Here is a 115,343-nt window from a genome sequence, read left to right as displayed (position 1 = left end):
CGTCGGGCCGACGAGCGGGTCGGCAGATGCGAGGAGGCTGAGCCTGTCGAAGCCCCCGCGACCCGCTGCTCCCGGGGCCCGTTCCTCGGATGCCAGGGCAGAGAGGCAGATGCGACGTGGCTGAGCCTTGAAGCCCCCCCGGCCGCGACCCGCTGCTCCCGGGGCCCGTTCCTCGGATGCCAGGGCACCCCGGCAGATGCGAGGTGGCTGAGCCTGTCGAAGCCCCCGCCCCCCGCGGCCCGCTGCCGTCCGGCACCCTTCGACATGCTCAGGGTCCGTCGGTGCGCCCGCGCGCGGCGGTCTCCCCGGTCGGATGTGTCAGGCTCGGGGGATGCACGACGGCGACCTCATCGAACTCGACATCACCGGCATCGCGCACGGCGGTGTCTTCGTCGCGCGACACGAGGGTCGCGTGGTGTTCGTGCCCGACACCCTGCCGGGGGAGCGCATCCGCGCCCGGCTCACCGACACGCGCAAAAAGTCCTTCTGGCGCGCCGACACCGTCGAGGTGCTCCAGGCCGCACCCGAGCGTCGACCGCACGTGTGGGGCGCCGCGGGGATCGACGTCGACCCGGGCGAACGCGTGGGCGGGGCCGAGTTCGGCCACATCGCCCTCGCGCATCAGCGCGCGTTGAAGGAGAGGGTCATCCGGGAGGCCGTCGAGCGGGTGGGCCGCCTCGAGCTCCCGGTCGACGTGCGCGCCGCCGGCGACCCCGAGCGTCCCGAGACCGCCGACGGCACCGGCTGGCGCACCCGCGTGAGCCTGCACGTCGACGCCGACGGTCGTGTCGGCCCGTACGCCGCCCGCACGCACCGCGTCGTCGAGACGGCCGATCTGCCGCTCGCGACCGAGGCCGTCGAGCGGGCCGTGGCTGAGGTGCGTTCTGGCGCGCAGCCCGGCCGCATCGATCTGGTGCAGCCCGCCGACGGGCGCGTCCGGGTGCTGCCCCGCCTCGACGGATCCCGTGCGAGCGGCAGGCCGGAGGTCGTCGGCGAGCGTGTCGGGGACCGGGTGTTCCGCGTCGATGCGGGCGGCTTCTGGCAGGTGCACCGCCTGGCGGCGCACACCTTGACCTCACTCGTGTCGACCGAGCTCACGGCATCCGTGGGAGCGCTGGATCCCGAGGCGCTGCACCTCGACCTCTACGGGGGAGTCGGTCTGTTCGCCGCGACCCTCGGGGAGCTGGGCGGGTCCGCGACGCGCGTGGTGAGCGTGGAGTCCGATCCCCGCGCGACAGAGCACGCGGGGGAGAACCTCGCCGAGTGGGTCGGCGCGCGCGCCGAGACCGCCCGCGTCGACCGATTCATCGGGCGATTCGCCGCCGACGCGTCGGCACGCGACCGCGAGCGACTGGCGCGCGGCGTCGTACTGCTCGATCCGCCGCGCGCCGGAGCCGGTGCGCAGGTCGCCGAGGGCATCGCCGCGCTCTCGCCGACCGCGGTGGTCTACGTCGCGTGCGATCCCGTCGCGCTCGCCCGCGACCTCGCCACGTTCGCCGACCTCGGGTATCGGGCGCACGAGGGCATCCGCGGAGTCGATCTGTTCCCGAACTCGCACCACGTCGAGGCCGTGACCGTCCTGCGTCGCTGATCCCGGCGCTGAAGGATCTCCCGCATCGAACCGCGCTGCGTGGATACGATGTGGAAATGACCCGCGTCGCTCTCATCGATGATCACGAGTCCGTTCGGCTCGGGTTGGAGGCGGCTCTCGCCCGCACCGAATCGACGAAGGTCGTCTTCTCCGGATCCAACGTCGCGGCGTACCTCGCCTGGCGGAAAGCCGCGGTGGCGTCACCCGCCGACGTCGTCGTGCTCGACCTGACGCTCGGCGACGGCACGACCGTGTCGGAGAACGTCGACCGCGTCGTGCGTGACGGGTCGAGCGTCATCATCCACAGCGTCGCCGACCGCCCGGCGGCCGTGCGCGAGGCGCTCGCCGCGGGGGCCGCGGGCATCGTCAGCAAGTCGTCGCCGACCCATGAGGTGCTCGGTGCCATCGTCACCGTCGCGCGCGGCGAACTCATCGACAACGTCGAGTGGGCCAGTGCCGTCGAGGGCGATCGCGAGTTCGCCAACGCCCAGCTCTCGGCTCGTGAGCGAGAGGTGCTGCGGCTGTACGCGGCAGGTCTGCCGCTGAAAGCCGTCGCCGAACGTCTCGGCGTGGCGTATTCGACCGCCAAAGAGAACATCACCCGCGTGCGGGTGAAGTACGTCGAGGTGGGCAGGCCAGCGCCGACGAAGGTCGATCTGCTCCGACGCGCGATGGAAGACGGCATCCTGCAGGACGCTCCCGATGACGCATCCCCCCATGGCTGACCTCCGCAGGTCGGTGCTCGACGAGGCGTGGGGGCGCATTCCCACCTCCCGCGAAAGTCAAGCCGACCAGGGGTCCTTCACGCAGGCTCGCATCGAGCGGGTGATGACTCTCATCGTCGGCTTCGGCTCGCTCGTGCTCGGCGCCCAGGCCTTCGCCGCGGCGGCCGGTTCCCCCGACGAGGCCGCGCAATGGCACGTGCCGCTCGTGGTCGCCATCTTCGTTCCGCTCGTCGCGATGATCGTCGCCTGCATCGTGGGCCGGTTCGCGCGGATCTTCTCGGGCATCTTCGCGGTGGTGTTCGTCCTCACGCTGTCGGTGTGGCCGGTGGCGACGGCGGGGGGCCCCGCGCCGACGCCCACCGAGGATCCCTGGATCTTCTTCCTGGTGAACGTCGCGACCGTGGCGAGCATCGTGGCCTTTCCGATCGGGCTTCAGATCGCGTGGATAGTCGTGACGCCGCTGCTCTACGGCGTCGTGCGCCTGCTGCAGGCCGGAGGCGACGGCGACTTCGTCGTGACCGTCGCGCTCGACGTCTCGTTCGCGTTCATCCTCGGTAGCGTCCTGATCACTCTGGGCTGGATGTATCGCTCGATCGCGACGAACGTCGACCGGGCGCGCGCGGCCGCTGTGTCCAGCTACGCCTCGGCCGCGGCCACGGCGGCGACCGAGAACGAACGCGTCGCGGTCGCGGCGCTCATGCACGACAGCGTGCTGGGCGCGCTGCTCGCTGCCGAGCGGGCGACGACTCCGCGCGAGCGCACCCTCGCCGTCAGCATGGCTCGCGAGGCGTTGACCCGCTTGGCCAACGCCGAGAAGGACGCGCTGGAGGGCAGCGACGAGCCCGTGCCCGCGGTGCGCCTCGCCGACGACATCGAGGCGGCCGCCGGCGAGCTCGGCGTGCAGCTGCACGTCGTCCGGCAGCTCGAAGAGGGCACCCCGCGCGTGCCGGGTCGGGTGGCGCGGGCTCTCGTGCTCGCCGCTCTCCAGGCGGTCGCCAACGCCGTTCAGCACGCCGACGCGCAGGGCCTGACCGTGCAGGTGACCGGCTCGGCATCCCCGGGTGGGGTGGCCGTGCGCGTGCGGGACACCGGTTCCGGCTTCGACGTCGCCGCCATCGCGCCCGACCGTCTCGGCATCCGGGGGTCGATCCACGCCCGCCTGGCGGCCGTCGGCGGCCGCAGCGACATCGACTCCCATGCGGGCGGCACCACCGTCACCCTCGAGTGGGAGAGCGGGGACCGCTGGTGACCGTCCGCGCGATCCTGTCGTTCCTGGGCGTCGCGCTCACCGCGTACCTCGCTGCGCGCGGGCTCATCTGGACCTCGCCCGAGACGGTGGAGCGCGGCTGGTTGATCGTCGCCGCCCTCCTGCTGTACCTGCCGGTGACGTTGCTCTGGATCTTCGCGATCGGCGTCCGGGATCGTCCGTCCCCGTCGGCGCCCGCCGCCGCCCCGCCGCGCGCACCGGCGTGGCAGGTCGTGCTGGCTTTGATCGTCGCTGTCGTCGTCTCGAACGCGACGTTCCTCGCCGTCTCGGAGCAAGGACGCACCGAGCCGTTCGTGACGTGGGTGATCGGCGCGATCGGCGCCTTGATGATGATCGTCATGGCGCGTCGGCGTCCGGTCGCTGCCTGGACGGGGATCGCGGTGCTGACGGTGGCGACGTCGTTCTGGCTCGGTCCGTTGCAGGCCATGAGCCTCGGACTCATCGGCTCGATCGTCTGGGTGGCGGCGGCGCAGTTGGTGATCTTCGCGCTGGATCGGGCCGCCCGGGATGCCGATCAGCTCGCCGAGCTGCAGCAGGCGGCCTCGGCGTGGCAGGCGTCGCAGAGCGGGCGTCAGCGCGAGCGGCGCCTGCACGTGCAGCGGGCGTTGCAAACGGCGGGTCCCATCCTGTCGCGCACCATTGAGAACGGCGGCAATCTCGGCCCCGCCGACAAAGAGGCGGCCCGCCGGGCCGAGGCCAAGCTGCGCGACGAGTTGCGCGGCAACCGCTTGCTCGATGACGAGGTGCGCGCGGAACTCGACGCCGCGCGGTGCCGGGGTGCGGCGATCAGCCTGTTCGACGAAGGCGGTCTCGACGGCCTCGACGGCCGCAAGCTCGCCGAGGTCCGTCGTGAGCTGGCGACGATCCTGCGGGAGTCGGTGTCGGAACGCGTGATCATCCGCACATCACCCGACGAGCAGGTCGCGGTCACCGTCGTGGGCCGCTCGAGCGTCGATGCCGCCGCCGGCGACGACGACAACGTGGACCTCTGGCGAGAGATCCGCCGCCCGCGCTGACCGTCCGGCGCGCGAGGCGTCAGGAGAAGCTGAGGGGTGAGGGGCGGCGATTCGCCAGCCCCTCACCCGGGCGAACGGTTACCCGAAAACCGTTCGCAAAGCCGGATCCGGCTCGAAGAGCGGTCCGACCGAACGCAAGAAGCGTTCCAGCTCTCCCAGTATTCGCGTTGCGGCGCCCGTCGTCTGTAGGTATTTCGGGGGACACGGAGCCCGGTGTCAGCCCGTGAATCCGTTCCAGCCCGCTGCGCGGTTCAGCGGCTCGCGCAGGCCACGGGCGTTGAGCTCCCACCGCGAGCGGACCGCGTCGTCGGGCGCGGTCGCGTCGGCGACCTCGCGGGTGTACTCCTCGGTGACCACGACGATCGCCGCGGCCAGCTCTTCCTCGGTGGGCGCACCGCGCACCACTTCCACCACGACCGGCGGAACCTCCCGGGCGTCGTCCGCGTCGCTCACAGCGGGATGTTCCCGTGCTTCTTGGCCGGCAGGCTCGCGCGCTTGTTGCGCAGGGCTCGCAGCGCCTTCGCGATCGACACGCGCGTCTGGGCGGGTTCGATGATCCCGTCGAGTTCGCCGCGCTCGGCGGCCAGGAACGGGGATGCCACGTTGTAGGTGTACTCGTTCGCGAGGCGCGTTCGCACGGCTGCGACGTCTTCGCCGGCCTCCTCGGCGCGCTTGATCTCACCGCGGTACAGGATGTTCACCGCGCCTTGACCGCCCATGACGGCGATCTCGGCGGTGGGCCAGGCCAGGTTGATGTCGGCGCCGAGCTGCTTGGAGCCCATGACGATGTACGCCCCGCCGTAGGCCTTGCGCAGGATCACGGTGACGAGCGGCACGGTCGCCTCGGCGTAGGCGTACAGCAGCTTCGCGCCGCGGCGGATGACGCCGGTCCACTCCTGATCCGTGCCGGGGAGGTAGCCGGGCACGTCGACGAGGGTGACGATGGGGATCGAGAACGCGTCGCAGAACCGCACGAAGCGACTCGCCTTCTCGCCCGCGTCGATGTTCAGGGTGCCGGCCATCTGCGACGGCTGGTTGGCGATGATGCCGACCGTGCGTCCTTCGATGCGACCGAAGCCGATCACGATGTTCGGCGCGAACAGCGGCTGCACCTCGAGGAATTCCCCCGCATCCACGATCCCGTCGATGACCGTGTGGATGTCGTAGGGCTGGTTGGGGGAGTCGGGGATGACGGTGTTCAGCGCGCGATCTGCGTCGGTCGTCTCGAACTCGAAGGGGGTGTCGTAGACGGGGATCTCGGCGAGGTTGTTGTCGGGCAGGTATCCGATGAGACCGCGCGCGTAGTCGATCGCGTCGTCCTCGTCGTCGGCGAGGTAGTGCGCGACGCCCGAGCGGGTGTTGTGCGTGTGGGCGCCGCCGAGCTCCTCCATGCCGACGTCTTCGCCGGTGACGGTCTTGATCACGTCGGGGCCGGTGACGAACATCTGGCTGGTCTTGTCGACCATGATGACGAAGTCGGTGAGGGCGGGCGAGTACACCGCACCACCGGCGGCGGGGCCCATGATGAGCGAGATCTGCGGGATGACGCCCGACGCCGCGGTGTTCAGGCGGAAGATCTCGCCGTACTTGCCGAGAGCGACCACGCCCTCCTGGATACGTGCCCCACCCGAGTCCAGGATGCCGATGATCGGGATGCCGCTGCGGAGCGCGAGTTCCATCACCTTGATGATCTTGTCGCCGGCGACCTCGCCGAGTGACCCGCCGAACGTCGAGAAGTCCTGCGCGTAGACCGCGACATTGCGGCCGTGGATGGTGCCCGTTCCGGTCACGACGGAGTCGCCGTAGGGGCGCGACTTGTCCATGCCGAAGGCGGTGGTGCGGTGCCGCACGTACTCGTCGAGTTCGACGAACGAGCCCGGATCGACCAGCATCTCGAGGCGCCCACGGGCGGTGAGCTTGCCCTTGGCGTGCTGCTTGGTGCGGGCCGCCGTTTCGGCGTCGACGACCGCCTCCTGGAACCTGTTGCGCAGGTCGGCGATCTTGCCGGCGGTCGTATAGAGATCGGGCTGGTCGGTCACCCTTCCCACCCTAGCGACCGCACCGTCGCCGACGTTGGAGGGTGTGCACAATGCACGGCCGCGCGGGCTGTGGCATCCGACCACGAACGACGCCGGGTCGTCGAGCCGATTCCGGCAACCGGATGCCACGGCGCCCGTGGGTTGCCTAGGGTGTGCACATGCCGATCCCCGCCGCCGGATACCCGCGTACCGCCGCCCGCAGTCCCCGCGTCCAGGTGGTCGAGACCACCGACTCCACGAACGCCGACGTCGTCGCCGCCGTCGCCGCCGATCCCGCCGGCTGGCCGCACCTGTCGTTGCTGGTCACCGATGACCAGCGCGCGGGGCGCGGGCGCCTCGACCGGTCGTGGACGGCTCCGGCCGGAACGGCGCTGGCCGTCTCGGTGGTCGTCGACGCCACGATGATCCCACCGGCTCAGCGGGGGTGGATCCCGCTCGCCGCCGGAGCCGCCATGACGCGCGCGGTGCGGCACCAGCTCGCCGGCCACGGCGCGACGGCGGAGTTGAAGTGGCCGAACGACGTGCTCGTCGACGGCGGCAAGATCTGCGGCATCCTCGCCGAGGTCGTCCCCGCCGACGCCGACACCGTGGTTGTGGGCGCGGGGGTGAACACCCGCATGAGTCGCGCCGATCTCCCGGTGACCACGGCGACCTCGTTCGCCGCGGTGGGCGCCGAATGCGACGACGATCGTCTGCTCGCCGACTACGTCGATGACTTGGGCAAGACCCTCGCCCGCCTCGCGCATGATGACGTCGCGCGCGTGCACGACGAGATCGAGAAGCTCTGCGCGACCATCGGTCGCGAGGTCACCGTGTCCCTACCCGACGGGTCGACGCTGCAGGGCACGGCCACGCGTCTCGACGACGACGGGCGCCTGGTGGTCGAGGCGGGCACCATCGAGACCATCGTGTCGGCCGGAGACGTCGTCCACGTGCGCTGAGACGGCCGCTCGTCTCGTCTCCGCGTGGCACCGGGCCGGTATCGGAGTCGCGTCGCACAATGGGAGACGTGAGCCAGCCCTCGACCCCCCTCGGTCGCCCGCGCATGCCGGCGCCGGGAGCTGCCGCGCCCGAACTGCGCATCGCGCGGTTGCGGTCGCACGCGCGGCGGTTGTTCTGGTCGGCGATCGTGCTGATCGGCGTGGCCGGGGCCACGGCCTACTTCTACGACAACCTCCCGGCTCCTTACGAGAACTGGATGCTGCTGTCGACGGCGGGTGCGCTCGTGCTGCTGCTCGTCGTGCTTCCCTATTTCGTGTGGCTGTCGCGCACCTGGACGATCACGACACGGCGGGTGATCGAGCGATCCGGTCCGTTCGGGGCGAACCGCCGCGAGATCTCGCACCTGCGCGGCTACGCGATACAGCTGCGCCGCGGCATCCTGCAGAGGATGTGGGGCGCGGGGACGCTCACGCTGTCCAACGGCGTGGAGCCGGCGCTGCGGTTGAAGAACATCCCGCACGCGGTCCTCGTCCACGAGACGCTCGTCGACCAGGTCGAGGTCAACCAGATCCTGGCGCACCGCGACTCGCAGACGTTCGGCTCGGGCTCCGTCGGCCTCTGACCCGCGGGTTCCGGTCCTCTCGACGGGCTCAGGGACCCCGTTGCGCCTCCACAACCTCGGTGGCTGAGCCTGTCGAAGCCCCCCAGGGGCGCCGACGCGCCCCCGCCGGCTCGCGCCCCCGCGGCCATGCCGACAGAATGGATGCCGACGGAGGGAGCGGCATGGCGCTGCGAGTCGGAGTGGTCGGTGGCGGACAGCTGGCGCGGATGATGATCGCGCCCGCCGTCGAGCTCGGCGTCGAGATCCGCGTGCTCGCGGAAGACGAGGGCATGTCCGCGGCGCTCGCCGCGACCGCCGTCGGCGACTACCGCGACGCCGACACCGTGCTGGCGTTCGCGCGCGACGTCGACGTCATCACCTTCGATCACGAGCACGTGCCGCAGGATGTTCTGGCCGCCCTCGTCGACGCGGGTGTCGCCGTGCACCCCGGCCCGGCTCCCCTCGGCGTCGCGCAGGACAAGCTCGTCATGCGCGCCCGCATGGCCGAACTCGGCCTGCCGCAACCCGACTGGGCGGCCGTGACCGACTCCGCCGAGCTGCAGGACTTCCTCAATGCCCACGGCGGCCGCGCCGTGGTGAAGACCCCCCGCGGCGGTTACGACGGCAAGGGCGTGCGCGTCGTGTCGGCGGCGACCGAGGCCGACGACTGGTTCGCCGCTCTCGCCGAGGACGCGGGTGGTGGGGCGCTGCTCGCCGAGGAACTGGTCGACTTCACGCGCGAGCTCGCGCAGCAGGTGGCGCGCCGCCCGTCGGGAGACGTGCGGGCCTATCCGGTGGTCGAGACCGTGCAGCGCGGGGGTGTGTGCGCCGAGGTGATCGCCCCGGCTCCGCGCGCCGACGAGCGCGTGCAGCGGGTCGCCGCCGAGATCGGCGTCGCCGTGGCCGAGGGACTCGGTGTCACCGGCATGCTCGCGGTGGAGCTGTTCGAGACGACCGATCAGCGCATCTTGATCAACGAACTCGCCATGCGCCCGCACAACAGCGGTCACTGGACGCAGGACGGGGCCGTCACCAGCCAGTTCGAGCAGCACCTGCGCGCCGTCCTCGACCTGCCGCTGGGCTCCACGGATGCCGTCGCCCCGTGGTCGGTCATGATCAACGTCCTGGGCGGGCCCGCCGAGGGCGGTCTGGCGGAACGGTTCCCCGCGGCCATGGCCGCGCACCCCTCGGCGAAGATCCACACCTACGGCAAGGCGCCGCGCCCCGGTCGCAAGGTCGGGCACGTGAACGTCGTCGGCGACGACCTCGACGAGATCGTGTACGAAGCGCGGGGTGCCGCGTCGTTCTTCGACTGATCCCGTCGCGCGCCGTTCCGCGATCTTCCAGCGAGCGCCCCTAGCCTGGACCGGTGACCCGGCCGCTGCATTCTTCCGAGACGCCCGTGGTCGGCGTCGTCATGGGCTCCGACTCCGACTGGCGCGTGATGAGCGACGCGTCGCAGGTGCTGACGGAGTTCGGCATCCCGCACGAGGTCGAGGTGGTCTCCGCGCATCGCACTCCCGACAAGCTCGTGCGCTACGGCCGAGAGGCACGCGCACGGGGTCTCCGGGCCATCATCGCCGGGGCGGGGGGAGCCGCGCACCTGCCGGGCATGTTGGCATCCGTCACCGCCCTCCCCGTCATCGGCGTGCCGGTTCAGCTCGCGACGCTCGACGGGTTGGACTCGTTGCTGAGCATCGTGCAGATGCCCGCCGGCATCCCGGTCGCCACCGTCTCCATCAACGGCGCCAAGAACGCCGGACTCCTCGCCGCGCGGATCCTCGGCAGCGCCGACCCCGAGCTCGCCGACCGCGTCGAGGCCTACGCGAAAGACCTGGAGTCGCAGGTCGAGGAGAAGAACCGGCGACTCAAGGACTCCCTGTGACGCTCACCGCGGCTCGGCCCGGTGCGCCGGCCCGGGCCATCGAATCCCGACCGCTGCGCAATCCCGACGCCACCTCGCCCGAGGTCATGACGCGTCGCGGCTGGTGGCTCGTGGTCCTCAACTTCCTGATCCCCGGGTCGGCGCAGGTGCTCGCCGGCGGTCGGCGGCTCGGACGCATCGGCCTGGGAGCGACGCTGGCGATGTGGACCCTCCTCGCGCTCGGCGCCCTGGGGGCGCTGCTGTGGCCGACGGGTCTGTTCACGGTGGTGACCGGGTCGTTCTTCCCCGACTTCCTGTCCGCGCTCCGGCCGGTCCCGTTGACGCTCGTGCAGATCGCGCTGCTCGCCTACATCGTGTTGTGGATCGTGCTGACCATCGACACCCTTCGGCTCGTACGTCTGGTGCGCGTCGGGCCGCTGGCGCGGGTCGCGATGGCGATCGTGGCCGTGGGTCTGCTGGTGCTCTCCGGCTCCGGGGCCGCTTACGCCGCGCAGATCGCGGGGAGCACGCGCGACGCTCTGTCGTCGCTCTTCACCCAGTCGGGGCCGATCGTGCCGCCGTCCGACGGGTACTACAACATCCTCCTCCTCGGCGCCGACTCCGGCGAGGGACGCGATTCGATGCGCTTCGACAGCATCTCGGTCGTGTCGGTCAACGCCGACACCGGCGCGACGACCATCACCGGCATCCCGCGCGACATGCCGCACTTCCCGTTCGCGCCCGGGCCGATGCAAGACAGGTACCCCGACGGTCACCAGGGTTACGCCGATCCCACCTGCGGGTGGGGGAGCGGCGTCAACCAGCTGAAGACCGAGGTCGAGGTCTGCCAGGACGGCAACGCGCTCTACCCCGACGCCGAGGCGAACGGCTCCGAGCCGGGCATCGAGGCGACCAAGGATGCCGCGGAGGGCATCCTCGGCATCCAGATCCCGTACTACGTGCTCATCGACATGAAGGGCTTCGCCGACGTGATCGACGCCCTCGGCGGCGTCGACATCACGGTGCAGGAGCGCCTGCCCAAGGGCGGGCCCGCCTACGACGGCCAGCCCGTCGACGACTGGGCCTTCGGGTGGATCGAGCCCGGCGCGCAGAAGATGGACGGCGACACGGCCCAGTGGTACGCCCGGTCGCGGTACACCACGAGCGATTTCGACCGCATGCGACGCCAGCGCGAGCTGCAGGAGGCGATCCTCGCCCAGTTCACTCCGCAGAACGTTCTGACGCGGTTCCAGCAGGTCGCCGAGTCCAGCACGAACATCGTCCAGACCGACCTCCCGCAGGGACTGATCGCGCCCACGTTGGTCGATCTCGCGCTGAAGGCGAAGGACCAGTCCATCAACACCCTCGAACTCACCCCCGAGGGCGGCGTCGACGAGTACGACCCGGACTACGCCCAGGTGCAGCAGATGGTGCGCGATGCCCTGCACCCGGCCGAGGCGACCGAGGACCCCGCGCCGTGACGGTCTCCCTCCGCGTCGTCCTCGACCAGCTGGTCTCCCCGACCTCGCCCGACCTCGCCGAGGCATCGGCATCGCTCACCGAGGCGCTCATCGCCACCGCCCCGCGCGGCTGCGACGTGTCGGCCATCGTGCCCGCGCCGGGGATCCCGGATGCCGCCGCGGTCGCCGGCCTCAGCTCCGAGACGCGGCTGGCCGTGCGCCGACGCGAACTCGCGGCGTCGTGGCAGCTCGGTGTCGCTCCCGGCATCGGCCGGGGCCTGATCCACTCGCCCACGGCCCTCGCACCGCTGGTGCGGCACGACCGCGTCAACGAGACGCACCAGATCGTGGTCACGCTGTGGGAGCTGCGGGCGTGGGAGACGCCGGAGGAGCTGCCGAAGGCCGAGATCCTCGCCTGCCGGGCCCTGCTGTCGCGCGTGACCAAGCACGCCGACGCCGTCATCGTGCCCACCCACGCGATGGCTGCGCGCCTGGCCGAGGTGGCCAAGAGCAAGCTGTTGAAGAAGGTGCGCGTGATCGGCGGCGCGCCCGCCGCTGGGATGCGCGTCCCCTCGGATGCCGTGGGGCGTCTGCGCGCTCTCGACCTGCCGACGTCGTTCGTCGCGCTCGCCGGAGGAGCGGCACCGTCCGATGCCCTCGCCGCCGCTTTCGCCGCGGTCGTCGCCGCGGGCTGGGACGGCGACGTGGTCGTGCTCGACGTCCCCGAGGGGGAGGAGCCGGCCGTCGCCGACATCGCCGCCGCCGCCGGTCTCTCCGAGAGTCGCGTGCATAGTCGTGGCGCGCTCGACCGGTGGGATCGGGCCGCCGTCCTCTCTCACACGGCGGTGTTCGTCACGGCGTGCGGCCGCACCGACTGGCCGTGGCGCGCGGTCGACGCCCTCGCCGTCGGGGTGCCGATCGTCGCGGTCGACAGCCCGGTGCACCGCGAAGTGCTCGCCGACGCGGCCGCCTACGCCGTCCCCGCCGACCTCGGCGACGCGCTCTCCCGCGCCCTGGGCGAGGACGCCGAGCGCCTGCGCGTGCTGGCCCGCGACCGGGCGAAGGGCTTCGCCTGGAATGCCGCGGCCGAGCGCGTGTGGGCGTTGCACGCGGAGTTGTGACGGGTGCCCGCTGATCGGCGCCCGTGGCTTGCGGCAATAAGCTCGTCAGCATGACAGAGCGCGTCGGGATCGTCGTCCGCACCCGGCAGCGACCGGACTTCCTGCGGCGGGCGCTCGTCGACATCTCCGCGCAGACGTACGACAATTTCCGCGTCATCGTCGTGAACGACGGGGGAGACCCCGCCGAGGTCGACGGCGTCGTGACCGCCTCCGGACTGGACGCGGTGACGGTCCGTCACATCGCGCCCGACGAGGGCGGACGCTGCGTCGCCGCGAACCTCGGCGTCCGCGATGCGGGGACGGAGTACGTCGTGCTGCACGACGACGACGACCGCTGGCATCCCGAATTCCTCGCCCGCACCGTGGAGTGGCTCGACGCCACGCCCGCCGACGCGGCCGTGGCGGTGCCGACGGAGATCGTCTACGAGGAGAAGCGCGGGGGAGCGTGGATCGAGGTGGGGCGGGCGCCGTTCTGGGCCGGAATGCAGCGCATCTCCCTCACCGAGATGCTCAGCGTCAACCGTGCGGTTCCGATCTCGGTGCTCTACCGCCGCGCCGTCCACGACGATGTCGGCCCCTACGACGAGACCCTCGATGCCGTGGAGGACTGGGACTTCTACCTGCGCATCCTCCGGTCGGGCCGTATCGGCTTCCTTCCCGGTGAAGCGCTCGCGTTCTGGACGCAGCGACCGGATGCCACGGGCCTCGACGCGAACAGCATGTTCGCGTTGACCGCCGAGCACGCGGCCGACGACGCACGCGTGCGCGACCGTGCGCTTGCGGAGTGGGTGAGCCGGGAGGGCGTCGGGCTGCCGCTGTACCTCGCCTCGCTGCACGAACAGACGATCACGCACATCGACGCCCGGGTCGCCGAGCTCGAGCGGACTCTGCACGAGCGCATCCAGGATGATTTGCGCCGCGAACTCGACGCGCACCAGCCGGTCTGGTCACGACTCCGACGTTTGCGTCGCCGCGTCAGCGGACGGTGACGGCGACGGCGACGGCGTAGCCGGTTCAGCAGTGACGTCAGCGGTGGGATCATTCATACTGATCGCGTGAAGCACGTCACCGCCGCCGTCCCCCGCCTCTCCCGGCGCCCTCGCATCATGCTTCCCGGGGCGGCCCTCGCGGGGCTCCTTCTGCTATCGGCCTGTGCCACGCCGGGAGGATCGGCGGTTCCCACCCCCTCTCTCGACGCGTCCGGGTCCGCGTCGGCCCCCGCGTCGCCGACGCCCACCCTGGAACCCTCGCCCGGCGTGAGTCCTGAAGCGACACCTCCGACCGACGAGCCGTTCAACGGTCAGATCCTCATCGTCACGTCGGAGGTTCGCGACGGTCGGCTCGAGGTCACGGCGATGGTGCCGCAGGTGGCGGAGTCTGGCGGCCTCTGCACCCTGACGGTTCCGTCGACCGGTGCCAGCGTCACGACCCAGGCGAGCGAAGGCAAGGACGTCACCTACTGCGGCGTGATGTCCGTCGAGGCCGTCGAACCTGCTGAGGATCTCGCCTTCACGGTGTCCTATGAGTCGTCGACGACGAGGGCCGAATCGTCGCTCACGACGGTCGAGCCCGCCGCGTGACCCGCGCGACGGCCGTAGGTCGGCGCGTGGCGGCGTTCGTCGCCATCTGGGCGTGCGCCCTCGCGGTGCTCGTCGCCCTCCCCGCCACCGTTTCGCCGACATCCCCGGCATCGGCTGCGAACGCCGCGGACTGGAACGCGGGCAACATCATCGACGACGCGGTCTTCTACGACAGCAACGCGATGAGCTCGGGCGAGATCCAGACGTTCATGGAGCGGCAGGTGCGGTCCTGTCAGTCGGGCTACACCTGCATCAAGGACTATCGCCAGAACACCGACAACAGGCCCGCCGACCGCTACTGCGACGGCTACACCGGGCGCGCGAACGAGAGCGCGTCGACCATCATCGACCGCGTCGCCCGCTCCTGCGGCATCAGTCAGAAGAGTCTGCTCGTGCTCCTGCAGAAGGAGCAGGGCCTCGTCACCTCCACGTCACCGTCGGCGTGGAACTACTCGGCCGCCACCGGACAGGGCTGCCCCGACACCGCCCCGTGCGACCCGTCGACCTCCGGGTTCTTCTACCAGGTGTACTACGCGGCGCGGCAGTTCGAGATCTACCGGCTCTCACCCACCTCGTGGGGCTACCAGGCGGGCCGGTACAACAACATCCTCTACAACCCCAACGGCAACTGCGGAACCCAGCGTGTATACATCGAGAACCAAGCGACGGCGGGGCTCTACATCTACACCCCCTACGTTCCGAACCAAGCGGCGCTGAACAACCTCTACGGCACGGGTGACGGCTGCTCGGCCTACGGCAATCGCAACTTCTGGCGCACGTTCACGGACTGGTTCGGTTCGACGCGGTACACGCCGCCGCGGCCGCAGTATGGCGTGGACCCCTCCGTCGTCGCGGTCGACAGCTCCGGCAACGTGTTCTCCTATCCGTTCAAGAACGGGGCCTGGGGTGATCGCGTTCAGACCGCGGCAGGAATCAGAACCGGCGAAAGTCCCATTGCGGTCGGGGACTTCGACGGTGACGGGCGACGCGACCTCGTCGTCGTCGACAGCGCCAAGGCCGTCTGGCTGCGGCCACTTCAAGCTCGGACCGGCGACCTCTCACCACGGCGGATCGACGTCGACTGGTCGACCACGGTATTGGTGACGGCGGCGAGCGATGCTGACCTCGACGGTGTCCCGGATGTCTACACGACGACGGCGTCGGGTCTTCTTCTGCTGTGGGAAGGCACCGGTTTCGGCACGTTCGCGCCCGCGCGTGTCGTGGGAAGCGGGTGGAGCGGATTCACCGCCCTTGTCGGCGGTGCCGACATCACCGGAGACGGTCGTCAAGACATCGTGGCTCGTGACGCCGCTGGAGACGTGTGGCTGTACCGGGGAGATGGTACGGGCGGTTGGCAGGCTGGTCGCACCCAGATAGCGACCGGGTGGGGCGCGATGCGCAACATTCTCACGCCGGGGGACTACACCGGCGACGGAGTCGCTGACATTCTGGTGGTCGATCAAGACGGTCTCCTGTGGTCGTATGCGGGGGACAACTCCGGCCGGTTCGTCCGCGGCGGGGCACCTGCGGGCACGGGATGGTCGATCATGAGCGTCGTCTCAGGCGAAGGGCCCACCCCTGGGCGGCCTCGGCCTTTTCCCGGCGGTTCTGGAGATCTCACAGGCGACGGTCTAGCGGACGTCGTGGCCGTTTCGGCGCGAGGTGGTCTGAGTGTGTACCCAGGTGACGGGGGCGGCGGATGGAAAGCGCCGGTTGCGGCATTGCCGCGATGGGGTACAGCCCGCGTTGTGCCGCTCGGCGATTTCACCGGCGACGGATTCGCCGATCTCGGAAGGATCGGCGACGATGGCGTGTTTCAACTGTGGAAAGGGCGGGGGGACGGAACGTTCAACGGTCCCACAGTGATCGGCAGCGAGTGGCAGAACCTGTCGTTGGTGACCGGCGGAGTCGATTTCGACGGCGATCGCCGCGTCGACATGGTCGGCAGGGATCGCACCGGCGTCCTCCGTCTTTATCGCGGTGACGGAAGCGGCGGGTGGCTCTCCGGCTCGGGCAGCGGCGTCGGTACGGGATGGTCGATCGTCACCTCCCTGTCTGCCGGGGGCGACCTCGACGGCGACGGGCGGAATGACCTGCTCGCCCGTCGGACAGACGGCACCCTCTGGTCCTACGGAACAGACGGCCGTGGGTCTTGGGGGGACGTCCGACAGATCGGAACCGGGTGGAATGCTTTCGAACCCGTGTGGGGAGTGGGGAACTTCGATGGCTCGGCGGGACCTGATGTCATGGGTCGCACGGCCAGTGGCGATCTCGTTCTCTACCGAGGCGATGGCGCCGCGGGATGGCGCGGGACCGGCACGCTCGTCGGAACGGGATGGAACGTCATGCGGGAGATCCGCTGACCTGCAGATACGCCCGAAGGCGCTGCCGGTGATCTCCCGTCACAACGAAACCATCGTCGCTCAGTTCAAGGACGCTGTTGCGGGGACGCGGAGCGACCGGGCCTGCGGCGCCGGCGAAGTACGCCTCCGTGCTCACTCCGGTGACGCGATCCGGGTCGTGCCCCGTGAGCTGGAAGACATCTCGAGCGATGTCGTACCACGAACAGGGCTCTCCGTCCCCGGTCACGTTATGGACGCCGTATGGTGCGCCCCGTTCCGTGACGGCGCGCACGGTCGCCGCGATGTCGCGCGTGAAGGTGAGGCGCCCGAACTGGTCATCGACGACACGAGGATCGATGCCGCGCTCCGCCAGCGAGACCATAGTCTGCACGAAGTTGGCACCATCCCCGATGACCCAGCTCGTGCGGAGAATGTGATGCCGTGGCACGGCGGACACGATCGCGTCGCTCGCGGCTTTGGTCTGACCGTAGACGCCGAGCGGTGAAAGGGGATCTCCGGCCGCGTAGGCCCCGATCTTCGAGCCGTCGAAAACGTAATCGCTGGACACGTGCACAAGGGTGATCCCGTTCGAAGCCGCGATGCGGGCCAGAGCAGCCACTGCGGTCACATTCGCGGCCCACGCCTCCGCCCGCCCCTCCGGGGTCTCAGCGAAATCCACCTTGGTGAACGCCGCGGCGTTGATGATCGTTCCGTAGTCGCGCCACCGTCGCGCGGTGTCCAGATCCGATGAGGTCAGGTCGAGCTCGGCGCGTGTCGCGTACTCGATCCACGGGCGCTCGCCGAACTCCTCGCGCACCGCTCGACCGAGCTGACCGTTGGCTCCCGTGACGAGGATCTTTTGCGGCGGCATGGGGACGACGTCTCCCAGGCGCGGGTGGTTCTTGTCTTTCTCGCTGATCTCCACCTCGTCGAGCGGAATGGGCCAGTCGATCGCGGCCGTCTCGTCGGCGAGATTCAGGAACGTGTACGTCGTCTTGGGCGACCAATGGTCGTTGACGAGATAGGTGTATGCGGTGTCCGGAGCGAGAGTCTGATACGAGTTGCCCACGCCGCGCGGTACGAAGATCGCCATCGATGGGTCGAGCTCTGTGGTGAAGACGGCTCCGAAAGTGTCTCCCTCGCGCAGGTCTACCCATGCACCGAAGATGCGGCCGGTCGCCACCGAGACGTACTTGTCCCAGGGTTCGGCGTGGATCCCGCGGGTAGTCCCGATTGCGTCGTTGAAGGAGATGTTGTTCTGCACGGGGTTGAAGTCGGGGAGATCGACACCTGCGGCGGTCATCTTTTCGCGCTGCCAGTTCTCTTTGAACCATCCGCGCGCATCGCCGTGGACGGGGAGGTCCAGCACGATGAGTCCCGGGATAGGGGTTTCGCGCACGGAAAGGCGCTTGCCGAACTCAGTGGACACCGTGGTCACTGCCCCTTGCTCGCGTAGAACTCTTCTACGCCGTCCTTCGACGGGGCCCACCAGGCCTCGTTGTCGCGATACCAATCCATGGTGGCCGCCAGCCCCGACTCGAAATCGCCGTAGGTGGGTGTCCAGCCGAGTTCGGTCCGCAGCTTCGTGGAGTCGATGGCGTAACGGAGGTCGTGACCCGGGCGGTCGGTGACGAGGTCGTACGCATCGGTAGGCTGCCCCGCGATCTGCAAGATCAGTTCGACGACGCTCTTGTTGTCCTTCTCGCCGTCAGCGCCGATGAGGTAGGTCTCGCCGATCTCGCCCTTGTCGAGGATGGTGAGCACCGCGGATGAGTGGTCGTCGGCGTGGATCCAGTCGCGCACGTTCTCGCCCGTTCCGTAGAGCTTCGGGCGAATTCCACGCAGGACGTTGGTGATCTGGCGGGGAATGAACTTCTCGACGTGCTGGTAGGGGCCGTAGTTGTTCGAGCAATTGCTGATCGTCGCCCGCACCCCGAACGATCGCACCCATGCGCGCACGAGAAGATCGGATCCGGCCTTGGTGGACGAGTAGGGCGACGAGGGGTTGTACGGCGTGCTCTCGGTGAAGCGCGACGGATCGTCGAGTTCCAGGTCGCCGTAGACCTCGTCAGTGGAGATGTGATGGAAGCGCACATCGTGCTGGCGGGCCGCCTCCAGCAGGGTGTAGGTGCCGATGATGTTGGTATCCAGGAACGGGCGAGGGTCGTGCAGCGAGTTGTCGTTGTGCGACTCCGCGGCGTAGTGCACGACGACGTCCGCTTCAGCGACGAGTGGGTCCACCACGGAGGCGTCGGCGATGTCCCCGACGACCAGTCGAACCCGTTCAGCGGGCAATCCCGCCAGGGACGCCTCGTTGCCGGCGTAGGTGAGCTTGTCCAGCACGGTCACGGTGTGGTCGGTGTGTGCGATGACGTGGTGCACGAAGTTGGAACCGATGAAACCGGCGGCACCGGTGACGAGAAGACGACTCATGCGGCTAAGGCTATCGAAGAGCGAACTCACCCGCCGCGATGCCGGATTGGTTGGCGGTGGGCGATAGGGAAGACTGTGCCTCATGCGCGGAATCATTCTGGCGGGCGGCACAGGCTCGCGGTTACACCCCATCACGCTGGGTATCTCGAAGCAGCTCGTGCCGGTCTACGACAAGCCGATGATCTACTACCCGCTGTCGACGCTCATCCTCGCGGGGATTCGCGACATCCTCATCATCACGACGCCGCAGGACTCCGAGCAGTTCCAGCGTCTGCTCGGCGACGGATCCCGCTTCGGCATCTCTCTGACCTACCGCGTACAGCCCTCGCCCGACGGTCTGGCACAGGCCTTCCTGCTCGGCGAGGAGCACATCGGGACGGAGTCGGTGGCCCTGGTGCTCGGCGACAACATCTTCTACGGGCAGGGCATGGGTACGCGACTGCGTCAGTACACCGAACTCGACGGCGGTGTCGTCTTCGGCTATCGCGTGGCCGATCCAACCGCGTACGGCGTCGTCGAGTTCGACTCTGACGGGCGCGTCGTCTCCCTGGAAGAGAAGCCGGTCGTGCCGAAAAGCGACTATGCCGTCCCCGGTCTCTACTTCTACGACAACGACGTCATCGAGATCGCCCGCGAGCTCACCCCGTCACCACGTGGCGAGCTCGAGATCACGGACGTGAACCGCACCTACCTCGAACAGGGGCGACTCCGTGTCGAGCTCCTCCCGCGCGGAACCGCGTGGCTGGACACGGGGACCTTCGACTCGCTCAGCGAGGCGACGGAGTTCATCCGAACGGTGGAGAAGCGCCAGGGGTTGTCGATCGGCTGCCCCGAGGAGGTCGCGTGGCGGATGGGCTTCCTGAGCGACGATGAATTGCGTCAGCGCGCCGAGCCGTTGGTGAAGAGCGGCTACGGTCAGTACCTGCTCAAGGCCCTTGCACAGGGAAACATCGACGGCCCCCTCTAAGCTCACCGGTGGTCTGCGTGCGGTTGAGGCCCCTGCCGCACCCGAGAGAATCACGGGATGTTCCGAGGGGCTGAACTGGAGCAAGCGTTGGTTTTCCCCCCCGATGGGCGACGGCTCGTCGTCTACGTCGTGTACGACCGGCGCGGCGGTGTCGACGACTACGTGGTCCATGCCCTTCAGGGGATGCGCGACCATGCGACCCACATTCTGGTCGTCATCAACGGGAAACTCTCCGATGACGCCCGGCGGCGTCTGGAGCCCGCGGTCGACGAAATCCTGCTGCGTGAGAACACGGGTTTCGACATCTGGGCGCATAAGGACGCCCTCGACCACCTGGGCCCGCGACTCGTCGAGTTCGACGAGATCGTGCTCACGAACGACACCTGGTTCGGCCCCGTCCGCCCGTACGGACCGGTCTTCGACCGCATGGACGCCCTCGACACCGACTTCTGGGGGATGACCGACCACGCCCGGGAGGAGCCCAACCCCTTCACGGGCGAGGGTGTGCTGCCGTATCACCTGCAGTCATTCTGGATCGCGGTGCGCCGGGACATGTTCATCTCGCCGCGTTGGGAGCGCTACTGGCGCGAGCTGCCCGAGATGCCGTCGTACTTCGACGCCGTGCTCAAGCACGAGACCATCTTCACCGAGACGTTCGTGGAGGCCGGGTTCGCGTCGGCTGTCGCTTTCGCGTCCGACGATTACCCGACCGACCACCCGGCGCTCTTCAACCCCACGTTGCTCATAGACGACGGCTGCCCGTTGGTGAAGCGTCGCCCGTTCTTTCATTGGCCGCCGTTCCTCGATCGGCATGCGGTGATCGGGCGCGCGGTGCTCGAGAAGGTGCAAGCGAGCGGCTATCCGACGTCGTTGATCTTCGAGAACCTCGCGCGGACAGTCCCGCCGAAGGTCGTGACCACCAACCTCGCGTTGCTCGACATCCTCCCGCGCACCGTGGTGACGGCATCCGAAGACCCGGCATCCCTGCGCGTGCTCGTTGTGATCCACGCGACCGGGGTGGCCTCGGTGAGTCCGCTTGTGGAGCGGCTGTCGTGGTTCCCGGCGCCGGTCGAAGTCATCGTCACCACCTCCGACCCTGCGCTGGCCCCGGCCATCGAGGAACTGCTCGTCAGGCACGGACAGAACATCTCCGCCGGTGAGGTGCGGGTCGTGCCGTCGGCGAACGGCCGTGACATGAGCGCCTTCCTGATCGGCTGCCGGGATGAATTGCTGAGCGACCGCTACGACGTCTTCGTCAAACTTCACGACCGTCTGCCCACCCGCCGCGGGAGGACCGTGTCGGAGTACTTCCGCCGGTACACACGCGACAACCTCGTCGGAAGCCCGGCGTACATCGCGAACCTTCTCGCGCTGTTCGTGCGTGAGCCGGGGTTGGGGGTCGTCCTCCCCCCCGTCATTCAGACCGGCTACGCAACGACAGGCGAAGGTTGGTCCTGGTATCGCGGCATGGGTCAAGACCTGGCAGACGATCTCGGTATCCGTGTTCCGCTGGACGGGATCACCCCGCTGGCGCCCTTCGGTGGCATGTGGGTCGGGCGCCCCGAAGGTCTTCGTCCGTACCTCTCGGCGAAGTGGACGTACGACGACTTCCGTGATCGGTCTCGCGAGCTCGTTCCGGACATGCAGCGGCTGCTCGAGCGTCTCGTATCGGTCGCGGCGGGGGAGCAGGGCTTACACGCGCGGATGGTGCTGGACGCCGAGCACGCGAGCCTCACGCACCTGTCGACGGAGTACAAGATCGACCAGCTCGCGGTCAATCTGCCCGGGTACCCCATCGAACAGATCCAGTTCCTCCATCGCGCCGGCTGGATGGGGACGGCAGGAGCCGTGGCGTTCTTCCGCATGTACATGAAGACCAATCACAACAAGGTCGTTCAACGTCTCGATCCGATCATGCACCCGTTCGGTCAGGGGGCCCGCGCTGTACTGCGCCGCGTGCGCGCCGCCGCGGCCGCGGGACGCACTCTGGTGAAGGGAGTCCGCTCGTGAGCGAAACCGAGGTCGCGCCGGCGGTCCCCTTTCCCGCAGACGGCCGCCGACTGATCGTTTACACGATCTTCGATCGCCGCGGTGAGGTCGAGGATTACGTCTTGTACGCTCTGGACGCCCTCCGCCAGCATGCAGATCACATCATCGCCGTGGTCAACGGTGTGCTCACCGACGCGGCCCGCGAACGACTGGCGCGCGCCGCCGACGAGATCATCGAACGCGAGAACGCCGGGTTCGACATCGGCGCTCAGCGGGCCGCGCTGACACACCTCGGTGACCGCATCGCGCAGTTCGACGAGATCGTCTTGACCAACGACACCTGGTTCGGCCCGGTGCGTCCTTTCGCCGCGCTCTTCGATCGTATGAACGCCCGTCCCGTGCACTTTTGGGCGATGACCGATCACACCGCCGAGGACCACAACCCGATCACGGGCAATGGCACGCTGCCCTATCACTTCCAGTCGTTCTGGATCGCCGTTCGGCGGGGGATGTTCCAGACTGAGCGGTGGCGGCGCTACTGGCGCGAGTTGTCTGAGATCTCCACCTACACCGATGCGGTGGTGCGGCACGAACTCGTCTTCCACAACACGTTCACGGGGAGCGGGTTCACGGGGGAGGTGGCGTTCTCGTCCGACGACTACGACGTTGTGAACGCCTCGTTGTTCGCCCCACGCGCCCTCATCGAGGACGGCTGCCCGCTGCTGAAACGGCGCCCCTTCTTTCACTGGCCGCCGTTCATGGATCGTCACGCGGTGATCGGTCGATGGGCGCTGAAGGCGGCGGCAGACGGCGGCTACCCGGTCGAGATCGCGCTGTCGAACCTCGCCCGCAACGTCGCGCCGAAGGTCTTGAACGCCGACGCCGGGCTCATGGACGTCATCGGACCCGACCACCCGCCCTACGATCCGGCCCTGGCACTGCGCGTCGTGGTCATCGCTCACATCTTCTACGACGAGATGACCGACGAGATGATCGAGCGGGCGAATACCCTCCCTGGTACGTACGACCTCATCGTGACGACCCCCGACGCCGATCGAGCGCGCCGCATCGAGACACGGATCGCGACCCTCCCGGGAGATCGAGGCGAGGTGTCGGTGCGCGTGGTCGATTCCAACGACGGCCGCGATCAGAGCGCATTCCTCATCGGATGCCGGGACGTGCTCCTTTCCGACGCCTACGACCTCGTCGTCAAGCTGCACAGCAAGAAGACTCCCCAGGATGGGTACAACGTCGGCACGCACTTCCGCGAGCAGCAGTTCCTCAACTTGCTGAACGACGAGGAGCACTCCTCCCGTGTGCTGGGGCTGTTTCAGCGCGAGCCGGGACTCGGACTCGCCTTCCCACCGATGATCCACATCGGCTATCCCACCCTGGGGCGGGCATGGTGGTCGAACAAGCCCGGGTTCGAGCGGCTTGCCAACGAACTCGGTGTCCGGGTTCCGCTCGACGACGTGTCGCCGCTCGCGCCATACGGGTCGATGTTCTTCGCACGTCCGCAAGCGCTGCGGTTGCTGGTCGAGCACCCCTGGAGATACTCCGATTTCGGCGGCGCGGAGGCGTACCACGACGGCGGGCTGGCGCATATCCTTGAACGTATGCCGTCTTACGTGGCCGGCGAATTGGGTTTCCACAGCCGGACGATCGTCACCCCCGTCTATGCCGCGGTCAGTCATACGGCGCTCGACTACAAGCTCGATGAAATGGCTGGCACGACGCCGGGATACGCCTTCGAGAAGATCGACCGGTTGCGGGCGCTCGGATTCGTGGGCACCGGATCCGGCAAAGATTTCCTCCGGATGTACATGCGTCTCAACCACATGGGCGCCGTGCATCGGTTGAGGCGGTTGATGGACCCGACCAAACGCCCCGGTCAGTTGATCGACCGGGTCGTGCGCGGGCTGACAGAACGACGAAAGAAATCATGACGAGAAACCGAGAATGGCAGCGATGAGCGAGGAGAGCGTGGCGCGATTCGCCCGCATCTCCGCAGCTCCCTACGCGGTCGTCGATGTGACCGGCCGCCGCACCAGCGGTCGGCTCGGCAAGATCGGCGAGATCCTCGGTCGCCGAGACCTGTTGAACCTGCTCGTGCGGCGCGACCTGCAGGCGCGCTACAGGGACAGCTTCCTCGGATTCCTGTGGACAGTGATCCGTCCACTCATCCAGTTCCTCATGTACTTCATCGTGCTGGGACAGTTCCTGCGGGCTGCCGAGGGCATCGACAATTTCGCTGTCTATCTGTTCTCCGGCCTCACGCTCTACGTCTTCTTCAACGACATGGTCTTCGGCGCCACCGGCTCCATTCTGCAAAACGGCGGGCTGGTGAAGAAGATCTACCTCCCGCGCGAGATCTTCCCCCTGGCGAGCATCGGCGGAGCGGGGTTCATGTTCCTCGTCCAGCTCGCGGTCCTCGTGGTCGCTGCGATGCTGTTCCGCGCTCTGCCCGAACCGGTTGAGATGCTGTGGTTCTTCCCGTCGGTCATTCTCATCACGATCTACGGTCTTGCCATCGGTCTGCTCCTCTCCGCACTCAACGTCTATCTACGCGACATCCAGTACCTGACGGAGGTCGTGTTGATGCTCGCGATGTGGGGCGCGCCCATCGTCTACTCCTGGCGCATGGTGCAGGACGTCATCATCCGTTTCGAGCTGCCGGAGTGGGTTCTGGATGTTTACGCGGCGAATCCTCTGACCATCGCTGTCCTCGGTTTCCATCGCGCCTTCTGGGGTGCCGGTACCGTTGACGATTACCCCGCGCAGCTGGGGTTGCGCATGCTCATCGCGGGCGTTGTCGGACTCATCCTGCTGGTCATCTCCCACCGCGTCTTTACCCGGATGCAGGGCAACTTCGCTCAGGAGCTGTGATGTCTGATATCGCCATTTCCGCGCCGGACATCGTGCGCCTGACCTCCGTCTCAAAGCACTTCCGCGTGCGAAAAGACAACAGTCTCAAGGACCGGGTGGTTCACCTCGGTCGTCTCGGCAAGTCGTTCCGTCGCGATTTCGTCGCCGTCGACGACGTGTCGCTCGCCATCCAGGCAGGCACCACGGTGGGCCTGCTCGGCGCGAACGGCTCCGGAAAGAGCACGCTGCTGAAACTGATCGGTGGCATCCTCTCGCCGTCGACCGGCTTGGTGGAGACGCGGGGACGAATGGCCGCGCTCCTCGAGCTGGGTGCCGGCTTCCACCCCGACCTCAGTGGTCGTGAGAATGTGTATCTGAACGCTTCCATCCTCGGAATGACGCGCGAAGAGATTGATCGTGAGTTCGACAACATCGTCGAGTTCAGCGGCATTGGTGACTTCATCGACACCGCTGTGAAGTTCTACTCATCGGGCATGTACGTGCGCCTCGCCTTTTCGGTTGCCATTCACACCGATCCCGATGTGCTGTTGGTCGACGAGGTGCTCGCCGTGGGAGACGAGACGTTCCAGCGGAAGTGCATGGACCGTATCGCCGAGTTCCGGGCGCAGGGTCGGACCATCATCCTGGTCACGCACTCGGCTCAGCAGGTCGCCGAACTTTGCGATCGCGGAATCGTTCTGAAGGACGGCGCGGTGGTCTTCGACGGCGAGACGCGTGCCGCCATCGGCGCACTTCGCGACGTGCTCGAAGGCCGACGCGTCGGCGAGGCTCCGCCGGAGCAGACGATTCATCCGATCCAGGTGAAAGGGGTGGAGCTGCTTCATGCAGACGGCACCCCCACCAAATCGGTCGACGAGGGGGATGCGCTCACCATTCGTGTGCATGTGGACTCGATGAAGCCGATCGAGCGGTGGGAACTCGGATTCAGCATCGACACCCCGCTGGGGCACATGGTGCTGGCATCGAACACGGAAATGATCGGACACCGTCTCGACCCGATCGGTGGACCAGTCACCGTCGACCTCCGCATCGATGCAATGCACCTCGGCGCGGGTCAGTACTACGTCAATGCCAATGCTGCGGGCGTCAGCGAGCCCAGCAGTCATGGTCTCGCGCAAGCGGCTTTGTTCACCGTGCGAACTCGTCAGGATGTCTCAGTAGGTACGGTCGCGGCCGCGGTGTCCGTTGACAGCGACCGAGTGGCCTGAGGCGATTCGCTCGAGGGACGTAGCCGCGGAGCGCGCCCGTGCATCAGCTCTCGGCCGGCGGGCCGTCGCTCCGACGTCGTCGGCTGCCCACCGCCGCGGTGGGTTCGTGGTCGTGGCGTTCGAGCCCGGTTGGGTCCGACCACTCGGTCCGCGAGGCCGCGGCGTCGGAGGCGTGGGCGAGAGGCAGCAGGGCGAGAGCGGCTAGCGCAAGCGAAAAAGCCACGGTGCCGATCGTGATGACGACCATGGGGGTCGGCCCCACGGGCCACCACCACTCCGCGAAAGTGCCAGGATCCAGAGCTGTGCCGTCCAGACCAGTTGTGTATCGCCGTACGTTCGTGTAGATCGCGAAGGCGAAGGCGACGGCGAGAGCGACCGCGGCGGACAGCCGGCGGAATCGTGTCCACTGGCGCTCGGTCGCGGCGCCGACGGACGCCACACCGAGGAGGATCACGATCAGCGGCAGAATGTACCGCGGCTGCACCTGCGTGCCGACGACGGCACGCGATTGCGCGAGAAGAATGAACGGCACCGCCCAGAGCGCGGCGAGTGTCACCAGCAGTGCGCTCGCTTCACGCCAGTTCGGCCGTCGGATGCCGATGAAAAGCACAGCGCTCGCGACGACCGTCGCGCAGACCGAGACCACCGAAGGCATGGGAGTGTCCAGCCATCCCAGTCCCCACCCACCCAGCGCGCCCGTCCACAGGTTCGGGACGTTCATCGCGTTGTCGATGAGCTGAGACCTCGTGAGCGGAGGGTTGTCGCTCGGGAGGCCCGATACGAGCGAACCGCTCTGGCCGGCGCTCAGGTAGAAACCGACACCGATGGCGCCGACGACGAGGAACGTGAGGAGCGGCACCAGCGACCGCTTGAGGCTGCGGACGCCGAGGAGAAGACCGACACCCGCGCCGAAGATGGCGAACGCCCCCGCGTCGGCGCGCGCGCCTGCACCCATGACCGTTCCGATCACGGCGAGCAAGGCCAGCAGCAGGCGCCTGCGACCCGTTGTCTGCGTCGCTCCGAATACGCCGATCCACACCGTGGCTGCGGCCAGGAGAGCCCACGACGACGGATTCGTCGACGCGTACACGAATATCCCCAGGGGAATGGCTGAGGCGATGACCGAGAGGATGAGCGCAGGGCGCAGACGCCGAGGCAACGCCCAGAAGGCGACGGTGATCAATCCGACCGCGATGAGCGAGTTCGCAAACCGCATGGCGACGACAGATGCCTCGACGTCGGGACTGGCGAAGACGCCCATAGCTCCGTAGAAGACGGGCGGATACAAAGGGCCCGTGTTGACGCGGTCGGCCTCGAACAGGCCCGGGGTGTCAGGATTCCAGCACTCGCCACTGTCGTTCGCCAGAAAGGCGTAGCAATTCGTCGTCGCGAGAGGAGTCGGGACCAGCTTCGTCGACGGATTGCCGGAGTCCTCGCAGAGGTCCGCTCGATCGCCGAGTCCGCACCAGATCGAGGGGAGATGGAAATCGTCGTCGGGACTCGATCCGACGGGTGAGGCGAGAGACCATGACCACAGCGCCACCAGCATCAACAACGGGATGAGCCAAGGTGAAACCGCGCGAAAGACGGTCGAAGAACGGCGGAGCACGCGTCGATCCTACGGGGGTCGCACAGACCTGCCCGGTAGACTCAATACCTATGTCTGCGATTTCTGAGCCCGCCTCGGCGGCTTCCGCACGCATCGATCCGTCAGCCGACGTCTCGGGCTCGACAATCGGTGCGGGCTCCTCCGTCTGGCATCTCGCGCAAGTTCGTGAGGGCGCGGTCATCGGTGAGAACTGCGTCATCGGCCGTGGTGCTTACATCGGCTCGGGCGTTGTCGTGGGCGACGGCTGCAAGATTCAGAACTATGCCTTGGTCTACGAGCCCGCTCGTCTGGAGAGCGGAGTCTTCGTCGGCCCCGCCGTCGTGTTCACCAATGACACCTACCCGCGTGCAGTCAACCCGGACGGTAGCCCGAAATCAGCCTCGGACTGGACCCCGGTGGGGGTGACTGTGCGGGAGGGGGCGTCCATCGGGGCTCGAGCGACCTGTGTCGCGCCCGTGGTGGTCGGCCGTTGGGCGACCGTTGCCGCGGGCGCCGTCGTCACCAAAGACGTTCCCGACTTTGCGCTCGTCGCCGGAGTGCCGGCACGACGCATCGGGTGGGTCGGGCCCGCGGGCCTTCCGCTCGAGAAAAAGGGTGAATCGTGGGTGTGTCCGCGCACCGGCGCCCGATTCATCGAGTCTGACGGCGCACTCAAGGAGGAAACCCGTGCCTGATCTCATTCCCGCGGCTAAGCCCCTCATCGGCGACGACGAGCGTGCCGCCGTCGACCGCGTGCTGCGAAGCGGCATGATCGCCCAGGGCCCGGAGGTGGCGGCTTTCGAACGCGAGTTCGCCGCCCACTTCGTCGGTGGGCGCGAGACCGTCGCCGTGAACTCGGGCACATCGGGACTTCACCTGGGGTTGCTGGCGTGCGGCGTCGGTCCGGGCGACGAGGTCATCGTGCCATCGTTCACGTTCGCCGCCACCGGCAACTCCGTCGCACTCACGGGGGCGACCCCGGTGTTCGCCGACATCGACCCTGTCAGCTTCACCCTCGACGTCGCGAGCGTCGAGGCGGCAATCACCCCGCGGACGCGCGCGATCATGCCCGTTCACCTGTATGGGCACCCGGCCGACATGGTGAGGTTGGGTGCTCTCGCCGAGCGGCACGGCCTCATGTTGTTCGAGGACGCGGCACAGGCGCACGGAGCGAAATTGCAGGGACGACCGGTCGGCTCCTTTGGATCCTTCACCATGTTCTCGCTGTACCCGACGAAGAACATGACCAGCGGGGAGGGCGGCATGGTGACTGCGGGCAACCCCGAGATCGCGCGCATGCTGCGGCTCCTGCGCAATCAGGGCATGGAGCGGCAGTACGAGAACGAGATCGTGGGCTTCAACGCACGGATGACGGATCTACACGCAGCCATCGGACGCGTTCAGCTGACGAAGGTCGATGCGTGGACCCAGAAGCGCCGCGACAACGCGGCTTTTCTCGACGCCCACCTATCGGGAGTGATCACGCCAGTCGTGGCAGACGGCGCTCACCACGTCTACCACCAGTACACCGTCCGTGTCCCGGAAGGTCGCGACGGATTCGTGAGGGCCCTGCGCGAGGAGCATCAGGTGGGGAGCGGCGTGTACTACCCGATCCCGAATCACCGATTGCCGTCGCTCGCGGGCTACGCGCCCGGACTCGACTTGCCCCAGACCGAGCGCGCGGCGAGCGAAGTCGTCTCGCTCCCCGTGCACCCGTCGCTGAGCGACGATGATCTGGAACGCATCGTCGAAGCCGTGACGGCCGTGACGGGAGCGGGCGCATGACCGCCGTGTTGCGCGCCGGTCTGCTCGGACTGGGGATGATGGGGCGTCACCACGCCCGTCTGCTGCGCGAGATCGACGGCGTCGAGCTGGTCGCCGTGGCAGACCCGGCAGGCGACCCGCACGGTGTTGCGGGCGGTCTCACGGTGCTGCCCGATGTCGATGCGCTCGCAGCCGCCGGCCTCGACATCGCGGTGGTTGCCGTCCCGACGCGTTTCCACGCCGCGGCGGCCGGAGCGCTCGCCGAAGCGGACGTGAACGTGCTCGTCGAGAAGCCCATCGCCGACAGTTCCGAGGAGGGACAGGCGCTCGCCGATCTCTTCGAATCCCGCGGACTCGTTGGTGCGGTCGGTCACGTCGAACGCTTCAACCCCGCTCTCCAGCAGCTGCGCGCTCGACTTGCCGAGGGCGAGATTGGTGACGTGTATCAGATCGCCACCCGCCGCCAGAGCACGTTCCCGGCGCGTATCGGTGACGTCGGCGTGGCCAAGGATCTCGCCACCCACGACATCGACCTCACCGCATGGGTGGCACAGTCGCGGTATGCCGCGGTGTCGGCGCAGACGGCTTTTCAGAGCGGCCGCTCGTTCGAAGACATGATTGCGATCTCCGGTCGCCTGACCGACGGTGCTGTGGTCAACCACCTCATCAACTGGCTGAGTCCGATGAAGGAGCGCGTCACCGTCGTCACGGGTGAGCGGGGTACTTTCATCGCCGACACCGCGACGGCGGACCTCACTCTGCACCGAAATGGCACCGCGGCGCTGGAGTGGGAGTCGGTTTCCACCTTCCGTGGAGTCTCCGAGGGCGACGTCACGCGGTTCGCTTTTCCCAAGCGCGAGCCGTTGCGGGCGGAGTTGGAGGCGTTCCGTGATGCCGTGAACGGTGCGACGACGACGCTTTCGACGATGCGGGAGGCCGTCCACGTGCTGCGTGTCGTCGAAGCTTCGCTGCAGTCCGCCCACGATGAGGGGCGCCTCGTACGTACGACGGAGACGGCATTCGCCGGCTGACCTTATCCAACGAAAGGCCTCCGGGGCGCACACGCGTCCCGGAGGCCTTTTCGTTTGTCTGATCGTCAGCGTGCGATGAAGGGCGCATGCTCCGGCGTGGAAGGCGTCGCCTGGATATCGAGTTGCAAAGCGCTGATGAGCAGTTGCGTCCCCAACATGAGTGGAAGTGCCGCCAACATCACCGTCGCCGCCGTCGCGATGGCGGATCCGAGGATCTGGAAGAACAGCCAAATCGTGACGACCAGTCCGAAACCGAGGAAGAGCAGCCCGAGGAACAACAACAGGGCGATGGGCGAGAACGACCACAATACGTAGCGGTACCAGATGCGGTGCCAGAAGCCGACCGTCAGACGGTGGAGGAGCTCGGGGATCACCTTGCCGAGCCGGATGCTGGAGACCTCGTCGCCGTACACCGCCGGGATGGGCACGTCGACGGCGGACACCTGAAGGATGTTGAGGTGGATGAGCAGGTCGTTCTCGAAGCTGTACCGCTTGGCTACCCGATCAAGGGGCACTCGGCGCAACGCGTCGGATCGGATGGCTGTGTAGCCGTTCTGCGGGTCGAACAGATTCCAGTACCCCGACGAAAGCTTCGTGATGAAAGACAGGGCGATATTGCCGAACACGCGGTAGCCCGGCATTCCCGTGAACGACTCGGGGGAATAGAAGCGATTGGCCTTGGCGAAGCCGTACCCATCCTCGACGACTCTGTCGAGGAGGGCGGGAAGATACTCCGGGTCCATCTGAGCGTCTCCGGCCATGATGACGTTGACGTCGCTGCCCAGCTCGAGCGCGGTGCGATGACCGGTGATGATGGCACCCCCGACGCCCTGATTCACCTCGTGACGAATGAGCGTGACTCGGCCGTCGTCTGCGCGAGTCACGGCACCACTGGTGTCGTCGGGGCTGCAGTCATCCACGATCACAATATGATCGACGAACGCCGGCATGGTCTCGATGACGCGGGCGATCATTTTCTCTTCTTTGTACGCGGGAACGACCGCGGCGACGATGGCGCCTTTATACATGCGTCGGAGAACCTTTCGGACGGGCGAACACCCAATAGCGATATGCGAAGTAGTTGCCCACGGTCGTCACCGCGACCGCGACGACTTTGCCCACCGCCCAAGACCACCCCACCGAGTCGGCGAGGGCGACGATCCCCGTGGTGAGCGCGGTGTTGAGGAGGACGAGCAGGGCGTAGCGGACAACGCTCGGAGCGACGGCGTCGCTCGCGCGGAAAGCGAACAGCCGCTGCAGCGTGTACGTCACGACGAAGCTCGCCAGGAAAGCCGTCGGTGTCGCGATAGCGAGCGGTACGCCTGCAACGTCGTACAGCACGAAGAGGAGTCCGAAGTCGAAGGCGAACGACAGTCCGCCCATGACGAGGTATCGGACGAGGCTCGACGACCAGATACCGGAGAAGACACCGCCGCGCGATGAGGGGGTCTCCGAGGGCATGGATTCTATTCTGCCAGCCTCATCGTGTCGCATGAGACGTCCCGCGGCGCGTCCGACGAGCCCTCAGAGCGGCGTCGAGGAGGGTGCGGGCGCGAGCATCGAAGGAATGCTCGGCGCGGATGTGCGCCGAGATGGCATCCAGGTCTCCCGTGGAGGGGAATGCGTCGTCCAGCTCGCCGGACAGCATGCCGATGAGCTCGGAAACCGTGTCCCACGTGCGCACGGCTCCGCCGAAGAGGCCGTCGATCCCCTCGACGTGGTCGCTGATCGCGCGACCGCCGGCCGCCACCACATCGAACAGGCGGTTGCCGATGAAGCCGCGTTCCTGCATTGCGGGCCAGTGGTCATTCAGCACCACTCCCGCAGCCTCGTACAGCGCCGGAAGCTCGTCATTGGCAATCCCCGTCGCGCGGATGCGAGACGCCGGGATCCAGCCGCGCCAGTCCGGTCCTATCACGTCGACCGGAATACCCGCGCGGATGGGCTCGACTACAGAGGGACGGAGGATCCCCCGCGCCGTGCCGACGAAAAGGATGTCGCGGCCCCGGTCGCGACCAGCGGGACGGAACCGAGTCGCATCCGTGCACTGGAGGAGAGGGTCGATTCGCACACCGAGCTCGTTGCCGGTAGCCCGTGCCCAGGGAGCAGACGCGGCGAAAACCCGGTCGAAGCCCCGCGTATCGGTGGCAGTGATCTGGTCGGGATGGCTGATGATCCACAGAAGCGAGACGCCGTATGGGGAGGCTTCGAGAGGCTCCGGTCCGCGGAGGGCCACGGTCACGTCGTCGAGATGACGTGTCGCGCGGTTCCGTGCCGCGTATGAGTCGATCACGACCTCCTGGCCGAGCCGGCGGAGTGCAGCCGCAAGAGCGCGAGCGAAATGGGTGTCGCCCCACCCCTCGGCGCGGGGGCCCACCGGTGCTGCGGTGCGTAGTGCCCACCGCAGCACCGGAACCGTCGTGCCGTCGGCGAGGGTAGATGATCGCGCCGGTCTACGGATGCGAGGCTGCGGCCCCTGCGAGACCCGCTCCCATCCCGCGCGCCGAACCAGTTCGTCGGCGTTGCCTTCGAGGGGGGCGGGAGACGGCGGACCAGCCGCCGAGCGCGTTCGAGACTCGACGCCGAGTGCGACGACGGCGGTGCCCGTCAATGCGGAGGCGGGATCGGCTCCCCGCAGCAGCGCGTCGATGTCCGATCGGCGGGTTGCGAACGTCGAGCCGGCGAGGGCCGGCACCTCGAGAGTCAGGGCATCGCCGAAGGGCGCGAGATCCTCGACCGGGTGACCGGCGAGAAAACGACCCTCGCCGGTCGAGCCGACCGCGGCGAGAGTGCCGTCTCCGTCCCGCCACACCGGGCCGATGTGCGTCTGGGCTGGCGACGCCCGCACCAGGGCAGCGAGACGCTCGGCATCCCGAGCGGTGAGCGTCTCGTTCGGTCCGCGGACGACGACGATGTCCGCCAGGGAGGAGCGGACGAGTTCGTCCAAGGCCTGGCTGGCGTCGTCGTGACGACGCCGACTGATGCGCACGCGAGGGGAGCCCGCAGCCAGCAATGACGCCAACATCCAATCCTCGGCCCGGTCGTCCATCACCGCGATGGCGGCGCCCTGGTGGGGCGTGGCGGCGAAGGAGACGGCTTCCGCGAGGGACTCGTCGAAGTCCCACTCCTCCGGTCCGAGTGCGACGATCATCTCGTACGCGAGCGGCGTCGCCCCACGAGTCGCAGCCACTTCCCCGCCTCGACGGGCGAGCTCGGTCGCTCCGACGATGACCCGCGACAGCACCGGCCACGGTGTGTCGGAAGGCGTGGCTCCCGGTCCGAGGGGAAGGGAGTGTGTTTCGCGGCGCCGCCATGCGTGGCCGAGGGGTCCACCAGGGGCATCCCACGCGTCGGGGTGTGCCGCGCCGTACGCCACGGCGTCCCACAGGGGACTCACCTGCAACCCCCGCGGATCGGCGACCAAAAAGGCATAGAGCGCGGGAACCCGCCAGGCCTCGGGGAGATGATCGCCCACCGCGGTGTCGACGAAGAGGGGCGACAGGCGCAGACCGCGTCGGTATCCGCCGGAGACGTAGAGGCGGACAGCCGCAGCCTCGCTCAGCGGGCGGCCCACCTGAGCGCGCACGTAATTCAGGTCGACGATGCCCGCCCGCTGGATCACGCGGGCCCACCAGACGCGGTCGGCTCGAGCGACGAGGGGCCTGAGGAACGGCAGGTCGCGCGCGGCGCGCACGCGCGAACGAAGAGCGGACAGCACCCTTCGACTATAGGCAGGCCGCCCGGTCACGCGTGCCGGTGACGGCGAGGACCTCCGGAGACCCTACGGGCTCAGGCCCTCGCGCACATTGCAGCGGAGGGGGCGGTAGTGACCGTCGGGGTCCAGGCCGCTCTCATCGCGGCGATGCTGGCCGTCAGCGCGACACCGCAGTGACCTCGGCGGTGCCGAACGTGCGCCCCGTGACTCCCTCGAGGCGCCCGACGAACGCCGTCAGTCCGTCGACCGGGCGGTACTCGCTACCGCGGCGGACACCGATCACGAGACCCGCAGCGACGAAGCCCCAACGATGCCACACCGGGAAAGGATGCCGGGCGAGGACGCGACCGACGCCCCGGCCGTAGGCGCGAAGCTTGCGGCGGCGCTCGCGGGGGTCGAGACCGGAGGTCTCGGGGATGCCGCCGATGGCGACATCGTCAGCGGCCGTCCAGACGAATGAATCCGCGAGACGCGGCTCTGCCGCGAGAGCGCGCATCAGCAGATCGGTCACCTCGCCGGCCTGCCAGGGACTTGCGGCCCCTGTGCCGATCGTCACGTCGAACCCGCCGATGCGGCGGAGGATACCGAGGCGGACGACGAGGCTCATCTCGATCACTTGCCAGACCGTCTCGATACCGAGCGGTGTCCCCGGGGCGGGCAGGACGAAGCGCGGGCCGATCTCGGTGGACACGGTCACCGCCCCACCGGGAGCATCGGCGACTAGACGCCGGATCGCGTCGACGCTGCCCGGGGGGAACCACGTGGTGTCGTTGGGGAACATCACCAGGGCATCGCCATCGGCATCGACGAAGGCGTCGATGCCGGTGTTGCGTCCGAGCGATGCGCCGCGAGCCGAGGTGCGGACGACGATGAGATCGGGCGCGTCGGCGGCATCCGCCATCCGACGAACGTCTTCGGCATTGTCCTGCGCGACGATCGCGAGGCGGTCGCCGGGGCCGAGCTGGGGCACGACCGAGTCGATCAGACGTTGCAACGGGGCCTGGCGGCCCAGGGTCGACACGGCGAACAGGAGCGGACGGGTCATGCGGCAGTCTCTTCCTGCGCCAGGGCGTGCATGCGCGAGAGCGTGCGCGAGGCCAGCAAGACCGTGGATATGCTCTCGGTCAGTGCGTATCCGGCGGCGACGCCGAGGGGACCGAACAGCGCAGCGCCCGCAACCATGAGGGGGATGCCGACGACGGTGGCCGCAAGGGTGGCGCGCATCACGGCGGTCTGCTCACCGGCCGGGAACAGAACGTGCCGGGTCATCGATGTACGCAGCGAGTACATCGCGAAGGCGAGTCCGAGGGCGAAGCAGACGCCGAGGGGAGCGGCGGCGGGATCGCCGAACATCAGGGCGCTCACGGGCGGTCCGAACAGCCCGAGCACGATCATGCCGAGCACGCCGAATCCGCCGTGCAGGGCGAGGGCGACTTTCAGCCGTCGCAGGCGCGCGCCTCCTCCCACTTCGGCCGACCACGACTGGAGTGCGTTCGCCAGCGTCAAGGGCAGGAATTGTCCGAGCTTGGCCATCTTGTCGGCCGAGGCGAACCCCGCAGCAGCGGTTCCCGTCGCGATGACGTTGACGAGCGGCGTCGGCACGGAGGAGTAGGCGCCGAGAGCCGCGTCATTGAGTGCGACGGGAGCGCCGACACGGAAGAGACCGGGCACCTCGCGAAGCGGGGGCCACGGCGAGGGATAGCGGCGGAGCAGACGGAGCGAGAACAGGGTCGTTCCCACGACGGTGACCAGGATGCCGGCCAGCGGGTACACCTCGACGGGCAGCCCGGAGAGGATCGCCACCATCGACAGCACGGCGACCCCCAGCCGGGGGAGGGCGTCGTAGAAAAGGATCGAGCGGGGATCGCCCACGCCCACCGAGAACCACGTGAACGACAGCCCGATGAGCGCACCCTGCAGCCCCATCAGCGCCGCTAGCAGGCCGTAGCCCGGCGCCGCGACCAGGACGCATACCAAAACGAGCAAGGGCAGCGCGATGAGAGAGGTCAGCAGACGCACCAGCATCGCATCGCGATAGAGACGGCCACGCCGGGTGTCGTCGGGCGCGATGGAGATCAGCGCCGGGCCGACGGTCGTCCAGCCGTAGGCCACCGCGATTGCCGCAAACGTGCCGACGGACTCGCCGGCGATGGCGCTCGCCCACCCATCCGGACCCGCGGATCGCGAAACGGCCGGGAGCACGAGAAGCGGTGACACCGCCGCCACCGCGGGGATGAGGGTGAAGCCGACGAGGCGGGATTTCAGCGATGCCGGCTCAGACACGGGCCGGTCCCTGTGCAGCCGCACGCCGCAACACTACCGAGAGACCGATCGCCGCCGACGCCCAGCTGAACCGGGCCGCCCACTCGCGTCCGTCGGCGGCGCGCGTGGCCCTCGCCGCCTGGTCGAGGGTGAGGACGTCCGTCAAGGCCGAAGCGAAGGCGGCCGGCGCCGTGGCATCCGCGTACCGCGCGTGCTCCCCGCCGACTTCGCGCAGGACCGCGGTGTCGTGGGCGACGACCGGCACGCCGGCGTTGAGCGCATCGACGACGGGTAGACCGAATCCTTCGGTCAGCGACGGGCAGGCGTAAACGGTGGCCACCTGGTATAGCGCGCGCAACTGGTCGTCGCCGACCCACCCAGGAAGGACGACGTCGTCCGAAAGGCCGAGGCGCTCGACGACCGGGCGCAGCGGATCGTCGGCGCCGCCCCCCGCGATGACCGTCAGCGGCCGGTCCGGGGCGGGGATCTCGGCGACGGCATCGAGCAGACCCGCGAAGTTCTTGTGCGGCATCCGATTTCCCGTCGACAGAACGACGGCCCGTCCGGGACCGATGCCGAGAGGGGCGAGCAGACTCCAGGGATCGTCGACGGCCGCGATCTCGGACCCGCCGTTGTGCACCACGGTGACGCGCTCCCGAGGGACACCGAGATGCCGAGAGATGGAATCCGCTGCGGACGCGGAGACGGTGACGACGGCGCTGGCGGTCCGAGCCGTGCGCGTCATGAGCCACGCCGTGATGGCGCGGGTGATGCGTGCGAGACCCGTGCCGGGCACTTCGTGGTAGATCACGTCGTGCACTGACACCACACGGGGCACCGCACCCGCGGTCAGCGGGCCGAAGTTGGCGGGACTCCACACGAGGTCGGCGGCCACGGCCTTCGCCGCTCGTCCGACGGCGAAGATTTCCCCGGCTGCCCATGACGCCCGCCCGTCGCCGACCCATCCGATCGTGCGCACCTCGCCGGGGAAGAAGCCGCGCACACCCGCCGCGCCCGACGACCCGGTCAGCGCGACGAACGCGGCATCCGGCATCTCGGCCGCCAGACGGGGAAGCAGCTCACGGACGTAGGTCTCCGTCCCGCCGCGACCTCCCGTGTATCCCAGAAGGTCGACGAGGATTCGCAACGGCTCAGCTCTCGATGACGGCTTCGGGGCGCTGTTCGCGCCGGGGCGTGGTCAGCACGCCCGAGAAGAAGCTCATCATGACGGTCTGGAAGCCGAGGATGATCAGCAGCGCGCTCGGGAGGGCGATCCGTACCGCCTGGGCGGCGTTCTGCGTGCCGAAGTCGATGGCGCCCCACACGATCACCTGCACGATGCCGATGACCACGCCGAGGACGAACAGCCCGACGCCGATCAGCAGGCCGCGCTCGGCCGACCACTTGGCCACGATGCGGCGATATCTCTCGCTCGTCGGAAGGAACCCCTCCTGCGTGGCGTACAGCTTCGTCAGCCAGAAGAACAGGAGCGATTGGAATCCGATCACGCAGAGTGCGCTGGCGTACACCATCGTCGTCACGTCGAATCCGACGCCGCCGATGTTCACGCCGCCGAACGCGAGCACTCCGACGATCAGAGCACCGAGGAAGAAGGCGACCAGGCCCGGGTAGACGAAGAGCCAGCGCGGCGCGAACAGCAGCAGGAACCGCAGGTGGCGCCAGCCGTCGTGCCAGCTGCGCAGGTGCGGCGGGCGGGAGCGGCCGTCCTTCTTCAGCGTCGTGGGGACTTCTTCGATGCGGTAGCGCGCGAGGGAGGCGCGCACGACCATCTCGGAGGCGAACTCCATGCCGGTCGTCTGCAGATCCAGTTCGCGGATGCGGGCGCGGTTGAAGCCGCGCAGACCGCAGTGGAAGTCCCGGATGCCGGGACGGAAGAACAGCTCACCGATGAACGACAGCACCGGGTTGCCGAGGTACTTGTGCAGCGGGGGCATGGCGCCGGGCTCGATGCCGCCGCGGAAGCGGTTGCCCATCACGAGGTCGGCGCCCGCGCGAAGGCGCTCGACGAATGGCTCGAGGTTCTCGAAGTCGTAGCTGTCGTCGGCATCCGCCATGATGACGTACCGGCCGTGGGCGGTGTCGATGCCGTTGATGAGGGCGGCCCCGTATCCGCGACGAGGGGCGTGCGAGACGCGGGCGCCGAGACGCTCGGCGATGGCCTGCGACCCGTCGGTGCTGCCGTTGTCGGAGATGAGAACCTCGCCGCGGATGCCGCTGCGCTGCAGGAAGCCCTGCGCCTTGCGGATGCAGACCTCGAGGGTCTCCGCCTCGTTCAGGCAGGGCATGAGGATCGTCAGTTCGACGTCCGTGGGGGCGGGAGTGGTCACGGGCTGTCTTCTTTCGTCTTCACCGCGGCGGGGGTCGGCAGCGGCAGTGCCGAGAGGATCCCTTCCACGGTGCGGCGGATGGTGCGAGTGCCGACGGCGGTGTCGTACCACGCGCGCGAAGAGCGGCGCAGGTCGTCACCGCCGTCGACGACGTCCCGGATGGCCCGGGCGAGGTCGGTGGGTCGAGTGGTGGGGGAGACGACGCCGTTGACGCCGTCGTCGATGAGTTCGGTGGCGGCATTGCCCTCGTCGGCGACGAGGACGACCGGGGTGCCGTGGGCGTTGGCCTCGACGACGACGAGACCGTAGCCCTCGCGGCGGGACGGGTTGGCCAGGGCGACCGCGCCATGCAGGAGTCGATCGAGCTCGGCATCCGAGACGAACCCGGGGAAGTCGGTCCACGTTTCGCCGTCGACGCGGCGCACCTCGGTCCTGACGGCGTCGGAGCTCGGTCCCGTACCGAGGATGACGAGGCGGAGGTCGGGGATGTGCTCGCGGGCGGCGGCGACGGCGGCGGGGAGCACCTCGACACGCTTGTCGGGGATGTGGCGACCGGCGTAGAGCACGTACGGCGGGGTCGCCGCGGGTTCGGGGCTCGCGACTTGGACGGCGCCGTCGATCAAGCCGGGGCTCACCACGGGCGGGCGGCGGAGCCCCTCGCGGCGCAGGCGGGTCGCGGAGAGCTGGGAGTGGCAGGTCGCCAGCGGGGTGATCGCGATCGCGGCACGCTGCAGAATCCAGGCGATCGTGCCCGTGATCGAGCCGGAGTACTCGACCCACTGCCGGCGGTGCCACACCTCGAGGTAATCGACGACGAGCTTCGTCCCCGAGCCCAGCAGTGCAAGGCGGGCGGCGAAAACGTTGAAGATCGGCAGGCCGCTCACGATGGCGGCGGCGTAACGGCGACGGCGGCGGAGCAGGCTGCCGAAGAGCGACGCGGCATAGCGGAGGGCGGCCGGGATGCGCCGGACGCCCCGCGTGTCGTACAGGGACAGACGGGGCGCGATGGGCACGATCCAGAAGTGATCCTCCGTCGGCGTCGGACCGTCCCACTGCACGGATGTCAGGTAGTCGACATCGAAGCCGAGGTCGCCGAGCACATCCGCCGACGCGCGGTACTGGCGCTCGCCGCCGCCCGTCGTGAAGGGGAAGAGGCAGTCGTAGGCGACGGCGACCGTCGAGGAGCGCGCCACGGTCAGCACCCCTCGATGCGGAAGAGCCGCGCGTTCGGGCCTTGGGAGTCCACGAGCTTCAAGTGGGTGCCGGGTGAGAGGTCTTGAATGCCGTCGTAGGCGGCGGCGCCGGCGGGGTCGATCACGTCTTGGCGGCCGAAGTCCAGGACGTAGTCGATGCCGATGTCGTCGACCGCCTGACACACAGCCGGGTCGGAATCGACGTTCCGCAGATTCGCGTTCAGGAAGAGCTGTTCCGGAGACGGAGAACCGAAGATGTGTCGTTGCGTCACCTCGCGGCCAGCGAAGGCCAGCGCCAGCGAGGTTCCGGTGCGGGGGCTTCCGGTGATGAGGGCGTCGGGAGGCGTCTCCTCCGGGAGCCGTTCCAAGATCGCCTCCTCGTCGGACGACAGGATGAGAGAGCTGTCGGTGTAGGAGTACGCCTCGTGGACCTGCCCGAGGGCGATCCGCACGTTCGGTCCGACAGCAACGGAGAAGAGCGCCAGAACCCCCACCGCCGCGGCCGCGGGCATGGTCCACCTCGGGAGCCGACGTGTCGACGCCAGGCGGAGGGCGAAATCGACGAGCGCGAGGGCGCCCAACGTCGCCACGGGAATGGCGACGAGCGGGAGGAGCGCAGCCAGCCGGTTGGAATCGTTGTACCAGGGATTCGTGAGGAGCTGCCGAAGCGGATGGTCGATCCGCAAGCCCGAGGCGACGACGAAGAGGAGAACGGCCACGGCGAAGGGCGCGAGCACCGGCAGCCGGCGCGGTCGACGGGCGACGGCCAGGAAGCCGGCGAGGAGGAGGATCGTCACGAGCACGGTCGGGGTGAATCCGCGGGGTGCCGCGAACACTCCCTCGCCCAGAGCCTGCGCCGTCTGCTGCCATGGGCTCCACCCGGAGTGTTCGGCGCCCGTGCGGAAGACGGTGAGCGTCGCGACGAGAGCGACGCCGAGACCGGCCGTCGTCGCCACGAACGCGACGATCGACGCGCGTGTCCGTTTCGTCGCGGCCGCGATGGCGAGGGTGGTGATGGCGACCGAGGCGGCGAAGACCAGAAGGCTGAGGAAGGCGTTCGGGTGGCCGAGGAACGTGCCCCCGGCGAGGAGTGCGATGAGCAGAGCCGAGCGCACCCACGCTGGCGCACCGCGTTCCGGCAGCGCCGTCACCACCGCGGCCAGGGCCGCAGGCACCATCGCGTATCCGACGAGGTTGGGGTACAGGACACCCCAGTTGAAGAACAGCGCCGGAAAGGCGCCGAAACCGGTGGTCAAAGCCGCCGTGACGACGAACGCCGTACGTCGCTGGGCGAAGAAGGCGCCTGCGAGCGCCATGGCGGATGCCGGCCAGAGGATCGACACGATCGCGAGATTCGCGCCGTTCACCGCAACCGGGACCGTCGCCCCCGTCAGCTCGGCACCGAGAGTCGTGAGCGAATGCCAGGCGTGCGGATAGAACCCGATGTCCGAGGTCGCGCCGATCTGGAAGGGGGAGGAGTTTCCGGTCTTTAGCGCCAGCCCGATCGCGTTCAGGTGGACGATGTTGTCGAACCGCTGGGCGATGTTGTCCGGCGACCCGAAGGCGCGTGCGAAGAAGACGGCACTGACCACGGCGGCGGCTGCCAGGGACAACAGGGCGACGAGGGCGGTGCGTCGCCCCGCCGGGGGAGCGTCGGCACCGGCGGCGCGGCGCAGAAGCAGCGCCACACCGACCACCAGCACCGTCACCAGCACCACGGGAATGAGATTCCAGGTCAGCCCGATGAGCGGGGCGACGGTCGATGCGACGGCGACGAGCGTGGTGGAAATCGCTGGCGCCAGAAGAAGGCGCTGAGGGCTGCGCCATCCCCATCCGGCGACGACGACCGCCGAGCCTGGCACGATCAGAACGAGAGCGACGACGAGGTACGGCGGAATCGCGCTGACCCAGTCACCCATGCAGTCTCGTCCCCATCCGCCGCTTTTCGACACGTCATCGTATCGGACGGTCACTGCGCGGCCGCTGAGCGCCGCCCCGGTTCTCGCAGGTGCCGCGGGTACTATTGAGCGCTGTGCCCGTAGGGTGCTCCCTGTTCTTGACGTGAAAGTCGTGTGCGCTCTATGGATCTCCTCATCGTCGGTTCGGGCTTCTTCGGCCTCACCATCGCGGAGCGCGCCGCCGCCGCGGGCCGCAAGGTGACCGTCATCGACCGCCGCCACCACATCGGTGGCAACGCTTATTCAGCCGACGAGCCCGAGACCGGTATCGAGGTGCACAAGTACGGTGCTCACCTCTTCCACACCTCCAACCCGACGGTGTGGGAGTACGTCAACCGCTTCACGCAGTTCACGAACTACGTGCACCGCGTCTACACGACGCACAAGAACGTGGTGTTCCCCCTGCCGATCAACCTCGGCACGATCAACCAGTTCTTCCAGTCGGCGTACACGCCCGACCAGGCGAGGGCCCTCGTGCAGGAGCTGGCGGGGGAGTTCGACACGAAGGATGCCGCGAACCTCGAGGAGAAGGGCATCGCCCTCATCGGCCGCCCGCTGTACGAGGCGTTCATCCGCGACTACACCGCGAAGCAGTGGCAGACCGACCCGAAGGACCTGCCGGCCGAGGTCATCTCGCGTCTGCCTGTGCGCTACACCTACGACAACCGCTACTTCAACGACACGTGGGAGGGTCTGCCCGTCGACGGGTACACCGCGTGGCTGGAGCGGATGGCCGATCACCCGAACATCGAGGTGAAGCTGTCGACGGACTACTTCGACGAGTCGCAGCCGCTGAACAGGAAGGCGACCGTCGGCCAGGTGCCCGTGGTCTACACCGGAGCGGTCGACCGGTACTTCGACTACGCCGAGGGCGAGCTGTCGTGGCGCACGCTCGACTTCGAGCAGGAGGTGCTGCCGATCGGCGACTTCCAGGGCACGAGCGTGATGAACTACGCCGACGCCGACGTGCCGTACACCCGGATCCACGAGTTCAAGCACTTCCACCCCGAGCGCGCCGACCGCTACCCGACCGACAAGACGGTCGTCGTGCGCGAGTACTCGCGTTTCGCCACGCGTGCCGACGAGCCTTACTACCCGGTGAACACCGCCGACGACCGCGCCGGCCTGCTCGCGTACCGCGAACTGGCCAAGGGCGAGCGGGACGTGTACTTCGGCGGGCGCCTGGGCACCTATCAGTACCTCGACATGCACATGGCGATCGGCGCGGCGCTGTCGATGTGGAACAACCAGCTCGCGTGATGCCCTCGTGCGTCTGACCCTCGGGTCGAGCACCCGGTCGGCGAGCGCTGACCGGGCGGACGAGGGGCGCTGGGCGTACCGGCCCGACATCGACGGGCTGCGCGCAGTGGCCATTCTGCTGGTCGTTTCATACCACGTGTGGTTCGGCCGGGTGTCGGGCGGTGTCGACGTCTTCCTCATGCTGTCGGCGTTCTTCCTCACCCGCGGATTCGTCCGCAGGATGGCGGGGCCGACGCCCATCCACCCCGTTCCGCACCTGCTCGGGGTCTTACGCCGGCTGCTCCCGGCGGCAGCCGTGACCCTCGTCGGCATCCTGCTCGTGGTCTGGGCGCTCTACCCCGAGACCTCCTGGCGCGCGGTGTGGGAGCAGACGTGGGCCTCGCTCACGTACACGCAGAACTGGCTGCTGGCGGCGGATGCCGTGGACTATTACGCGCGGACGGAGACGACGAGTCCGCTCCAGCACTTCTGGTCGATGTCGGTGCAGGGCCAGGCGTTCGTGCTGTGGATCGCGCTGTTGGGGCTGTGCCAGGTCGTGGTCCGGCGGTGGGGGCTCTCACCGGACCGGGTCGTCGGCGCGGCGTTCGGGGCGGTATTCACCCTGTCGTTCGTCTATTCGGTGGTGCGGACCGCGACCGCGCAGCAGGTGGCGTACTTCGACACCGGCGCGCGCCTCTGGGAATTCGCCGCCGGCTCCCTGCTCGTCGTGGCGCTTCCCCACCTGCGTCTGGGGGCCACCGCTCGAGCCGTCGTCGGCTGGGCGGGTATGGCCGGACTCCTCGTCCTGGGCATGGTCCTCGACGTCCGTGGGGGATTCCCCGGTTTCCTCGCCCTCTGGCCGGTCCTCTGCGCGGCCGCGATCGTCGCCTCCGGCACGGGGGAGAGCCGTTTCGGACCGGCGCGTCTCCTGGCATCCCGTCCCCTGCGCGCCGTGGGCCGCGACGCCTACGCGCTCTACCTCGTGCATTGGCCCATCCTGGTGACGTTCCTCGTCGTCAACGACCGCGCCGAGGTGGGGCTCGTCGGCGGCCTCGGAATCGTCGTCCTGTCGCTGATCCTCGCGCGGGCGCTGACGTGGGCCGTCGACCGACCGGCGCGGGCGTGGCGCCGGGAGGACGCATCGCCGCTCGTGCCGATCGCGGTGCTCACCGCGGCCGCAGCTGTGGTCGCGCTGCCGGTCGGCGCATGGCAGACGACGACCTGGATGCACGAACGAGCGGTCGAGGCGCGCGCCCAGGTCACGAACCCCGGGGCAGCCGTCCTCCGCGACCCCGCGCTCGCGGAGACTCCCGAAGATGCGCCGATGCTGCCCCTCCCGACACTGCTCGACGCCGAATGGACCCAGCTCGAGCGCAAATGTGCGGGTGAGTGGGCGACCGATGCCGAGGAATTACGGGGCACGTGTCACGAGACCGCATACACCGCACGGGCGCGTCACACCGTGGCGGTCATCGGCGACTCGCACGCTCAGCAGATCACGGCGGCCCTGCTCCCCTCGGCCGAGGAGAACGGCTGGGGCGTCGTCCATCTCATCAAGGGCGGGTGCTCGATGGGGCTCGACGAACCGGGGATGGACGAGCTGTGCGATTCCTGGCGGGAAGCGGCCGTGAGCCTGGTCGAACAGGTGAAGCCCGACGTCGTCATGACGGTGGTCACGCGCTCCGATGCCGGAGAGGACGACGAGCGGGTGCGCCCGGGCGTCGACCGCTTCGTCGACCGGATGAGCGCCGCGGGCATCGAAGTGGTGGGGGTGCGTGACAATCCACGCTTCGCTTTCGACATGTTCGGCTGCGTCGTCGACGCCGCCGACCCCCTCGATTGCGCCGTGCCCCGCTCGGCATCCCTCGCCGACAGCAACCCCGCCGACGCTCTCGCACGTCCCGGCGTGCGTCTCGTCGACCTCACCCCGTGGATCTGTCCCGACGATCTGTGCGTCGGCGTCATCGGCAACGTCGCCGTGTACCGCGACGACAACCACCTCACCCGAATCTATGCGCGTACCCTCGGCCCGTCGATGGCGGAGCAACTGCCCGCGCAGTTGGGCTGAGGCCGCGTGACCGCTCCACGGCCACGGGCGGCGACCGCGCCGCGAGTGGGCACGGCGCCACTCCCGTCGAGCCAGGACGCGCGAGGGTGAGAGGCCCGGGTGGGGGCACCCGAGCGGTCGCCCGGGTTACACCGGGGTCAGGCGACGGGGCGAGCCGGCTCCAGCGGAGGCATCGGCTTCCACGAGTCGTCACGTGAGATCGCGCGTCCGTCGCGGAGACCGCGGAACAGGTGGCTGGTGCCGTTGATCTTCCGCTCCACGACGACGAGACGGATGAGTTCCTTCACGAACGTCAGCACGGTTCCCGCGGTGAAAGGCAGGACGCGATACTCCCCGAGCGTCCGGTAGTACTTCTGCAGGTACGCGCGGTTGCGCATGATGTAGTACCGGTACGCATCGCTGGAGGCGTTCATGTGGCGGATGCCCATGTCCCACTGCTTGATCTCGCGGGTGCGGCGCAGGACGAACTCGTTGACGATCACCGACGGCGTCTCCCGTGAGGCCAGCCAGCCGTAGAGCTGGTCGTCCCAGTAGATGAAGAAGCGGGGGTCGGGCAGTCCGATCTTCGCCACGATGTCGCGGTGGATGAACATGCCCTCGAAGCAGCCCGAATTCATCGGCTTGAAGCCCGAGTCGTCGAAGGCCGCGGGAGCGTAGGGGATCGGGATCGCCATCGACTCGGCGATGCGGTACTGCCAGTAGAACTCACTGCCGTCGTAGTCGTAGCGGCGTCCCTGTATGCTCCGGAACCGAGGGGCCCAGTGCCCCATGCGCGCGAGTCCGTCGGAGACGACCTCCACGTCGTCGTCCATCAGCCACATCCACTCGGAGCCGAGGTCGTAGGCGACCCGCACGCCCTCGCTGAATCCGCCCGAGCCGCCGGTGTTGGTGTCGAGGCGGCGGTAGACGAGCTCGGTGGGGAGGCGATCGCGGAAGGACTCCACGACCGCCGTGGTGTCATCGGTCGAGGCGTTGTCGATGATCACGAGGTGCCCCGGTGCGGGCGACATCCGTTCGATGCTGTCGAGCAGACGCGTCAGCAGGTGCGTGCGGTTGTACGTGACGACGACGATGGTCGCGGTCGCGGGGTCGAACGTGCTCACGAGAGCTCCTCGAAGGTCGTGCGCCACTGCTGTTCGGAGACGAGATCGGGCAACGCGCGTCGGTACTGCCGGGACAGGCGCGGCCACTCGCGCTGCAGACGGCGGTGCAGCCGCCAGCTGTCGACGAGCATCCGGCGGAACTGCGCGCGATCGCGCGTGTAGATGTTCTTGCCCGAACCGTCCGCGGCGCTGACCAGCGCGCTGTCGTAAAGGGGCACGCGCCACCAATGCGCGTCACCCTTGCCGAACTCGACCTCGGGCTGCGCGAGGTTCTCGGGCTTCGGGGTGTGGATCCAGTGCGAGAGGAGCGTGCGCACGGTGAAGGTGCGCAAGGCGACACCGCTCGGGCTGTCGAACTGGTTCTTCTTGAGCCGCTTGAAGACCTGGCGTCCGTGGCGTGAACGCAGGGGCACGCCCGAGTCCTTGTGCACCACCGTTTCGGGATGCTTCTTGGCGACCGTGCGCGCGTCGGGCATGGCCGTCGCGAGCCCTCGGCGCATGTGCTCGGGTCCCGAGAGGATGTCACGGAGCGCGCGATGGCGGAGTTCGACGGGGTAGTACTGCATCATCATGAGGTGCTTCAGGTCGACCCGGCGACTGTGGCGGATGAGGGTGCCCCCCATCGGTGCGCGCGAGTGCAGCAGGCCCGCCACGATGCGGTTGCGCGCGTGGAAGTACGCCTGCCAGTCGATGGAGTCGTCCTTACCGATCCACGACACGTGCCAGAGCGCCACACCGGGCATGGAGACGGTGGGGTAGCCGGCATCCCGAGCCCGCACGCAGAACTCCGCGTCGTCCCACTTGATGAAGGCCGGGAGTGACAACCCGATCTCGCGCAGGATGCTGGTGGGGATCAGGCACATCCACCAGCCGTTGTAGTCGGCATCGAGTCTCATGTGGAGCAGGGGCGACTGGCGCAGGTTCGCGACACTGAAGTCGTGGGGGAGGCGCTCCTGGAAGAGGGCTCGCCACATGAACGGCGCGTCGTCGACGACCTCGGCCCACGCGTGCAGCTTGGGGCGGTCGAGCAAGTCGAACATGTGCGCGCCGACGATGGTGGGAACCGAGGCGTAGCGACCGAAGACCACCGAACGACGGATGGACTCGGGCTCGATGCGCACGTCGTCGTCGAGGAGCTGCACGAAGTCGCTGCCCTCGCGCGCGAGGGTCTCGACCATGGCGCGGGCGAAGCCGCCCGATCCGCCGAGGTTGGGCTGACGCAGCACCTGCAGCGTCTCGCCCAGTCGCTCGGCGACCGCGGGGAAGGCGTCCTGCGCCTCGACGAGGTCGGTGCCCTGGTCGATGATGAAGACGCGGTCGACGACGTCGAGAACGTCGGGGGCGTCGGCGAGGGCCCCGAGCGTCTCGACGCAGTAATCGGGTTTGTTGTACGTCGTGACGCCGATGCTGGCCTTGCCGCCCCGCACCGGCTCCTGCTCGGTGGTCCACTCAGCGCCCTCGAAGATGGCGTCGGTCGTGTCGGCGGCGACATCGAACCAGATCCAGCCTCCGTCGCTGTACTGGTCGAGGACGAGATCGAACGAGCTGGCCGTCGCCTCGCCGCGCACCTCGCGGGTCTCGATGCGCTGCTTGGTGCCGCCGCCGTTCGAGCGGTAGACGAGGATCGTGGCATCCCCCGTCGTGCGCACGGTCAGGCGCACTTGGCGCACGGCGGTCCAGTGCTGCCAGTACGACGCCGGGAAGGCGTTGAAGTAGGTACCGAACGACACCCGTCGCCCGGCCACGATGCGGGCGCGGTGGCGATCGAGGATGTTCGCCAACTGGGCGACGTTGGTCACCCGGACGGGCTCCTCGTCGATCGTGGACCACGTCTCGGGGTCGACGTACAGAGGAAGGAGATCCGGATCGCGGTCGAGCGGGAGGACGGCGTTCTGCAGGGTGTACGTCACGAAGAGATCTTTCGTCTAGGCGCAGCGGCCGCGGACGGCCAGCGGGAAGTCTACCCGGCGCTCTCGGCGCGACCCTGGGTGGCCGTCGGACGCACCCCTCGGGCTCACGAGCCCTGCGGACGGCCGTTCTCGATCGAGGCGCTCATCTCGCCGGCGCCGTGACCGACGAAGGGCGTCTGCTTGATCTTGGCCCCGAACAGCACCACGAACATCCACCCCCAGAGCAGCAGCGGTCCCGACTCCGTGAGACCCTGCACGACCAGCAGCGCGCCGACCAGCGTCGGCAGGAGCGTCAGCGGAGAGTGCGGACGATCGTCGCGAAGGTCCCAGCGGGGACGGTCGACGGCGAAGAACCAGGAACGCCACACATAGGCGAGATAGACCAGCGCGAGCAGCACCACGCCGACGACGCCGAGCTGCAGGTAGGCGTCCAGCCACATGCTGTGCGCCTGCACGACCGTCTGACCGTGCTCGACGATCCAGCCGTCGATGAGCGGTTCCGAAGAGATCCACGGCGTCGAGAACCCCCAGCCGATGAGGGGGCGCTGATCGGCGCGCTCGAGCACGTCGGCCCAGACGCCTTCGCGGCCGAGCAGATCGGCGCCGCGTCCCAAGACACCGAAGAACGCCTCTCGACCGAGCCATAGCGCGGTGCCCCCGCCGAGGCCGATCGCGGCGTACAGCAGGTACCACCGTGTGCGCTCGCCGGGGCGCCGGGCCGTGCGCATGACCAGGACGGTGCCGAGCACGAGCGCGACGAACGCGGCCGCGATGAACGCGGTCGCGGACCCGGCGCGCACGAAGAGGAAACCGGCCACGACGGTCCAGGCGATCAGCAACGCGCGGCGTGGGGCTCCGGATGCCATCCGGACCCCGAAGACGATGATGGCGACGAGCATGACCGCGGCGAGCAGGTTGGCGTTGCCGAAGACGCCCTGGATGCGTCCACCGTCGAAGAGGTTGTCGCGCGACCAGTACAGGATCGGATCCACCTGCGCGGACGGCACGACGAAGCCGGGGAGGAGAGGCCCGCGCACCAACAGCGACACGGCCACCTCGAACAGCAGCGACAGGCCCACGACCCATTTGGCCGCGGACGCCACCGCGCGGACGACGTCGCGCCAGGTGAGCACCGCCCCCACGAACAGACCCTGGAAAGTCGTGATCACCAGGAGCAGCCAGGTGAGGACGGATGCCGCGGGCCAGGCGCTCCATGCGAGCGACGCCGTCGCCCAGGCCACGTAGCCGAAGGCGAGCCATGGGAGGCGCCGGACGGCCATCGGCGGGCGGATCGCGATCCAGATCACCACGGAGACCACCGCGGACGCCGCCGCCACCACCGCCGCCACGACGGGGCCGGTGGCGTTGACGAGTCCCACGCCTCCGAGGGCGAGGACGATGACGAAGACGCACCACGCCCGCAGCAGCAGATGCGCCGTCGTTTCGCGCGGCGGTGCCGTCGGCAGCGCCGACACGGGGTGATTCGTGTACATCGCCATGATCGCTTCAGGGTACCGGTCGGCATCCGGAAGCGTTCGGCGCCCGCACTATGCTGACGCCCGTGCTTGTTGCGATCTCGAACACGCCCCGTGACTACGCCTGGGGCAGCCCGACGCTCATCGCCGACCTCGAGGGACGTGAACCCAGCGGCTCGCCGGAAGCCGAGATCTGGTTCGGAGACCACCCGGGGTCGCCCGCCGTGGTGCACGACGGCAGCGACCGCACGCTCGACGCGTGGCTGCCCGCCGTCGCGGCAGACCTCGACGTGCCCGCGAAGCTGCCGTACCTGCTGAAGCTCCTCGCCGCCGGTGCCCCCCTGTCGATCCAGGTGCACCCGTCCAAGGAGCAGGCGGTCGAGGGATTCGCCCGCGAAGAGGCCGCGGGAGTCCCCCGCGACGCGGGCTCGCGCAACTACAAGGACGACAACCACAAGCCCGAGGTGATCGTCGCCCTGAGCGACGAATTCACCGCGCTCGCCGGCCTGCGCGACATCTCGCGCACCCGCGCGTTGGTCGATGCCCTGGGCGAGGGGGCGGCCGTCGCCGCACTGCGCGCGCGCCTGTCGGCCGACGACGCCTCCGAGGCGTTGCGGGCGACGATCGGCTGGTTGCTCGGGGAAGCCGATGCGGCCGAGATCGCCGAGATCGTGGATGCCGCGGCATCCGCCGAATCCACCGAGTTCGCCGCCGAGTTGGAGCTGACGCGTTCGCTGCATACGGCGTACCCGTCCGATCCGGGCATCGTCGTCGCTCTGCTGATGAACCTCGTGCAGTTGCGCCGCGGTGAGGCGATCTTCGTGCCGGCGGGCGTCCTGCATGCCTACGTCGCGGGGCTGGGCGTGGAGATCATGGCGGCGAGCGACAACGTCCTGCGCGGCGGGCTGACGCCCAAGCACATCGACGTGGCCGAACTGCTCTCCCTGGTCGACTTCCGTCCCGCCGAGCCCCCCTTCCTCCGCCCGACGGCGACGGGGGAGGGTGCCGAGGTGTTCGCACCCGGCATCGCCGACTTCGCGCTCGGTCACCTGACCGCGGGCGAGAGGGCCGGCCTCGATCTGCGGGGACTCGCGATCGCTCTCGGCGTCGCGGGATCGACGACGCTGACCGGTGCGTCGGGCGCGGTCGTCACGCTCGCGGCCGGTGAGGCCGCGCTCGTGACCCCCGACGAGTCGCCGCTCGTGGGCAACGGTGCCGGCGAAGTCTTCGTCGCCATGCCCGGGGCCTGACCGCGACACGCCGGAGCGCGTCCTGAAGGTTCACGTCGCCCTTGAGGGTTTACCATCCGCGACTTGACCAATCCGAATCACACGGGTGTAATTATGTCTACGCGCAAGCCGCGTCATGGGGGCTCGAACGAGGGGGAGGATGATATGGCGACGTCGCAGTACCGGTCCGGTGTTCCGGACAACTGGTTCGTGGATCCGGTCGACCTCGGTGTTCCCGGCGTTCGCCGCGACATCGACGCCACGGAGGAGAACACCCTCGCCTGGCAGACCGACGCGCTGTGCTCGCAGACCGACCCCGAGGCGTTCTTCCCTGAGAAGGGCGGATCGACCCGCGACGCCAAGCGCATCTGCACCTCGTGCGACGTCAAGGGCGAGTGCCTCGAGTACGCCTTGCAGAACGACGAGCGGTTCGGAATCTGGGGCGGGCTGAGCGAGCGCGAGCGTCGCAAGCTCAAGCGTCGCGCCTGAGTCCCGCGTCACCTGTCGGTGCCGGGAGCGATCCGCCCGTCGACGGCGCGGCGTCCGTGATCGCACCGGGTCGGACTTAGGCTGATCCGCGTCATGCCCGACCGTGTACACGCCATCCTCGTCGTGCGTCCCGAAGGACGCACACCAGCGGCGAACCATCTGCGCCGCACGCTCGCTGCCCTTGCGGCGCAGACCCGCCGCGTCGACGCCCTCACCCTCGTGCTGTGCGGCCCCGACGCGGAACTCACGCGCTTGGCCGCCGAATCCGGCGCAGAAGGGGTCATCACGGCATCCGCCGGCACGTCGTTCGCGACGGCTACGGCGCTGGCGACCCCGCGCCTGACGGGCGACACGATCTGGCTCCTCGCCCAGGACACCGCCCCCGATCCCGAGGCGCTCGAGCGCCTCGCCGGGGCCCTCGAGCTGTCGCCCCCGCTCGTCGTGGCGGCGCCGAAGCTCGTGGACTGGGACGATCGCGACCTCATCCGCTCGCTCGGCGTGAGCATGAACCGCTACGGCGGCAGCGTCGAACTGGCCGCCGGCGAGCTCGACCAGGGGCAGCGCGACCGCGACTCCGACGTGCTCGGCGCCGACGTGCGCGGGCTCCTCGTGCGACGCGAGGCCTGGGTGGCGCTCGGGGGACTCGACCCCGCTCTCGGCGGCGCCGACGAAGGTCTCGACCTGGGCGTGCGGGCGCGCCTGGCCGCGAGGCTCGTCGCCGTCGTCCCCTCCGCCCGGGTAGCGGTCGCCGGTGACGGCGTCGCGGCCATGGCCCGCGGTCGTCGTCGAGCCCGGCGGCGCGCCTTCGCGACCCGGACGGCGCAACTGCACCGTCGCCTCGCCTATGCGCCCGCCCCCGCGGTGCCCCTTCACTGGCTGTCCTTCCTTCCCCTGGCGGTGTGGCGCACGTTCGTCCACCTGGTGACCAAGATGCCGCACCGCGTGCTGCCCGAGTGGGGCGCGACCCTGCTCGTGATGGCGCGACCCACCGCGGTCGCGCGCGCTCGACGGCGGATCCGCGCGCAGCGAAACGTCGGGTGGTCGCGCATCGCCCCGTTGCGCGTGTCCCGCGCCGAGATGCGCGGGCGGTGGCAGGGCGACGTCGGTGACCCCGACGCGCCCATCCGCAGCGAGCTCCGGTTCTTCGTCGGCGGCGGAGCCTGGGCGGTCCTCGGCGCCCTCGCCGTGTCGGTCGCCGTGTTCGCCCCCCTCTTGGCATGGCCCGTGCTCGGCGGCGGCGCCCTCGCCCCGCTGCGCGCGAACGTCGCGCAACTGTGGCAGGACGCCGCGTGGGGGCAGCGTCCCCTCGGACTGGATGCCATCGGCCCCGCCGACCCGTTCTCGGCGATCGTGGCGGTGGTGGGCACGCTGTCACCGGGTGATCCGTCGCGCGCGTTCGTCGTGCTCTGGGTGCTCGCTCTGCCGCTCGCCGTCCTGGGCGGGTGGTTCGCCGCCACCCGCGTGACGGAGTCGTCGCTGCTGCGCATCGTCGCGGCGACCGCGTGGGCGCTCGCGCCGACTTTCCTCGCCGCCCTCGTCGAGGGGCGCCCCGCGGCCGTGCTGGCGCACCTCTTTTTGCCGTGGCTGTTCTACACCGCCGCCGTCGCGCATCGCTCCTGGGCGCCGGCTGCGGCGGCATCCATCCTGTTGGCGGCAGTGCTGGCATGTGCGCCGTCCCTGGCTCCCGCGGCGGTCGTGCTCTGGTGTGCCGCCCTCGTGGTGGTCGCCCTCGTCGCCGGTCGCGGCGTGGCCCGTGTCGTCTGGCTCGTCATCCCCTCGATCGTGATCTTCGCGCCGCTCGTGTGGGCGCAGGTGCGATCGGGCAATGCGTGGGGTCTTCTGGCCGACCCCGGTGTGCCGTTCGCGGGGGCCGAGGCGTCGGCCGATCCGATCGGTCGCGCCCTGCTCGCGGCGGGGTTCCCGACCTCCGACCCGGGTGGGTGGGCGAGCCTGCTCGGCCACCCCGTGTGGTGGGTCGGACTGCTCGTCGCCCCCCTCGCCGTGCTCGCGGTGCTGTCGGTACTCACTCCGCGCTGGATCACGGCATCCGGTCTCATCGTCATCACCGCGACGGGGCTGGCCACGGCGTTCGCCGCGGTCGGGATCGCCGTGTCCTTCGACGACGCGGTCGCGGTGCCGTTGTGGGCGGGGTCGGGCCTGAGCCTCGCCTGGGTGGGTCTGGTGGGTGCGGCCGTCGTCGCCCTGGACGCCGGGATCCCCCACCGAGCGCGGGTGCTGCGCCCGATCGGGGGGATCGCTGCCCTGCTGGCGCTGGCGGTGGCCGTCGCCCCCGCGCTCACCGCACAGCTCGCCGACGCCGGTGACCGTTCGGTCTTGACGAACGGACCCGTTTCCACCCTGCCCGCTTTCGTCGCGGCGGAGGGCCGAGGCTCGCTCTCCATCGGCACACTCGTGCTCGACCCCCGTGAGGACGGTCTGCACGTGGAGGTCGTCTGGGGAGGCAGTGAGACGCTGTCGGGTCAGAGCACGCTGCGGGCCACCCGCACCTCGGCCGACGAACAGGACCGGCAGCTCGCCGCCCTCGCCGCCGACCTGGTGTCGCCGTCGACCGACGACGTCGTGTCGCGGCTGGCCGAGCGCGGGATCGGTTTCGTGCTGCTCGCCTCGGCGCCGTCGGCGCAGAACGACGTCGTCCTCGGCGACCGGCTGGGCGCCGCCAGCTCGCTCGACCAGCGCGACCTGCTCGACCCCGTGGGGGAGACCTCCCGCGGTGACCTGTGGCGCGTGAACACAGACGTCGCCCCGCGGCCGCCGCTGGACGATCACCGGGCCGGGGTGCAGCGACTCGTCGCGCTCGGGTCCCTCGGCGTGCTCGTGGTGGCGCTGCTGCTGGCTGTCCCGACGGCAGCCTCGCGACGCATCGCCCGGCGCACGCCGCGCATCGTCGGACCGACACCGGGAGGTTCGCATGGGTGAGCGCCGTCTCGTCCGTTACGCCGCCACCAGCGCCCGACTGGTGGCCGGTGCCGCCGTCGCCGCGGCAGCCGTCGTCGGCACGGTCGCCGCGATCGCGGCTCCGTGGCCCCAGTACGCCGCGCAGCCCGTGCGCGTGCAGGCGACCCCCGCTCCGAGCGACACCGTGCTCGCCTGCGACGGTCCGTTGCTGGCTCTCGGGCGCAGTGCCGACGCGGCCAGCAGCCTGAGCGCCGCCGCGTCGTCGCAGATCGTCAGTGGTCCCGCCGACGCCGGCGCCGACACGAGCACGCTCAGCGGGGCGACCGGGGACGCCGACGGCGACGCGCAGGTGCTGCGGGCGGCTCCCCGCGACGGTGCGCTGACCTCCATCGCCGCGGCGACCTCGGCCACCGCCGCCTCCGACGACCTCGTCGGCTTCGCCGCCTCCGCGTGTCGTCCACCGCTCGCGGAATCGTGGCTCGTGGGAGGGGCGAGCACCACCGGCGCCAACGACCTCGTCGAGCTCGCCAATCCCGGAAGCGTGCCGGCCACCGTCCAGCTGTCCGTATACGGGTCGCAGGGGGTGTCGACGCCGCCCAGCGGTCAGAACATCGTCGTCCCCGCGGGCTCGCGGCGCGTGGTCCCCCTCGCGGGGCTGCTGTTGGGCGAGGAGAGCCCGATCGTGCGGGTGGCCTCATCCGGGGCGCCCGTCCACGCGGGACTTCAGACCAGCGTGACCCGCGTGCTCCTGCCCGGCGGTGTCGAGCAGGTGGCGCCGACCGCGCAGGCCGACACTCATCTGGTGATGCCGGGCGTGCAGGTGATCGAGACGGCTGCGGGCCAGGCCGGCACCGTGCTGCGTCTGCTGGCGCCGGCATCCGACGCCTCCGCCTCCGTCACCGTCACCCCCGTGGATGCCGCGACCACCGCGCCCACGCCCATCGACATCCCGCTGACGGCGGGGCTTCCCACTTCACTCGACCTTTCCGGCATCCCGAGCGGGACGTACACCGTCGACGTCTCGGCCACCGCTGCCGTCGTGGGGTCCACCTGGTCGACCAGGGGCTTCGGGCAGGGTGCCGACTTCGCCTGGTACGCCTCGGCTCCCGAGATCGCCGAGCCCAGCGTCGTCGCCGTGGCATCCGGGGTCGGAGCGTCCGTGGCGCTCGCGGGCGGCGAAAGCGAGGCGACGGTCACGCTCACCCCGGTCGAGGGTGGCAGCCCCGTCACGGCGACGGTCGGTGCGGGTGCCGGCGCCGCTGTACCCGTCGCCGCGGGCGTGTATCGCCTCGAGACCACGGCGCCGGTGCACGCCGCCGTCACCTACGTCGCCGCGTCCGCGATCGCGTCATACCCCCTGTGGCCGGCCGATGCCGCAGCGGCGGCGGTGACCGTCCTGCCCTGATCCGGTCGGGTCGCTTTGCGACCGCTCAGGAGAACCGGAAGCGTTCGGGGCCCAGGTCCCAGGGATCGCGATCGAGGTACTCCGCGGCCGCACGGAACACAGCTCCCTCGATCATCATGCGACGGTGCAGGTCGTCGTCTTGATGGGGGTGTCCGAGCCGCTCGATGGGCACGCGGTACAGAATGATGCGCTTCTCTTCGCGCAGCACGGTCCACCGCGGGATGCCGTCACCGAAGGCGGGCGGCATGACGCCGATCTCGAAAGACACCTCGCGCAGATCGGACCAAGCCGAGCGCAGGAACTCCGCCGCGGCGCTGACCGCGACGTCGAAGCGCTCCACGCGCGTGTCGATCGGAGGAAGCGGCGGGCGCACCACCGGACTGCGGTTCTCGCGCCCGTGGCGGCCATGACGCGACGGGCGGGCGACCGGCCGTGCTTCGCGGGATCGGCGGCGCATCATTCGCCCATCCTACGGTCGCCGGTGGGTGGAGGACGGCGGCAGGTCGTGTGTGGGGGCTCAGCGCTGTGAGCCGGCGGCGGCGCGGCGTCGACCCGACGGGGGAGGCGCTGGTTAGGCTGACCGACGATGCGCGACAGACTCTGCTCGAAGGTGGGATGCGCCCGCGAGGCGATGAGCACCCTCACCTACGACTACGGCGACCAGATGGCGGCCCTCGGCCCCCTCGGGCCGGCCAGAGACCCGCACGCGCACGACCTGTGCGCGATCCACGCCGACCGGTTGTCGGTCCCGAAGGGCTGGGTCGTCGTGCGTCACGAGACACTGCGCGCCTGAGCCCGCCCGCCGCAGCGACGGCGTCGTCGGGGTTTGGGGCGCAATCCGCTCTTCGGGGCGTGTGGATGCCGTCCCGAGCGGCCCAATCCGCTCCGCACGGCCGGGGTCGCCCGCACGGCAGGGGTCGCCCCGAACGGGCGGGGTCGCCCCGAACGGCTGAAGTCGCCCGCACGGCAGGGGTCGCCCCGAACGGGCGGGGTCGCTCCGAACGGCTGGGATCGCTCCGAACGGGCGGCGCCGCCCCGAACGGGCGGGGTCCGTCGGCGTCAGACGTGCTCGGTGAGGGCGGCGGCGCGCTCGGTCTCGAGCGTGAGCGCGCGGTATTCGCGATCGCGTCGCACCGCCGACACCGCACGGACGAGGGTCTCGGCATCCACCGACGGGTGCGGCGAGACGAAGGGACGCACGGCGTCGGCGAGGGATGCCGCGACGCGGGCGCGCGCGGCCGGTTCCAGGGCATCGGCCCCCCGCACGAACTGCGACACGCGCGCGGCGAGACGGTCGGGGAGTCGAGAGACGTCGGCGACCTCGGCCCAGGCGTCGAGGCCCGGCGGGAGTCCGGGCGCGGCGGGCGGGAGGGCCCGAGTACGGGTGCGCTCACTGGCCGTCCCGGCCAGCAGGTCGCCGAGGCGTTGCGCGCGTGGGGTGAACATGCCGACCACAGCGGCGACGGCACCGAGGGTGAACCACAGCTCGAGCACCCCGACCAGCGCGCGGATGAACGCCTGACGGAAGCCCGCCGCGCCGCCGTCGGTGCGCACGATGCGCGCGCCCACGGCCAGGCGCCCGAGGCTGCGGCCGCGCGAGAGCGTCTCCACCGTGGTCGGCACCCCCACCATCACGACGACGAGCAGGGAGATGACGCCGATGCCGATTGCGGACTCGGGGAGCGTCCCCGCCCCGATCATCGCCGTCAGGAGCAGTCCACCGCCCACCAGCAGGACGACACCGACGACGAAGTCGATGAGAGCCCCTACGGCGCGCAGGAAGAGGCCGATGGGCTGCACGTCGAGCGCGACGGCCTCGCCGGTGAGGATCTCATCCGCGCCCATGTCGACGAGCGTGACCGCGCGAGAGGGGGTCGAAGCCGGTGCCATGCGTACAGTTGATCACATGGACCTCGATGCCCTCACGGCTGCGCGGCGCCAGGAGTGGGCGCGACTCGACCAGCTCGGTCGCACGCGGCGTCTGAGCGGTCCCGAGGTCGACGAACTCGTCACCCGCTATCGCGCGGCGTCGGCGGATCTCGCCGACATCAAGACCTCAGCCGGGCGGACTCCGCAGGGCGACTACGTCTCGATCCTGCTGGCACGCACGCGGCTGCGTCTGACCGGGGTTCGCGAGAACGTGCTGAAGCAACTGCCCCGCTTCTTCGTGCTGCAGCTGCCCGCAGCGCTGTACCGGGTGCGGTGGATGACGCTGGCGGTGACGGTGTTCTTCCTCGTGGTGTCGACGTTGGTCGCCGCGTGGATCTCGGGCGATCCCGCAGCCGTCGCTGCGCTCGGTGCGCAGAGCGACCTGCAGAACTACGCCGATGAGCAATTCGTCGACTACTACCGCGAGAACCCCAACGCGATCTTCGCGGGAACGGTGTGGACGAACAACGCGTGGATCGCGGCGCAGTGCGTCCTCTTCGGAGTGACCGGGGTGTGGCCCGTGATGGTCATCATGCAGAACGCCGTGGGCGTAGGGCAATCGGCCGCGATCATGATCGCCTTCGACCGCGCCGACGTGTTCTTCCAATTCATCCTCCCGCACGGTCTGCTCGAGCTCACCTGCATCTTCGTCGCGGGGGCGGCGGGACTCCAGATCTTCTGGGCGTGGGTCGCACCGGGCCGCCGCACACGAGCGGAGGCCCTCGCCGCGGCCGGCCGCTCGCTCGCCACGGTGGCGGTGGGCCTCGTCTTCGCCCTCGCGCTCTCCGGTGTCGTCGAGGGGTTCGTGACGCCGCGCGACTGGCCCTGGCAGCTCAAGATCGCCATCGGGGCCGCAGCGCTGGGTGTCTTCCTCTTCTACATGCTGTGGGTCGGCCGCCGAGCCGTGCGCGCCGGTGAGACGGGGGACGTCACCGAGTACGAGGCGGGGACGCCGACGCTGACGGCCGGGTGAACGGCATCCGGGATCCTGATCGTTTCCCGGCGTGTCATTTTTGATTCACTCAAAACTGGATAGGCTCGGATCGTGCTCGACAGTCGACCGGATGCCACCGCGGATGACCTCATCCGTGGCGCGGGTCTACGGGTGACGGCGACGCGCGTCGCCGTGCTCGAGGCTCTGCGCGTGCATCCGCACGCGACAGCGGACGCCGTGTTCGACGGTATCCGCGGCATCCTTCCCGGTACCAGCAAGCAGTCCGTGTACAACGCGCTCGGCGACTTCGCCGACGCGGGTCTCGCGCGCCGCATCGAACCCGCCGGTCACGCCGGCACGTTCGAACTGCGCGTGGGCGACAACCACCACCACGTGGTGTGCACCTCGTGCGGGCGCATCGACGACGTGGACTGCGTCGTGGGTTCGGCCCCGTGCCTGCACGTGCCGGAGGGAAGCGGCTACCTCATCGAGAGCGCCGAGGTGACGTTCTGGGGCGTGTGCTCCGATTGTCGAGCGAAGTCCGAAGCCGAACCACTGAGAGGATCCCGATGAGCGACACTCTGAACGGATGCCCCGTCTTCCCCGACGGCGCCGCCCCCGACGACAACCGACTGCCCGTGGGCGAGGCCCCCGCCGACAGCGAGCCCGCGGGGGCCCTGCCGCACCCCACCCAGGGGTCGGCCAACCGCGTGTGGTGGCCCGAATCGTTGAACGTGAAGATCCTCGCGAAGAACAACGCCCTGCGCGACCCCCTCGACGAGGGCTTCGATTACCGCGCCGCCTTCGAAGCGCTGGATCTGGATGCCGTGAAGAGCGACATCCAGCACGTCATGACGACCTCGCAGGACTGGTGGCCCGCCGACTTCGGTCACTACGGGCCCCTGATGATCCGCATGGCCTGGCACAGCGCCGGCACCTACCGCGTGACCGACGGCCGTGGCGGCTCGGGCGCGGGCATGCAGCGCTTCGCCCCCCTGAACAGCTGGCCCGACAACGTCAACCTCGACAAGGCCCGCCGCCTGCTCTGGCCGATCAAGAAGAAGTACGGCCAGTCGATCTCGTGGGCCGACCTGATGATCCTCGCCGGAAACGTCGCGCTGGAGGACATGGGGTTCCCGACCTTCGGTTTCGCCGGCGGCCGCACCGACGTGTGGGAGCCCGACGACGACGTGTACTGGGGCCCCGAGACCACCTGGCTCGGTGACGACCGCTACACCGGCAACCGTGAGCTGGAGCGCCCCCTCGCAGCCGTGCAGATGGGTCTCATCTACGTCAACCCGGAGGGGCCCAACGGCACCCCCGACCCGCAGCTGTCGGCTCACGACATCCGCGAGACGTTCGGCCGTATGGCCATGAACGACGAAGAGACCGTCGCCCTCATCGCCGGCGGCCACACCTTCGGCAAGACGCACGGCGCCGCGAGCGACTCGAATGTGGGTGTCAACCCCGAGGCCGCCGACATCAACGACCAGGGTCTGGGCTGGAAGAACAGCCACGGCACCGGTAAGGGCGACGACACCATCACCAGCGGTCTCGAGGTCACCTGGACCTACCACCCGACCCGCTGGGACAACGAGTTCTTCCACATCCTCTTCGCCTACGAGTGGGAGCTCTTCCAGAGCCCCGCGGGTGCCCACCAGTGGCGTCCCGTCAACGGCGGCGGCGCCGACATGGTCCCCGAGGCGCACTCGAACGGCCGCCGCGAGCCCCGCATGCTCACCAGTGACCTGGCCCTCCGCGTCGACCCGGCGTACGAGAAGATCTCGCGTCGCTTCGCCGAGGACCCCGCCGCGTTCCAGGACGCCTTCGCCCGCGCCTGGTTCAAGCTGACCCACCGTGACATGGGCCCGCGCGAGCGGTACCTCGGCTCGGAGGTGCCCGCCGAGGTGCTCGTCTGGCAGGACCCCGTCCCCGCCGTCGACCACACGCTCATCGACGCGGCCGACGCCGCGGCGCTGAAGCAGCAGATCCTCGACAGCGGCCTGACGGTCCAGCAGCTCGTCACCACGACGTGGGCGGCGGCATCCACGTTCCGCGGGAGCGACAAGCGCGGCGGAGTGAACGGCGCGCGCATCCGCCTCGAGCCGCAGAAGAGCTGGGCGGTCAACAACCCCGAGCAGCTGGCATCCGTGCTCGAGGTGCTCGAGAACGTCAAGGCCGGCTTCGACGCGGGGGCCGCGGACGGTAAGAAGGTCTCGATCGCCGACCTGCTGGTGCTCGCGGGCAACGCCGGTGTCGAGCAGGCCGCCCTCGCCGGTGGCGTCGAGGTCGAGGTGCCCTTCACTCCCGGCCGCACCGACGCGTCGCAGGAGCAGACCGAGATCGAGTCGTTCCGCTGGCTCGAGCCGATCGCCGACGGCTTCCGCAACTACGCCTCGCGCGAGGCGCGGCTGCCGGCGGAGTTCCTCCTGCTCGACAAGGCCAATCTGCTGACGCTCACCGCGCCCGAGATGACGGTTCTCGTCGGCGGCCTCCGCGCCATCGGTGCGAACTGGGACGGCAGCGACTGGGGTGTGTTCACCGACACTCCGGGCGCGCTGACCAACGACGTGTTCGCGAACCTCCTCGACCTCGGTACGGCGTGGAAGCCGCTCGACTCCGGCAAGCACGCGTTCGAGGGCACCCGCGACGGATCGGGGGAGCGCATCGGGATCGGCACGCGCGTCGACCTGGTGTTCTCATCGAACTCCGAGCTGCGGGCTCTCGCCGAGGTCTACGCCTCCGACGACGCGAAGGAGAAGTTCGTGTACGACTTCGTCGCGGCCTGGCGCAAGGTCACCGAGCTCGACCGGTTCGACCTGGTCTGAGTTCGTTCGCCGCGGCTGTCGTCGCGGCATCCGGAAGGCCCGTCCCCTATCGGGGGCGGGCCTTCCGTCGGTTCTGCAGCACGCACAGGCCCGGACACAACGCAGGAGTCTCGCGTTCCACGTGCGACAGAGTCGGGGCGCGGCGGCCAGAGGTCAGCAGAACTTCTGCGTTGTGTCCTCCGCGCAGCGGGGTCGGGTCTGGAGGGCGGGGTACTGCAGGGGTTGTGCAGGCGACAAGGTCCGTGGTCGGCTCTGGACACAACGCAGGAACAGCGGGTGCGGCGGTCTGTTTCCGGGGGCTCGAGGGAGACTCGGGCGGCAAAACTCCTGCGTCGTGTCCGGCGACCGCCGGTCTCCGAGACGTGCGACGCGGATCTGCGGGAGTTGTGCGCCGTTCAGGCGAGCGACAAGCGTCGCAGACCCTCGTCGAGCGACACCGCGGGAGTCCAGCGCAGGTCGCGACGGATCTCGGTCTGATCGAACCAGTGCGCCGTCGACAGTTGCTCGGCCAGGAATCGGGTCATGGGCGGCTCGTCCGCGCCCGGGCGCACGGCCCACACGCGCTCGACCAGCGCGCCGGCCGCGCGAGCGAGCCCCGCCGGCACACTGAACCGGGGCGGCTCGACGCCCGAGGCGCGGCAGATCCCCGCGAGCAGATCGCCCACCGGTCGTGGCTCGCCATTCGTCAGGACGTAGGCCCGCCCGCTGACGTCATCGACACGGCCGAGGGCGGCGACGATCCCGGATGCCGCGTTGTCGACGTACGTGGAGTCGATGAGCGCCGTCCCGCCGTTCAACAGCGGCAGACGGCCCCGGCGGGCGCGGTCGACGATGCGCGCGATGAGCTGCGTATCGCCGGGCCCCCACACCAGGTGCGGGCGTATCGCGACGAGCGCGGTGCCCGATCCGGCGCGAGAGAGCGCCAGCAGCTCGGCCTCGGCCTTCGTGCGGGCGTACTCGCCGTGCGCGGCATCCGGATCGGCCGGATCGGCGCCCACCCCGGCCAGCGCGTGACCCGCGTGCGCGACCGACGGCGACGACACGTGCACGATGCGCGACACCCCGGCCGCGGAGGCCGCGTCGAGGAGCGTTCGCGTGCCCTCGACGTTGACCGCGCGGAACTGCGCCGGATCACCCGCGAGCGAGACCTTCGCGGCCAGGTGCACCACGCCGTCGACGCCGTCGAGGGCGGATGCCACGGCATCCGGATCCGTCACTGAACCGAGCCGATCCTCGGCGCGATCGACGCCCGAGGGACGACGCTGGAGGGTGCGCACCTCGTGACCGGCGTCCTGCAGCGCGCGCACGACGGCGCGGCCGAGGAAACCGGAGGCGCCGGTCGCGAGAACCTTCACAGCGCGGTGGGCTTCTCGCCGGCCAGCAGGCGCTCGGCCCAGGCGGCGACGCGTGAGCGGTCGATCTTCGAGTTGTGTCGGATGTCGGTGGGAAGACTCGGCACGACGAGCACGGCCGCCAGACGCTGCGAGGTTGCCGCGCGCACCGACTCGGTCAGAGCAGGGGATGCCAGCCCGGGGCGCCGCACGCCGGCCTCGACGACCGCGACGACGACCTGCCGACCCATGGGTCCGACCCCCACGGCGGCCGCGCGCGTCACGGCACCGACGGTCTCGGCATCCTGCTCGACGCCGACGGGGGTGACCGGTCCCTCGGCCGTGGTGATGACGTGGGGGAGTCGCCCCTCGACCCAGAGGCGCCCGTCGGCGTCGAGGTGGCCGACGTCGCCGGTGCGGTGCCAGCGGTCGGGGAGCCCGCGACGCGCGTCGCGGTCGGTGAGGTAGAGCCGGAAGTATCCGCGCTTGAGGTGGGGCGCGGAGATGACGATCTCGCCGGTCACCCCGGCATCGGTCGTCGGCTCGCCCGCGGCGCGTCCCTCGGCGTCGAGCGCGCAGATGCGCACCTGACCGGTACCGAGCGGACGGCCCACGCACACGCCGCGGTCTCCCGCCGCCTCTTCGATCTCGGGGAGCGTCACGTCGGCGACGAGCAAGCACTCGGTCATGCCGTACGGCGTGTGCGCGACGGCGTTCGGCATCAGTCGCTGCGCACGTCGCAGCAGATCGATGCCGACCGGTGCGCCGGTCGAGAGGAACGTCTCGACCCGGTCCAGCGCCGCGCTGTCATCGGCGGTGAGGTCCGACGCCGTCGCGACGACGTTGGCCACCGCCGCGGGGGAGAGGAACACCATCCGCGCATCCGAGGCCCGCACGGCGGCGGCGACGGCGGCGGCGGTGAGGGTGCGCGGAGCCGAGACGTCCATGTCGGGTGTCGCCGAGCGCGTGCCGAGTGCGGGGCCGAGCAGGGCGAACGGCGCGAAGCCGGTCACCAGGCCCGTGTCGGCGGTGACGCCGAAGTGCGCGGCGAGGGTGTCGCGCAGCGCCGTGAGCTGAGCGTGCGTGTACACGACGCCCTTGGCCGGCCCCGTCGAGCCCGAGGTGAACAGCACCGCGGCCTCGGCGTCGGACGCGGGAGGTGCGGGCAGGGGGCGACCGCGCCCGGCGCGGGCCAGGTCGGACAGGCTCGCCTCGACGCCCAGGGCCTTGGAGCTCGCAGCGGGGAGGGACGCGGCCGAGATGCGACGACCGGGCCACCCGAGGGCGCGAGCGGCGGCGAGGCCCGCCACCTCGCCGATGACGACGTCGGGCACGGCGCCGCGGACGGCGCGCGACAGACCCCGGATGCCGAGACCCCGGTCGGCCACGACGACGACGGCGCCGATGCGCAGGCACGCGTACAGAGCGGCGGTCAGGGTGGGGCCGGGCTGCACGAGCAGCGAGACGCGGTCACCCGCTCGGACGCCGAAGGCGTCGAGGCCCGCGGCGATCTCGTCGACCCGGGCGGCGAGCTGGCTCCAGCTCACGCGCAGCGGTTCCCCGTTGCGCGAGGTGCTCATGTCGATGACGGCGGTGTCGTCGTCGCCGCGGCGGGCGTCCAGGGCGTCCCAGAGATGGCCGGTGGGGCTGGATGACGTCGTGGCGGGGACTCCGACGCTGCCGTCCGCCGGGGTCCCGCTGACGGTCTCGGCGTCTGCGCGGGCGAGCGCCGCTACCCGGCGCCCGGTCGCGGCTGCGCGACGGGTGCTGGGCACGGGAACCGCGGCATCCACGACCTTCTCGTCGAGCCAGTCGAGCACGACGTCGGCGTAGGGCCGCTCCTCGGCGAGGAGGTGCCCGGCGCCCTCGAAACGATGCACGTCGGCGTGCGGCAGGCGCTCGGTCAGGTCGTCGAGGTGGCCCTCGCCGAACACCGGGTCCTTCGGACCGCGCAGGAGCAGCGCGGGCACATCGAGCCGGCGGAGCCCCGCCGACAAGCGTCGCAGCGCGGGCGTGCTCTCGTCGGCCGCGGTCGCGGGGATGCCGGCCACGAAGCCGCCGATCCCTCGGCGGCGCGCGACGGTGGCGTACGGCGCGCGGAAGGCGTGGCGCACGGCCGGGTCGAGATCGGCGAGCGCCAGAGTGGTGTCGAGGAACGCCGTCGTGCCCGTCGTGCCGGCGGCCAGCATGCCGCGGGCCGTCGCCACCCGCAACGCGAACGGCAGCGGGGCGCCGTCGGGATGGTGCACGGCGGTGTTCAGGGCGATGACAGCGGCGAGGCGGTCGCGGTTCTCGACCGCCCACCCGAGCGAGACCGGGCCACCCCAGTCGTGCCCGATCGTGACGACCGGACCCCGGATGCCGAGTTCGTCGACGAGGGCGCCGAGGTCCGCGATGCGCTGGGCCAGGGGGCGCCGCAGGCTCGAGCGCTCCGAGAACCCCATCTCGAGCTGGTCCACGGCCACGACGCGCCAGGCCGCGCGGCCGCCCTCGGCGCGTGACAGCGAGGCGTTCACGAGCGCGCGCCAGAGGAAGGACCACGTCGGGTTGCCGTGCACGGCGACGATGGTGCCCAGGGGCGGGATGCCGCGCTCGGCGAGGGCGTCGCCGGTGTCGAGCACGTGCCACGTACGCGTGGCACCGGCGTCGGCGGCGACGCCGTCGACCGCCACCAGGCGCGAGAGGGCCGGGTCGAGCCCGGGCAGGCCCACCGGGGGAAGGGTCGCACCCAGGGCGGTCACCCTCACCAGGCCAGCTCCAGCATGCCGGTGTTCAGCCCGGAGCCCACTCCCATCAGCAGGACGCGATCGCCCCGGCGCAGCGTCTTCTGCTCGTCGACAAGGGTGATCGGAATGGATGCCGGGCCCACATTGCCCAGGGTCGGGTAGGTGACGGGCACACGGGTGCGGTCGAGCTTGGCGGCACGAACGATCGCGGACGTGTGCACCGACGACACTTGATGCGTGACGTAGCGGTCCATGCCCGTCCAGTCGAACTCGCCCTTGGCTTCTTTCCATGCCGACACGACGAGGTCGAGTCCGCCCTTCAGTAGCGCCTTGGCGTCGGTGAACATGCCGTCGACGCTGCCCACGCACAGGTCGTAGAACTCCGTGGCGGCGCGCGTCACGCCGCCGACGATGCGGTGACCCTCGGGGTGGTCGCTGGCGCGGCCGAGGACCGCGGCGGCGGCTCCCGAGCCCAGGGTCAGCGAGGCGAACTCCTGCATGAAGGCGTCGCGGTCGAGGTCTTCTCGCACGAGGCGGTTGATGGTGTTGACCTGGATCTCGTCGGCGTCTTCGCCGTTGACGATCAGGGCGTACTTGATCTGACCCGACTGGATCATGCCGGCGGCCAGGCTCATGCCGTTGATGAAACCGAGACAGGCGTTGGCGACGTCGAAGTTGACCGCCGAGCTCGGGAGCCCCAAGCCGTGGTGCAGGCGCACGGCGACCGAGGGCTCGAGGTGCTTGCGCGTGACGGAGGTGTTGATGATGAGACCGACCTCGCTGGGGTCGACCCCCGCCTCGGCGAGGGCCTGCTTCCCGGCGGCGATCGTGGCCTCGTCGGAGGACTCCCCCTCGGCCCAGTTGCGGCGTTCGTTGACGCCCGCGACGCGGCGCAGAAGGCCGGGCTTGAGCTTGAGGCGCTCCAGCGCCGGGGCCAGTCGCGCCTCGATGTCATCGGACGTCGTCACGCGGCTGGGCAGGACGCTCGCCACCGAAACGAGGGCCACATCATCGAAGTGCGTGGTGGCATTACCTGGCAAGAGAGCTCCCGCATCCTGTGCGTAGACGGCGCAGCCGGGCACGGAGGGGACGCGCGGACGGCTCGAAGGGTACCCCTCAGGATAAGCCGCGACGTATGTCTCGGGCTGCATGGGGGCTGAGCGTGCTAGAGACGGCCCGCTGCCTTCAGAGCCAGGTAGCGGTCGGCGACGAGGGGCGGCAGGTCGTCGGCCGACGCCGACACGGCATCGCCGCCCGCGCGCACGACGGCATCGCGCACGCGTTCGGCGTCGTGACGCGCGCGCTCCATCGCCGCGGCGGCGTACACGTCGGCGGCGTCCCGGTGCGGCGGCGCCTCGCCCGGACCGTCGGTCGCGGTCGCCACCAGCAACCGCGACCGCGCGGCGACGGCCGGGAGCGACGCGAGGAAGGCACGCGCGGCCTCAGGGTCGTCGGCGGCGGTGAGCAGCACGACGAGGGCCGGGCGCACGGACAGGCCGCGCACCTGCGCGAAGGCGGCGTCCCAATCGGTGTCGATCAGCTGCGGGTCGACCGGGCACATGGCATCCACCAGGGCGGGCAGCAGCTGCGCGCCGTCGACGCGGGTGACGCGCGCGCGGGTGACCCGGTCGAACATCAGCAGGTGCACGTGGTCGCCGGCGCGGGTCGCGAGCACCGACAGCAGCAGTGCTGCCTCCATGGCCGCATCCAGGCGCACCCCGTCGCCGACCCGGGCGGCGGCCGTGCGGCCGGTATCGATGACGACGACGACGTGCCGGTCGCGCTCCGGCCGCCAGGTGCGCAGCATCGTCGTTCCCGCACGGGCCGTAGCGCGCCAGTCGATGGAGCGCACGTCGTCGCCGCGGACGTACTCGCGCAGGCTGTCGAATTCGGTGCCTTGACCGCGGACCTGCAGCGTGGTGTTGCCGTCGAGTTCGCGCAGGCGCGCCAGGCGCGACGGCAAGTGTCGGCGCGAGGTGAACGGTGGGAGCACGCGGATGCGGGCCGGTGCATCGATCACGGCCTGCCGGCCGGCGAGGCCCAACGGGCCGACCGAGCGCACGACGACGAAGGCGCTGCGCAACTCGCCCCGACGCCGGGGGAGCAGCCCCAGGGGCGCGGCGCGACGCTCGCCGGCGGGGACGGTGTAGAGCAGACGCGCCTCGGGCGCACCGGCCGTCGGCTGCCAGGCGTCGCGGACGCTCGCCCGCAGGGTGCGCCCACCGAGGTTGCGCACCCGCAGCTCACCCGCGACGGCGGTGTCGAGCAGCGCGCGGTCCGGGTGCGTCCGGGTGACCTCGACACGCCGTGGGTCGGCGGCCCGCGTCATGTCGGCGATCGCCAGCAGCGCGCTCAGCAGCACCCACCCACCCGCGGCGGCCCACGCCGGCACCCCCGCGGTGCTCAGCAGCACGACGGGGACGACGCCGAGGGCGACGAGAAGGGCGAGGCGGCCGGTGACGAACATCAGATGGGGACGCGGGTCTGCTGCAGGACGGAGGTGAGGATGGCATCCACCGAGACGCCCTCGATCTCCGCCTCGGGGCGCAGGCGGATGCGGTGACGCCACACGGGCACGAGCATTGTCTGCACGTGGTCGGGGGTGATCGCCGGGTATCCGCCGAGCCACGCCCAGGCCTTCGCGGCGGCGAGCAGTCCCGTCGTCGCGCGGGGGCTGACCCCCAGCAGCACCGAGGGACTCTGACGGGTGGCGCGGGCCAGATCCACCACGTAGCCCAGGAGGTCGTCGTCGACGGCGACGGATGCCGCCGCGCGCTGTGCCGCCAGGATCTCGTCGGCCGTGACGACCGCGTTCAGCCCCGCGTCGCCGAGCCGGCGGGGGTCGAAGCCGCCCGCGTGGCGCCGGAGCACGTCCACTTCGGCATCGCGCCCGGGCAGGTCGACGACGAGCTTGAGCAGGAAGCGATCGAGTTGCGCCTCGGGCAGGGTGTAGGTGCCCTCGTGCTCGATCGGGTTCTGCGTCGCGGCGACGAGGAACGGGTCGGGCAGCGTGCGGCTCTCGCCGTCGGACGACACCTGCCGCTCCTCCATCGCCTCCAGTAGGGCCGCCTGGGTCTTGGGGGGCGTGCGGTTGATCTCGTCGGCGAGCAGCACGTGGGTGAAAACCGGGCCGGGGCGGAAGTCGAACCCGCCCGCGCGCGGGTCGTAGACCAGCGAGCCGGTGACGTCCCCGGGCATGAGATCGGGAGTGAACTGCACGCGACGCGTGTCGAGGCCGAGGGCGCGACTGAACGAGCGCACGAGCAGCGTCTTGGCGACGCCGGGAACGCCCTCGAGCAGGACGTGGCCCCGCGAAAGCAGCGCGATCAGGAGACCCGTGACGGTACCGTCCTGCCCGACGACGGCTTTTCCGACTTCGATGCGCACGCGGTGCATCGCCTCGCGGAGGGCGACGTGGTCGTCGGCGGCTCGGGCCTGCGCGCGCGTGGTGGCGGGAGCGGTCGTCGGCGGCGCGGCCGCGGGGGCCGGCGCGGGGGTCCCGGCGGCAGGGGACATCGAGCCGGCGGCGGGGCCCCGATCCGCGGCGGCGGCGCCGGTCATCGGGGGTGCGTCGGAGCCCGCTGCCGAGGCTCCGGGGTCGTCGGCGCTCGTCGGCGCGGGGACCTGGGCCGGGTGCGAGGGCGCCGGCCAGGCCGGGTTCTCGGGGCTGTCGGTCATGGTGTGGTCCCTTCGGTTCGGACGGCGGCGCGCACGCTCGCCTCGAGGTCGCGGAGTCTGTCGGCGGCCGCGACCAGGTCGCGGTCGGTCCGGGGCTGATCGTCGACGAGGATGCCGCGCACCCGCGTGCGGTCGGCGCCCAGGCGCTCGGCGACCGCGTCGGCGACGTGATCGGGGGCGCTGCGCGCCGACAGCCCGAGCAGCCGTTCGAGGCGCCTGCGCGCGGCCCGTCGCAGTTCCTCGAGCGCGTGGGGCGCATCGCGCGCGGTGGCGTAGAGACGGGCGCGCCCCTCGGTCGTCTCGTTCGCACGCACGGTGACCGGGAGACGCTCGGTCACGAGGGGGCCGAACCGTCGTCCGCGCCAGATGGCGGCGACCAGAGCGGCGACGAGGAGCAGCAGAATGCCGGGGGTGACCCAGGGCGGGGTCAGCTCGCCCAGTGTCGGGGCGTCGGTCGCGCGATCGGCGTCGGCGGGGGAGGGCATGTACCAGACGAGGGAGTCGGCCTGGCCGAGAACGGCGAGGGAAAGTGCCGCATCCCCATCGCGGGGGAGCGTCGCGTTGGTCAGGGTCGCCAGAGCGTCGAGGGCGGTGACCGTGCGGCCCGCCGTCTCCTGGGTGAGCAGGCCGAACTCCCCGTCGACCGGGAAACAGCCCTGCACGTCATCGCTCGGCGTCATCAGTTCGCCGACGCGGGCCGTGACCGCGTTGGACGCGGCGGGCACGGAGCAGTCAGCGGCGACGGCCTGGTCGTCGGCGAACCCGCCGAGACGGGATCCGTCGAGGAGCACGTCGAGAGTGCGGGTGCGGGGTTCGAGCAACACGACGTGGCGTGCGCGACCGGTCAGATCGCGCAGCGCCTCGTCGGACAACATGGGGGCGTCGCGCAGGGCCAGCGTCGCCTGACCGCCCGCCAGCGCCCGCTCGGCCGCCGCGCGGTCGCGCGCGACGGTCACGCTCACGCCCTGCCGCTCCAGGATGCGGACGACGGCGCGGGTTCCGTCGGGACCGGCCGACTCGGGGTCGAGGGCTGCTCTCTGCGTGTACCCGCCGTAGACGAGGGTGCCGCCGACGACGGCGACGAGCAGAAGCGCCACCGCGAGGGCCACCCAGCCGAGGGCTCCGCGCCAGCGGGACGGGGCGGATGCCGTCACGCCGCTCACGTCGTGGCCGCCGGCGTCGGGCGCGTGCGCACGGCCTGGTCGTCGAGGTCGACGATCGCGCGGTAGCGCTCGATGGTTCCGGGTCGGCGCAGGTAGCGCACGTCGTCGAAGATTTCCGCGGCGGTGTCGAGGGGCGATGCCAGGGACGGAAGAGCGGAGGCCGCTTCGCGGCAGAACGCGCGGACGGTGGCGCCGGGCGGCGGGTCGACGAGACCGCGTTCGGTCAGACCCCGGGCGAAGGCGCGGAAGCGCAGGACGATCGCGTGGTCCCAGTCCGCTCGCGCGGCTGCCTCCCCGGCGTCGGCCCGCAGCTCATCGGCGGATCGCACGTCGTCGTCGAAGAGGGCGTGGGCCGGCGGTGTCGCGCGCGACGCGAGTCGCGGGCGTCCCCAGATGAGGAGGGCGACCACGATCAGGGCGGCGACGACGATCGCGAGCACGATGAGCGCCGACGGCCCCCACCCGGACGTGTCGGGCACGCGCAGCAGGTCGCCGAGGAACCGTCCCACCGCCTGGGCGATGCGGTCGATGAAGGTCGGCTCCGCGGCCTGATAGGTCGGATCGGCCAGTTCCTGCTCGGCCCACTCCCGGGCCTGGTCGGGATCGGGGAGCAGCGGGAACACCGCGGCAGGGAGGGACGGGACCGTCACGCGTCGCCGTTCGATCCGGGGGCAGCCCACGTGGTGGGGGTCGTCCCTGCGGTGTCGGGCCGAGGGGGCGCGGGGATGACCGGCGCGGTCGAGGTGGACCCGGGGGTCGCCGAACCCGGGCCGCCCGCGGTGGCCGTGTCGACGGGGGGCTGCCCGGCGTACCCCGGCTGCCCGGCGTATCCCGGCTGCCCGGCGTATCCGGGCTGCCCGGTCATCGAGCCGAACGGCGCGGGTGCGGGGCGCGGGACGACCCGTCCGACACCGACGAGGTAGGGGTCGCTGAGATCGGCCGCTCCGGCGTCCCGCGCCTCGACATACGTCTGCAGGTCGTGGTCGAGCGCCTCCACGCGCATGCGGGCGTCGACGTACACGAGTGCGGCCGAGGTGGACTGCACCACGAGCGCGATGCACTGAACGAGCAGGATGCCGAGCTGGCCGACGATCTGAACCGCGATCAGACCGACGAGCGCGCCGGTCTCGGTCTCACCCGTCGGCGCGATGATGATCGGCACGAAGCCGCCGATGAGGCTGAAGGGGATCGAGATGATCTGCGCGATGATGCTGAACGCGACCGAGATGACCACCAGGACGCCGAGCGTCGACCAGAACCGCCTGCGCGTCAGCCGCCACGATCGACCGATCGCGCGGAACACCGGCGCGCGCTCGAGGATGATGACCGACGGCACCAGGAAGAGTTTGGTCGCGAGCCACAGCGAGACGACGATGAGCCCGAGCACGGCCAGCACCCCGAAGAGGATGCCGAGCCAGAGCACCGACATCACCAGCAGGGCGACGATGCCCGCGAGAACCCCGACCGCGACGACGACGGCGAGAAGGGTGAGGGCGCTGTACCCGATCAATCGCCAGACGACGGGTTTCACGCGCGCCCAGACGGCTCTGAGGGAGGGCTTCTCGGCGACGACGGCGTGAGCGACCTCGGCGACCACGACGCCTTGCACGATGACGCTCAGCGCGCCCGTGGCGACGCCCAGGACGAGAGCCGTGGCGCCGGTGAGCACGATCGAGCCCGCCAGGATGGCGTCGAAGTCGTCGCCTCCGGGGGCCACGGTGTCGAGGCGTGCGAAGCTCGCGACCGCGGCGGCGGCGACGGCGGCGGTCAAGACGACGTAGGCCACGGCCTGGGTGATCAGCGCGAAGCCCAACAGCACCTTCGGGTTGTGACGCAGCGCGACGAACGAGCGACCCAGGATCGCGCCGAACCCGTACGGGTGCAGCGGAACGATCCCCGGGCGGGATGCCGGAGTCCAGGCGGGGTACGCGGTCACGGTGGCGCCTCCTCGTCACATGGCGGTCCGTTCATCGTGTCACACACCCCCGACACGCTCGCCTCCCGTGCAGGCAGGTCGACTACTCTCGAAGAGACATGCCCCCACCGGGGGCGTCATGCCCGTTTCCGAGCGGGTCCGAGCTGGAAGACGTACCCGAATGACTTCACGGATCCTGGTTGTCGACGACGACACCGCGCTGGCCGAGATGATCGGCATCGTGCTGCGCACCGAGGGATTCGACACCGTCTTCTGCACCGACGGAGCGCAAGCGGTCGACGCGTGGCGCACCGAGCGGCCCGACCTCATCCTCCTCGACCTCATGCTTCCGGGCGTCGACGGCATCGAGATCTGCACGCGCGTGCGCGCCGAGTCGGGTGTCCCGATCATCATGCTGACCGCGCGCACCGACACCGCCGACGTGGTCAAGGGGCTCGAATCGGGCGCCGACGACTACATCATGAAGCCCTTCAACCCGAAGGAGCTCGTCGCCCGCATCCGCACGCGCCTCCGCCCCGTGCAGTCCCCGGTCGACGAGACCCTCCGCATCGGCGATCTGGTCGTCGATGTCGCGGCCCACGAGGTGCGTCGGGGCGACGCGCCGATCGGGCTCACCCCGCTGGAGTTCGAACTCCTCGTCGCGCTCGCCGAGAAGCCGCAGCAGGTGTTCTCGCGCGAGATGCTGCTGGAGCAGGTGTGGGGCTACCACTACAAGGCCGACACCCGCCTGGTGAACGTCCACGTCCAGCGCCTGCGCGCCAAGGTCGAGGCCGACCCCGACAACCCGCGGATCGTGACCACCGTGCGCGGCGTGGGCTACCGCGCCGGCGCGGTGGCCTGAGCACCTCATGACGGGGGCGGTGCGCACCCTCCCGCCCCGGCCACGCGGCCTGCGCGATTGGCGGGCGTCGCGCGATCGTCTGCGCACGCTCTGGCGCCGGTCGCTGCGGTTCCGCACCATCGTCATCACCGTCACGCTCACCGCGGCCACGATCCTCGCCACCTGCCTGGCCATGGCCCTCGTCATCCAGAACGAGCTGTTCACCGCCCGCAAGGATCAGGTGCTGCTCGAGGCGCAGCGCGCCACGGCCGCCGCACAGGCGACCCTCGACGCCGCGGTCGATTCCACCGATCCCGCCGCCGCACAGACCCTGATGAACGGCATCGCGACCCGCTTGTCGCAGCAGTCTTCGAGCGACCTCATCGCGCTGTACCGCATCGGACCCCCTTCCCCGCTCGCTCCTCAGCCCTTCATCTCACCCGCCTTCGAGTCGGCGTTGGTCAGTGACGCCCTGCGCACGCAGGTGCAGTCCAGCCCCGACCTGCAGTGGTGGCAGTCGGTGGCGCTTCCGTCCGACGGGCGCGAGGTGCCCGGCATCCTGGTGGGACACCAACTGCGGTTCCCGGCCTCGGACGGGGTCGACTCGTACGAGCTGTACATGGGGTACGACCTCGTCAGCGCCTCGCAGACGCTCTCGTTCGTGCAGGTGCTGCTGTGGGTGGTGGGCCTCGTGCTCGTCGTGCTCATCGGGGCGATCGCCTGGTTCGTCCTGCGGTCGGTCACCACCCCGATCGCGGATGCCGCCGAGACCAGCGCGAAGCTCGCCGCGGGCGATCTGGGAGTGCGCCTGCCGGTGCGCGGTGAAGACGAATTGGCGACGTTGAACCGCTCCTTCAACGCCATGGCCGACAGCATCGAGTCGCAGATCAAAGAACTCGCCGACCTGTCGCTCGTGCAGCAGCGTTTCGTCTCCGACGTCTCGCACGAGCTGCGCACCCCCCTGACGACCATCAAACTCGCCGCCGACATGATCAACGACCAGCGCGCGGAGTTCGACCCCGTCACCGGTCGCGCCGCCGAACTGCTGCACGCGCAGGTGCAGCGCTTCGAGGTGCTGCTGACCGACCTGCTCGAGATCAGCCGGTACGACGCGGGGTCGGTGCAGCTCGAGCTCGAGCCCACCAGCCTCGCGCACCTCGCCGAGGACGTCATCCTGTCGATGGAGCAACTGGCCGAGGCCCACCGCTCCGACGTGCGTCTGGTGGCGCCCGGCGGGTACACCCCCGTCGACATGGACGCCCGCCGCATCCGCCGGATCGTCCGAAACCTCCTCGGCAACGCGATCGAGCACGGCGAGGGCCGTCCGATCGTCGTCTCGGTCGACAGTGATCGGGATGCCATCTCGCTCGGCGTGCGCGATTTCGGCCTGGGCATGCGCGCCGAGGACGTCGAGCGCGTGTTCGACCGCTTCTGGCGTGCCGACCCCTCGCGCGTGCGCACGATCGGCGGCACGGGCCTGGGCCTGTCGATCGCGCTCGGGGACGCGCGCCTGCACGGCGGCACTCTGGCGGTGTGGTCGGAACTCGGCCGCGGATCGAACTTCGTCCTCACCCTCCCGCGCGACGGGAAGCCGGTGACCGGCTCGCCGCTGCCGCTCAAGCCCGACGACGAACAAGGGGGCGCCCTGGAGTCCCTCGGGCTCACGCAGCCCATCTCCACGCGCCCCGGGGTCAGGAGGCTCCTATGAGACGCGCCTTCGCCCTCGTCAGCCTCGCGCTCGTGCTCGCCCTGACCGCGTGCACCGGGCTCCCCACCTCCGGGTACGTCAACCCGGGCCGCGGACCGCAGTCCGACGACGCCCAGGCCTTCGCCTTCGTCCCCGACGGCCCCCAGGACGACGCCACCCCGACGGAGATCGTCGAGGGCTTCCTCCGAGCCGGCTCCGGACCCGCCGACGACTGGGCCACCGCGAAGCTCTTCCTGGCCACGGGCACGCAGTGGGACCCGCGGGCGCGCGTGACGATCGATCGCCTCGCGGATCGTCGCGCCACGGCCGCCGCCGACGGCACCTCGGTGGCGGTGTCGCTGACGGCGACGGCCGGAGTGGATGCCAGCGGCGCCTACGCCCCCGCCGCCTCGGGCACGGCCGAGACGCTGTCGTTCTCCCTGGCACGCGTCGACGATCAGTGGCGTATCACCGAAGCTCCCGACGGCGTCGTGCTGTACGAAGAGGTGTTCCCGACCGTCTACCAATCGGCATCCATCGCGTACTTCGACCCGACCTACAGCTTCATCGTCCCCGACGTCCGCTGGTTCCCCCGTGCGCTGGTGGCCAGTCGCGTGGCCACCGCTCTCGTCGACGGCCAACCCAGCGCGTGGCTGGCGGGTGCGGTGGAGTCCGCCTTCCCCGACGAGCTGTCCCTCGTGGGGCGCTCGGTCACGCTGTCGCAGAACGGGGTGGCGCAGGTGCAGCTGCCGCAGGCGGCGCTGAGCCTGGACCGGACACGGCTCGACCGCATGCAGACCCAGCTAGTGCGCAGTCTGGCCACCGCCGGCATCAGCGATGTGCAGATGACCGTCGGTGGAACGCCCATCGCCGCCACCGAGGTGCCGGTCCGTGTCACGCGCGTCGACCCCTCGCCGGCCGTGCTGACGTCGGTCGGGCAGTTCGGCTCGCTCGCGGGCGACGCGGTCGAGCCCCTCGGTGCGCTCTCCGACGCCGTGGAGTCCCTCGCTCCCGCCGCCATCGAGTTGGAGGCCGACCGCAGCCTCGCCGCGGTTCGCACGCAGCAGGGGAGCGTGGCCAGCGCCCTCGCCGACGGGCGCACCTTCCTGCTCGACGATCGCCCGGGCCTCATCGCCCCCACGATTGACGCCGAGGGAGCGATCTGGAGTGTCCCGGCCTCGGCGCCCACCCAATTGCGAGCCATCACCGCCGAGGGCGTGCCCCTCGACGTCGGCAACGCCTGGCCGGATGCCGCGGAGATCACGGCCATGCAGATCTCGCGCGACGGCACGCGCATCGCCGCCATCGTGACGGTGTCGGGGGCGCGCGAGGTGTGGGTCGCCGGTATCGAACGCACCGACAGCGACATCGATCTGGGGCCGCCTCACGTGCTGTCGTTCTCGCAGCCCGGGGCGTTCGATCTGGCGTGGCTCGACGACACCAACGTGGGTGTCCTCTCGAGCGTGGACGGGGTCAGCTCTCTGCATGAGCTCGGCGTGGGCGGTCGTGGCAGCGACTCGGTGGCGCCGGAGGGCACCCGGACGCTGGCGGCGGGCAGCACGAGCGTGCGCGTGCTCGACGATCAAGGACGCCTCTTCAGCCGCCGCGGCAGTTCCTGGACACTCGTCGCCTCCGGCATCCGTGTGCTCGCGGCGCAACAGGGCACCACGTCCTGAGGCTCCTCCCCAGGCGGCGGCCGTCCACGGAACGCGGATGCGACGGACGGCGCGGAGGCTCGGTCCGTGAGGCTTGTCGCGTGATCCTCCCGGCCCCTCTCACCGCGGCGTTCCGCGACGCGCTGACGTTCTGGCTCCCGATGGCGTGCGTGGGCTGCGGCACTCTCGACGTCGCGTTGTGCGACGAGTGCCGCGAGCACCTCGCGCCGGGTCTGATGCGGCGCACACTGGACTCCTCTCTACCGGTCGTCGGCGCTCTGGCTTTCGACGGCGTCGCCGCCCGGGTCATCCGGGCGTTCAAGGAGGAGGGGCGCACGTCCCTTGCGCGCGACCTCGCCCCGGCGCTGGCCGCGGCGCTCGCAGCATCCGTGCCGCCCGGCGCGCGTGTCACGACGGTCCCGTCCTCGCGCGCGGCGTTCCGTCGACGGGGCTACCGACCGGTGGAGCTGCTGATGCGACGGGCGGGCGGGCGGCCCGAGCGTCTCCTCGGACTACGGGGGGCGCCCGCCGATCAGCGTGGACTCGGCGGGCGCGAACGGCGCGAGAACGTCCGAGGCGTGTTCCAGGCGCGCGCGGCCCTCAGCGGGACGGTGGTGGTCGTCGACGACGTCGTCACGACGGGTGCCACGCTGGCCGAGGCCGCGCGGGCGTTGCGCGCCGCGGGCGCTACCGATGTGCGAGCCGTCGCGCTCGCGCACACGCCGCGTCGTGGGGGATCCGCAGGTGAACCAGAGGTGATTCGCACGTGACACGGCGGTGGCCGCCCACTAGCGTGGGGATGACTGAAGGCGACGGCTGTTCCGCCCTTAGACCGGGCGGAACCCGGAACAAGGAGGTCACTGATGGACACCAACATCGTCGGCGTGGGAGTCGGTATCACCGATCGATTCCGCACCGTGGTTGAAGAGAAGGTCAGTCGCATCGAGCACCTGGCGCCCCGCGCCGGAGCGCTCGAGGTCAAGGTGACTCATCGGGCCTATCGCAACGGCCGCATGGAGGACGACACGGTCGAGCTCACCCTCGACGGCAAGGGCCCGGTCGTCCGGGCGGAGGCGACGGACGTCGACAAGTTCGCCGCCCTCGACCTCGCGGTCGACAAGATCTCTGAGCAGGTGCGCCGCGCGAAGGACAAGCGCATCGACGCCCGCAACCACCCGCGCGGTGCCAAGTTCGAGAAAGGCACCGGCGAACTCTCGGGAATCGACGTCGAGCCGGCCTCCGTCGAGGTTCTTCGCGCCGTCGCCACCGGATCCATTCCGGTGCAGGCAGAGGGCGCCGCCGACGAAGAAGACTATTCTCCCGTCGTCATCCGCCAGAAGGAGTTCGGCGCCGAGTGGATGACGGTCGAAGACGCCGTCGACCGCATGGAGCTCGTCGGTCACGACTTCTTCCTGTTCATCGACGCCCGCACCGATCACCCCAGCGTCGTCTACCGCCGCAAGGGCTGGGACTACGGTGTGATCGCCCTCGCGACACAGGCTCCGCCGGTGATTCAGGCGGCATCCTGACATCTGCGTGACAGACGCCCCCGTCCGAGAGGACGGGGGCGTCTGGCGTGGAGGATGTGCGGTACGCCGGCTCGGGCGTCGTCAGGTCGTCGAGCGGCGCCGGGGCACCGATGGCTGCGGGCATCGGGCAGGAGCGCCACCCCGCGCCCGCCGCTTTGCGCGGCCGCGCTCAGCCGTCGAAGATGTCGCCGAGCAGCGAGCCGATGACGAGGCCGCCGAGCATGCCGCCGACCATGTTGCCGCCGCCCATGCCCCCGCCGCGACCGTACCCGCCGCCGCGGCCGTAGCCGTTCCCACCCCAGTCGTCGGGCCGGGACTGTTCGATGTCGCGCTGCGCGATCTGCAGGGACTCGGAGGCCAGCGAACCGGCACGTCGAGCTGTGGCGAGCACCGTCTCGCGGTCGTCCTCGGCGACGGGGCCGAGCGGGAGTCCGGCGCGCAGGCGTTCGGCTTCGACGAAGCGAGTACGCGCGTCGGCGCCGATCCACCCGCGGTGTCCGGTGATCAACCCGCGGGCGACCGCCAGCTGACGGTCGGCGTCGTCGATCGCATGCTCGACCTGCTCCTGCGAGGGGACCGGGCGGGCAGCGCGCTCCCGAGCGATGTCGAGGTCGGCGTTGGCCTGGCGAAGCGATGACAACGCGGCGAACGGGTCGCTGCGCGTGCCCGACGCGGGGAGTGCGGAGAGGGCGCTCTGCAGAGTCGCCATCGCCTGGGTCACGGTCGGGGTCTGCGCACCGCGACGCGCCTCGACGAGGTCGTTACGGGAGTCGTCGATGACCGCGGCGAGGGTGGATTCGGCGCGCAGCGCCTCGATCTCGAAGGTGTCGACCGCGTCCAGGAGCGACTCGGCACGACGGACCGCCTCGGTGGCCGCTTCGAGAGCGACCGACGCCTGCTCGCGCTGGCCGGCCTCGCGACGTCGTTCCGACACCGACGCCGTGTGCACGGCGAAGTCGAGCAGCTGCTCGATCTCTTCCGGATTGCCGCCGATCTGCGACAGTGCGGAGTCGCTGTACCGGTGGGACAGGCGGGAGACGACCTCCCGCGCGTTCGGCACACGCTCGGCCAGGCGGTCGCGGTCGGCCCGCACGCGCGCCAGCGTCTCGGGCGCTCGGCGAACCGCGTCGATCTTGGGCTGAAGCACCTGCGTGCGCTCCTCGAGCAGATCCTCCGCCCACTCGGACAGCTGGATGACGCGCGCGTTGCGTGTGCGCAGCTCCTCCTTGGTGTCGGGGATCTCGTCGTGGTTGAGCTGGTGCAGACGGAACGCTTCGGCGAGATGCGTGCGCACGGAGTCGAGGGCGGCGGCCAGATCTTCGGTGGCTTTGTCGCCGAGCTCGGCGCGCGCGAAGTCGAGCTCGTCCGAGGTCAGACGCACCCGTTCGTCGGCGGCGACGATCGCCAATTCGGCCCGACGCGCCAGATCCGCGTCGGCCGCGTCTTCTTCTTCGCGCTTCCTCTTGCCCCAGAAACCCGCCATAGCTCGATCCTAGGCGGCGGTTTCCTGCGCGTCGCCGTGTGTTCGCTGCGGGCGGGAAACCCGGCCGGATGATCGCGGGTCCTTCGCAGGTCACGAACGGGTAACACGGATAACATGGACGCTGTATGCCTGTTCGCAGGCCGGCGTCCGCACGGGCGCTGCACCCGACAGATGGAGATTCTTCGTGGCAAATCCGCTCGAGAGACTGCTGCGCGCCGGTGAGGGTCGCGTTCTGCGTCGCCTGCAGGGCGTCGTCAAGGCGACCGGGGCGCTCGAAGAGGACTACGAGCAGCTCACCGACGATGAGCTGCGCAACGAGACCGTCGAGCTGCGTGCCCGGTACGAGGCCGGCGAGACGCTCGACCAGCTGATGCCCGAAGCCTTCGCAGCCGTCCGCGAGGCCGCCAAGCGCACGTTGGGACAGCGTCCTTACGACGTTCAGGTCATGGGCGGCGCAGCCCTGCACCTGGGCAACATCGCCGAGATGAAGACCGGTGAAGGAAAAACGCTGACGGCGGCCCTGCCCGCCTACCTGAACGCGATCGCCGGCAAAGGCGTCCACGTCATCACCGTCAACGACTTCCTCGCCAGCTACCAGTCGGAGCTCATGGGCCGCGTGTACCGCGCGCTCGGCATGACGACGGGCACGGTCGTCGCGGGCCAGACGCCCGAGGTGCGCCGCGAGCAGTACGAGGCCGACATCAGCTACGGCACGAACAACGAGTTCGGTTTCGACTACCTGCGCGACAACATGGCGTGGCGCAAGGAGGACCTCGTGCAGCGCGGTCACTTCTTCGCCATCGTCGACGAGGTCGACTCGATCCTCATCGACGAGGCGCGCACCCCGCTGATCATCTCGGGGCCGGCATCCGGCGAGGCCAACCGCTGGTTCGCGGAGTTCGCCAAGCTCGCCCGCACCCTCGAGGCCGGCGTCGACTACGAGGTCGACGAGAAGAAGCGCACCATCGGCGTGCTGGAGCCCGGCATCGAGAAGGTCGAAGACTACCTGGGCATCGATAACCTCTACGAGTCGGCCAACACCCCGTTGATCTCGTTCTTGAACAACTCCATCAAGTCGATCGCGCTGTTCAAGCGCGACACCGACTACGTCGTCATGAACGACGAAGTGATGATCGTCGACGAGCACACCGGGCGCATCCTGGTGGGACGCCGGTACAACGAGGGCATCCACCAGGCCATCGAGGCGAAGGAAGGCGTGCCGGTCAAGGCCGAGAACCAGACTCTCGCGACCGTCACGCTGCAGAACTACTTCCGTCTGTACGAGAAGCTCTCGGGCATGACCGGTACCGCCGAGACCGAGGCGGCCGAGTTCATGTCGACCTACAAGCTCGGCGTGGTTCCGATCCCCACCAACCGGCCCATGATCCGCAAGGACCAGTCCGACCTCGTCTACAAGAACGAGACGGCGAAGTTCGCGCAGGTCGTCGAAGACATCGTCGAGCGCCACGCCAACGGTCAGCCCGTCCTCGTCGGTACGACGAGCGTCGAGAAGAGCGAGTACCTCTCCCGCCTGCTGGCTAAGAAGGGCGTGCGCCACGAGGTGCTCAACGCCAAGAACCACGCTCGCGAGGCCGAGATCGTTGCGCGCGCCGGGCGCCTCGGTGCGGTGACGGTCGCCACCAACATGGCCGGTCGCGGAACCGACATCATGCTCGGCGGCAACGCCGAGTTCCTCGCCGTGCAGGAGATGAGGGCGAAGAACCTCGACCCCGTCGAGACGCCCGATGCGTACGAGTCCGAGTGGGACACGGTGTACCAGTCCATGCGGGACACCGTCGCCGAAGAGGCCGCGAAGGTGACCGAGGCGGGTGGGCTCTACGTGCTGGGCACCGAGCGCCACGAGTCCCGTCGCATCGACAACCAGTTGCGCGGTCGCTCGGGTCGTCAGGGTGACCCCGGCGAGAGCCGGTTCTACCTGTCGCTCACCGATGACCTCATGCGCCTCTTCCAGTCGGGCGCCGCCGAAGCCATCCTGGCCCGCACGAACTTCCCCGATGACGTCGCGATCGAGTCGGGTCTGGTGTCGCGCGCCATCAAGAGCGCGCAGTCGCAGGTCGAGGCGCGCAACGCCGAGATGCGCAAGAACGTGCTCAAGTACGACGACGTGCTCAACCGTCAGCGTGAGGCCATCTACGCCGACCGTCGCCACATGCTCCAGGGTGACGATATCGCCGACCGCGTGCAGCACTTCATCGAAGACGCCATCACGGCGGTGATCGACGACCACACGGGCTCGGGGCACACCGAGTCCTGGGACTTCGACGCGCTGTGGACCGAGCTGAAGACCATGTACCCGGTCAGCGTCACGATCGACGAGGTCGTCGCGGAGGCCGGCGGCAGCAAGGGGCGCATCACGCCGGAGGGCCTGAAGCGCGAGATCATCTCCGACGCCCGCATCGCATACGAGAACCGCGAGAAGGCGCTCGGTGAGCAGGCTCTGCGCGAGCTGGAGCGCCGCGTGGTGCTGCAGGTGCTCGACCGCCGCTGGCGCGAGCACCTCTACGAGATGGACTACCTGAAAGACGGCATCGGTCTGCGAGCCATGGCACAGCGTGACCCGCTCATCGAGTACCAGCGCGAGGGGTACCAGATGTTCCAGTCGATGATGGGGCAGATCAAAGAGGAGTCCGTCGGCTTCCTCTACAACCTCGAGGTCGAGGTGCGAAAGGTCGAGGGCGACGAGGCGCAGGTCGAGGCCAAGGGTCTCACGCCGACCCCCGTCGAGACGCAGCGCCTGGAGTACTCGGCCGCCAACGACGCGGGCGAGGTCGAGGTGCGCAACGACCGCGGACAGGTGCAACAGGCGGCGACGAACCGCCTCCGCCAGGCGTCCCAGCAGCCCGCCGCCCCCGCGGCCGAGCCCGCGTCGACCGGCGCCCGCGGCGCCTTCGGACAGCGCACGGACTCCGTCGACGAGTCCGCCGCATCGAACCGCGCCGACCGTCGAGCGGCGAAGAAGAAGTAACGAACGACAGACGGATGCCGTGCCCCGATCACCGGGGCACGGCATCCGTCGTCCGTGGTGACCCACGCGTGGTCCACTCGGTGTCGATTGGCCCGCAGGGGCCGGGGATATCCTGAACCGATGAGCCCGCTACGCCCTCTCGATCAGTCGTCGAAGTTGAAAGACGTCCTCTACGAGATCCGGGGGGAGGCCCTGGTCGAGGCCGACCGACTCGAGGCCGAGGGGCACTCGATCCTCAAGCTGAACACCGGTAACCCCGCGATCTTCGGGTTCGAGGCGCCGCATCAGATCGTGCGCGACATGATCGCCTCGGTGCCGAACGCGCATGGGTACAGCGACAGCCGCGGCATCCTCTCGGCTCGCCGCGCCGTGGTCTCGAGGTACGAGCAGGAGCCCGGCTTCCCCCACCTCGATCCCGACCACGTGTTCCTCGGCAACGGGGTGTCCGAACTCATCACGATGACGATGCAGGCGCTCCTCGACGAGGGCGACGAGGTGCTCATCCCCGCACCCGATTACCCCTTGTGGACGGCCATGACGAGCCTCGGCGGCGGTACGCCGGTGCATTACCTGTGCGACGAATCGCGCGAGTGGCAGCCCGACCTGGATGACATCCGATCGAAGGTCACGCCCCGCACCAAGGCGATCGTCGTGATCAACCCCAACAACCCCACGGGCGCGGTCTACTCGCGTGAGGTTCTCGAGGGGATCGCCACGATCGCCCGCGAGAACTCGCTTCTGATCCTGGCCGACGAGATCTACGACCGCATCCTGTTCGACGACGCGGTGCACATCCCGATGGCGACGATCGCGCCCGACCTGCTGTGCTTGACCTACAACGGCCTGTCCAAGACGTATCGCGTCGCGGGCTACCGATCGGGGTGGCTCGCTATCACCGGTCCGAAGGACCACGCGCAGGGGTTCCTGCACGGTATCAACCTGCTGGCATCCACGCGTCTGTGCCCCAACGTGCCCGCGCAGTTCGCGGTGCAGGCGGCGCTGTCGGGCGTTCAGTCGATCGACGCTCTCATCGCCCCGTCCGGCCGTCTGCACGAGCAGAGGGATGCCGCGTGGCAGGGCCTCGAAGCCATCCCGGGCGTGTCGTGCGTGCTGCCGCGCGGTGCGCTCTATGCCTTCCCTCGTTTCGACCCCGAGGTGTACGAGATCCCCGACGACGGCCAATTCGTGCGCGACTTCCTGCTCGCCGAGCACGTGCTGCTCGTGCAGGGCTCGGGGTTCAACTGGCCGGCGACCGATCACGTGCGCATCGTGACGTTGCCCGAGGCGCGCGTCATCTCGGATGCCATCGAGCGACTGGGCAACTTCTTGGCGTCCTGGAGGCCGTGAACGCGAGACTGCTCGGCCCCCGAACCCGACGCGACGGGTGCGGACCCGAGGGTGAGTCCGCACCCGTCGCGTGAGAGCGATCTCACCCTGCTCTCTTTTCTGCCGGGCTTCATCCCTCGCCGCATCACGGCGATGACGTGCGTCCGTGATCACGGTCCACGTCGCGAACGAGAGAATCGGAATGACCGATACCGGCCCGATCCATGCGGGTGCGTCGTCGCGGCCGAGATAAAGGGCGCTCCCGGTAACGAACCAGACGAGCGAGGCGAGGCAAACGGAGAGCCTGACGGGCGTATACAAGATCGACAGCCTTGTTCTGAGCGAACTCCGATAGTCGTCGATCATCTGCAGGAACCACCCGAGTACGTGCCGAACCAGGGCAGGAAGATCGGTTGGATGGCGAAGACGATCGTCGCGTGCATCTCCAGGCATTGCTTCGGTCGAGAATTCTGCGCCACACCGGCTGCATACACGGCAGAGCCAGCGGCAGCACGGCACGCGGCCGTGCCGACGGCCGCGCCAGGGGGGCCAGCGAGCGACCCACCAGCGGCGCCCGCTGCACCCGGTGCGCGCCCCCGATGTCGGGTGCAAGCCGCGCTCGTCGCCCTGCCCCTCGCGGGGCCACGGCTTCTCTCGCCTCGGTCGCGGGGAGGCGTGACACCTCCGTCCCGCCGTCTTCGACGTCGCGCGAGGGTGCCCGCCGGCGCGGCGAGCCTGGTGCTCACAGCAGGCCCAGCGACGTGACTCGCCAGCGACCGTCGAGCCCCTCGAGGCGGAGGGCGACGGCCCGGGTGCGCAGACGCGTCGACGCGGTGACGGTAGCCTCCACGACGTGATCGGCGGGGGAGGAGAGGTGCACGCTCTGAATGATGTGCGTTGCCCGCGGCGCGGGCATCCCACGGGCGCTGCGCGCGCGGGCGGCCAAGCCGGCTCGGATGACGACTGTGCGGTAGACGTCTTCCGACAGCCACCGCGCGAGTTGGTCGACCTCGCGAACTCCGGCGAGGACCTCGAGAACCCCGCGCACGATGTTCAGTGTGAAGGTCTCGGCCGACGGAAGCTCATGCGCCGAGGTCTTCTGCCGACCGAAGAACTCTTCCGACCGCGCCGCGGCGGCGATAGAGCGTCGCGTCGGCGTCGAGGTGGTGTGGGCGTTCGGCTGTGACATGGTTCCCTCCGTGGAAGTGGTGCGGACAGCGAGCCGGGGGGTGACGCCGACAGTAGGGCAGCACCGGCGCAGGGTCCGCCGCCATCGACGCGCCTGTGGAGAGATTCCCGATGGGGTGGAGGAGTCGTCACCGAGTCGGCGATCGGTCGGCCCCTGCCGCATCCGTACTCCGCTCGGGGCGCCCGCTCGACCGCGCGACACGATGCCGGCGGGGGTTGTGAGCCGCGCGATGACGGGCGTCGCGGCTGATCTGAGGAATGTTGTTCTGACGACTCCGAGGCCCCGTCGCCGAGACCTTCTCTGCCACCCGAACCGCTGGGCGATCACCGCTCGAAAACTGCCGAAGGGAGACAGACGCGCCATTTCCCGCGCCAGCACCGGGCCAGGAAATCAGCTTCCGGAGGCGCGCCCCTCACGATGTCCCCCGTTCGGGGGAGGCGACGACCTCACCCGAACGGGGTGAGAGCGCGGCGACGAGCGGAGATGTTGCCGTCGTTCACACATCCGCTTCTTCACCCTGATCAGGGGCGCGCTCCTGGAGGGTTCATCCGGTGGTTCACTCGGGTCGCTCCGACGCCTTCCTCGAGCGGCGGCGTTCACCCGCTCCTCTAGGGTGGAAGGGTGTCGACACTCAGTGAACTCGTCTTCGCCCAGGGCCGCTCCAGCGAAGCCGACGTCGAGTGGCTGCACCGCCTGGCCGGCGACGGGCAACTGCTCGCCGACCTGGCCTTCGCCGACATCGTGATCTGGGTTCCGACCCCCGACGACTCCTTCGTCGCCGTCGCGCACACGCGCCCCGGGGGAGCGGCCACCCTCTTCTACCGCGACATCGTGGGCGATCGCGTCCGACCCCAGTGGCGCACGCAGGTGCGCGAGGCGTTCCAGAGCGGACGGATCGTGGATTCGGCATCCCCTGATTGGTTCGAAGAGACGCCGACGCGCGTGCGCGCGGTGCCGATCGTGCGCGAGCTGTCGCGCGAGGGCGCCGCGGTCACCACTGTCGGCGTGCTGACCCGCCACACCAACCTCGGCGAGACGCGCACGCCATCCCGGCAGCAGATCACCTTCAACGACTGCGCCGACGACCTGTTCGGCATGATCTCGTCGGCGGAGTTCCCCGACCTCGCCGCCCCCACGGCCCCGCGGCGCGGCGCACCCCGAGCATCCGACGGCCTCATCCGCCTCGACGTCGACGGCATCACGACCTTCGCCAGCCCCAACGCGCTGTCGGCCTTCAACCGCATGGGCTTCGACGACGAGCTCGAGGGGGAGTCGCTGGCCGAAGTCACCGCGCGGATCCTCCCCGCCAAGCGTCTGGACGTCGACGAGTCCCTGCCCGTCGTCGTCAGCGGCCGGGCGCCGTGGCGCGCCGACATGGAGGCGCGGGGCGTGCAGGTGTCGCTGCGCACCATCCCGCTGCGCGACCGCGGAAATCGCATCGGCGCGATCGTGCTGAGCCGCGACGTGACCGAGATCCGCCATCAGGAGCAGGAACTCATCACGAAGGACGCGACGATCCGCGAGATCCACCACCGCGTCAAGAACAACCTGCAGACGGTCGCGTCGCTGCTGCGCATCCAGGCGCGCCGTACGCACTCGGACGAGGCGCGCGACGCCCTCACCCAGGCCATGCGCCGCGTGTCGGCGATCGCCGTGGTGCACGACACCCTGTCGGAGGGGCTCGCGCAGAACGTCGACTTCGACGACGTGTTCGCCCGCGTTCTCAAGCTCGTCGCCGAGGTGGCGGCAGCCCCCAACACCCGCGCGAGGACGCGGTCGACGGGCCAGTTCGGCACGCTGCCGAGCCAGTTCGCGACCCCTCTCGCGCTCGCCCTGACCGAGCTGGTGACCAACGCCGTCGAGCACGGTCTCGCAGGTCAGGAGGGCGACGTCGAGATCGTGGCGGAACGCACCGGCGAGATGCTCGAGGTCAGCGTCCGCGACACCGGAGTGGGCCTGCCCGAGGGGCAGGTCGGGCGCGGCCTCGGCACGCAGATCGTCCGTACCCTCATCCAGGGTGAGCTCGGCGGCACGATCGACTGGCACACGCTCATGGGCAGTGGCACCGAGGTCACGATCGAGATCCCGCTCCGCTACATCGGCGGCGCCTCGGCCTGACGCAGGGCCGCGCTCCGGCATCCGTTCTGAGTCCGGATGCCGCGCCGACGCGGCGCGCACTCCTCGCAGTTCCGCAACTTCCTCGCAGATCGCGATCTTCCGCTGCGAGGAAGGCGCGGATCTGCGAGTTATCAAGCTGCAGGGCCGAGAGGCGTCGCGAGTCGCGGCGACCCGCCGCGCGCGCCGGCGCCTGGGCGCGCATACTTTTCGCAGAGCTGCACGCACCTCGCAGCCTCGGATGCCGTTACGCGCGGGGCCGGGTCGAAATTTTCGCGCCCGCATCGTTCGGTGGCGCGTATACCCCGGATGCCGTTCCGCCAACGGGGCGCGTGAACGCGTCGGCAGGTGCGTTCCTCGCAGAACGCCGTGCACCTCGCTGATTGGGGATGCCGCCCCGCAGGGAGCGCAACAATCTGCGAGGAGCCGCGTCGAAGCGCTGGAGCGTCGACGGGCATGACGTCCCGCCCGGGAGCGCCAAGACGCCCGCCCCCGAGGGGACGGGCGTCGTGGCGGAAGCTGCGTCAGGAGGCGCGGCGGGCGCGAGCGGCGCGGCGCTTGAGCGCGCGACGCTCGTCTTCGCTCAGACCGCCCCACACGCCCGAATCCTGACCGGACTCGAGGGCGTACTGCAGGCAGACCTCGGTGACCGTGCAGCGAGCGCACACCGACTTGGCCTTCTCGATCTGATCGACCGCCGGGCCGGTATTACCGACGGGGAAGAACAGTTCGGGGTCGACGGTCAGGCAGGCTGCTTTGTCGCGCCAATCCATAGGGGTGCTCCTTGTAACAGAAATTTCGGTCGATTCGGCACCGGCTATCGGGTCCGGTACCCTGGTGGGAACGCGAGCAATTGCTCGCCCCACTTCGCTGTGGGAGCACACGGCTTGTTCCATGCTCCCATAGCGATTCCGCCTGATCAAGAGGTAACCGTTAGGTTTCCAGATCGTAACGGCGCTGCCGCGCCCCGTCGGAGGGTTTCGGATGCCGATTCGTATCGCGGCCGCCGCGTTCCTGGGCCTCGAGGCGGTGGGCATTCTGGCCCTTGCCGGCTGGCAGGTCGTCGCGCTGATCGGCGGCGATACCGATTCGGTCGTGAGCTCGATCGCATTGATCGTCCTGACGGTCATCGGCGGGGCGATCGTCGGGGCTTTCGGCTTCGCGACGGCGAGGGATGCGTCCGCGGGACGCTCGGGCGGCATTGTGACGCAGCTCCTCATCCTCTCGGTCGCGATCGGCGCGATCACGGGGGAGTGGGCGGCGCCGGCTGTCGCCGCGATGATCGCCTTGCCCGCCGTCATCGGGCTGGTGCTGCTGATCGTCGCCGTGCGCCGCGCGGCGCCCCGGCGCCGCGACGACGCCTGATTCCCGACTCACTCGGGGGATGGTCGGCCTGCGGTGTCGTCCGCGACGCCTCCGAGCACATCGGCCGAGGCTTCGGCGACACGCCGCGACCACGGCATCCCGGACGGCGAGTCGGGTGCACGACCGCCGTTGTGCGGGGTGCGGCGCGCGGCGATCTCAGGCGCCTCGACGAGCGGCGCCCAGCTCGCGAACGCGGTCGTGTCGGCGCGCATCGCGGGCCCGATGCCGACGATGATGCCCGCCCCGCGCGATGCGCGGCGCGGGGTGCCCACGATGAAGGTCGCCCGCGCGGTGTGCGGGGCCGAGGGCGGGCAGGCGTCAGACGGTGGCGAGACCGAGCGTCTTGCGCAGGCGCGCGACGTGGCCGGTGGCCTTGACGTTGTAGAGCGCCTCGACGATCTTGCCGTCTTCGTCGACGACGAAGGTGGAGCGCAGCACGCCGGTCACCGTCTTGCCGTAGTTCTGCTTCTCGCCCCACGCGCCGTATGCCTCGTGCACGGTGTGCTCGGGGTCGCTGAGCAGGGGGAAGGTGAGACCGTCGCTGTCGCGGAACGCCCGCAGCTTCTCGGGGGTGTCGCGGGAGAGACCGAGCACGGTGTACCCGGCGCCCTGCAGCGACGCGAGGCTGTCGCGGAAGTCGCACGCCTGCGTCGTGCACCCGGGGGTCTGAGCCGCGGGATAGAAGTAGAGGATCACCCGGCGGCCGCGGAAATCGCTCAGCGAGACGGGGTGCTCGTCTTGGTCGAGCAGGGTGAAGTCGGGGGCGGTGTCGCCCTTGTCGAGGTTCGTCACCCCTCCAGCCTAGAACGCTCGATCGCTTGGAACGTGGTCAGCAGACGATGCAGTGAGTCGAGGCGAGCCGCCGCTCCCGGGCCCAGGCGACCGGATGCCACCGCCTCGGCGATCGCGCAGTCCGGCGCATCGGGCAGGTGGGTGCAGCCGCGCGGGCAGTCTTCGGCGACCTCGGCGAGGTCCGTGAACGCGCCGAGCACGTGGGCGGGATTCACATGCCCGAGGCCGAACGAGCGCACACCCGGGGTGTCGATGACCCAGCCCGAGCCGGCGGGACCGCGATAGCGCAACGACACCGCCGACGACGACGTGTGGCGTCCTCGCCCGGTCACGACGTTGACGTGTCCGATGGCGCGCTCCGAGCCGGTCAGGGCGTTGACGAGGGTGGATTTCCCGACACCCGAGTGACCGACGAAGACGGTGGCGTGCCCGGCGATCGCCTGCCCGATCTCATCGAGCGGCATGGCCTCTTGCGCACTCGTGAAAACGCGCAGGTCGATACCGTCGAAGTGCGAGAGGAACTCGGTCGGATCGGCTAGGTCGGTCTTGGTCACCACGAGCAGGGGACGCATGCCGGCATCCAGGGCGGCGACGAGGTATCGATCGACGAGTCGCTCGCGGGGCTCGGGGTCGGCCGCGGCGACCACGATCAACATCTGGTCGGCGTTGGCGACGATCACCCGCTCGACCTGGTCGGTGTCGTCGGCGCTGCGACGCAGCAACGACGTACGGTCCTCGATCCCGACGATCCGACCGAGCGTGCCCTCGTCGCCCGACAGATCGCCGACCGCGCGCGCGCGGTCGCCGTTGACGATGGGTTGTTTACGCAACTCACGGGCTCGGGTGACGAGCACGCGGCGCTCATCGGGTCCGTCTTCGTCCGCGAGCACGGTGTAGCGGCCGCGGTCGACTCCCAGCACGCGGACGATCTGTGCGTCGGCGTGGGCCGGGCGGCGCTTGGTGCGGGGGCGGTTCGCCTTGGGGTTGGGCCTCGATCGGATCGACGACTCGTCGTAGGCGAGATCGTCGTCGTCGTCGGTGTCGTCGAGCCAGCTCACGCGTCAGTCCTGCTCACGCGTCAGACCGCGGCATCCGGGCCCAGCATGGCGTGCCAGAGGGCGGCGAACTGGGGGAGGGTCTTGGCCGTGGTGCCGATGTCGTCGATGTGCACGCCGGGTACGCGGAGGCCGATGAGGGCACCCGTCGTGGCCAGACGGTGGTCGTGATGGGCTTTCCACTCGCCGCCCCGCAGGGGGCGGGGAACGATGCGGATGCCGTCGGCGAGCTCGTGCGCCTCGCCACCGAGCGAACGGAGGTTGCCGACGAGGGCGGCGATGCGATCGGTCTCGTGGCCGCGGATATGGCCGATCCCGTGCAGGGTCGTGGGGCCGTCGGCGAACGCGGCCAGACCGAAGAGGGTCGGAGCCAGTTCTCCGGCGGCGGAGAGGTCGAGCTCGACACCCAGGATGCCGTCCTCACCGGCGGCGACGGTGAGAGCGCCGCCGCGGCGACTGACGCGCGCGCCCATCTCGGCGAGGATGTCGACGAGGAGGGCGCCGGGCTGGGTGCTGTGAAGGGGCCAGCCGGTGACCGTGACCGAGCCGCCCGTGACCATTGCCGCCGCGAGGAACGGCGAGGCGTTCGAGAGGTCGGGCTCGATCGCGACGTCTTTCGCCCGCACCGGACCCGCCGGCACGATCCATTCGCCCGGAGCCGGACGTTCGACATGGACCGCGCGGTGCGCGAGCGCCTCGACGGTCATGTCGATGTGCGGAATGCTGGGCAGCCGCGAACCCACGTGCCGGAGTCGCAGACCCACATCGAAGCGGGGAGCTGCCAGAAGCAGGCCCGAGACGAACTGACTCGACTGGCTGGCGTCGATCTCGACCTCGCCGCCGCGGACGTGGCCGTGCCCGCGCACGGAGAAGGGCAGCGCCCAATGACCGCCGTCGTCGATGTCGACACCCACGTCGCGTAGGGCACGGATCATCGCGCCCATGGGGCGGTGCAGCGCGCTCTCGTGGGCCGTGACGTGGACGTCGCCGCGGGCGAAGCCCGCGAGGGGGGCGACGAAGCGCATGACCGTGCCGGCCTGGCCGCAGTCGACCGTGGTGCCGCCGATGAACGAGGAGGGCGGGGTCACCAGGAGGTCGGCACCGAAGGGGGAGTCGGTGTCGATCTCGTCGATCCCCACGCCCAGCGCGCGCAGGGCGTCGATCATGCGGGCGGAGTCGTCGGAGTGCAACGGAGAGTGCAACGTGCCGGGGCCGTCGGCGATCGCCGCGAGGACGAGCTCGCGATTGGTCAACGACTTCGAGCCCGGCACGGTGACCGTGGCGTCGACGGGGCCGACGGCGACGGGCGCGTCCCACGCGCCGCGAGGAGTGGCGGCGGGAGGGGAATATCCGAGCGGAGTCATCGGTTCCTAGCCTACTGAAAGGGGACGACACGTGACCGCACTTCTCGAGCTCGACAGCCCATCGGCGAGCATCTCGGCGGCGTTCGACACGCTCGACGTAGACTGGCGCGCGATGGACGACACCGCAGAAGCGGGCTCGCAGGTCGAGCCGCGCGCACAGTTCGAAGAGCAGGCTCTGCCCTTCATGGACCAGCTCTACGCCGCGGCCATGCGGATGACGCGCAACCCCGCCGACGCAGCCGACCTCGTGCAGGAGACCTTCGTGAAGGCCTTCGGCTCGTGGGCGACGTTCACGCAGGGCACGAACCTGAAGGCGTGGCTCTACCGCATCCTGACGAACACGTACATCAATACGTACCGCAAGAAGCAGCGCGAGCCCTATCAGAGCGCCATCGACGATCTCGAGGACTGGCAGCTCGGCGGTGCCGAGTCGACCACCGCGAGCAGCGCCCGTTCGGCCGAGGCCGAAGCGATCGATCACATGCCGGCATCCGTCGTCAAGGACGCCCTGCAGTCGATCCCCGAGGATTTCCGGATGGCGGTGTACCTCGCCGACGTCGAGGGCTTCGCGTACCAGGAGATCGCCGACATCATGAAAACCCCGATCGGTACGGTCATGAGCCGTCTGCACCGCGGCCGGCGGCTGCTGCGCGACCTGCTGTCGGACTACGCCAAGGAGCGCGGCATCACGGCCGCGACGGGAGAGAAGAAATGAGCGACTGCGGCTGCGACAAGGCACGGCGCGATCTGGAGGAATACCTCCGCAACGAGGTCTGCAAGACCGAGGCGAAGGACATCCGCGAACACCTCGAGAACTGCCCCGGATGCCAGGACGAAGCCCTCGTGGCACGAACCCTGACCGATGTGGTCGCGCGGGCGTGCAAAGAGACCGCTCCCGACGAACTCCGCGACCAGGTGCTCTCGCGCCTGCGCGCCATCCAAGCGACCCACTGACACCGGCAGGCGCCGTCGGGCGCGTGTCGGAGGTGGTCCCTAGGCTGGGACCATGGCATCCATCGACACCCTGACGCTGCCCCTCGACCAGACCTCCGCCGATCAACTCGCGGCCTCAGGGCTCGAGTACGCCCGGGTGGATGCCGACGGCGACTCCTACCGTCCGTTCCAGCGGGCCGTCGTCCGCGGCTTTCTGGCGGGGGAGCCCACCGACGACGAGTCGGAGAACGCGCGCCTGACCCTCCGCACCCGCCGACTCACCGCCGTGTACGACCGCGGCGGCGTGGAACCCGAGGTGCCGGTCGGCACGGTCGATTCGTGGGCGACCGAACTCACCACCTCGCCCGGGCGGCAGACCGGGATGTGGGCCATCAGCGCCGTCGCGGTCGCGCCGACCCACCGTCGCCGGGGGATCGCGCGGGCGATGCTCGGCGGCGAACTGCGCACCGCCGCGGACGCCGGGTTCGCCCTCGCCGGGCTCACCGTCACCGAGGCCACGATCTACGGCCGGTGGGGATTCTCCCCGGCGACCTGGGCGTCCGACGTCGAGATCGACACCGGACGAGCGCGATGGACGGGCCCGGTCGGGCCGGGGCGCCTCGACTTCGTGCCCCGCGACGCCATCGCCGGGCGCATCGCCGCCGTGCACGAGCGCGTGCGTCGGCAGCGGCCAGGGGCGGTTCCGGGGTGGGACGGCCGCTGGCGTGGGGTCGCGGGCACGGCTCCCGGTGACAAAGAGGGCGACAAGGTGCGCGCCGTGGCGTACCGCGACACCGCGGGCGTCGAGCGGGGCATCGTCGTCTACACGATCGCCGATCGCAACGACTTCACGACGCACGAACTCGACGTGCGCGCGCTCTTCGCGGACTCCTCGGAGGCGTACGCGTCGCTGTGGCGTTTCGTCCTCGAGCACGACCTCGTCGCCAAGGTGACGGCGCGCCTGCAGGACCCGGTTCCGCCCGTGCAGTGGATGGTGGCCGACCGCCGCGCGGTGACCGCAACGCTCACCGACCATCAGTGGCTGCGGGTCCTCGACGTGCCCGGCGCCCTCGCCTCGCGCTCCTACAGCGCACCGTTGAGCGTCGTGATCCGGGTGACCGACCCGCTCGGATTCGCCGACGGCGCGTGGAACGTCCGTATCGACGATGAGGGGGAGGCCGTCGTCGAGCCGGTCTCTGCAGCCGACACGGTCGACGTCGAGATGACCGTCAATGCCCTGGGGTCCCTCCTCCTCGGCGGCGTACGCGTCACCGAATTGGCGACCGCCGGACTCGCATCGGGTCAGCCCCGCGTGCTGTCGGCGATCGACCGGACTTTTGCGCCCGTTATGACTCCGCTCCTCGACATCTGGTATTGACTCCGCGAGAGCGTCTTTGCTCATAGGCTTTCGCCGATGTCCGAAACAGAACCACCCGCGCCCGGCGCGCGTCCTTCGTCGCGTCTGCGCGCGGTGGGGCCGTACCTCCGTCGATATCTGGCCCGCAACCCCGTCGCCGTCAGCACGGCCGTCATCGTGCTCGCCGCCGCGGCGGCGGCCGGATCGCTGTGGAACGACCAGGGGGCCTTCGCCTGGGGAGCCGGGCCGCTGGCTACGTTCGCGAGCGGTCGGTGGTGGACGGTGCTCACCGCGCTCGTCGTGCCGGACTCGGCGGTGGATGCCGCGGCATCCGTGCTGCTGGCCCTCACGGTGCTCGCCTACAGCGAGCGACTGCTGGGATCCCGACGCACGGCGGTGCTGCTGGCGGTGACGGGACTGGCGGGGTTGCTCGTGGGAATCGGCTTCCACGCCGCGGCCTGGACGCTGACCGACCTGCGGCCCGTCGTCGCGGCCGAGGTCCCCGTGCTCGACCCGACGACCCCCATCGCCGGTGCGGTCATGGCGGCGTCGGCGTTCGCGACGACTCTGTGGCGCCGACGCCTGCGACTGGTGGGGTTCGCGCTGCTCTCCCTCTTCGCCCTCTACGCCGGCGACGCGGATTCCTGGTATCGCCTCACGGCCGCGGCGATCGGCCTCGCCGTCGGCGCCGTCCTCGCCCGAGGCCGTGAGCGCCGGTCATGGCATCGCAGCTCGACCCGTGAGATCCGGACGCTGTTGGCGCTGCTCGTGGCCCTCGTCGGCAGCGGACCGATCGTGGCGCTGATCAGCGGCGGCGGGCGAGGCCCGCTCTCGCTGGTCGTCGACGCCTATACCCAGTACGACGAGGAAGTCCTCTCCCAGTGCGCGACGGTCGCGGCATCCGTCTGCGACGAGCAGGTCGCGCTGCTGATGACCCGCGGCGCGGGCCCCGCTCTGCTGGCCATCACGCCGCTCGTCCTGCTGCTCGTCGCCGCGTGGGGCCTGCGCCAAGGCCGTCGCGCGGCGTGGGTCGTCGCGGTGTTCGTGCTCGTGGCATCCGCTGTCCTCCCCGTGGTCTCCCTCGCCGACGGTCGCCTGCGCATCGACCCGTGGGTGGACGGCAGCGGTGCGGAATACGTGTTGTGGGCGATCGCGAGCGTGGTCATCCCGCTCGCACTCGCGGCAGCACTGGTCGTCGCGCGCCGGCGATTCTCGGTGCGCGCGACGCCGAAGGCCGCGCGTAGGGTGGCGACCGTGCTCGCGCTGGCGTTCCTCGCCTGCGCCACGACGCTGTTCGTCGTCGAGGCGGTGGGCAAGCGGGCGTTCGATCGCGACATCTCCATCCTCGATCTGGTGGTGGTGACTCTGCGACGGTTCCTGCCGCCGGCGTTCACCCACCCGGGCGGGTCGACCGCTTTCCCGCACAGCGGGCCGGCGCTCTTCGCCTATCAGTGGATCGGCGTGCTGTTCTGGATCATCGTCGTGGCCTCGATCCTGTGGCTGTACCGCCGGGTGCAGCGTCCCGACGCGGGCGACGAGGGCCGCTACCGCGAGTTGCTGCGGCGGGGGAGCGACACCCTGGGGTTCCTGGGCACGTGGTCGGGTAACCGTCACTGGTACTCCGACGACCGCGAGTGCGCGGTCGCCTACCGCCTTTCGGGGGACGTCGCCCTGGCGGTCGCGGATCCTCTGGCGCCCGCCGGCCGGCGCCCCGAAGCGCTACGGGGCTTCACGGACTTCTGCGTCGAGCACGGGTGGATTCCGGCGTTCTACAGCGTGCACGCCGACACCCTCGACGATCTCGCCGACCTGGGGTGGCGGCATGTGCCGGTCGGCGTCGAGACGGTCATGGATCTGCCGGGACTGACCTTCGCCGGAAAGACCTGGCAGAAGGTGCGCCAACCCCTCACCCGCGCTGAGCGCGAGGGTTTCACCGCCGTCTGGTCGCGCTGGCACGAGCTCAGCGTGTCGCAGGCGTCACAGGTGGTCGCCATCGACGAGGAGTGGGTCGCCGATCGGGCCCTGCCCGAAATGGGCTTCACGCTCGGGTCGCTCGACGAGCTGCGCGACCGCGAGGTGCGGCTCCTGCTGGCGGTCGGGCCCGACGACCGCATCGAGGCGGTCACGAGCTGGATGCCGAGCTGGACCGACGGCGAGATCACCGGCTGGACCCTTGATTTCATGCGTCGTCGCACCGACGGGCCCAACGGCATGATGGAGTTCCTCATCGCCAAAGCAGCCCTGCACCTGCAAGAGGAAGGCGCCACGGTGCTGAGCCTGTCGGGTGCCCCCCTCGCCGACGATCCGGACGAGGCTGCAGAGGGCGATCCCGCGCCCCTGCGCGCCCTGCTGCGGTGGTTGGCGGAGGTGCTCGAACCGGCGTACGGCTTCGCCTCGCTGTTCCGGTTCAAGGGCAAATTCCGTCCGCGTTATCGTCCCCTCTCCCTGGCCTACCGCGATCCGCTGCAACTGCCCGGTATCGGCGCGGCCGTCGGACGCGCCTACCTGCCCGACGCCTCGCGGCGGGAGATGGTCGCCCTGGCGAAGACCGCCTGGGAGGGGCGCCGGTGAACAGATTCATCCTGTCGCTCGAGCTGATCGACTCCCCTTTTCTTCTCCTCAGCGTCGGCGTCGCCGTCGTCGGAATGGTGGCCGTCCTCCTGTGGCGACGGCGTCGCATCGTCCTCACGCTCGTCATCGGCGTCGGTGCCGGTGCGGTCATGTTCGTCGTCGCGAAGATCCTCGAAGCGATGGACACCTTCCAGGGGCCGCTCCCGGGGGCGGCGATCTGGTGGGGAGCGGGGGCCGTGGCGGTCGCGGCCATCGGCATCGTCGGCATCTGCCGTCGTCCGTGGGCTCGGCGTGCAGTCGGCGCGGTCACGGTGATCGCGGCGTTGCTCGCCGGGGCGCTCGGTGTCAACGCCGCCTACGGCGTCACCCATAACCTCGCGGCGATCCTGGGCGTTCAAGCCCTCGACCCGGCCTCCCTCCCGCAGCAGGATGCCGCTGCGGGCGATCCCGCGACGTTGTACCAGAGGTGGGAGCCGCCGGCGGGGATGCCGGCCCAGGGGACGGTGAGCGCGCTGACCGGGAGCGCCAAGATCCCTACCGGACAGTACGCCGCGCGCGACGCCTCGCTCTATCTCCCGCCCGCAGCGCAGGTCGCCAACCCACCTGCTCTGCCGCTGCTCGTGTTCATGATGGGCCAGCCCGGATCGCCCGATCCGACAAGTCTGGCAAAGGCACTCGACGCGTACGCGGCGCAGAACAAGGGGCTCGCTCCGATCGCGATCGTCGTCGACCAATTGACCGCTCCCGACCTGGACCCGGCGTGCGCGGACTCCACCCGGTACGGAGCGGTGTCGACCTACATCAACGAACTCGTACCGCAGTGGGCCGAGAAGAACCTCAACATCATCGCGGATCACTCGTACTGGACGATCGGGGGCTTCTCCAACGGAGGCTCGTGCGCGGCCACGTACGCGGCGAAGTACCCCGCCACGTGGGGTCAGCTCCTCGACGTGATGGGCAACGAATTCCCCGGCTCCGAGCATGTCGCCCAGACCGTGGCCGACGTGTTCGGCGGAAACGCGACCGCCTTCCAGGCCGCCAAGCCCTCGGCGCTCATGGCTGCGGCGCCCGCAGGCACCTACGCCGGTCACCTGGCGATCTTCACGTGGGGGAGCGAGGACACGACCTACGGTCCGGGGCAGAAGGCGAACGCGGCGGCGGCTGAGGCCGCAGGGTTCACCGTGCTGACGTACGTCGTCGAAGGCGCGGGGCATACCGGCGAGGCTCTCGACGCGAGCCTCGCGTACGCCATTCCCCAACTGGCACCCGTGCTGGGTCTTGCGGCTCCGGCATCCTGACACCCCGACCGAGGAACGTGCCGCTGCGTCGGCATCCTGCGAGGCGCCGAACGAGCGTGCCGATTCCCCGGCATCGTGAGAAAGATCTGACGAGCGTGCTGCTGCGTCGGCATCTGCGAAAGGTCGGAGACGCCGACGTCCCGCGAGGCTGCGAGCGACTTCTCGCTGCGCGGGCATCCCGGGTTTGCCGCAGGAAGGTCCCGTCGTCGGGAGCCGCCGCGTCGACACCACTCACGACGAGTGCGCGGGCAGCAGAGGTGCGCCACCATCGCGGAAGGGCCCGGTCGAGCGAACTCGGCCGGGCCCTTCTCATGAGGATCAGCGCGCGAGCGCTTCCTTCATGATCGCGGCGTGCTCGTTGGCGTGCACCTTCGGCGACCCTGTCGCCGTCGAGGCAGCGGCGGCGCGCGAGATGCGGCGGACCGGGCGACCACCGAGCTGATCGGCGACCTCGAGAGCGATGAACGGCCACGCGCCCTGGTTCTCGGGCTCGTCCTGCACCCACACCAGCTCGGCCCCGGGGTACTGCTCGAGAACGCGGGTGAGGTCTTCGATCGGCGCCGGGTAGTACTGCTCGAGGCGCACGAGGGCGATCTCGGGGTTCGGGTTCTTGTCGAGCTCGGCCCGGAGATCCCAGTGGATCTTGCCGGCGTGGAGCAGCACGCGCTTCACGGCGCCGCGGTCGATGCCGCGGTCGTCGTCGAGCACGGGCTCGAACCGACCCTCGAGGAAGTCGTCGACGGGGCTGGTCGCTCCGCGAAGGCGCAACATCGCCTTGGGCGTGAAGACCACGAGCGGACGACGCGGGCGCTGGTACGCCTGACGACGGAGCAGGTGGAAGTACGACGCGGGGGTCGACGGACGCGCGACGATCATGTTGTCTTGCGCGCACATCTGCAGGTAGCGCTCGATGCGGGCCGACGAGTGGTCGGGGCCCTGACCCTCATAGCCGTGGGGGAGCAGCAGCACGACGCTCGACTGTTGCGCCCACTTCTGGTCAGCCGAGGAGATGAACTCGTCGATGACCGACTGGGCGCCGTTGGCGAAATCACCGAACTGCGCCTCCCAGAGCACGAGAGCATCGGAGCGTTCCACCGAGTAGCCGTACTCGAACGCCATGGCGGCGTACTCGCTCAGCAGCGAGTCGTAGACCCAGAAGCGCCCCTGGTTCTCGCTGAGGTTGGCCAGCGGCAACCATTCCTGACCGTTCTTGCGGTCGTGGAGGACGGAGTGGCGCTGGACGAAGGTGCCCCGTCGCGCGTCCTGCCCCGCGAGGCGCACCGGGGTGCCCTCCATCAGCACGGATCCGAAGGCGAGAAGCTCGCCGAAGGCCCAGTCGATGCTGCCATTGCGGCTCATGTCGAGTCGCTTGTCGAGCAGCTGCTGCAGCTTGGTGTGCACCGTGAAGCCGTCGGGCTTGTTCACGAATGCGTCGCCGATGTGCTGCACGACCTCTCGCGAGACGCCGGTGGTCTCGGGTTCGCCGACCACGGGCTCGTCGGCGGCGGCGTCGGTGTCGATGACCGGCGTGGTGCCCGTCTCGGCTTCGTGCGTGTCGGCGAAGGCGACCTCGAGGCGGTTCTGGAAGTCCTGCTTCGCCTGGTCGTACTCGTCCTCGGTGATGTCACCGCGGCCGACGAGCGATTCGGTGTAGAGACGGCGGACCGAGCGCTTCGCCTCGATGAGGTTCGTCATCAGGGGCTGCGTCATCGAGGGGTCGTCGCCCTCGTTGTGACCGCGTCGGCGGTAGCAGACCAGATCGATGACGATGTCGCGATGGAACTCCTCGCGGTACTGGAATGCCAGGTCGGCGGCGCGGACGACGGCCTCGGGGTCGTCGCCGTTCACGTGCAGGATGGGTGCCTGGATCGTTTTGGCGACGTCGGTGGCGTAGACCGAGGTGCGTGCGTCGGACGGCGAGGTGGTGAATCCGACCTGGTTGTTGACGACGACGTGGATGGTGCCGCCGGTGCGGTAGCCGCGCAGCTGCGACATCTGCAGGGTCTCGACCACGACGCCCTGCCCCGCGAACGCGGCGTCGCCGTGCACGAGGATGGGCAGCCACGAGAACGTGCCGATGGGCTTGCGGTCCTGCTTCGCGCGGACGATGCCCTCGAGGACGCCGTCGACGGTCTCGAGGTGCGAGGGGTTGGCGGCCAGGTACACCGGCAGCTCGTCACCCTCGTCGCCGACGAAGGTGCCTTCGGTGCCGAGGTGGTACTTCACGTCGCCGGAGCCGCGCTTGCTGCCGATCGCGACGGCGCCTTCGAACTCGCGGAAGACGTGACCGTAGGTCTTTCCCGCGATGTTGGTGAGGACGTTCAAGCGCCCGCGGTGGGCCATGCCGATCGCCGCGCCGTCGAGACCGACCGAGGCCGCGCCCTGCAGGATCTGGTCGAGGAGCGGAATGAGCGACTCGCCGCCTTCGAGGCTGAAGCGCTTCTGTCCGACGTACTTCGTCTGTAGGAAGGTCTCGAACGCCTCGGCCTGATTGAGCTTCGACAGGATGCGCAGCTGCTCGTCGTGGCCGGGCTTGGTGTACTTGACCTCGATGTTGCGCTGGAACCACTGGCGCTGCACGGGGTCCTGGATGTGCATGTACTCGACGCCCATGGTGCGGCAGTACGAGTCGCGCAGCACGCCGAGGATGTCGCGGAGCTTCGCGACGCGCTTGGCGCCGAGGCCACCGGTGACGAACTCGCGGTCGAGGTCCCAGAACGTGAGACCGTGCGACTCGATCTCGAGGTCGGGGTGCGTGCGCTGGACGTACTCGAGCGGGTCGATGTCGGCCATCAGGTGGCCACGCACGCGGAAGGAGTTGATCAGTTCCTGGACGCGGGCGCTCTTGTCGATGCGCTCGGAGATGTCGACGCTGATGTCTGCCGCCCAGTGGATGGGGGCGTAGGGAATGCGCAGCGCCGCGAAGATGTCGTCGTAGAAGCCGCGCTGGCCGATGAGCAGCTCGTGCACCTTCTTGAGGAACTCGCCCGAGCCGGCACCCTGGATGACGCGGTGGTCGTAGGTGCTGGTGAGGGTGATCGTCTTGCCGATCGCCAACTCGTTGAGCGTCTTCTCGCTCGCGCCCTGAAATTCGGCCGGGTAGTCAAGTGCGCCGGCGCCGATGATGGCACCCTGGCCGCGCATCAGGCGCGGCACGGAGTGGACCGTCCCGATGCCGCCCGGGTTGGTGAGCGAGACCGTGGTGCCCTGGAAGTCGCCGGGGGTGAGCTTGTTGCCGCGGGCTCGGCGCACGAGGTCTTCGTACGAAGCGAGGAATTCCCCGAACGTGAGCGTGTCGGCACGCTTGACGCTCGGAACCAGCAGGGCGCGCGAACCGTCGGGCTTGGGCATGTCGATCGCGATGCCGAGGTTGACGTGGGCGGGAGCGACCACCGACGGCTTGCCGTCGATCTCGGCGTAGAAGACGTTCTGGCTCGGGAACTCCTTGAGCGCCTGGATCAGCGCCCACCCGATGAGGTGCGTGAAGCTCACTTTGCCGCCGCGCGTGCGCGACATGTGGTTGTTGATGACGATGCGGTTGTCGATCATCAGCTTGGCCGGGATCGTGCGCACGCTCGTGGCGGTCGGCACCGTCAGCGAGTCGTCCATATTAGATGCCAGAGCCTTCGGCATCCCCTTGAGGACCGTCACACGGTCTTCTTCGGTGCTCTCGGAGCCGGTCGAGGGAACGACGTTCGGCGCCTGCGCCGGAATGGGCTGCGGGGCCGCGGGCTTGGTCGTGGTGCGCGCCACCGGTGCCTGGCCGACCACCGGGATCGGTGCGGTCACGGGCTTGGGCTCGGAGCCCGTCGACGCCGGAGGCGCGGAGGGCGGGGGAGCGGCGGCGGCGGATCCGTCGACGACCGGGTGGTACGCCTCCAGGATCGGCCACCAGGCCTTGTCTACGGAGTGCTTGTCGACTTTGAACTGTTCGTAGAGCTCGTCTACGAGCCACTCGTTCGCGCCGAACTCGCCCTCGCTCGAAGTACCGACGCCCGTCACCTGGCTCGACACAGTCGATCGCCTGCTTTCCTCGATGAAGATTCCTGTGGATGCGCCGACGTCACCGTCTCGGACGTCTCGCGTCCCGCGCGTCAGCCAGCCTAGTCGAGGTTCATGGGGGCAGCCGGGGCCTTTACGAGGCCTTTACTTTCGTATCGTGTGGTGAGGTGGATGCCATGGAGTTCTCCGGCGCCCAGCCCGATGTCGACCTGACCTACTCGGACGTGTTCCTCGTCCCGCGTCATTCCGAGGTCAGAAGCCGACTCGATGTGGATCTCGCCCCCGCCGACGGAAGCGGGGCGACCCTGCCGCTGGTCTCGGCGAACATGAACTCGGTGACGGGAACGCGGCTCGCCGCCGCCCTGGCGCGTCGCGGCGGTCTGGGCGTGCTCCCGCAGGACCTCGCGCTGCCGGACCTGCTCGACGCCGTGGCGTGGGTGAAGTCTCAGCCCGTCGCCTGGGATGCTCCGCTCGTGCTGCCGCCCAGCGCGACCGTCGCCGACGCGCGTCTGCTGCTTCCGCCGGTGCCCGGTCGCGGGATCGTCGTCGCCGACGCGCGTGTGGACGGCGTCGTCGACCTCGCCGGTTTCCGCGGCATCGTGCCCGCACCGCGCCTGGCGAGCGCTCTCCTGGATGCCACGCTCGGCGACATCACACGCGGGGAGACGCCGCTGGTGGAGGTCTCGCGCATCGGCGATCCGCGAGCGGTGTTCGCGCTGATCGAGGAGACCGGAGTCGATGTCGTCGCGGTCGTCGACGGCGACCGCGTGGTGGGGACCCTGTCGCCGCGCAGCGCCCTGCGCGACTCGGTCTACCGCCCCGGAGTCGACGCCGACGGGCGCCTCATCGTGGCCGCGGCGGTCGGCATCAACGGCGACGTCGCGGGCAAGGCGCGCGCGCTCGCGGCCGCCGGGGTCGACGTGCTGGTGGTGGACACCGCCCACGGCCACCAAGCGCAGATGCTCCGAGCGCTGCGCGAGGTCGCCGCGCTCGATCTCGGCATCCCCCTCGCCGCCGGCAATGTCGTGACCGCCGACGGTGTGCGCGACCTCACCGACGCCGGCGCCACGATCCTGAAGGTCGGAGTGGGACCGGGGGCGATGTGCACCACTCGCATGATGACCGCCGTGGGTCGCCCCCAGTTCTCCGCCGTCCTCGAGACGGCTGAGGCGGCGCGCAGCGTCGGGGCGCACGTGTGGGCCGACGGGGGAGTGCGCTACCCGCGCGACGTTGCTCTGGCTCTCGCCGCCGGTGCGGCATCCGTCATGATCGGGTCGTGGTTCGCGGGCACCATCGAGTCGCCGGGGCGCTTGCGCACCGACGACGCCGGTCTGCTCTACAAGGAGTCGTGGGGCATGGCCTCCACCAAGGCGGTGCAGGGCAGGTTCGGTCGCCTCGATCCGTTCGAGCGGGCGCGCAAGGAGCTGTTCGCCGAGGGGATCTCGTCGTCGCGCATCTACCTCGACCCCCAGCGACCGGGCCTCGAAGACCTGCTCGACATGATCACGTCGGGTGTGCGCTCGTCGTTCACGTACGCCGGTGCGTCGACGGTGGCGGAGTTCCACGATCGCGCCCGCGTGGGCCTGCAGTCGGCTGCCGGTTACGAGGAAGGCAAGGCCCTGCCCGTCAGCTGGTGAGCGTGTCCACGTCGACGGCCGCCTCGAGCGTGATCCACGCGCCCAGTTGGACGGACAGGTCGAGGTCGTCGCCGGCCGCGCGGGCCGGGCGCCGCGGGTCGGCCGGGAAGAGCCCGGCGCGGCGTCCGCTCCACAGGGCGTCGGCGTTGCCGCGGACGAGATCGCGCGCGGCATGGGACACCGCCCGGCGAACGTCGTCGGACGCGTCGTCGGTGAACCACAACGCCGCCTCCGCCAGGTAGCGCGCCAGGATCCCGGCGAACAGGCCGCCGTCCCCGCCCCCGGCGGCGGGGAAGAGACCTCCGTCGGCCTCGCACCAGCGGCGGACGGCGTGGACGAGAGATGCCGCGCGCGCCTCGTGGGCCTCCCGGGCGTCGGCATCCGGGGCGCCCTCGGCCAGAGCGAGGGCGGAGCCGATCGCGACGCCCTGGTTGTACGTCCAGAGGTCTGGTCGGACGGCACCGTGCTCGATCCCGTCGCGCACCAGCCCCGTGGCGGGATCATCGAGGGTCGTCGCCACCCAGGCGTCGAGATCGACCGCCGACCCCCGGCGAGCGGACCACGCCAGAGCGATCGCCGCTGGCCCGTTGGCGGGCGCGTTGTAGAGCGCGCTGTCGACCGCCCAGGGCAGAGCTCCGACGGCGGGGTCGACGGCCTCGTCGAGTCGCCGCGTGAGGCGGTCGATGCGTCGGTCATGCAGGTCGTACCGCTGCAACGCCAACGTCATCCACGCCACGTCGTCGTAGAACGGGGTGGTCCAGCGGCCCAGCGTGCGCAGGGTGATGCCGCGATGCAGCGCCCGCAGGAGTCGGCCCCGGCGCGGGTCCGGCCGGTGCTGCTGCGCGTCACGGAGGACGTGGAGCAGGTGCGCATGCCACCAGTAGTGCCAGGTGCCGGCCCCCGGAACCCCCGGCGTCGCGGCGTGAGCCCAGGCGACCGGTCCGTACCGACGGACGTAGCGGCGGACGACGGCCGACTCGGCGGCCATGGCGCGTGACCGCACCGGAGAGGTGGCATCCATCCACCCATCCTCCCCACCGACCGGGTGCGGGAGGATCCGGATGCCGGTGGGCTGAGGCTGCCATAGAATCGTCGGCACGATGGACGACCCTCCCAGTTGTAGACCCAGGCCCCAACGACCCCCTTCCGCCGGACATTCGAGCGGGGGTGATGCCTGATGGATTTCATCATGCTGGGCGTGGGGCTCCTCCTCACCGTGGGAACCGGGCTGTTCGTCGCGAGCGAATTCGCCCTGGTCAATCTCGACCGCGCTGACCTCGAGGCACGCCGTGATGCCGGCGAGTCGCGACTGTCGCTCACGATCGATGCGCTGCGCATCACCTCGACGCACCTGTCGAGCGCGCAGCTGGGCATCACGCTCACGACCCTGCTGACCGGTTACACGATGGAACCGGCGATCTCGAACCTGCTTCGTCCGGTCTTCCAGGCGTGGGGCCTCCCGGAGGCGCTCATCGTGTCGCTGGCCGCGGTCATCGGCGTGGGCTTCGCCACGGTGCTGTCCATGATCCTCGGCGAGCTCGTGCCCAAGAACTTCGCCCTGGCGATCCCTCGGCAGACGGGCAAGCTCGTCCTCCCTTTCCAGATCGCCTTCACCGCGGTGTTCAAACCCGCCATCCTGGTGCTCAACGGCAGCGCCAACGGGGTGCTCCGCGCAATGGGCGTGGAGCCCAAGGAAGAGCTCTCGGGTGCCCGGTCGGCCGAGGAGCTGTCGAGCCTCGTGAAGAGATCGGCCAGCGCCGGGATGCTCGAGAAGGACACGGCGTCGCTGTTGAACCGCAGCCTCACCTTCGCGCGCCTGAGCGCCGCCGACGTCATGACCCCGCGCCCGAGCGTGCACGCGCTCGCCGCGGGCGACCCCGCCGACGACGTCGTGCAGCTCGCGCGTCGCACCGGGCACAGCCGCTTCCCGGTCTATGGCGACTCGATGGACGACATCATCGGCGTCGTGCACCTCAAGGCGGCGATCGGCGTCCCCCGCGAGAGGCGCGGCGAGGTTCCGGTCGCGGCGCTGTCCACCGAGCCGCTGCGCGTCCCCGAGACCGTGCACCTCGACACGCTCGTGTCCGAACTGCGCTCGCGCGGCTATCAGATGGCGATCGTCGTTGACGAGTACGGCGGCACCGCGGGAGTGGTCACGCTCGAAGATCTCGTCGAGGAGATCGTCGGCGAGGTGCTCGACGAGCACGACCGCTCGCGCGCCGGCGTCGTGCGCTCCGCGGCATCCGTGACCTTCCCCGGCGATCTCCGACCCGATGAAGTGCTCGACCGGGCGGGCATCCGCGTGCCCGAGGGAGAGGTCTACGACACCGTGGGCGGGTTCATCATGGCGGCGCTCGAGCGCATCCCCGTCGTGGGCGACACCGTCACCCTCGACGACGGCGTGCTCGCCGTTCAGCGCATGGACGGCCGCCGCGTCGACCGGGTGCAGTTCACTCCGACCGTCGAGGAGCAGAACGTCGGCGACCTCGTCCGTGCGGCGAAGGGAGGCGACCAGTGAGCGACTGGGCGGGAATCGCATGGCTGGTGGTGCTGCTGGCCGCCAACGCCTTCTTCGTCGGCGCGGAGTTCGCCGTCATCTCGGCGCGCCGATCGCAGATCGAGCCGCACGCCGACCGGGGCTCGCGCGCGGCCAAGACCGCGCTGTACGCCATGGAGCACGCCACCCTGATGCTGGCGACGTGTCAGCTCGGCATCACGATCTGCTCCCTGCTGATCCTGAACGTGTCGGAGCCGGCCATCCACCATCTGCTGGCGGGCCCGCTCGGGCTCACCGGGATGCCGGAGGCGGCGGTCGACATCGTCTCGTTCATCGTCGCGCTGCTGATCGTGTCGTACCTGCACGTCGTCTTCGGCGAGATGGTGCCGAAGAACCTCGCGTTCTCGCTGCCGGATCGCGCGGTGCTCATGCTCGCGCCGCCGCTCGTGGCGGTGTCGAAGGCGTTCTACCCGATCATCGTGGCGCTGAACTGGACCGCGAATCACGTGCTGCGGCTGTTCCGCGTCGAGCCGAAGGACGAGGCCGCCTCGACCTACACGCTCGACGAGGTCGCCACGATCGTGACGCAGTCGCGTCGCGAGGGGGTGCTCGACGACACGTCGGGGACCGTGACCGCCGTTGTGGAGTTCACCGAGAAGAAGGCCGCCGACATCGCGGTGCCGATGGGCGAGCTCGTGACCCTTCCCGAGACGACGACCCCGGCTGAGATCGAGAGGGCGGTCGCGCAGCACGGGTACTCGCGGTACGTGATCGTCGACCCGGGCGGGATCCCGACGGGATACGTGCACCTGAAGGACGTGCTGCGGGCGGCCGAGGGGGCGGACGCCGACATGCTTCGACCCATTCCCGGAAAACGCATCCACCACATGGTGTCGGTGCTCGAGACGACGGACCTCGAAGATGCGCTCGCGCTCATGCGTCGTTCGGGGCGTCACCTCGCACAGGTGCGTGATGAGAGCGGCGACGTCAAGGCGGTGCTGTTCCTCGAGGACGTCATCGAAGAACTCGTCGGTGAAGTGCAGGACGCCACCGAGCGTCGCCGCTTCGTCTAGACGAAAGCACCGGATGCCGCGCGGCTCAGGCCCGCGGCATCCGGTGCTCTGCGTGTCGGGGCGCCGTGGGAGGGGGCTGAGCGGCCCCCGGTGCGTCGGCACTCGTGGGGGATGTGGCCCCCGCGAGGTTCGGAGATCGCGACGTTCTTCGCAGGATCGATGCCGGAACCCACGAGGTTCGCGTTCCCCTGCGAGCAACGGACGACCGCGAGCACGTCAGCTGACGCGCGCAGGACGGATGCCGCGCAGTCGGTCGAGAGTTCCCGCGCGGACACAGGGTGTTCCGCGCGGGGCGGCGGGGTGAGACGTCAGTACGCGCGGAGGTACTGCGCGGGGGCGGGGGAATCCACGCCGAGTGCGGCGGCGGCGCGGAGGGCGTAGTGGGGGTCGCGGAGCCACTCGCGGGCCGACATGACCGCGTCGGCGCGGCCGTCGGCGACGATCTCCTCGCCGAACGCGGGGTCGTCGATCATGCCGACGGCGCTGACGAGGAGCCCGGTCTCGCGGCGCACCGTGGCGGCGTGGTCCACCTGATAGCCGGGGCCGGGAGTGATCCGCTGATGGGGCACGAGCCCCCCGCTGGACACGTCGATGAGGTCCGCACCGGCCCGCGCCACCAGGCGGGCGGCGGCGACGGTGTCGGCGACGTCCCACCCGCCCTCGGCCGCGTCGGTCGCCGAGAAGCGCACGAACAGCGCCGCGTCGGGCGCGGCCGCCCGCACGGCTTCGGTGACGCGCGCGAGCAGGCGCGCGCGGTTCTCGAACGATCCGCCGTAGGCGTCGTCGCGGTGGTTCGTCAGCGGCGAGAGGAACTGGTGCAGCAGATAGCCGTGAGCGGCGTGCACCTCGACGACCTCGAACCCGGCCGCGACGGCGCGGCGCGCGGCATCCGCGAAATCGCTCACCATCGCGTCGATTCCCGCGATGTCCAGTGCCATCGGTTCGGCGTACGAGCCATAGGCGACCGCCGACGGGGCGACCATGCTCCATCCGCCGGCATCGAGGGCGACGGACCCGCGCTCGCCGGTGAGCGGCGACGTGGTCGAGGCCTTCCGTCCGGCGTGGCTGAGCTGCACGCCCGCGACGGCGCCGCGGGCGCGGATCGCGGCGACGATCGGCTGCCACGCCTCGGCCTGCGCGTCGTTCCACAGCCCCGCGTCGTCGGGCGAGATCCGCCCCTCGGGTGAGATCGCGCTCGCCTCGGCGATCACCAGCCCCGCACCTCCCGCGGCGAACTGCGCGAGGTGCACGTGGTGCCAGTCGTTCGGCACGCCGTCGACCGCGCTGTACTGACACATCGGCGACACCCACAGCCGGTTGCGCACCTCGATACCGCGAATGGACAGGGGTGTGAAGAGGGCGCTCATGGGGGACCTTTGCGTTCTAGGGTGACGCCATGACGGCGAGGGACTGGAGCGGGCTGGATGCGGCTCGCACACTGCGGAGGCCAACGGCGGACGACGACAAGTATTCCCGCGGCGTCGTGGGGCTGCGCACCGGCTCCACGCGGTATCCGGGAGCTGCCGTGCTCGGCGTCGAGGCCGCGTGGCGGACCGGCACGGGGATGGTCCGCTACCTCGGACCCTCGCGTGCGCAGGACCTCGTGCTGCAGCGCCGCCCCGAGACGGTGACGGCGGACGGGCGCGTGCAGGCGTGGGTGATCGGGTCCGGAACGGATGCCGCCGAGCGCGACGCGCCCGAGACGGCCGCGCTCCGCGGCATCCTGAACGGCGAGGTGCCGGTCGTCGTCGATGCCGGGGCGTTGGATCTCGTGCCGGGGGCCACGGCGCCGATCATCGTCACCCCGCACGCTCGCGAGGTCGTCCGGCTGCGGGAGGCGCTCGGGTTGCCGCGGGCGGACGCCGGCGACGACGACGCGAGAGAGCGCGCGGCGCGGGAGACCGCGGACGCCTTCGGGGGCGTCGTGCTCTGCAAGGGCGCAGTGACCATCGTGGCCGCGGCCGGCGGCTGGAGCCGCCGTGTGTCGAACGGCACCGCGTGGCTCGCCACCGCCGGCACCGGCGACGTGCTGGGGGGCGTGCTCGGGGCGGTCGTCGCGGGAGCCGTGGCGGCGGGAGGCAGCAGCCCGGACGATCTCGCGGCGTGCGCGGCGACCGCGGCGTGGCTGCACGGTCGCGCCGGTACGACGGCATCCCTCGCCCGCGGAGGAGGGGGCGGACCGATCACGGCACTCGATGTCGCCGAAGCCCTGCCCGAGGTGGTCGCCGCCCTGCTCGGGGACTCGATCGCATAACGTTCGCGGGCTCCTCGCCCGTCGTGGCGCGAGGTCGGCGCATCCACGTCCGGGGCGTTCAGACAGCCCCGTTTAGGATTGGCCGGTGCTGAGGCGTGTCGTTCCCCTGTTGATCGCGTTCGTCGCCGTGCACGTCGTCGTCGCAGTGCTGGGCTACCAACAGCCCAACGAGCCGATGGGCGACGTGTACCTGGTGTACGAGCCGTGGTCGCGCTGCGCGCTGTTCGGCGGCATCGACGTGAGCTCGTGCACGCGCAGCGACACGTGGCAGTGGCCGGGCATCACCGAGAACTGGATCTACCCGCAGCTCGCGTTCCTGCCGATGACCTTCGCCTGGGTCTTCGCGTGGGCGATCAGCTACACACCCGCCTGGGCCCTGACAGTGTCGGTGTTCAACCTCATCGCCTTCGTGGTGCTCGTCGGCGACGCCCGCTCGCGCGGCCGCGTGCTCGCGGCGTGGTTCTGGCTCGCCGCGATCCTGCTGATCGGCCCGGTCGGCCTCTACCGCATCGACGGCATCACCGTGCCCCTCGCCCTCCTCGGCGGGATATGGATGCTCCGTCGCCCGTTCCTGGCATCCCTTCTCCTCTCGATCGCCGTGTGGATGAAGGTGTGGCCGGCGGCCATCCTCGCCGCGGGTCTCGTCGTGATCCGTCGACGTCTCGCGCTCGTGTGGGGGGCGGTGGCGGTGTCGCTGGCCACGATCATCCCCGTGGTGGCGCTGGGCGGTGCGCCCTTCGTGTTCGGGTTCGTGGGCGATCAGACCTCGCGGGGTATCCAGATGGAGGCGCCGGTCGGCGGCCTGTACATGTTCCTCGCCGCGTTCTACGTGCCCGGCAGCGAGGTCTACTACGACGGCGACGTCCTCACCTTCCAGGTGACGGGCCCCGGCGCTGAGCCGCTCATCGCCGCAATGACGCCGATCATGCTGCTCGTCATGGCGGGAGTCGCCGCCGTCGGCGTGTGGAAGCTCCGCCACGGCGCGACGTACCTGGCCCTGTTCCCGCCGTTGTCGCTGGCGCTGGTGACCGCCTTCATCGCGCTGAACAAGGTGGGATCGCCGCAGTACTACGTATGGCTGTTCGCCCCCGTCGCCCTGGGCCTCATGCTCGAACGGCGCCGTTGGTACGGGTTCGCGGCGATGACGCTGGTGATCGCCGGACTCACCCAGTGGATGTATCCGATGCTCTACGACGGCCTCATGGCGACGCACCCCAATCCGTTCCCCGTCGTCGTGCTCGAGGTGCGAAACCTCCTCGCTCTGGTGCTGCTGGTATGGGCGATCGTGCGGGTCGTGAAGGCCCCCGTGGGTCGCGTGCGCCCGCCCGCCGGCCTGCGGGAGATCGTGACGGGTCGCAAGCCCGTACCGCCGCGCGTGCCCGCCGGGCGATGACCGAGTTCGGAGGCGGGACACCGCGGCCGACGGCCGTCGGCACTCCCGGAGGTCGTGGCCTCGCCCGGCGCGTGCCCGCCCCGTAGCCTGGGGGCATGCTCATCGCCTTCTCGGTCGCTCCATCCGGCATCGGTCCCGCCTCGGCGGAGACTCCCGACGGGTCTGTGCACGACGCGGTCGCGGCGGCCGTCGCTGTCGTCCGCGCCTCGGGACTGCCGCACCGTACCAGTTCGATGTTCACCGAGATCGAGGGGGAGTGGGACGAGGTGTTCGCGGTGGTCAAAGCGGCGACGGATGCCGTTCTGCCCTACGGATCCCGCGTGTCGCTCGTCGTGAAGGCGGACATCCGCCCGGGTCGCACGGGGGAGATCGACGGGAAGATCGCGCGCCTCGAAGACGCGTTGCAGCGCCGGGCCGACTGATCCGGGCGGGCGGGGATCCGGCCCGGGCGGCGGGAAACGGACGACACCTCGAAACGATTCGACCTCGCCGACGCCAGCCGAATACACTCGTCTGGTGACCTCTTCGACGACCTCGAGAGGTGCGGCGATGCGGGCGCTCCTTTCTCTCGCCATCGGCAGTTTCGGCATCGGCATGACCGAGTTCGTGGTGATGGGCCTCCTGCCCAACATCGCTCGAGAACTCGTCCCCGGTGCGTGGGCGGCCTCGCCCGACGATGCCATCGCGCAAGCGGGCTGGCTGATCTCCCTCTACGCGCTCGGCGTGGTCGTCGGCGCGCCCACGATCGCCGGGTCGGTCGCACGCTTCCCGCGGCACCGCGTGATGATCGTGCTGGCCGCCGCGCTGGCGTTCTTCACCCTGCTGACGGTCATCGCCCCCACGTTCGAGCTCGTCGCGGCATCCCGTTTCCTCGCGGGGCTGCCGCACGGTGCGTACTTCGGCATCGGTGCGCTGGTGGCCGCGGACGCTCTCGGTCCCGGCAACCGCGCCAAGGGCGTCGCCTTCGTGCTGACGGGCCTGACGATCGCCAACGTCGTCGGCGTGCCACTGGGCACCCTGCTGGGCCAGCAGGTCGGCTGGCGCGCGGCGTTCGCCGTCGTCACCGGCATCTTCCTGCTGGCGACGATCTGCATCGCGATGTTCGTGCCGAAGCACCCCGGGTCACCCGGTCGCCGATTGCGTGATGAGCTGCGGGTGTTCCGCATCGGCCAGGTGTGGTTCGCACTGGGAATCGGGGCGATCGGCTTCGGCGGGTTCTTCGCGATGTACAGCTACATCGCGCCCATGATCACCGATGTCGCCGGGCAGCCGGAGTGGGCGGTTTCCCTCGTCCTGGTGCTCGTGGGCATCGGCATGACCATCGGCAACGTGGTCGGGGGTGCCCTGGCGGACAAGAACCTTCGGTTCTGGTTGTACATCGGTCTCACCGCCCTGGCCGCGGCATCCATCGGCCTCGCGATGACGGCCGGCTGGATCGTGAGCCTCGTGCTGTTCGCCTTCCTCGTCGCGTTCTGCGGGGCGGCGCTGAGCCCGGCGATCCAGACCCGCCTGATGGACGTGGCCGAGGACAACCAGTCGATCGCCGCCGCTCTGAACCATTCAGCGCTCAACATCGGCAACAGCCTCGGCGCGTTCCTGGGTGGACTAGCGATCGCGGCGGGTCTCGGACTCGTCGCCCCCGCCTGGGTCGGTGCCGTGCTTGCTGTCGGCGGGCTCGTCGTCGCCGTGGTCTCGTACCGCAGGGAGGATCGGAGCGGTCGTCACCCCGAACACCGGATGCCGGCGGCCGAGGCCGCGCAGACCGCGATCACCGGGTCGATCCCGACGCAGCGCTGACCGGCGCGCCGCGTCACGCGGGTGCGGCGTCTGTCGTCCGGGGTGGGGCACCCGTCGGGTGTCCAGAACACCCGGGCGCCTCGGGGAGATGTCCGGGTGTCGTGGATGTTGAACGCGGAGGGTGCACACGGTCGCAGGGTCTCGGGCCGCGCTTGTGCGGGGCACCGCTCGGGTGTCCAGGACACCCGAGCGCCTCGCGGAAACGTCCGGGCGGTGTGGACACTGAACACGAGCCGGCGGCGTCCGTGGCGGCTCCACGCGAGCGGAGGCACTGTCGCTCGGGACCCGCGGCGGCGCTCCGCGATTCGCCGAGGGCTCTGGATGCCGCGCCACGGCATCCGGAAACGTCAGGTCGCGAACAGCCGACGCAAGTGCGCCGCGACGGCGGCGGTCTCGATGAGGAACCCGTCGTGGCCGAAGTCGCTCGAGAGCACCACCGCCTGGTCACCGTCGAGGGTCTGCGGGATGCCGCGGGCGATGCGGTGCTGGCCGTCGATGGGGAAGAGTCGGTCGCTGTCGATACCGAGCACGAGTGTCGTGGCCGTGACGCGCGCGAGGGCGTCTTCGACGCCGTCACGATCGCGGCCGACGTCGTGCGAGTTCATGGCCTCGACGAGCGTGAGGTAGCTGTTGGCGTCGAAGCGGCGGGTGAATTTGTTGCCGTGGAAATCGAGGTACGACTCCACGGCGAAGCGTCCGCCGCGGCCGAGCGGGCTCACGCCCGACTGCCACGAGCGCTGGAACCGCTGGTTCAGCTCGGTGGGGCTCCGGTAGTTGAGCAGAGCCATGCGGCGGGCCAGTGCGAGGCCGCGGTGCGGACCGTCGCCATCTCCGGCGTCGTAGTACTCGCCGCCTGAGAAGCGCGGGTCCATGCGCACCGTATCGAGCTGCACCGAGTTGAGGGCGATCTGGTCGGCGGTCGTGACGGGCGGTGCGGAGAGGATCGCCGCGCGCGCGACACGATCGGGGAGGCCGGCGGCCCATTCGACCGCGTGCATTCCGCCCATCGAACCGCCGACCACGGCGAACCACCGTTCGACGCCGAGGGCATCGGCGAGCAGCGCTTGGGACGCGACCTGGTCGCGGATCGTGAGGTAGGGGAAGCGCGAGGCCCACTCGTACCCGTCGGGTGCGATGCTCGCCGGACCCGTCGAGCCCTGGCATCCGCCCAGCATGTTGGGGGCGACGACGAACCAACGGTCCGTGTCGATCGCGGCTCCCGGCCCGACCAGATCGCTCCACCACCCGGCCGTGGGGTGTCCGGGACCCGCAGCACCACGCACGTGACTGTCGCCGGTGAGGGCGTGCAGGATGAGGACCGCGTTGTCGCGGGCGGGGGACAGCTCGCCCCAGGTCTCGTACGCGAGTCGCACCTGCGGGAGCGCCTCGCCGTTCTCGGTCTCGAACATGCCGAACGTCGCGAACCGGCGGTCACCGCCGGGGTCGCCGTCGCGCCACGCGCCGGTGGCCGGCGGGCGACCGAGGAGCGACCGGGCGTCGGCCTCCGTCACCGGGGCCGAGGGCACCGTGTCTTCGGAGATCTGCCAGTCCATGGCATCCATTCTCTCCGGGCGGCGCGGGGAGGTTCGTTCTGTTACGGCGATGTCGGAGGCCCGTCGTACGATCCCGCGCATGGGTACATGGAGTGCAGAACCGTTCGGAAACGACACCGCCGCCGACTGGGCGTACGAACTCGAGGACCACGTCGATTGGGGCATCGTCAGCGCGGCGCTGCACGTCGTCGCCGACTCGGACCCGTCGAGGCTCGACGCCGATGACGCGACCGTGGCCGTCGCGGCCGCCGAGGTGGTGGCGCGCGGGCTCGGACGCGTCAAGACTCCGGCGTTCTCCGAACACGTCGAGGCCTATATCGCCCGCGCGCCGAGGCCGACGGTGGAGCTCGTCGCACTCGCGCACAGGGCAGTCGCGATCGCGACATCCGAGGCCGGCGAGCTGGCCGAACTGTGGGAGGGCGACGCCGACTGGCTGAGCGAGAACGAGCGCCTCCGCGCTGCGCTGACGACGGGGTGACGGCTTGTCCAGCCCCCGATCACGGTCGTCGGGTGTGGTCAGACTCGCCGCATGGCGAACTTCCTTCTCATCGCGGCCTCGAGCGACATCGGCGGGGCGACGGCGAAACGACTGCGCGACGCGGGTCACCGCGTTCTCACGACCGCTCGCGATTCATCCGTTATCGAGCCGGATTTCACCCTGGATGCCACCGACTTCGACGCCGTCGATCAGGTTGTCGGTGGGGCGGGCGGTCTCGACGGTATCGCGGTGTTCGCGGGATCCATGCTGCTCAAACCCGCGCACCTCACCTCGCGCGAGCAGTACGACGGCCTGATCGCGGCGTCCTTGACGACGTCGTTCGCGGCTGTGCGCGCGGCGGGGGCGCACATGCGCGGCGGCGGATCCGTGGTGCTCGTGTCATCGGCCGCCGCCCTGGCGGGCCTGCCGAACCATGACGGCATCGCCGCGGCCAAAGCCGGCGTGATCGGCCTGACGTTGTCGGCGGCCGCGAGCTACGCCGCTCACGGCCTTCGCGTGAACGCGGTGGCCCCGGGACTGGTGCAGACGCGTCTGACCGAGAAGCTGACGTCGACCGACATGTCGAGGAAGGTCTCGGAGGCGATGCATCCGCTCGGACGGCTCGGCGAACCCGATGACGTCGCGCGGGCCGTGGAGTTCCTGCTCTCGCCGGAGAACGCGTGGATGACCGGGCAGATCATCGGCGCCGACGGGGGACTCGGAAGCCTCCGGCCGCGGCAGAAGGTCTGAGTCGAGGCGCGGGCTGGTCGCGGCGGAGGGGATTCGGCGAGCGGAGGATCTTTTCCTCGGCGGTCTCATTGGGTCAGTGCAACACCCTGATTGAGGGGCGTGGCTGTGTTCAGCGTTTTGCGGAGTGTGAAGCGG

92 protein-coding genes are annotated in these 115,343 nt (G+C 69.9%); 54 read left to right on the top strand and 38 right to left on the bottom strand.

The window, feature by feature from the left end:
• Positions 1-331: 331 nt before the first annotated feature.
• The 4 genes from MT347_RS15130 to MT347_RS15115 are packed head-to-tail and all read left to right on the top strand — an operon-like array spanning position 332 to position 4,599.
• Positions 332-1,591, top strand: coding sequence for a class I SAM-dependent RNA methyltransferase (locus MT347_RS15130; RefSeq protein ID WP_243502121.1), 1,260 nt, complete (start codon positions 332-334; stop codon positions 1,589-1,591).
• A gap of 56 nt (positions 1,592-1,647) precedes the next feature.
• On the top strand, positions 1,648-2,316 hold the full coding sequence (locus tag MT347_RS15125; protein WP_243502119.1) for a response regulator transcription factor: 669 nt from the start codon (positions 1,648-1,650) through the stop codon (positions 2,314-2,316).
• The gene (locus MT347_RS15120) at positions 2,309-3,565 is read left to right on the top strand and encodes a sensor histidine kinase (protein WP_243502117.1); all 1,257 of its coding nucleotides are present in this window, start codon (positions 2,309-2,311) and stop codon (positions 3,563-3,565) included. The genes MT347_RS15125 and MT347_RS15120 overlap by 8 nt, the downstream gene beginning before the upstream one ends.
• A complete protein-coding gene (locus MT347_RS15115; protein WP_243502115.1) occupies positions 3,562-4,599 on the top strand; it encodes a hypothetical protein in 1,038 nt (345 codons plus the stop codon). Before MT347_RS15120 ends, MT347_RS15115 begins: the two co-directional genes overlap by 4 nt.
• A gap of 216 nt (positions 4,600-4,815) precedes the next feature.
• On the opposite strand, the gene MT347_RS15110 is transcribed toward MT347_RS15115, so the two are convergent.
• Together MT347_RS15110 and MT347_RS15105 are read right to left on the bottom strand one after the other, a co-directional pair.
• Positions 4,816-5,052, bottom strand: coding sequence for an acyl-CoA carboxylase epsilon subunit (locus MT347_RS15110; RefSeq protein WP_243502113.1), 237 nt, complete (start codon positions 5,050-5,052; stop codon positions 4,816-4,818).
• Positions 5,049-6,638 (bottom strand): acyl-CoA carboxylase subunit beta, encoded by a 1,590-nt coding sequence (locus tag MT347_RS15105; RefSeq protein WP_374206545.1) that lies wholly within the window; start codon positions 6,636-6,638, stop codon positions 5,049-5,051. The genes MT347_RS15110 and MT347_RS15105 overlap by 4 nt, the downstream gene beginning before the upstream one ends.
• Before the next feature lie 158 nt (positions 6,639-6,796).
• Here MT347_RS15105 and MT347_RS15100 point away from each other — a divergent pair, with 158 nt between their 5' ends.
• The 9 genes from MT347_RS15100 (at position 6,797) to MT347_RS15060 (ending at position 16,569) form a co-directional block, all read left to right on the top strand.
• Positions 6,797-7,579: a biotin--[acetyl-CoA-carboxylase] ligase gene (locus MT347_RS15100; protein ID WP_243502109.1), complete on the top strand. Its 783-nt coding sequence runs from the start codon at positions 6,797-6,799 to the stop codon at positions 7,577-7,579.
• A gap of 68 nt (positions 7,580-7,647) precedes the next feature.
• The gene (locus tag MT347_RS15095) at positions 7,648-8,202 is read left to right on the top strand and encodes a PH domain-containing protein (protein ID WP_243502107.1); all 555 of its coding nucleotides are present in this window, start codon (positions 7,648-7,650) and stop codon (positions 8,200-8,202) included.
• 161 nt (positions 8,203-8,363) lie between these two features.
• A complete protein-coding gene (locus tag MT347_RS15090) occupies positions 8,364-9,497 on the top strand; it encodes a 5-(carboxyamino)imidazole ribonucleotide synthase (RefSeq protein ID WP_243502105.1) in 1,134 nt (377 codons plus the stop codon).
• Between the two features lie 101 nt (positions 9,498-9,598).
• A complete protein-coding gene (purE, locus tag MT347_RS15085) occupies positions 9,599-10,066 on the top strand; it encodes a 5-(carboxyamino)imidazole ribonucleotide mutase (protein WP_243502149.1) in 468 nt (155 codons plus the stop codon).
• Positions 10,063-11,526, top strand: coding sequence for an LCP family protein (locus MT347_RS15080; RefSeq protein ID WP_374206544.1), 1,464 nt, complete (start codon positions 10,063-10,065; stop codon positions 11,524-11,526). Before purE ends, MT347_RS15080 begins: the two co-directional genes overlap by 4 nt.
• Positions 11,523-12,626, top strand: a complete 1,104-nt coding sequence (locus MT347_RS15075; RefSeq protein ID WP_243502103.1) for a glycosyltransferase — start codon at positions 11,523-11,525, stop codon at positions 12,624-12,626. The genes MT347_RS15080 and MT347_RS15075 overlap by 4 nt, the downstream gene beginning before the upstream one ends.
• 50 nt (positions 12,627-12,676) lie before the next feature.
• Positions 12,677-13,615 (top strand): glycosyltransferase family 2 protein, encoded by a 939-nt coding sequence (locus MT347_RS15070; protein WP_243502101.1) that lies wholly within the window; start codon positions 12,677-12,679, stop codon positions 13,613-13,615.
• A gap of 66 nt (positions 13,616-13,681) precedes the next feature.
• Positions 13,682-14,206, top strand: coding sequence for a hypothetical protein (locus tag MT347_RS15065; RefSeq protein ID WP_243502099.1), 525 nt, complete (start codon positions 13,682-13,684; stop codon positions 14,204-14,206).
• A 26-nt stretch (positions 14,207-14,232) separates the two neighbouring features.
• Positions 14,233-16,569 (top strand): VCBS repeat-containing protein, encoded by a 2,337-nt coding sequence (locus MT347_RS15060; RefSeq protein WP_243502097.1) that lies wholly within the window; start codon positions 14,233-14,235, stop codon positions 16,567-16,569.
• On the opposite strand, the gene MT347_RS15055 is transcribed toward MT347_RS15060, so the two are convergent.
• Together MT347_RS15055 and rfbB are read right to left on the bottom strand one after the other, a co-directional pair.
• Positions 16,550-17,977, bottom strand: coding sequence for a bifunctional dTDP-4-dehydrorhamnose 3,5-epimerase family protein/NAD(P)-dependent oxidoreductase (locus tag MT347_RS15055; protein WP_243502147.1), 1,428 nt, complete (start codon positions 17,975-17,977; stop codon positions 16,550-16,552). The genes MT347_RS15060 and MT347_RS15055 overlap by 20 nt on opposite strands.
• A gap of 5 nt (positions 17,978-17,982) precedes the next feature.
• The gene (gene rfbB, locus MT347_RS15050; RefSeq protein ID WP_055958472.1) at positions 17,983-18,981 is read right to left on the bottom strand and encodes a dTDP-glucose 4,6-dehydratase; all 999 of its coding nucleotides are present in this window, start codon (positions 18,979-18,981) and stop codon (positions 17,983-17,985) included.
• Positions 18,982-19,063: 82 nt separating this feature from the next.
• Between rfbB and rfbA the strand changes: the two genes are divergently transcribed.
• The 5 genes from rfbA to MT347_RS15025 are packed head-to-tail and all read left to right on the top strand — an operon-like array spanning position 19,064 to position 26,031.
• Positions 19,064-19,948, top strand: coding sequence for a glucose-1-phosphate thymidylyltransferase RfbA (rfbA, locus tag MT347_RS15045; RefSeq protein ID WP_243502095.1), 885 nt, complete (start codon positions 19,064-19,066; stop codon positions 19,946-19,948).
• Between the two features lie 57 nt (positions 19,949-20,005).
• Positions 20,006-21,958, top strand: a complete 1,953-nt coding sequence (locus MT347_RS15040) for a rhamnan synthesis F family protein (RefSeq protein ID WP_243502094.1) — start codon at positions 20,006-20,008, stop codon at positions 21,956-21,958.
• The gene (locus tag MT347_RS15035; RefSeq protein ID WP_243502092.1) at positions 21,955-23,883 is read left to right on the top strand and encodes a rhamnan synthesis F family protein; all 1,929 of its coding nucleotides are present in this window, start codon (positions 21,955-21,957) and stop codon (positions 23,881-23,883) included. The genes MT347_RS15040 and MT347_RS15035 overlap by 4 nt, the downstream gene beginning before the upstream one ends.
• 22 nt (positions 23,884-23,905) lie before the next feature.
• Positions 23,906-24,823 (top strand): ABC transporter permease, encoded by a 918-nt coding sequence (locus MT347_RS15030; RefSeq protein WP_055960092.1) that lies wholly within the window; start codon positions 23,906-23,908, stop codon positions 24,821-24,823.
• Complete coding sequence (locus tag MT347_RS15025; RefSeq protein WP_243502090.1) at positions 24,823-26,031, top strand: ABC transporter ATP-binding protein; 1,209 nt, start codon at positions 24,823-24,825, stop codon at positions 26,029-26,031. The genes MT347_RS15030 and MT347_RS15025 overlap by 1 nt, the downstream gene beginning before the upstream one ends.
• 43 nt (positions 26,032-26,074) lie before the next feature.
• On the opposite strand, the gene MT347_RS15020 is transcribed toward MT347_RS15025, so the two are convergent.
• Positions 26,075-27,640, bottom strand: coding sequence for a DUF2142 domain-containing protein (locus MT347_RS15020; protein WP_156459253.1), 1,566 nt, complete (start codon positions 27,638-27,640; stop codon positions 26,075-26,077).
• A 50-nt stretch (positions 27,641-27,690) separates the two neighbouring features.
• Here MT347_RS15020 and MT347_RS15015 point away from each other — a divergent pair, with 50 nt between their 5' ends.
• From MT347_RS15015 to MT347_RS15005, 3 genes are read left to right on the top strand one after another with little or no spacing between them, the layout of a single operon-like run.
• Positions 27,691-28,314 (top strand): acyltransferase, encoded by a 624-nt coding sequence (locus tag MT347_RS15015; RefSeq protein ID WP_055958454.1) that lies wholly within the window; start codon positions 27,691-27,693, stop codon positions 28,312-28,314.
• A complete protein-coding gene (locus MT347_RS15010; RefSeq protein WP_055958451.1) occupies positions 28,307-29,404 on the top strand; it encodes a DegT/DnrJ/EryC1/StrS aminotransferase family protein in 1,098 nt (365 codons plus the stop codon). Before MT347_RS15015 ends, MT347_RS15010 begins: the two co-directional genes overlap by 8 nt.
• Complete coding sequence (locus MT347_RS15005; RefSeq protein WP_243502088.1) at positions 29,401-30,414, top strand: Gfo/Idh/MocA family protein; 1,014 nt, start codon at positions 29,401-29,403, stop codon at positions 30,412-30,414. The genes MT347_RS15010 and MT347_RS15005 overlap by 4 nt, the downstream gene beginning before the upstream one ends.
• A gap of 65 nt (positions 30,415-30,479) precedes the next feature.
• Here the strand turns inward: MT347_RS15005 and MT347_RS15000 are convergent, their stop codons facing one another.
• The 9 genes from MT347_RS15000 to MT347_RS14960 form a co-directional block, all read right to left on the bottom strand.
• On the bottom strand, positions 30,480-31,442 hold the full coding sequence (locus MT347_RS15000) for a glycosyltransferase family 2 protein (RefSeq protein WP_243502086.1): 963 nt from the start codon (positions 31,440-31,442) through the stop codon (positions 30,480-30,482).
• Complete coding sequence (locus tag MT347_RS14995) at positions 31,435-31,875, bottom strand: GtrA family protein (RefSeq protein ID WP_055958442.1); 441 nt, start codon at positions 31,873-31,875, stop codon at positions 31,435-31,437. Before MT347_RS14995 ends, MT347_RS15000 begins: the two co-directional genes overlap by 8 nt.
• Before the next feature lie 19 nt (positions 31,876-31,894).
• Positions 31,895-34,132 carry a glycosyltransferase gene (locus tag MT347_RS14990; RefSeq protein ID WP_243502084.1) on the bottom strand — a complete coding sequence of 746 codons (2,238 nt, stop codon included), beginning with the start codon at positions 34,130-34,132 and terminating at the stop codon, positions 31,895-31,897.
• 154 nt (positions 34,133-34,286) lie between these two features.
• The gene (locus tag MT347_RS14985) at positions 34,287-35,174 is read right to left on the bottom strand and encodes a hypothetical protein (protein ID WP_243502083.1); all 888 of its coding nucleotides are present in this window, start codon (positions 35,172-35,174) and stop codon (positions 34,287-34,289) included.
• Positions 35,171-36,412, bottom strand: coding sequence for a lipopolysaccharide biosynthesis protein (locus MT347_RS14980; RefSeq protein WP_243502081.1), 1,242 nt, complete (start codon positions 36,410-36,412; stop codon positions 35,171-35,173). The genes MT347_RS14985 and MT347_RS14980 overlap by 4 nt, the downstream gene beginning before the upstream one ends.
• Positions 36,405-37,538 (bottom strand): glycosyltransferase family 1 protein, encoded by a 1,134-nt coding sequence (locus tag MT347_RS14975; protein ID WP_243502079.1) that lies wholly within the window; start codon positions 37,536-37,538, stop codon positions 36,405-36,407. The genes MT347_RS14980 and MT347_RS14975 overlap by 8 nt, the downstream gene beginning before the upstream one ends.
• A 4-nt stretch (positions 37,539-37,542) precedes the next feature.
• A complete protein-coding gene (locus tag MT347_RS14970) occupies positions 37,543-38,739 on the bottom strand; it encodes a glycosyltransferase family 2 protein (protein ID WP_243502078.1) in 1,197 nt (398 codons plus the stop codon).
• Entirely contained in the window at positions 38,736-39,932 is a 1,197-nt protein-coding gene (locus tag MT347_RS18460; RefSeq protein ID WP_243502077.1) for a glycosyltransferase family 4 protein, read from the bottom strand. Before MT347_RS18460 ends, MT347_RS14970 begins: the two co-directional genes overlap by 4 nt.
• Positions 39,933-39,934: 2 nt before the next feature.
• Complete coding sequence (locus MT347_RS14960; RefSeq protein WP_243502076.1) at positions 39,935-41,851, bottom strand: DUF6541 family protein; 1,917 nt, start codon at positions 41,849-41,851, stop codon at positions 39,935-39,937.
• A gap of 162 nt (positions 41,852-42,013) precedes the next feature.
• On the opposite strand from MT347_RS14960, the gene glf reads away from it, so the two are divergent.
• Together glf and MT347_RS14950 are read left to right on the top strand one after the other, a co-directional pair.
• Positions 42,014-43,150, top strand: coding sequence for a UDP-galactopyranose mutase (gene glf, locus MT347_RS14955; protein ID WP_243502075.1), 1,137 nt, complete (start codon positions 42,014-42,016; stop codon positions 43,148-43,150).
• Positions 43,151-43,157: 7 nt separating this feature from the next.
• Complete coding sequence (locus MT347_RS14950; protein ID WP_243502074.1) at positions 43,158-45,197, top strand: acyltransferase family protein; 2,040 nt, start codon at positions 43,158-43,160, stop codon at positions 45,195-45,197.
• A gap of 137 nt (positions 45,198-45,334) precedes the next feature.
• Here MT347_RS14950 and MT347_RS14945 read toward each other — a convergent pair whose 3' ends face one another.
• The 3 genes from MT347_RS14945 to MT347_RS14935 form a co-directional block, all read right to left on the bottom strand.
• A complete protein-coding gene (locus MT347_RS14945; RefSeq protein WP_243502073.1) occupies positions 45,335-46,300 on the bottom strand; it encodes a glycosyltransferase family 2 protein in 966 nt (321 codons plus the stop codon).
• The gene (locus tag MT347_RS14940; protein WP_243502072.1) at positions 46,297-48,210 is read right to left on the bottom strand and encodes a glycosyltransferase; all 1,914 of its coding nucleotides are present in this window, start codon (positions 48,208-48,210) and stop codon (positions 46,297-46,299) included. The genes MT347_RS14945 and MT347_RS14940 overlap by 4 nt, the downstream gene beginning before the upstream one ends.
• A 104-nt stretch (positions 48,211-48,314) precedes the next feature.
• Positions 48,315-49,709, bottom strand: coding sequence for an O-antigen ligase (locus MT347_RS14935; RefSeq protein WP_243502071.1), 1,395 nt, complete (start codon positions 49,707-49,709; stop codon positions 48,315-48,317).
• A 62-nt stretch (positions 49,710-49,771) separates the two neighbouring features.
• On the opposite strand from MT347_RS14935, the gene manA reads away from it, so the two are divergent.
• The 4 genes from manA to MT347_RS14915 all read left to right on the top strand — a co-directional run bounded on the left by manA (position 49,772) and on the right by MT347_RS14915 (position 55,724).
• The gene (manA, locus tag MT347_RS14930; protein WP_243502070.1) at positions 49,772-50,935 is read left to right on the top strand and encodes a mannose-6-phosphate isomerase, class I; all 1,164 of its coding nucleotides are present in this window, start codon (positions 49,772-49,774) and stop codon (positions 50,933-50,935) included.
• A 144-nt stretch (positions 50,936-51,079) separates the two neighbouring features.
• Positions 51,080-51,403 (top strand): WhiB family transcriptional regulator, encoded by a 324-nt coding sequence (locus MT347_RS14925; protein WP_243502069.1) that lies wholly within the window; start codon positions 51,080-51,082, stop codon positions 51,401-51,403.
• A gap of 93 nt (positions 51,404-51,496) precedes the next feature.
• Positions 51,497-54,340 carry a glycosyltransferase gene (locus MT347_RS14920; protein WP_243502068.1) on the top strand — a complete coding sequence of 948 codons (2,844 nt, stop codon included), beginning with the start codon at positions 51,497-51,499 and terminating at the stop codon, positions 54,338-54,340.
• Positions 54,333-55,724: a DUF5719 family protein gene (locus MT347_RS14915; RefSeq protein WP_243502067.1), complete on the top strand. Its 1,392-nt coding sequence runs from the start codon at positions 54,333-54,335 to the stop codon at positions 55,722-55,724. Before MT347_RS14920 ends, MT347_RS14915 begins: the two co-directional genes overlap by 8 nt.
• A gap of 25 nt (positions 55,725-55,749) precedes the next feature.
• Here the strand turns inward: MT347_RS14915 and MT347_RS14910 are convergent, their stop codons facing one another.
• A complete protein-coding gene (locus tag MT347_RS14910) occupies positions 55,750-56,184 on the bottom strand; it encodes a hypothetical protein (protein WP_243502066.1) in 435 nt (144 codons plus the stop codon).
• 126 nt (positions 56,185-56,310) lie between these two features.
• Between MT347_RS14910 and MT347_RS14905 the strand changes: the two genes are divergently transcribed.
• On the top strand, positions 56,311-56,517 hold the full coding sequence (locus MT347_RS14905) for a DUF3499 family protein (RefSeq protein WP_243502065.1): 207 nt from the start codon (positions 56,311-56,313) through the stop codon (positions 56,515-56,517).
• Positions 56,518-56,783: 266 nt separating this feature from the next.
• Here MT347_RS14905 and MT347_RS14900 read toward each other — a convergent pair whose 3' ends face one another.
• The gene (locus MT347_RS14900) at positions 56,784-57,614 is read right to left on the bottom strand and encodes an RDD family protein (RefSeq protein ID WP_243502064.1); all 831 of its coding nucleotides are present in this window, start codon (positions 57,612-57,614) and stop codon (positions 56,784-56,786) included.
• A 16-nt stretch (positions 57,615-57,630) separates the two neighbouring features.
• Between MT347_RS14900 and MT347_RS14895 the strand changes: the two genes are divergently transcribed.
• The 3 genes from MT347_RS14895 to katG all read left to right on the top strand — a co-directional run bounded on the left by MT347_RS14895 (position 57,631) and on the right by katG (position 61,415).
• Positions 57,631-58,626 carry a stage II sporulation protein M gene (locus MT347_RS14895; RefSeq protein ID WP_243502063.1) on the top strand — a complete coding sequence of 332 codons (996 nt, stop codon included), beginning with the start codon at positions 57,631-57,633 and terminating at the stop codon, positions 58,624-58,626.
• A gap of 72 nt (positions 58,627-58,698) precedes the next feature.
• Positions 58,699-59,160, top strand: a complete 462-nt coding sequence (locus tag MT347_RS14890) for a Fur family transcriptional regulator (RefSeq protein ID WP_243502062.1) — start codon at positions 58,699-58,701, stop codon at positions 59,158-59,160.
• A complete protein-coding gene (katG, locus tag MT347_RS14885) occupies positions 59,157-61,415 on the top strand; it encodes a catalase/peroxidase HPI (protein ID WP_243502061.1) in 2,259 nt (752 codons plus the stop codon). The genes MT347_RS14890 and katG overlap by 4 nt, the downstream gene beginning before the upstream one ends.
• Before the next feature lie 395 nt (positions 61,416-61,810).
• On the opposite strand, the gene MT347_RS14880 is transcribed toward katG, so the two are convergent.
• The 8 genes from MT347_RS14880 to MT347_RS14845 form a co-directional block, all read right to left on the bottom strand.
• On the bottom strand, positions 61,811-62,770 hold the full coding sequence (locus MT347_RS14880) for an NAD(P)-dependent oxidoreductase (protein WP_243502060.1): 960 nt from the start codon (positions 62,768-62,770) through the stop codon (positions 61,811-61,813).
• A complete protein-coding gene (locus MT347_RS14875) occupies positions 62,767-65,493 on the bottom strand; it encodes an alpha/beta fold hydrolase (RefSeq protein WP_243502059.1) in 2,727 nt (908 codons plus the stop codon). The genes MT347_RS14880 and MT347_RS14875 overlap by 4 nt, the downstream gene beginning before the upstream one ends.
• Positions 65,490-66,512 (bottom strand): 3-oxoacyl-ACP synthase III, encoded by a 1,023-nt coding sequence (locus MT347_RS14870; protein WP_243502058.1) that lies wholly within the window; start codon positions 66,510-66,512, stop codon positions 65,490-65,492. The genes MT347_RS14875 and MT347_RS14870 overlap by 4 nt, the downstream gene beginning before the upstream one ends.
• 125 nt (positions 66,513-66,637) lie before the next feature.
• Entirely contained in the window at positions 66,638-67,939 is a 1,302-nt protein-coding gene (locus tag MT347_RS14865) for a DUF58 domain-containing protein (RefSeq protein WP_243502057.1), read from the bottom strand.
• Positions 67,939-68,868: a MoxR family ATPase gene (locus tag MT347_RS14860; RefSeq protein WP_243502146.1), complete on the bottom strand. Its 930-nt coding sequence runs from the start codon at positions 68,866-68,868 to the stop codon at positions 67,939-67,941. The genes MT347_RS14865 and MT347_RS14860 overlap by 1 nt, the downstream gene beginning before the upstream one ends.
• A 278-nt stretch (positions 68,869-69,146) precedes the next feature.
• On the bottom strand, positions 69,147-70,304 hold the full coding sequence (locus MT347_RS14855; protein WP_243502056.1) for a DUF4350 domain-containing protein: 1,158 nt from the start codon (positions 70,302-70,304) through the stop codon (positions 69,147-69,149).
• A 5-nt stretch (positions 70,305-70,309) separates the two neighbouring features.
• Positions 70,310-70,963: a DUF4129 domain-containing protein gene (locus MT347_RS18455; RefSeq protein ID WP_243502055.1), complete on the bottom strand. Its 654-nt coding sequence runs from the start codon at positions 70,961-70,963 to the stop codon at positions 70,310-70,312.
• A complete protein-coding gene (locus MT347_RS14845; RefSeq protein ID WP_243502054.1) occupies positions 70,960-72,249 on the bottom strand; it encodes a hypothetical protein in 1,290 nt (429 codons plus the stop codon). Before MT347_RS14845 ends, MT347_RS18455 begins: the two co-directional genes overlap by 4 nt.
• 160 nt (positions 72,250-72,409) lie before the next feature.
• On the opposite strand from MT347_RS14845, the gene mtrA reads away from it, so the two are divergent.
• From mtrA to hpf, 5 genes are all read left to right on the top strand, one after another.
• Positions 72,410-73,090 (top strand): MtrAB system response regulator MtrA, encoded by a 681-nt coding sequence (gene mtrA, locus MT347_RS14840; RefSeq protein ID WP_243502053.1) that lies wholly within the window; start codon positions 72,410-72,412, stop codon positions 73,088-73,090.
• A 7-nt stretch (positions 73,091-73,097) separates the two neighbouring features.
• A complete protein-coding gene (mtrB, locus tag MT347_RS14835; protein WP_243502052.1) occupies positions 73,098-74,777 on the top strand; it encodes an MtrAB system histidine kinase MtrB in 1,680 nt (559 codons plus the stop codon).
• Positions 74,774-76,432, top strand: coding sequence for an LpqB family beta-propeller domain-containing protein (locus MT347_RS14830; protein WP_243502051.1), 1,659 nt, complete (start codon positions 74,774-74,776; stop codon positions 76,430-76,432). Before mtrB ends, MT347_RS14830 begins: the two co-directional genes overlap by 4 nt.
• A gap of 80 nt (positions 76,433-76,512) precedes the next feature.
• A complete protein-coding gene (locus MT347_RS14825) occupies positions 76,513-77,181 on the top strand; it encodes a ComF family protein (protein ID WP_243502050.1) in 669 nt (222 codons plus the stop codon).
• 93 nt (positions 77,182-77,274) lie between these two features.
• Positions 77,275-77,940 (top strand): ribosome hibernation-promoting factor, HPF/YfiA family, encoded by a 666-nt coding sequence (hpf, locus tag MT347_RS14820; RefSeq protein WP_243502049.1) that lies wholly within the window; start codon positions 77,275-77,277, stop codon positions 77,938-77,940.
• Between the two features lie 169 nt (positions 77,941-78,109).
• On the opposite strand, the gene MT347_RS14815 is transcribed toward hpf, so the two are convergent.
• Positions 78,110-79,423, bottom strand: coding sequence for a hypothetical protein (locus MT347_RS14815; protein WP_243502048.1), 1,314 nt, complete (start codon positions 79,421-79,423; stop codon positions 78,110-78,112).
• A 184-nt stretch (positions 79,424-79,607) separates the two neighbouring features.
• On the opposite strand from MT347_RS14815, the gene secA reads away from it, so the two are divergent.
• Both secA and MT347_RS14805 read left to right on the top strand, forming a co-directional pair.
• The gene (gene secA / locus MT347_RS14810; RefSeq protein WP_243502047.1) at positions 79,608-82,409 is read left to right on the top strand and encodes a preprotein translocase subunit SecA; all 2,802 of its coding nucleotides are present in this window, start codon (positions 79,608-79,610) and stop codon (positions 82,407-82,409) included.
• 120 nt (positions 82,410-82,529) lie between these two features.
• Positions 82,530-83,756 (top strand): pyridoxal phosphate-dependent aminotransferase, encoded by a 1,227-nt coding sequence (locus MT347_RS14805; RefSeq protein ID WP_243502046.1) that lies wholly within the window; start codon positions 82,530-82,532, stop codon positions 83,754-83,756.
• A 721-nt stretch (positions 83,757-84,477) separates the two neighbouring features.
• Here the strand turns inward: MT347_RS14805 and MT347_RS14800 are convergent.
• Positions 84,478-84,924, bottom strand: coding sequence for an Rv3235 family protein (locus tag MT347_RS14800; protein ID WP_243502045.1), 447 nt, complete (start codon positions 84,922-84,924; stop codon positions 84,478-84,480).
• A 621-nt stretch (positions 84,925-85,545) separates the two neighbouring features.
• Here MT347_RS14800 and MT347_RS14795 point away from each other — a divergent pair.
• Positions 85,546-87,042: a sensor histidine kinase gene (locus tag MT347_RS14795; RefSeq protein WP_243502044.1), complete on the top strand. Its 1,497-nt coding sequence runs from the start codon at positions 85,546-85,548 to the stop codon at positions 87,040-87,042.
• A 521-nt stretch (positions 87,043-87,563) separates the two neighbouring features.
• Here the strand turns inward: MT347_RS14795 and MT347_RS14790 are convergent.
• On the bottom strand, positions 87,564-87,812 hold the full coding sequence (locus MT347_RS14790) for a WhiB family transcriptional regulator (protein ID WP_013583608.1): 249 nt from the start codon (positions 87,810-87,812) through the stop codon (positions 87,564-87,566).
• 211 nt (positions 87,813-88,023) lie between these two features.
• Here MT347_RS14790 and MT347_RS14785 point away from each other — a divergent pair, with 211 nt between their 5' ends.
• Complete coding sequence (locus MT347_RS14785) at positions 88,024-88,404, top strand: histidine kinase (protein ID WP_243502043.1); 381 nt, start codon at positions 88,024-88,026, stop codon at positions 88,402-88,404.
• Between the two features lie 8 nt (positions 88,405-88,412).
• Here the strand turns inward: MT347_RS14785 and MT347_RS14780 are convergent, their stop codons facing one another.
• Genes MT347_RS14780 through aroA form a run of 4 tightly spaced genes read right to left on the bottom strand, consistent with a single transcriptional unit; the run spans position 88,413 to position 91,615 of the window.
• Complete coding sequence (locus tag MT347_RS14780; protein WP_243502042.1) at positions 88,413-88,676, bottom strand: hypothetical protein; 264 nt, start codon at positions 88,674-88,676, stop codon at positions 88,413-88,415.
• Positions 88,677-88,722: 46 nt separating this feature from the next.
• Entirely contained in the window at positions 88,723-89,196 is a 474-nt protein-coding gene (gene bcp / locus MT347_RS14775) for a thioredoxin-dependent thiol peroxidase (RefSeq protein ID WP_243502041.1), read from the bottom strand.
• Positions 89,193-90,254, bottom strand: a complete 1,062-nt coding sequence (gene rsgA, locus MT347_RS14770; protein WP_243502040.1) for a ribosome small subunit-dependent GTPase A — start codon at positions 90,252-90,254, stop codon at positions 89,193-89,195. The genes bcp and rsgA overlap by 4 nt, the downstream gene beginning before the upstream one ends.
• A gap of 20 nt (positions 90,255-90,274) precedes the next feature.
• Positions 90,275-91,615 carry a 3-phosphoshikimate 1-carboxyvinyltransferase gene (gene aroA / locus MT347_RS14765; protein WP_243502039.1) on the bottom strand — a complete coding sequence of 447 codons (1,341 nt, stop codon included), beginning with the start codon at positions 91,613-91,615 and terminating at the stop codon, positions 90,275-90,277.
• 112 nt (positions 91,616-91,727) lie between these two features.
• Here aroA and MT347_RS14760 point away from each other — a divergent pair, with 112 nt between their 5' ends.
• The 5 genes from MT347_RS14760 to MT347_RS14740 are packed head-to-tail and all read left to right on the top strand — an operon-like array spanning position 91,728 to position 97,774.
• A complete protein-coding gene (locus MT347_RS14760; RefSeq protein ID WP_228375920.1) occupies positions 91,728-92,330 on the top strand; it encodes a sigma-70 family RNA polymerase sigma factor in 603 nt (200 codons plus the stop codon).
• Positions 92,327-92,569, top strand: coding sequence for a zf-HC2 domain-containing protein (locus MT347_RS14755; RefSeq protein WP_144828759.1), 243 nt, complete (start codon positions 92,327-92,329; stop codon positions 92,567-92,569). Before MT347_RS14760 ends, MT347_RS14755 begins: the two co-directional genes overlap by 4 nt.
• Positions 92,570-92,621: 52 nt before the next feature.
• On the top strand, positions 92,622-93,926 hold the full coding sequence (locus MT347_RS14750) for a GNAT family N-acetyltransferase (RefSeq protein ID WP_243502038.1): 1,305 nt from the start codon (positions 92,622-92,624) through the stop codon (positions 93,924-93,926).
• Positions 93,927-93,962: 36 nt separating this feature from the next.
• Complete coding sequence (locus tag MT347_RS14745; RefSeq protein WP_243502037.1) at positions 93,963-96,476, top strand: bifunctional lysylphosphatidylglycerol flippase/synthetase MprF; 2,514 nt, start codon at positions 93,963-93,965, stop codon at positions 96,474-96,476.
• On the top strand, positions 96,473-97,774 hold the full coding sequence (locus MT347_RS14740) for an esterase family protein (protein WP_243502036.1): 1,302 nt from the start codon (positions 96,473-96,475) through the stop codon (positions 97,772-97,774). The genes MT347_RS14745 and MT347_RS14740 overlap by 4 nt, the downstream gene beginning before the upstream one ends.
• A gap of 318 nt (positions 97,775-98,092) precedes the next feature.
• Here the strand turns inward: MT347_RS14740 and MT347_RS14735 are convergent, their stop codons facing one another.
• A complete protein-coding gene (locus tag MT347_RS14735; protein WP_243502035.1) occupies positions 98,093-101,788 on the bottom strand; it encodes a multifunctional oxoglutarate decarboxylase/oxoglutarate dehydrogenase thiamine pyrophosphate-binding subunit/dihydrolipoyllysine-residue succinyltransferase subunit in 3,696 nt (1,231 codons plus the stop codon).
• A gap of 164 nt (positions 101,789-101,952) precedes the next feature.
• On the opposite strand from MT347_RS14735, the gene MT347_RS14730 reads away from it, so the two are divergent.
• Positions 101,953-103,413: a GuaB1 family IMP dehydrogenase-related protein gene (locus MT347_RS14730; protein WP_243502034.1), complete on the top strand. Its 1,461-nt coding sequence runs from the start codon at positions 101,953-101,955 to the stop codon at positions 103,411-103,413.
• On the opposite strand, the gene MT347_RS14725 is transcribed toward MT347_RS14730, so the two are convergent.
• Positions 103,403-104,434: a glycoside hydrolase family 76 protein gene (locus MT347_RS14725; RefSeq protein ID WP_243502033.1), complete on the bottom strand. Its 1,032-nt coding sequence runs from the start codon at positions 104,432-104,434 to the stop codon at positions 103,403-103,405. The two genes, MT347_RS14730 and MT347_RS14725, sit on opposite strands and share 11 nt — an antisense overlap.
• Before the next feature lie 156 nt (positions 104,435-104,590).
• On the opposite strand from MT347_RS14725, the gene MT347_RS14720 reads away from it, so the two are divergent.
• Both MT347_RS14720 and MT347_RS14715 read left to right on the top strand, forming a co-directional pair.
• The gene (locus MT347_RS14720) at positions 104,591-105,931 is read left to right on the top strand and encodes a hemolysin family protein (RefSeq protein ID WP_243502032.1); all 1,341 of its coding nucleotides are present in this window, start codon (positions 104,591-104,593) and stop codon (positions 105,929-105,931) included.
• The gene (locus tag MT347_RS14715) at positions 105,928-106,983 is read left to right on the top strand and encodes a hemolysin family protein (RefSeq protein WP_243502031.1); all 1,056 of its coding nucleotides are present in this window, start codon (positions 105,928-105,930) and stop codon (positions 106,981-106,983) included. Before MT347_RS14720 ends, MT347_RS14715 begins: the two co-directional genes overlap by 4 nt.
• A 308-nt stretch (positions 106,984-107,291) precedes the next feature.
• Here the strand turns inward: MT347_RS14715 and MT347_RS14710 are convergent, their stop codons facing one another.
• Positions 107,292-108,350 carry an NADH:flavin oxidoreductase/NADH oxidase gene (locus MT347_RS14710; RefSeq protein WP_243502030.1) on the bottom strand — a complete coding sequence of 353 codons (1,059 nt, stop codon included), beginning with the start codon at positions 108,348-108,350 and terminating at the stop codon, positions 107,292-107,294.
• Positions 108,351-108,379: 29 nt separating this feature from the next.
• Here MT347_RS14710 and MT347_RS14705 point away from each other — a divergent pair, with 29 nt between their 5' ends.
• The 4 genes from MT347_RS14705 to MT347_RS14690 all read left to right on the top strand — a co-directional run bounded on the left by MT347_RS14705 (position 108,380) and on the right by MT347_RS14690 (position 112,427).
• Complete coding sequence (locus MT347_RS14705; protein WP_243502029.1) at positions 108,380-109,237, top strand: ADP/ATP-dependent (S)-NAD(P)H-hydrate dehydratase; 858 nt, start codon at positions 108,380-108,382, stop codon at positions 109,235-109,237.
• Positions 109,238-109,322: 85 nt separating this feature from the next.
• Positions 109,323-110,630, top strand: coding sequence for a glycosyltransferase family 87 protein (locus MT347_RS14700; RefSeq protein ID WP_243502028.1), 1,308 nt, complete (start codon positions 109,323-109,325; stop codon positions 110,628-110,630).
• 95 nt (positions 110,631-110,725) lie between these two features.
• Positions 110,726-111,052 (top strand): thiamine-binding protein, encoded by a 327-nt coding sequence (locus tag MT347_RS14695; protein ID WP_243502027.1) that lies wholly within the window; start codon positions 110,726-110,728, stop codon positions 111,050-111,052.
• Between the two features lie 127 nt (positions 111,053-111,179).
• Complete coding sequence (locus MT347_RS14690; protein ID WP_279391408.1) at positions 111,180-112,427, top strand: MFS transporter; 1,248 nt, start codon at positions 111,180-111,182, stop codon at positions 112,425-112,427.
• A 347-nt stretch (positions 112,428-112,774) separates the two neighbouring features.
• Here MT347_RS14690 and MT347_RS14685 read toward each other — a convergent pair whose 3' ends face one another.
• Complete coding sequence (locus MT347_RS14685; RefSeq protein WP_243502023.1) at positions 112,775-113,980, bottom strand: homoserine O-acetyltransferase; 1,206 nt, start codon at positions 113,978-113,980, stop codon at positions 112,775-112,777.
• A gap of 79 nt (positions 113,981-114,059) precedes the next feature.
• On the opposite strand from MT347_RS14685, the gene MT347_RS14680 reads away from it, so the two are divergent.
• Positions 114,060-114,458 (top strand): DUF4259 domain-containing protein, encoded by a 399-nt coding sequence (locus tag MT347_RS14680; RefSeq protein ID WP_243502021.1) that lies wholly within the window; start codon positions 114,060-114,062, stop codon positions 114,456-114,458.
• A 51-nt stretch (positions 114,459-114,509) separates the two neighbouring features.
• Positions 114,510-115,208 (top strand): SDR family NAD(P)-dependent oxidoreductase, encoded by a 699-nt coding sequence (locus MT347_RS14675; protein ID WP_243502019.1) that lies wholly within the window; start codon positions 114,510-114,512, stop codon positions 115,206-115,208.
• Positions 115,209-115,343 lie beyond the last annotated feature (135 nt).

Origin of the sequence: Microbacterium sp. VKM Ac-2923, from assembly GCF_022815605.1 — a bacterium.
In the GTDB taxonomy this organism is placed as follows: domain Bacteria; phylum Actinomycetota; class Actinomycetes; order Actinomycetales; family Microbacteriaceae; genus Microbacterium.
The sequence above is the reverse complement of the archived record's forward strand: the minus strand, read 5'-3'. Positions and strand labels throughout refer to the sequence as shown.

Coding starts and splice junctions, on each gene's coding strand:
- MT347_RS14790 (WP_013583608.1), bottom strand. CDS start 87,812: ATGGATTGGCGCGACAAAGCAGCCTGCCTGACCGTCGACCCCGAACTG.
- MT347_RS14675 (WP_243502019.1), top strand. CDS start 114,510: ATGGCGAACTTCCTTCTCATCGCGGCCTCGAGCGACATCGGCGGGGCG.
- MT347_RS14750 (WP_243502038.1), top strand. CDS start 92,622: ATGGCATCCATCGACACCCTGACGCTGCCCCTCGACCAGACCTCCGCC.
- MT347_RS14915 (WP_243502067.1), top strand. CDS start 54,333: ATGGGTGAGCGCCGTCTCGTCCGTTACGCCGCCACCAGCGCCCGACTG.
- MT347_RS14900 (WP_243502064.1), bottom strand. CDS start 57,614: ATGGCACCGGCTTCGACCCCCTCTCGCGCGGTCACGCTCGTCGACATG.
- MT347_RS15090 (WP_243502105.1), top strand. CDS start 8,364: ATGGCGCTGCGAGTCGGAGTGGTCGGTGGCGGACAGCTGGCGCGGATG.
- MT347_RS14860 (WP_243502146.1), bottom strand. CDS start 68,868: ATGCACCGCGTGCGCATCGAAGTCGGAAAAGCCGTCGTCGGGCAGGAC.
- MT347_RS14830 (WP_243502051.1), top strand. CDS start 74,774: ATGAGACGCGCCTTCGCCCTCGTCAGCCTCGCGCTCGTGCTCGCCCTG.
- MT347_RS14755 (WP_144828759.1), top strand. CDS start 92,327: ATGAGCGACTGCGGCTGCGACAAGGCACGGCGCGATCTGGAGGAATAC.
- mtrA (WP_243502053.1), top strand. CDS start 72,410: ATGACTTCACGGATCCTGGTTGTCGACGACGACACCGCGCTGGCCGAG.
- MT347_RS14815 (WP_243502048.1), bottom strand. CDS start 79,423: ATGGCGGGTTTCTGGGGCAAGAGGAAGCGCGAAGAAGAAGACGCGGCC.
- purE (WP_243502149.1), top strand. CDS start 9,599: ATGGGCTCCGACTCCGACTGGCGCGTGATGAGCGACGCGTCGCAGGTG.
- MT347_RS14925 (WP_243502069.1), top strand. CDS start 51,080: ATGGCGACGTCGCAGTACCGGTCCGGTGTTCCGGACAACTGGTTCGTG.
- MT347_RS14680 (WP_243502021.1), top strand. CDS start 114,060: ATGGGTACATGGAGTGCAGAACCGTTCGGAAACGACACCGCCGCCGAC.
- MT347_RS14705 (WP_243502029.1), top strand. CDS start 108,380: ATGACGGCGAGGGACTGGAGCGGGCTGGATGCGGCTCGCACACTGCGG.
- MT347_RS15000 (WP_243502086.1), bottom strand. CDS start 31,442: ATGTATAAAGGCGCCATCGTCGCCGCGGTCGTTCCCGCGTACAAAGAA.
- MT347_RS14920 (WP_243502068.1), top strand. CDS start 51,497: ATGCCCGACCGTGTACACGCCATCCTCGTCGTGCGTCCCGAAGGACGC.
- glf (WP_243502075.1), top strand. CDS start 42,014: ATGGATCTCCTCATCGTCGGTTCGGGCTTCTTCGGCCTCACCATCGCG.
- rfbB (WP_055958472.1), bottom strand. CDS start 18,981: ATGAGTCGTCTTCTCGTCACCGGTGCCGCCGGTTTCATCGGTTCCAAC.
- MT347_RS15030 (WP_055960092.1), top strand. CDS start 23,906: ATGAGCGAGGAGAGCGTGGCGCGATTCGCCCGCATCTCCGCAGCTCCC.
- MT347_RS14745 (WP_243502037.1), top strand. CDS start 93,963: ATGTCCGAAACAGAACCACCCGCGCCCGGCGCGCGTCCTTCGTCGCGT.
- MT347_RS14760 (WP_228375920.1), top strand. CDS start 91,728: ATGGACGACACCGCAGAAGCGGGCTCGCAGGTCGAGCCGCGCGCACAG.
- MT347_RS15130 (WP_243502121.1), top strand. CDS start 332: ATGCACGACGGCGACCTCATCGAACTCGACATCACCGGCATCGCGCAC.
- MT347_RS14785 (WP_243502043.1), top strand. CDS start 88,024: ATGCCGATTCGTATCGCGGCCGCCGCGTTCCTGGGCCTCGAGGCGGTG.
- katG (WP_243502061.1), top strand. CDS start 59,157: ATGAGCGACACTCTGAACGGATGCCCCGTCTTCCCCGACGGCGCCGCC.
- MT347_RS14910 (WP_243502066.1), bottom strand. CDS start 56,184: ATGATGCGCCGCCGATCCCGCGAAGCACGGCCGGTCGCCCGCCCGTCG.
- MT347_RS15125 (WP_243502119.1), top strand. CDS start 1,648: ATGACCCGCGTCGCTCTCATCGATGATCACGAGTCCGTTCGGCTCGGG.
- aroA (WP_243502039.1), bottom strand. CDS start 91,615: ATGACTCCGCTCGGATATTCCCCTCCCGCCGCCACTCCTCGCGGCGCG.
- MT347_RS14995 (WP_055958442.1), bottom strand. CDS start 31,875: ATGCCCTCGGAGACCCCCTCATCGCGCGGCGGTGTCTTCTCCGGTATC.
- MT347_RS14720 (WP_243502032.1), top strand. CDS start 104,591: ATGGATTTCATCATGCTGGGCGTGGGGCTCCTCCTCACCGTGGGAACC.
- MT347_RS14905 (WP_243502065.1), top strand. CDS start 56,311: ATGCGCGACAGACTCTGCTCGAAGGTGGGATGCGCCCGCGAGGCGATG.
- mtrB (WP_243502052.1), top strand. CDS start 73,098: ATGACGGGGGCGGTGCGCACCCTCCCGCCCCGGCCACGCGGCCTGCGC.
- MT347_RS15120 (WP_243502117.1), top strand. CDS start 2,309: ATGGCTGACCTCCGCAGGTCGGTGCTCGACGAGGCGTGGGGGCGCATT.
- MT347_RS14935 (WP_243502071.1), bottom strand. CDS start 49,709: ATGGCGATGTACACGAATCACCCCGTGTCGGCGCTGCCGACGGCACCG.
- MT347_RS14865 (WP_243502057.1), bottom strand. CDS start 67,939: ATGTTCGTCACCGGCCGCCTCGCCCTTCTCGTCGCCCTCGGCGTCGTC.
- MT347_RS15015 (WP_055958454.1), top strand. CDS start 27,691: ATGTCTGCGATTTCTGAGCCCGCCTCGGCGGCTTCCGCACGCATCGAT.
- hpf (WP_243502049.1), top strand. CDS start 77,275: ATGGACACCAACATCGTCGGCGTGGGAGTCGGTATCACCGATCGATTC.
- MT347_RS14695 (WP_243502027.1), top strand. CDS start 110,726: ATGCTCATCGCCTTCTCGGTCGCTCCATCCGGCATCGGTCCCGCCTCG.
- MT347_RS14685 (WP_243502023.1), bottom strand. CDS start 113,980: ATGGACTGGCAGATCTCCGAAGACACGGTGCCCTCGGCCCCGGTGACG.
- MT347_RS14985 (WP_243502083.1), bottom strand. CDS start 35,174: ATGACCCGTCCGCTCCTGTTCGCCGTGTCGACCCTGGGCCGCCAGGCC.
- MT347_RS15070 (WP_243502101.1), top strand. CDS start 12,677: ATGACAGAGCGCGTCGGGATCGTCGTCCGCACCCGGCAGCGACCGGAC.
- MT347_RS14960 (WP_243502076.1), bottom strand. CDS start 41,851: ATGGGTGACTGGGTCAGCGCGATTCCGCCGTACCTCGTCGTCGCTCTC.
- MT347_RS14690 (WP_279391408.1), top strand. CDS start 111,180: ATGCGGGCGCTCCTTTCTCTCGCCATCGGCAGTTTCGGCATCGGCATG.
- MT347_RS15040 (WP_243502094.1), top strand. CDS start 20,006: ATGTTCCGAGGGGCTGAACTGGAGCAAGCGTTGGTTTTCCCCCCCGAT.
- MT347_RS14805 (WP_243502046.1), top strand. CDS start 82,530: ATGAGCCCGCTACGCCCTCTCGATCAGTCGTCGAAGTTGAAAGACGTC.
- MT347_RS15025 (WP_243502090.1), top strand. CDS start 24,823: ATGTCTGATATCGCCATTTCCGCGCCGGACATCGTGCGCCTGACCTCC.
- MT347_RS15100 (WP_243502109.1), top strand. CDS start 6,797: ATGCCGATCCCCGCCGCCGGATACCCGCGTACCGCCGCCCGCAGTCCC.
- MT347_RS14725 (WP_243502033.1), bottom strand. CDS start 104,434: ATGGATGCCACCTCTCCGGTGCGGTCACGCGCCATGGCCGCCGAGTCG.
- MT347_RS14800 (WP_243502045.1), bottom strand. CDS start 84,924: ATGTCACAGCCGAACGCCCACACCACCTCGACGCCGACGCGACGCTCT.
- rfbA (WP_243502095.1), top strand. CDS start 19,064: ATGCGCGGAATCATTCTGGCGGGCGGCACAGGCTCGCGGTTACACCCC.
- MT347_RS15005 (WP_243502088.1), top strand. CDS start 29,401: ATGACCGCCGTGTTGCGCGCCGGTCTGCTCGGACTGGGGATGATGGGG.
- MT347_RS14710 (WP_243502030.1), bottom strand. CDS start 108,350: ATGAGCGCCCTCTTCACACCCCTGTCCATTCGCGGTATCGAGGTGCGC.
- MT347_RS14895 (WP_243502063.1), top strand. CDS start 57,631: ATGGACCTCGATGCCCTCACGGCTGCGCGGCGCCAGGAGTGGGCGCGA.
- MT347_RS14730 (WP_243502034.1), top strand. CDS start 101,953: ATGGAGTTCTCCGGCGCCCAGCCCGATGTCGACCTGACCTACTCGGAC.